An 83,852-nucleotide genomic window follows, 5' to 3' on the forward strand; every position below is an offset into this window, starting at 1 on the left:
TCTCGCTGGCTGCGGCATCGCCGGGCACGATGGGGTGCCTGCCCGACTTGGCCGGAGCGAGGGCTTCATGCGGGAAGAGCAAACTGAAGTTAGAGGCTTTCTTGACGCCCCCGTGGCAGGCGATGCAGTGCTTGTTCAGAAGGGGTTTGACCTGCGTATTGAAGTCCACCCGGTCTTCGCGGAAGCCCAGCCAGAAGATGGACGACAGGATCGTCAGCCCCAATGCTACCCATAAGAACCGATTGCCCGGCATCATGTTCGGTAAAAGCGTCTGTTTTTCAACTACAAAGTCGAAACCGCAGCGTTCCTAACCGTCCGGCGGTCACCCGGAGACCGCAACACCGGAACCGGACGATGGGCGGTTTCCGTCAGGGAGCCCTGACCCCTTTGAATTCATAGAAGCCCGCATCCGGGCCGCTGGTCATCAGGAACTGCTTCTCCTCGAATCGGATGACGGTCGCCAGTCCGTAGTAGGCGTTGGTTCCCAGAAACTTCAATTCGTGCAGCCGCACCTTACGCACCTCCCGAAAAGCCAGGCCGTCCGCTCCGGTTCCCTTCACCACCTCGATGGTGTCGATGTAGAACGCCAGCACTTGCTTCGTGTTGAAGTTTTCCTTCGTTACCTCACAGATATACTTTCCCACCAGGGCATCGCGGGGGTCGGGGACGGGTTCAGTCGTCGCATTCTTCCTGCAGCCTTAGAACAGGAAGGCGACCGCCAGAAGCAGCGATCCGGAGGCTAACGGTTTCATCACGGATTCCGGTTAAATTCTTACGTATGAAATATACTACATAAACTGATCGATCCGGTGGCCGTAGGAAATTTTCCGTAAACTCTCCGGGGCGGCCTTACCGCACCAGAAAATCGGCCCGGTCCGAAATACCGGCGGCTTCCTCACTCAGCAGGTCGCCCGGCCAGGCTTCGATCGGCGTATAACTGCTAACGTGGACGTCCTTATACGGTTTGTTGGCCACCAGATTATAGGCCGTAATAATCGACCAGCGCGGGTATTCGGAGTGGTTGGCGTCGGAGCGGTGCAGGGTGTTGCAGTGAAAAAAAGCCGTGTCGCCGGGTTCCATCTCCAGATAATCGAGCGGCATGATCTTCAGGGCCTCCTCCACCTTTTCCGGGTCAGCCCCGATTTGTTCTCCCGAAAAGCCGTGTTCGACGCGGCCCATGCGGTGCGACCCCCGGATCATCTGGAGGCAGCCGTTTTCGCGGGTGGCCGGAGACAGGGCGGTCAGCACGCTGAGCATATCCGGAAACAGAAAACCGTTGTTTTTGTACCAGTAGCCGTAATCCTGGTGCCACTCCCAGGCCCCGCCTTTCCGGGGTTCCTTCTGCATGAGTTTGGAATGGTAATGGGCCGCCGGCCCGCCCAGAATTTGCTCCACGGCTTCGACGATGCGCGCCGAGCGGGCAAACTTGCCGTACAGACTGTCGTCGAGCGTATACCAGAGCGTGAGCCGGGTTTTCAGCCCGCCGGCATCGACCCGGTCGAGGGCGTTCTTCCGGAGCTTCTCGTCCTCCAGCGCCAGCCCGTACAGCCGGTCGATCTCGGGTCGGGAAAACAGATTGCGGACCACGACGTATCCGTCGCGCTCGTAAGTTTTCAGGTGTTCGTTCGTAAAGGCCATGGATTTAGTCGGTTTGATCGAGTTTTTGCCGGTATTGCCGCCAGACGGCAATGGTATTTCGGAGGAGTTCGGGCTTGTCGCCCCTGATGTTGTAGCACTGTACGCCGATGGCCCCTTTATAACCCAGGTCGCGGGTCAGGAACCGCAGCAGCCCAAAGGTGTCGAAGGTGCCCCGGCCCAGCGGCTGGATGTACACGTCCCACATGGCGGCCGTCGAAGGTGCGTCTTCGTCGGAGGCCCCGCAGACCGTGACCAGTTTCAGGTAGGGTTTCATCGTTCTCAGGTGGTCGAACAGACCCGCCCGGGCGGCTTTCGGCGTCGTCGCCAGCCAGTGGGGCAGGTTGAACGACACCCCGACGTTCGGGCGGGCGGCCTTCCGAACCAGTTCCAGGGCGTGGTCGGTCCGTTCGACGTAAAAAAAGATATGTGGATAGAGGGCAATGGACAGGCCCGCGGGCCGGGCCAGATCGGAAAGCTCCCGTAGCAGCCGGACCACCATCGTGTCGGCATCGTGGGTGGACGGAGCAAATTTTTTGGTGTCACTGACGACGTAGGGCGCCAGCACCGTACCGGACCCTTTCAACGCTTGGATGGCGCCCGGAAGCCGGGGATCGAGGTGTGGTTCTTCCAGCCGGATCTTAAAATAAAAGTAGGAACCCCTGAACCGGTATTTGTCCAGAGCCGCCTTCATTCCCTCGAATGAATCGATCTGATTAATCTCGACGCCGTCGAAGCCCAGCGACTGAATCAGTTTTACCTGCTGGTCGAAAGTGCGGTAGGTAGAGTCGCCCCGGATGGCGTTATGGAGGACGAAAAACTCGTTTTTCACCCGCTGTCCCCGGACGGTCGTCGCAGAAAAGGCAGTCCAGAGCAGGATCGGTAACAGAATACGGTACGACATGGGTTTGCGGGTTGAATAGCCGGTTTCGGTCAGATGGCCCAGGGGTTTCGGGCGGCCGGTGCGGCCAGCAGGGCGTTGGCCCGGTCGGCCCCTTCAAATTCTTCGCGGGCCGGGTTCCAGCGGAGCTTCTCCCCTACCTGACACGCAATCAGGCCGATCTGGGAAATCGAGATCGTCCGGTGCCCCACTTCGACAGGTTCAAGGCTCGGTTTTCCGGATTTGACGGCCGCAATGAAATCACCCTTGTCGGTCAGGGTGCCGGAGAGGTCCAGCTCCCCTTTTTCGGGCTTCCACTGAAGCAGCTTCGGGTCGCCGGCAGTTATGGTGCCTGGGTATCCGTCGATCTGAACCCAGCCGGTGCTGCCCGTGAACCGGATGGAAGGCTTGCTGTCGGGGGTTTGCCGGGCCGTCATTTCCACCCCGTTGGCGTAACGGTAGCGGACCTCGAAGTTGATCATGCTGTTCCAGAGGCTTTTCGGAAACTCGCCCCGGCCCTCCACCTCCACCGGCCCGCTGTTTTCGGTATTGTTGGCCCACTGGGCGATGTCGAAATAATGGGCGCCCCAGTTGGAGATCATTCCCTGGGCGTAGGTGTCGATCCGCATCCAGTTGGGGCGAATTTTCAGGTCGAAGGGCGTATGCACCCGCTTCTCCGTGTAGGGAACCACCGGGGCCGGTCCCAGCCAGAGGTCGTAGTTCAGCTCTTTAGGAACCGGCATGTCGGGCTGCGGGGCCACGGGGGCGGGGTCGGACGGAAACGTGATCTCCACCCGCTCCAGCCGGCCGAGCCGGCCGTTTCGGACCAGTTCGACGGCCTGATTGAAGTTCCGGAGCGACCGGAACTCGCTGTCCGTCCGGGTGACGACGCCGGATTTCTTCACCGCTTCGCACAGTCTCCTTCCCTGTTTTACGCTCAGACTCAACGGTTTCTCGATACTGAAGGGTTTGCGCGCCTGGGCGGCCATGATTCCCATCGCCACGTGCCAGTGGTCCGGGGAGGAGATCATCAGGGCATCGATGTCCCGGCGGGCGATGACCTCCCGGAAGTCGTCGTAGGTCCGGCAGGATTTGTAGCTGCCCGAGGGCGCGGTTTTTCCGTATTGCTGATCGACCACCTGCCGGGCCTGCTCCATGCGCCAGCGGTCCACGTCACAGACCGCCACGATCTGCACATCGGGCAGGGAAAAAAATCCGGGCATATTGGCGCCTACCGCCTGACGGCCGGTTCCGATGAATCCGACGGTGATTCGATTGGACGGGGCATGGGGGCCGAAGACGGAAGCCGGCACGAGGGTGGGCAGGGCCAGTCCGGCCGACAGGGCGGTACCGGTTTTGAGAAAGTCTCTCCGTTTCATGGTCAGGAATCGGGCTTAGCGATAAACCAAAGGTAGACGATACCCGGGTTTCGATGTTTGATGGAAATTTGCCGATCCTTCCGGTATTTTTGCTTAACTTTTCTCCATCAGGCAAATAAGTCCGGATTCATCCTTACAAAGTTTCTGACCTTTCCGCCATGAACAGCGCCCTCCCACTCCTGCTGCGCGTGCAGGAAAGCCCATCATCCTCCTTTCACATCCGCCGGGAACAGGTCCCCTATTTTGACAACCCCTGGCATTACCATCCCGAACTGGAACTGACCCTGATCACCGAAAGCACGGGCATCCGGTTTGTCGGGGACAGCATCGAGCCGTTCGGGCCGGGCGATCTGGTGCTGCTGGGACCGAACCTGCCCCATTTCTGGCGGAACGATGATGCCTACTACCACCCGGAGTCGGAACGACGGGCGGAGGCTCTCATTCTCCGGTTCCGGATGACGGTCTGGGGAAGCGGCTTTCTGGACAATCCGGAGATGCAGCCCCTCCGGCAGTTGTTTCAGGCCGCCGACCACGGGCTGCATTTCCCGAAAGAAGTGGCCGACCGCATCCGGCCCCGGATGGAGGACCTGCCGGCGGAATCCGGCATCGGGCGGGCGGTGGCCTGGCTACGGCTTTTTCAGGCTCTGATCGAAACAGGGAGTTACCGGACGCTTTCCCGGCGGACGTTTTTCGGGCAGCAGCCGGCCCGCGATTCGGACCGGATGAACCGCATTCTGGCTTATATCCATAAGCACCTGACCGACCCTATTTCGCTGGATGCCGTGGCGGCCGAAGCGAGCATGAATCCGGCCGCCTTCTGCCGGTATTTTCGCCGGCAGACCAACAAAACCTTCGTGGACGTCCTCTCCGAACTGCGCATCAATTTCGCCTGCCGGTTGCTGACCGACACGCAAAAAGACGTCGGACAGGTCTGCTTCGAGAGCGGATTCCGGAACATTTCCCACTTCAATCAGGTCTTCCGGACCTGCATGGGCCTGACCCCCACCGAATTCCGCCGACGCCGGACGGCTTCCGACTGAAAGCCCGATCGCTCATTGAAACCCGTTGAACTTCTCCACCGAAAAGAAGGAGTCTGGCTCCGGCGTCACCGGCTTTCCCCGCAGGAAATCCAGAACCATCCGGTGAACGGACCGGAAAGCCGTTTCCAGGCGGCCCGTTCGGTCCTGCCGGAGGGTTAATTTCAGGGCCATCCGGCCCAGGGCGGTCGGGTCGTGGTGCCGGACCTCATCCGGCCGGATCGTCACTTTCAGGATCGGGTTGGAAAGCGTTCGAAACTGCGCGGGATCCTCTTCCCGGGCCTGCGCCGACGTGACCACATGCAGGAGCGGAACGCTCAGTTTTTCAGGATGATAGTCCTCGGATAGGGTCGTATGGGACCGGGGTCCGAAAAAACCGCCGTCCAGATTGACCACCTTCCGGATCAGGGGCGTCCGCATGGCGAGATAGAGGGCCGCCTGAATTCCTCCGCCATGTCCGAAGGCATAGACCGAATCTTTCTGAACAAACGGCTGGGTTACCATGAAATGAAGCAGGGATTCGAGCGCGTCGGTGAAACGCGAATAGTGCTTCCCGGTTTCGGGGCCGGGCGGCTGATCGGAAAACCGACCGCGAACGGCCGCCACCACAAACCCGTGGGCGGCCAGGAACCGGAACGTCTCCTGATAGGAGATCGGATCGGATTGCGCAATCACCAGCGGATAGGCTCCGGGAAGCAGGGCGGCTTCCGCGAACAGGCCGGCGGATTCGGCCAATACCGCCTGAAAGCCGGGCAGGGTATCCCGACCGTAGATCCGTTTCAGGAGATCCCGAAAGGAGACCACCGGCAGTGAATCGGGTTCACCCGGGCCGGCCCCGGCGCGAATCAGGTCCCCGACCGACAGGGAACGACCGTTGGGCCGGGCCGGATACCAGAGACTGATCAGCAGTGGGGTTCCGTCCCGACCGGTCTGCCGTAAGGTCCGGAAACCCACCGGATAGGGTTCAGCAGCCGGCGGTGTCTGGTTCAGCTCTTTTGTAAGCCGGTCGATCCGGGCCCGGGAATACCGGCCGATGCGCTCGTTATAAGCCGTTTCCGGTCCCCGGTAGGCTTCGGCCACCCGCACGGCGGTCTGCGAAACCCGGAGCGCTTCCGGGCGGTTGCCGAGACTCTCGTACAGAGCAGCCAGGTTGTTCCAGAGCCACGCTTCCCCCGGATGGGATTCCGTAGCGAAAAGCATCAGGGCGAGGGCCTCCCGGGGTTTGCCCTCCTCCCCCAGCTGCTGGGACAACCGGTTCAGCGCATTCTGATGCAGAAAGGCCGCCGTCGAATCCAGACGGCGGAACCGGCGGGCCAGCGACAACGCACTATCGGGACCCGCCCTCTGCATCAACGCTTTGAACTCCTGCACGGTGGGGGGCGCCTGAATCGCCGGATAATACCGGAGCGAATACAGCGAATCGGGATAGCGGCCCAGCCCGGCACCGGTCCTTAAAACCGCCTGCGCGTTCCGATCCTGCCGGAGCGTCGCATCGAAAAAATGGAGCAGATACCGGTTCGCCAGCTCGAAGCTGGCCCGAACCGCCGGTTCCCTCTCCCCCCGAACCTTCAGAACCGTGGTCGAAAGCCGGCCCTCCGTCGCCACATCCCAGTGATGCAGACCGCCGTAATTCAGCAGCAGGTGATAGCGTTCCGAATATTTCTTGCGGTGAAACTCCTCGAAATGACCGTCGGAGGCTGCGAGCTTTTTCCCGTAAATGTGCAGAAAAGGCACTTTCAGGCTTTTCGGATCGTAGAAATCGGACCGGGACAGATAGTCCCAGACGCCGGCTCCGTAGAGGGCGCTTTCCAGATCGGCGAGGGCGCGGATGCGGGAATCATGCATCGCCAGCAGGACCTGCGACAGCCCGGAGCCGCTGAAGCCGAAGGCGCCGATCCGTTCCTCGTCCGCCAGCCCCCCGTTCCGGAAGTGGCTCATTGCCAGCTGCATGTCCCGGACGTCCTGAAGATAGGCTACCTGCGGGTTGGTGCCGTCCTGGCCGGCGCTGTACACCATGGCCACCAGGTAACCGTGTGAAGCCAGCAGTTCGTTGGTGACGGCGGTAGAAAGGGGTCTCAGGCACCCGACCAGCAGCGGCCACGGCCCTCCGGCCGGAACGGCCTCCTTTCGGGCCAGGAAACCGGCATCCATCAGCCGTTGGTAATCCGCGTCTGATATCTTCCCGAAAAAATTCTGAAATCCGTTCCTCAGCAGCTCCCGGGTCCGGGCCTTTTCCTCAGCCTCGACGGCCGTACCGATGCGGGACACGCCATCGGTACGGCCGTATTCCCAATACGTCATCGGTCCGGTGCCGGTATTGGGCCGCGCCGGATACCAGAGATGGATCCGGATGGTCCGGTAACGGTTACCGGTTTCTTTTCGGCCCTGAAAATCGTACAGGGCTCTGGTTACCCGGGTCGAATCCGTTAGCGACAAAATCCGGAAGCCGACCGGATGCGGACCCACCGGCAAATTGGAGAAAACCGGATTCCAGAGCGACCAGGCCCCGTTGCGCCATTCCCAGAGGTCGGCCGAGAGGGTCAGTTTGTCCGGCTCCTCCGGCCTTGGGACCGACCCACCGAACAGCAGAAGCCGGTCACCGGCAGCGGCAAAATGGGCGGAATTTCGGGGGCCGGGACCGGTTTCGGCGGCCACGGCCCGCCAGCGGTCTCCGTCCCACGTCCAGAAATCGCCCACCTGGCGCCGGGCGGTGTTCAGCCCGCCATAGAGATAGGTCACGCGGTCGGCGGGCGACCAGATCAGGGCATACCGGGTGCGGGATGTCGGCCCGTCCGTCGGGCTGCGCTTCTGGACCCAGCGCCCGGCCTTCCACTCCCACACCACCGGCGTGTCTCCTTCCCAGTCTACCATCACCAGCGTCCGGCGGGCGCGGTCGAAGGTCATCTGGTAAGGGCCGTCGGGATGGGGGCCGCCGTCGGAAAGCTTTCTCCAGCGGCTCCGGCTGTATTCCCACAATTCGAAACGCTGGTCAGGTCCGTAGGTCAGCCGGTTCTTATCGCTACCGTCTCCATAGACGAGCAACCGCCGGCGGTCCGGGTCGTACACGGCCTGCGGCTCCTTCACCGGTACAAGCGTATCCATGCGTCGCCACGACTGCCCGTTCCAGCCCCAGAGATCATACCATATCCGGTAAGGTTTCGTCTTCTCCGTCACTCCACCGATCAGCAGCGAAAGCTGCCGGGCTTCGTCATACACCAGGGCCGCCCCATTGCGGCCTCCCGGACCCGGCGCATCAAAGGCCCGCCAGCCCTCCGGGCTCCATTCATACAGAGTGGTATATTCGGTCAGCCGGCCCTGTTCGACCATCCCACCGCCGTACAGGACCAGGCGGTTTCGGCGGGAGTCGAAGGCGACGTTTTCCAGGTGTCGGGCCGGAGGCTGGGGGGAGGGCATCGACCGGCAGTCGAGGGCGAGCAGCAGCAGAAACAGGAGTCGCATCGGCAGGGGGTTTGTTCCCCGGCGATTTAGGCCCGAAAAACGCCCGATGCTTCCATTCCGGTCGGACCGGAAATCTATCCGGTCCTCCGGGAGTCTTCCGGCCGGGCCTGTTTCAGGGAAGATTTTCGAAACAGGGATGGCGTGGTGCCGTACCGTTTGCGGAAGGCCTCGTTGAAGGTGGCAATGGAGTTGAAGCCCGAGTCGAAGGCGATGGCCATAATGGTGAACCGGTAGTCGGCCGGGTCGCTCAGCCGCCGGAGAGCCTCCTCCAGGCGCAGGCCGTTCATATAGTCGGCGTAGGTCTTCTGAAGCCGTTCGTTCAATACCTGAGACAGGTGATGCCGGGTGGTGCCGAGTTTTGCGGCCAGCAAATCGTTGGTCAGTTCAGGGTCGAGGTAGATTTTTTCCTGGGCCATCAGCCGCAGCAATTCCCGTTCGATCCGGTCGGCTTCTTCGCTTTTGAGGCTTGAATGGGCGTATTTGGGAACCCGGTACCCTTTCGAATTCCCGGAAGCCGGTTCGGGCCGGGCAAACGGCCCGGTCTCCGAAATGACTTGATAACTCACCCAATAAATCAGCAGGGTGAGGGCCACGAAAAGCAGCCGGACATCCGGAAACCGCCCGTTATAGAGAACCATCAGCGCCAGCGTCACGATAATGACCGCTTCGGCCGCGGCCGCCACACTCACAAAGCGCTTTACCGGCCGGTCGGCCCGGCGCCGGGCCAGAACCGCATACACCCCCAGAAAAACCAGTTGAACGGCGGCCCTCAGCCACGGGTGAGCCTCTCTCCAGGCCCCGTCCGTCAGCAGGGTCAGCCCGACCCCGGCAACCGACAGCCCAAACGGCACGAAATGCAGAGCGTCGGCCCGTTTGAAACGCCGGTTCTGCCCGGCTCTCGCGTAGAGGAACAGCAAAGGCCCGACCAGCAGCGGCATCTGGTACGATAGGAGGTAGAGAAATGGGACGGTATGAAACATCCAGACCTTGGCGATGCTTTTCAGCGTCAGCTGAATTCCGACGACCATCAGAAACAGCGCCATGTACAGGTGGGCCGGCTCCCGGCGCCGGTTCTTCAGAAACCAGAGGCTCAGCAGTCCGCCCTGTAACGCGCCGAAAAGAAGAATAAACAGATTGATCTGGGATGCCATCTTCAAACGGTTTTAGGCTGTCGGTTTCGGGAAAGGACAACGGGCCGGTAAATCTACCATTCCGGAGGGCCGGCGGATTCCCTCGTTCCGGGGGATGCCGGCCGCTTATCACAATCCCTCGGACTGCGTGATGACATCCGGCCACCGAACCTCCTATTTTGCCATGCACAATATGAATCAACGCAATGAAAATCAGAACCACAGCCGCCGGATTTTTTTTACTCCTGGCCCCCGCGACCTCCGTCCTTTCCCAATGTACGGTCACCAAAGACGACCGGGGCCGGGTAGTTACCATCTGCCGGAACCGGACGGAACCGGACGGCCTGCTGCTGAACCGGGTCGACCGGAATACCGGCATCGGCAGACCGGTGGTCTATCTCGGCAGCGAATACCTGACCTATCCGGTCTGGCAGGAAGGTACGCTGGAGTTAGGGCCGACCGGTCGGACGCTTTCGTGCCGGATGGCCTTCAACGTCGTTACCAACCAATTATCGTGCCTTTTCCCCGACAGCCCGCAGCAACAGACTGCGTTTCCCGAAACCTTCTCTCTCGGCGGAGCCCGTTTCATCCGGGCCGGTGCCGGTTCGGGAAAACGAGGGAAGGGGGTGTATTACCACCTTCTATACGACGGCCCCACCCGCCTGCTCAAGTACATCCGGTGTTCCCTGAGAGTCGGACGGACTGCCGGTTTTTCGGAGCAGGACGCGTTTGACGGGTTTTTCGAGCGGCAGAACGTCTATTTCGTCGGGTCCGAAAACCGGAGGCTGCGGCCGGTGCGGCTTTCCCGAAAATCGGTCCTCAGGGCGCTCGAAGAGCCGGCCGGCCGGCTGGCCTCCTATCTCAAAAAAGAAAAACTGAATGAGGACGAATTGATCGACGCCCTCCGCTTTCACGACACCCCGACCCGGCCGCCGGAAAAACCCGACCCGTCCCGGACCACCACCTCCGAAGAAATTATCTGACCGGACCGGCTTCCAGAGTACGACACCCGGAGTGCGACACCCGGAGTGCGACTCCCGGAATGGGACTTCCGTTTATCCCGGGATGACACCGCCTGTCAAATAGCATTGCATAATCAGGTACTATGTTTTGCATAGTATCCACCCGGCTTTTACCTTGTCCTCAGTTTTACCCTTACCAACAGATACTTATGAAAAAACTGCTGTGTACTGCCCTGCTCCTGGCCTCCTGCCTCACCGTTTCCTTTGGTCAATGCGACAAGGAACTGAAGCTTTCCACCTCGAAGACCGAATATCTGGATGGTTCGGGAACGGTAACAAAGACGGTCGAAGAAAACAGTATCATCGAGATCGGCAAATCGGAGATCGTGATTCGTCCCGGCAATGCCGACCATAAGATGAACGGCCGGATCCAGTCGGCCACCTGCACCTGGAATACTCCATATAAGGAAGGAAAATCGGTGATCAAGGCGCTTTTTACCGACCCCTCGGGAGACCAGAAAAACGCTACGATGACCATCGAAGGCAAGGAAGGCAAGGTTACCTTCCTGATGGAAATCGCCGAACTGCCCGAGCGGAAGATCCGGGTCAGCGTCGATTCGTTCGAAGAAAAGAAAATATAAGCTCCGCCGGCGGCATCTCCCGAAAGCGGCCGGCCGGATTTGAACCGACAGGTGGTCTCAGTGAGACCACCTGTCGGCATTTGAAAGCCTCTGTACGAAATCAGTAGTACGTTAAACCGGCGAGGATCAGAAGGCCCAGCATCCCCAACATCATCATGATCACTTTTTCCCAGAAATCCCTTCTTGCGCTCACCTTCATGCCCCTGCAGATCCTTTGTTAAACCGAATTCCAAAAGAAGGAAATTTTCCGGCGGGAAGGAAGTAGAAAGATCATACGGGAAGATGACAAAAGTCAGTTTCCGGTTACTTTTGCCAAACCGGAACAGATTGGCATATCTTTTGGGGGCTATCCCGTATCGTTCAGGCCCATACCGACACGGCCGATTCAGCTGATTCCGTACCGAACACCGAAATTTTCTTCAGATTTGGAACACCTTTCGTTTCCCGGTTTTTCTCCTGAAACAGAAGCCGGTCACCGGCCCGCGCCGTCCGCGTGCCCCGGCGGTCCGGTTCCTTCCGACGCTGCAGGAAGCCAATTTTCAATATTTCAACAGCCCGTTCTCATTCGATGGCATGGAAACCCAGATCTTACTGATTGAAGATGAAATGCAGATCCGGGAAAACATTTCGGAACTGCTGACCTTGAATGGATTTCGGGTGGAAACTGCAGCCAACGGCCGGGACGGCATCAGCCAGGCGATGCTTCACCCTCCCGACCTCATCCTGTGCGACATCATGATGCCGGAAGTGGACGGCTACCAGGTTCTGGACGTCATTCGCGGCAACCGTTCGCTGGCCAATGTCCCTTTTATTTTCCTGACGGCCAAAACCGACGCCGTGAACCTGCGTCGGGGCATGGTGCTGGGGGCCGACGACTACCTCACCAAACCGTTTACCTTCCAGGCCCTGCTGAATACGATTGAAAGCCGGATGAAACGGGAGTCGCAGCGGAAAGCCGACCTGCAGGCCCGGCTCGCCGAACAGCGCGGCACCATCGCGTCCATGGCGGCCCATGAATACAACACCTGCCTCAACGGCATCCTCGGTTTCTCGTCGCTGCTGATCGACCAGTATCAGGCGTTCAACGAGGAGGAACTGCTGTCGATGGTCGAAATGATCCGGGTGAGCGGAACGCGGCTGAAACGGTCGCTGGACAACATCCGGCTCATGGACGATCTGCAGCACCTCAACCCGGAAAGCCCGGCCTACGACTATTATGTCGGGGGCAGCAGCCTCATTTCGGCGGAGCTTTTTCCCAGGCTGGTGTCCCGCGTGGAATACCGTCAGGGTCGGGAAATGTTGTACCGGTATGAGGTGGAAACCGCGCGGCTCCGGATTTCGGCCGACAACCTCGCCGTCTGTCTGGAAGAACTGGTGGACAATGCGGTGAAGTTTTCGGAACCGAACGGTCTGGTGCATCTGTCGGGGGTCGTGGAAGGGGAATGCTACCGCTTTACGGCCACCAATCAGGGACAGTCGTTTCAGACCGGCGACCTGGACCGGATCGCGCCCTACACCCAGTTCGACCGGAGCCGGTACGAGCAGCAGGGCTTCGGCCTGGGCCTCTCGATCCTGAAACAGATTCTGAAGCTGAACGGGGGTAGCCTGAAAATCGAAAGCCGGGGCGACCGGACCGAGGTCTCGATCCGGCTTCCCGTCGCAGCCTGAACCGTTTCGGGTCGCTCAGACCCGGGAGGCTGCCCCGCCGGCCAGCCACTGTTTGAACGGACTGTATCGCGCCCTCGGCAGAATAGCCTGTTCGCCCATCGCCAGGAACAGGCAATACTTCCCCTTTTCCCAATAGGCGTATTTCTGCACCATTTTCCGGTGCAGGATGACGTTCCGGTTGATTCTGAAAAACTGATTCGGATCGAGTACGGCCGTCAGCCGCTCCAGCGTGAGATCGACCTGAAACGTTCCCAGCGGGTGACGGGCGAAATAGGCCCGGTTCTCCACGAAAAAATAATAACAATCATCGGCATTCAGGAGCGTACTGCCCCGGGTATCGCGGCCCCGGATCGTCCGGAGGTATTCCCGCTCGCAGGGGCCGGAACCATTCTGCTGCCGCAGCCGCTTCAGCCGGCTTTCGACGGCCATCAGCAGGTCGACGATGTGAAACGGTTTGGTAAGGTAGTCGTCGGCCCCCAGCACCATGCCCCGGCGAAGGTCCCTCATGTCGGCTTTGGCCGTCAGGAAGATAAAGGGGACATGGGCCAGAGCGGGGTCGTTCCGGATGTTTTCCAGGACGCCGTACCCGTCCATTTCGGGCAACATGATGTCACAGAGAATCAGGTCCGGCGGATACCGGGATGCCAGGGCCACCCCGGCGGGGCCGTTCCCTGCCGTTTGTACTTCGTATCCATTCAGCTTCAGCAGTTCGGCAATATTCTCGCGGATTTGGTAAGAATCTTCAATCAATAAAATCCGGATCGGCATTTCTTTTCAGGTACAGGGTTTGGCTTACGGAGGGTATGTAAAGTGGGTGGAAATGCGGGCAAATTTACTTAAGTGAACAAATTTATTTTAATAAAATATGTAAATTTTTTCTGCGGTTCCGCGCCCCGGAGGCTAACCTTCCCCTCTAAACGTTCAGGGGGCATCGATCCTGCATTCCATCCGGTACAGGTCGAAGCCGGGCGCCCAGTAGTCCAGGACGACTTCCTTCAGTTCAAAGCCCTGTTTTTCGTAAAACCGCCACGCCATCTGGGACGTCCGGACCGAGACGGTCTTCACCGACGCATGTTCCTTCAGTTTTTCGATCCGGTACCGGGTGAGCCGGCTGCCGAGGCCCCGGCCCTGATGCTCCGGATGGAAAAAATCCCAGCTGATCTTCCCGACGGTTCCGTCGTCGGAAAGGTTGAAACCTCCGCAGCCCAGCATCCGGCCTTCTTCCTCCAGAACGAAGTAGTGCCCGGCGTGATTCTCTAGATAATAAATCAAATCCCCTTCTTCGGATTCGGCAAAGTACCGGGGTGTGTTCAGGCGCAGCAGCCCGATAACGGCTTCCCGGTCGGCCGGGGTGTAGGGACGGATGTTTATGGTCATTGCGGAAACGATGGTAGTATACGCACAAGTAATTCATTTTTAAAAAGTTAATTTTATTAAGAATTAATCTAAATAAATTTTGCGTTCAAACGCAGCCTGCTTATGTTTGTCGTCCTATTCAACCAATCTTCCTGAATTTTCAATGAACCGTACGTTGTACCGAATCGGAAACCCCCTCCGCTTTCTCTTAACGAGCCTCCTGCTGATGCTGTTCACGCCGGGATTTGCGCAGCAGCTCCGGGGCATTTTATCCGGCAAAGTGACCACCTCCGACGGCAGCCCGGCCGCTTATGTGTCGGTGTCGGTCGTGGGTAGCCGCGCTGGTGTGGCCACCGATGAGAACGGGGCTTTCCTGCTCACCAATCTTCCCGAAGGCGAGCAGACCCTGCGGATCAGCGGGGTAGGCTTCGATGCCGTCGAGCAGACCGTCCGGGTCGGCACCACCCCTGATCCCGCGCTGACGGTCGTGCTTCGGGCCTCGGCCCGGCAGCTGGGTGAAGTCGTCGTGACGGGCCAGAAACGCCGGACCTCCTCGGCCACCCGCACCAACCAGGAACTGATCGACATCCCGATGGCGATTCAGGTCGTCGGGCAGGAAGTCATCCGGAATCAGAACGCCTTCGACATGGCGACCATCGTCCGGAACGTAGCCGGCGTCAACCTGGGCGGGACCTACGGCGGCCAGAACACCTACCAGTATTTCAACGCCCGCGGCTTCAACCTTAACAACTGGCAGAACTACCGCCGGAACGGGTTCATGATCTGGAACATGGGCACCCATTTCAACGACAACATCGAAAGCGTCGAATTTCTGAAAGGGCCGACTGCCATCCTGTACGGCGACGTTGCCCCGGGGGGCGTCATGAACCTGGTCACCAAAAAGCCGCTGAACTACCATTACCGCCGGATCGAAACGAAGGTCGGGCAATATGGCCTATTCCGCCCGACGGTCGACGTATCGGGGCCGATCAACGCCCGCCGGACCCTGCTTTACCGACTGAACGCCACCTATGAGCAGTCGAACAGTTTCCGCGACTATGTGAAAAACAAGGCCGTCATGGTGGCCCCCTCGGTGCTTTGGAAAATTACGCCCGATCTGGAGTGGAACGTGGAATATACCTTTAAGAAAACGACGGCGTCGGACGACCCCGGGCTGGTTTCTCCCGACGGCACCTATGCCGGTCTTTCGAAAATTCCCTACAACCGCTACCTCAGCGAACCCGGTGTCCAGTACGGGTTCCACGACCACGGCGTTTACTCGACCCTGACCTACCAGATCAATTCCCGCTGGCGGGTCCGGAACCTGGCGGGTTACAGCTACACCTTCCGGAACCCGGCCAGCCTCAGCACCGGCAGCATCCCGGATCCCGACGGCCGGGTCGACCGGTATGAATACAACTACCGCCAGTGGTTCGACATCCGGACGGTTTCCCTCGAAATCCTGGGCGAAATCACTACCGGCCCCGTCAAACACCATCTGTTTGCCGGAGCCGAATACAACGACTCTTTTTCGCGGTATTCGACGGGGGCGGGCTACAACCGGGTCGACAGCACCTTCAATATCTACCGGCCCCAGTACGGGCGCATCCGGGTTGCCGACGACACCTCGCCGTACGAGAAATTCCGGTTCTATTACATTCGCCGGGGCCTTTACGTCCAGGATCAGATCAGCCTTCTGAACGACCGCCTGCAGTTCCTGCTGGGCGTCCGTTTCAACCGCACCGAGCAGGGCAACCGCTACGACAACGAGTCGGAACGGCCCGAAACCGACCAGCCGGCCGTGGCCGGCCCGGTGTCGCCCCGGTTCGGGCTCGTATACAAACCGCTGCCCTGGCTGTCGGCTTTTGCCTCATATAGCAAAAGCTATGAAGTCAATGCCCCGGACCCGGCCGCCGAAAATACGGCCCAGTTTTCGGCCCCCGCCCCAACCATCGGCGAACAGGTCGAAGCGGGTATGAAAGGCAATCTGCTGAAGGAACGGCTGGGCGTGACGCTGACCGCCTTCCAGATCGACAAGAAAGACGTTTTCGGCTATGTTTACCTCGACCCGATCAACCCGGGCAACGCGGATTTCAAATACAACCTCTACAGCGGAGGACACCACCGCAGCCGGGGCGTCGAGCTGGATGTGAACGGGAAGGTCAACTCCAACCTGAATCTGATCGCTTCGGCCTCCTACATTGAGGCCGAGGTAGTATCGGACCCGGCCTACCGCTCGGGCAACTGGCTGGGCGCCCAGCCCCGCAACAGCTACAGCCTCTGGGCCGATTACCGCTTCGACCGGCTGGTGAAGGGCCTGACCCTCGGCTACGGGGTGTTCCACCGCGGCCGGTTCTACGGAACCACCGAAAACATCACCCTGACCCGCAGTTACACGACCATGGACGCATCGGTCGGTTACCGTATCGGGGGCCTCAGCCTGCTCCTGACCGTCAGCAATCTGGCAAACCGCAAGTATTATCTGCAATCGTTCAGTCCGACCACCTGGGAGCCGCAATGGGTCCGGCGGGGGGTCCTGAGTGTTGCCTATCGCTTCTGAAACCATGAAAACCGGCCGGCAAATCTTTCTGCTGCATTCCTGGGCGGGCCTGATCGCCGGCGGGTTCATTCTGATCTTTTTCCTGACCGGAGCCGTCATCGTGTTCCGGGAGGAGCTGAACCTCCGGGAGCATCCGCACCTGCTCCGCGTAAAGCCGGCGGGTACCCCCCTGCCCTACCGAACGCTGTATGAGCGGGTGCGGAGCCAGGTGACCGACACCTGGCTGTATTCCTTCCGGACGCTGCCCCGCCGGCCGGAAGAAACCATCGAGATGCGCATCTACCAGCCCTCGACCCGCCGGTACGGGCTGCTGTACGTCAATCCGTATAACGGCCGGGTTCTGGGCCAGACCTTCGACAGCCTGTACGACCAGCTGCTGAGTCTGCACTATACGTTCTGGCTGGGAAAGGTCGGAGAGCTGCTGGCGGCCGTATTCGCCCTGGCGCTCCTGGCTTCGGTCGTCTCGGGGCTGTATGTATACCGGAAGTCGCTCCTGAAAGTCCTGCTGTTCCGGATCGGGGGCCGGTGGACTTCCTGGGCGGGCATCTCCTCCCGGCTGCACCGGATTCTGGGCGTCTGGGGGCTGTTTTTTTACCTGCTGCTTGCCCTGAGCGGGTTCTGGATGGTCAAACACGCGCTAAACCTGCCGTCACACTTCGGCAACGGCCTCTCCCCCGGGGAAGCCGCCCCTCCTCCGGCGATCCGGGTCGACCTGGACCGGCTAGTCCGTCAAACCCGCCAATGGTTCGGCGGGCGGATTCAAAACATCTCCTTTCCCCGCGAAAAAGACGGCACGATCCAGATTTATGCCACCGCCCACGGTCAGACCTGGCTGTACGGCGAATATGCCAGCTACGCCGAATTCGACGGAACGACGGGCGCCGTCCGGACCATTTTCCGGGAACAGGACCTGACCGCCTTCGAACGCTTTGAATATGCGCTGTATACCCTCCACTTCGGCCAGTACGGCGGGTGGCCGGTCAAGTTGCTCTACTGTATTTTCAGCCTGTCGGGGGCCGTCCTGACCCTCACCGGCTTTTTGCTCTGGTATCGCAGAACCCGGTATCCGCCCCGGCTGCGTCGGAAAAAACCCGACCGCCGGATGCCGGCCGGGTTCCGGGCCCGATCCGATTCCAAAACGGCTTAAACGGAAAAGGACCGCGGTCGGGGTCCTTTTCCGTTTTCCTGAACCGTCCGGATCAGTAGGGTTTGGCCGGATGCGACTGCTCCTGCGCCTGCCGAATGCCTTCCTCCGGGTTGGTGGACGCGATGGGGCCGCTTTCCGTTTTGGGGCTGTCGCCCTGCCGCAGCCCTTCGGCTACCCGCCGGCCGTAGTCTTCGTCACACTGCGTGAACAGTTCGATCATCTTGTCCTGAATCCGCTTGTCGGCCGGTTTCAGCGTATTGACCAGATTCAGGATCAGGTCGTCGCGCTCCCAGTCCTCAAACATCCGGTAGCGTTCGCCGGCCTGTTTGAAGTCGTTGGTCCGGTCGATTTTCTGCCGGACGAGGTTCCCTTCATGGCGGGGCGTGTGGTCCGGCCCGGTCCGGGGCGCTTCCTTCAGTCCGCCGAGGGTCGACGGCTCGTAGTTGACGTGCGGGTTATAACCGGCCGGCGTATCCACCCGGAAGGTCATCTGGCCGTCGCGCTGGTTGGTCGCCACGTGGGTTTTCGGGGCGTTGATCGGCAGTTGGAGATAGTTCGGCCCGACGCGGTACCGCTGGGTATCGGAATACGACAGCGTGCGGCCCTGGAGCATCTTGTCGTCGGAGAAGTCCAGCCCGTCCACCAGCACCCCGGTTCCGAAAGCGGCCTGTTCGACTTCGGCAAAATAGTTTTCCGGGTTGCGGTCCAGCACCATCCGCCCGACGGGCAACCAGGGGAACTGGTCGGTGGGCCAGAGCTTGGTGTCGTCCAGCGGATCGAAGTCCAGTTCGGGATGTTCGTCGTCGCTCATGATCTGCACCAGCAGTTCCCATTCCGGAAATTCACCCCGCTCGATGGCTTCGTACAGATCCTGCGTGGCATGGTTGAAGTTTTTGGCCTGAATCGCTTCGGCTTCGGCCTGCGTCAGGTTCCGGATGCCCTGTTTGGGTTCCCAGTGGTATTTGACCAGCACGGCCTGCCCCTCGGCGTTCACCCACTTGTAGGTGTTGACGCCCGACCCCTGCATCTGCCGGTAACTGGCCGGAATGCCATAGGGCGAAAACAGGAACGTAATCATGTGCATGGCCTCCGGCGTGTTGCTGATGAAGTCGAAGATCCGCTCGCCGTCCTGCCGGTTGGTGACGGGGTCGGGTTTGAAGGCGTGGACGAGGTCGGGAAACTTCATGGCGTCCCGGATAAAGAACACCTTCAGGTTATTGCCCACCAGGTCCCAGTTACCGTCTTCGGTATAGAACTTGACCGCAAAGCCGCGCGGATCGCGGAGGGTTTCGGGAGAGTGTCCCCCATGAATGACGGACGAGAAACGGACAAATACCGGGGTCCGTTTGCCTTTCTGCTGCAACAGTTTGGCGCGGGTATATCTGGAAACCGGCTCGTCACCGACCGTTCCGTAGGCTTCGAAATACCCGTGTGCCCCGGCGCCCCGGGCGTGAACGACCCGCTCCGGGATGCGCTCCCGATCGAAGTGCGTGATTTTTTCAAGGAAGTGGTAATTCTCCAGCGTAGCAGGCCCGCGGTTCCCGACCGTGCGAATGTTCTGGTTGTCATACACCGGATGGCCCTGGCGGGTAGTGATCGTGTGGTCGGCATCACCGGACGGGATGTTCCGGCCGGCATTCTGGTGGCCGTTCCGGTTGTCGTTGTCGTTTTCGTGCCCGCTGCCCGTCATTCCGTTTTTATTCTCCATGATACTTTTTGTTAAAAAATAGAAAAGTTGAGTTATCAGGGTGGAAACCTCCTTCAGACCTATGTAACCGGGGCCTTTCCCTATTGTTACGGAAAATTACCCTGAGTCGGGGCCGCCGTGGCTGCCCGCCGGACCGATAATACCGGACAGCCGGAAGCCGAAATGCGCTTATCTTGGGGAAAACCCCGAACCCGAGTCCGATGAAAAAGCCCGTCTCCTTTCCTCCTCACCGAACCGGCGCCTTGTTCTTCCGTCTGCTTTTTCTGCTCCTGGTCCTGAGGTCCCGGGCTGGGGGCCAGCCGTTTCCGGCGGTGGAACCCATTGACGTCCCTCCGGCTTTCGGCGAGGCTCTGGGACGGACGGCCGGGCTGCTGAACGCGCAGGAAACCGCCCCGTCGCCGGCCGTCCGGGTTCTCGTCTATGGGCAGTCGATCAGTATGCAGAACTGGTGGCTGGCGGTGAAGCGGTACCTTCAGGAGCGATACCCGCAAAAACGGATCATCATGGAAAACCGGGCCATCGGCGGTTTCAGCGCGGAGCGGCTCAGGCTGATGGTCGATAACGACGTGGTGCCGTTCTACCCCGACCTGATCCTGTTTCACGATTACGGTAACGAGCCGGACTACGAAGCCATCATCCGGACCCTCCGAAGCCGGACCACCGCCGACATCGCCATCCAGACCGACCACCTCGGCATCGGGCAGAACCAGGAGTGGCACGACCGCCATTGCTCCGTCTGGCTACCGGCCCTCTGCCGAACCTACGGCCTGGGCCTGCTCGACGTGCGCTCGGCCTGGAAAGCCTACCTTAACCGCCATCAGCTGGAAGCCAAAGCGCTGCTGTCGGACAACGTTCACCTCAACGAGCATGGGAACTTCGTCATGGCGGAGATCATCCGGCACTATCTCGAAAGCCTGAACGGCCGAACCCCGGCCCCCTCTCCGGCCGTCCGGACGCTGCTTCCCGGCCGGGAGGTGGCGGTTCGCAAAGACCGGGTTCAAATCTCGTTTACGGGAAACCGGATCGACCTGGAAATGAACCCGGCCGGACCGGCAACCATCACGGCCCGGCTCGACGGCGCCGACCTCACCGTCCACCCCGCCGGCTATTTCCACACCCGCCCGGCCCTCCGGCCCGACGGCTTTTTCCTGACCCACATCGGCCTGCCGCTGACCCTGCGGCTGGGCGGCCAGCCCCGCGAAGAAGACTGGACGATGACCATCACCTCCGTCGACTCGGTTCGTCAGCAACTCCGGTTCCGGGTCAGCGGATCGCTCACGGGCGAAGATGGAGAAGGCAGTAGCGAGGGGCGGTTCGTTTCCCGCTCCGGCCGGATCGGGCTGGATTCGGCGGGCTGGTTCCGGCGAAAAAATCCCGGCGACTTCCGGCAGTTCGCCTGGCTGAAACCGGGCGACCGGCTGCACTGGCGGGTCTTCCCGGCCTTTCAGACGCCGGGTTCCGCCCCCGCCGACGCGTCGGTCACGGTGGTTCTGGGCGTTGAAAACCGGGCACATCGCCTGGAGCTTCGCGGCCCGGGCGCCCGCCACATTCGGGCAATCCGGGTATTCCGGCCTCCGCTTCAACCCTGAAGTTTTTTGGATTAGGGCCTTGTCATCCGAAAGGACGGGCGGCTTTCACCCCCCGCCCCTTTAGAGGTTGTTTGGGGAAGCGTTCATCCTGAAGAACGAGAGACGCCGGACCACCCCCCAGCCCCCTCCTTAGCAAGGAGGGGGTGGCTCTGCAGGACTGAAAAGGGGCAGCGCACTCTCCCCCTCCTTAGCAAGGAGGGGGCCGGGGGGTGGTCAACAGGATGCCAAACCGCCCGGAAGGGCAAAAACGCTTCCCCAAACAGGTCCTGAAACCTCATTCTTTCCGAACAAAAAACGGTAGGTTGGCGGTCGCCCAGTGGCCCCGGCCGTCGTAGGCATACACAAAGAGCCGGTACGCGCCCTCCTCCCGGGGTGCCCGGAAGGAAGGCCGGGCGGTATCAGGCTGGTCGATCAGGCCGGGGATAGCAGGCGGTCGTTTCTCGCCGTTGCCGCCGTAGGGGAACGACGTGCCTTCCCGCAAAATTTCCCACCGATACCGGATGGGGTCGCCCTCGGGGTCGGTCACCCAGACCTGCGCCCGGTTCGGCTGCCCTGGCTTCAGGTAGATCCCCTCGAAGGCCGTCCGGCCGTTCAGTCGCACCGAATCCAGGCGGGGGGTGCGGTTGGCGGGCCAGCGACCGGTCCACTCGTAATGCATCACGTCGACGGCCTCGGTTTCCAGCCCTTCAGCATCGAACATCCCGAACCAGGTGTGGGTCCGCTCCTGGTGCTGCCGCCAGAGAAAAACGTAAGACCCGAGGCAGCGTTCCCGGTCGGCCCGGATGGCGGTTTCGTAGCGTTTCCGGTATTGATCGGCCTTCACGCTGCTGGTTTCCTCGACGGGCGCCTTCCAGGGGGTTTTCGGCACCTGCCAGAAACCGGTCGGCCCCCACTCCGTCACGGCGTAGGGCTTCTGCCAGCCGAACCGGCGCAGCCAGGAGGGAATCTTGTCCAGGTCCCCGTACTCATTGATTCCTAGGAGGTCGAGGTCCGGACATCGCCGGTTGAGATCCTGAATTTTTTCGGCGTTGATCGAACCGACCACCGTCATGACCGGGTGGTTCGGGTCCACGCGATGAATCTCCTTCGTCAGGGCGTTCACGGCGTCCCAGACCCTGAGGTTATAGTGATCCTTTTCATTGGCCTGAATGAAATCCAGCTCATTGCCCAGCGCCCACATCAATACCGCCGGGTGGTCTTTGGTTTTCCGGACGATGTCCATGACGCGTTCGTGCTGCTTCCGGACGGCCGCCGTGTCGTCGTAGTTCATGCCGTCGCGTTCGGCCCGGACCGGGAGGTTCACCAGCGCCGTCAGACCAAGGCTGTCGGCCCGGTTCAGGCCGGCGGGGTGGCTGCCGGTCCGGATGGAATTGCCGCCGTAGCGTTTCAGTTTTTCGAGATAGTCGCTGCCGACGGCCCCCTGGATGAAGTAGGGCTGGTCGTTGCGGAGAAGCCGATAAGCCTCCCCCGTCTTTTGAAGGACGACCCGGCTCGGCTGGGCAAGGGCCGCCGTAGTCAATGGAAGGACGAGCAGGATGGGAAGCCGGATTTTCATACAAGGGTCAGGAATTTCGGGTAATATTCGGAAAAACCGGCGGATCTCAAACCGTCCGGAAAAATTCCGGAACCAAACCGGGCCGGGCGTCGGTCCCCGGGGCAGCTTCGGTCCGTCGCCCCGAAACCACACCTCACCTCTGCGGCCACACGGCTTACGGAATAACAGGGGGTTCTTTCTTCCTTTCGGCGTAGTTTCGCCCTGAAATCTCAATCCCGGATGAAACGATATTTTCTGGCCGGCCTCCTTCTGCTGACCCTCCCCGCCCTGACCTCCGGACAGACCCTTGCCGGATTTACCCCCACCCCCGACACCCACTACTACGATTTCTGGGAGGGCGACTGGCAGAAGCTGGTCGATGAAAAACCGGACTCCCTTGCGGACCGTTTTCAGGTGCGCAGGGGTATCCACGAAGCCTCCTTTCAGGAGCAGTGGCTGATGGTTTTTCCGGAAAACCGGGTGGTGCGGGCGCAGGCCCTGCGCGCCTGGGACCAGACCACCGGCCGTTGGATGTATACCTGGATCAGCGACAACGGGCTGTATCAGGTCTGGGAGGGAAAAAAGGTCGGAAACGACTGGTACATCTACCGGCACTTCAACATCAACGGCGATCAATACCTGTCGCGGCAGGCCTGGCTGCCCGACGGACCCGACCGGCTCATCCGGATCAGTGAAAAATCCTACGACGAGGGAAAAACCTGGCAGCTTCGCTTCCGGGAGCAGTACCAGCGCATGAAACCGGCCGGGTCGGCTGGCGTGCGGAGCCGGTAGCCGGTGGTTCTCCCCGCTTTTGCGACCGGTTGACCAACGACACCGAGCGCTCTGCCCAATATCCCTCCCGCATCGGAAGATGGAATCCGACAGCTTTGAATGTACTCCTCAGTATGGTAGACTAAATGAATGAATTGGTTTCCGAAACAGGCATAGGGGGAAGTGGGTAGGCGCGTGTCATTACCCCAAACAGGACAACAATACCTTGCGAATGACACGCCACACCATTTCTTTTCATTTCAGATTCCTTATTAGTAGGTTGCCGGCGGACCGGCCATCGGTCCGCCATTCTCTATTACTCTTCCTGATCGCCTTCCTGCTGACGGCCGGACCGGCCGCCTTCGGGCAGACCCTGACCGGCCGGGTGACCGATGCCGCGACGGGCCAGGGCGTTCCGTTCGCTTCCATCGGCGTTCAGGGCCGACCGGCCGGGACGCAGGCCGACGAAAACGGTCACTATCGCCTGTCGATCAGCCGGCCGGCCGATACGCTGCTGGTGTCCGCCCTCGGCTACCGGTCCGCGCAGGTCGCCGTGACCGCCCCCATTCTGAATATTTCCCTGGCACCGACCCCTTCCGTTCTGGGGGAGGTGGTGGTTCGGGCGGGCGAGAACCCCGCTTTCCGCATCCTGCGGGCCGTTCACCAGCGTCGGAACACCAATGACTTCCAGCGGCTGAACGGCTATGAATACGAGTCGTATAACCAGCTTTCCATCCGGATGACGGACCTGGACGAGCGTTTCAGCCGGCGCCGGCCGGTTCGGACCCTGCTCGAATCGATCCGGGCCGAAAACGGGGGCCGCCTGCCCTCCGAACTGCCGGTATTTATTTCCGAAAGCGTCTCCCGGATTTATTCCCGCCGGAATCCCGCCCGCCGAAAAGAAGAAATCCTGAAAACCAACATCAACTCCATCGGCATTACCGACGACAGCTTCATTGCTCTCTTCACGGGGGCGGGTTTCAATACGCTCAATTTTTACGACAACAGCGTGGCGGTATTCCGGAAGGAGTTCATCTCCCCGCTGGCCGAAGGCGGACGCCTGGCCTACCGGTATTTCGTGGCCGATACCGTGCTTCAGGGGGACCATCCCTGCTACGAGATCGACTTCGACCCCATCAACGACCGCGACCTGGTGTTTCAGGGAAAAATGTGGATCGATACGGTGAGCTACGCCCTCGTGCAGATCGACGCCCGGATCGGGGCCTCCGCCAACATCAACTACATCGACCGGATCGACCTCTCGCAGACCTTCGGGCCGGTTTCCGGCCCCGGCCCGGCCTGGATTCCGCAGGAAACCCGCCTGACCATCGGAGTCGGGGAAGTGGTGCCGCACACGTTTCGGGCCACGGTGGATTTTACCGGTCTGACCCGCGAGCCGGTCGTCGGGCGGCCCCGGCCCGTCGGTTTTTTCGATCTGGAAGTGAACCTTGCCGATGACCGCAACGAGGTCCCGCCCGGTTACTGGAGTACGCTTCGGCAAGCAGCCCCGCAGTCGGCGGCCCTGGAGCAGACGCAACGGATGCTCGACACGCTCCGCCGTCTGCCGGCCGTCAAAACCTATACCCGGGCGGCTCAGTTCGTCATGAACGGCGGTTATCTGCCCCTCACCCGGGGCCTCGATGCCGGATCGGTCTTTTCGGCCTGGGCGTTCAACCCGGTCGAGGGGCACCGGTTTAGGATGGGCGTGCAGACCAATCCGCAGTTCAGCCGCCACTGGCAGCTGTCGGGGTATGCCGCCTACGGGACGAAGGATCATGTGTGGAAGAACGGCCTGGAGATCAGCTACATCCCCAAACAACGCCCCCTGACGCTGTTCACCTTTAAACACGGTTACGATCTGGAGCAGCTGGGGCTTCGGCAGGAAGACCTCGCCGGCAACCCGCTGCTGCGGCTGACGAGCCGGTTCGGGGCCTACCGACAGGGGTATTACCAGCGGGAAACCGCCTTTACCGCCCAGCGTGATCTGAATGCGGATGTTACCCAGAAGGCCGGGGTGCGGTTCCGTTCCATGAATTTCTTAGCCCCTTTCGGCGCTGCCTCCTCCCCACATCCGACCGCTGCCGGCATCAGTCTTCAGAATACCGAATATTTTCTGGAAACCCGCTATGCCCCCGGCCGCCTGCCCAACCGACGGGCGACGAGCCAGCGGGTCACCCGCCGGCCGACCGATACGGCCCCGGTGATCACCCTGCGCTACACCTACGGAACCGCAACCCAAAAAGGCGGTTCGGCCCTTCCCTATCATAAAATGCAGCTCCAGCTCGACCACGTTCTGCGCTGGGGGCTGATGGGCCGGACGCTGTATACCGTCCGGGCGGGGTATACGCCCTCCGTTCTGCCCTATCCCCTGCTGGAGATGCACCTCGGCAACCAGACGCCCGTCTACAACCGGAACGCCTACAACCTCATGAACTACGCCGAGTTTGTCAGCGACAGCTACGTTTCGCTGGCAGCGGAGCATAAGTTCGAAGGGCTGCTGACCAACCGCCTGCCGCTCATCCGGCGGTGGGGATGGCGGTCGTTCGTGACGGGCAATGTCCTGTTCGGCCATGTAAGCCCGCAAAACCGCAGGAACCTGACGGAGCAGGGCGTCACCGGCCCGGCCCGGATGTGGGGAAACCAGCTGTGGGAGAAACCGTACGCAGAGGTCGGTTACGGCTTCGAGAATGTGCTGAAAACCGTTCGCATTCAGGCTTTGCACCGACTGACCTACCGGGCCGGGCCGGGCGTGACGCCCTTTGCGGTCAAGGCGTGCTTCCAGCTGGGCCTGTAAAACCGCATGCATTATTTACTTGAGTAACTATCTGATAAACAACAAATACAATTTATGAACGACAAGCGTTATGCCCTGGTTACCGGGGCCAGCCAGGGTTTGGGGAAGGCATTTGCGGTAGAACTGGCCCGGAAAGGTATCGACCTGCTGCTGGTCAGCCTGCCGGAGCAGGGACTGGCCCGGGTGAGTCAGGACATCCGGGACACCTACAGAGTGGACGTCCGGTATTTCGAAACCGACCTGACGGAAATGGAAAACGTGCTTGGCCTCGCCCGCTGGGCCAATGACCATTTCAGAATCTACATCCTGATCAACAATGCCGGAACGGGCGGCACGCGAAAAATTACGGAGGCCGACGCCGACTACATCCGCCGGATAATTCAGCTCAACGTCCTGGCGACCTCGATGCTGACGCACCAGCTGCTGCCGAACCTGCTCCGGCAGCCGGAAGGGTACATCCTGAACGTTTCGAGTCTGGCGGCTTTCAGTCCCATCGGCTATAAAACCGTCTATCCGGCCTCGAAATCGTATATTCACTCCTTCTCCAGGGGGTTGTTTCAGGAGCTGAAAGGCACCAGCGTCTTTGTCAGCGTCGTGAACCCCGGTGCCATGAAAACCAATCCCGAAATCACCAGCCGGGTCGAGAAACAGGGGCTGTTCGGCCGGCTGACCCTGCTCGAACCCGAAAAGGTGGCCCGCATCTGCGTAAAAAAACTGTTCCGGAAAGACAGTGTGATCGTCGTGAACCCGATCAGCTGGTCGGTGCTGCACCTGCTGCCCATCTGGATCAAAATGCCTTTACTGACACGAACCATCAAACGGGAAATTGCCTGATGAGCCGGAAACACGTTTTTGTGACGGGTGCCGGCGGCCTGCTCGGTACCAACCTGGTGCTCGAACTGCTGCGGCAGGGGTATATGGTCAAAGCGCTCCTTCGAAATCCCGCCGGGTTTGCCGGCGGGTCGCATCCGAACCTCCGGCTGGTCCGGGGCAACCTGTTCGAGGATCTCCGCCCCCACCTGGCAGACTGCCGGTATGTGGTCCATGCAGCCGCCGAAACCGGCCAGAACGTCTTTGACTATGCCGGATACGACCGGACCAACGTGGCCGCCACGGTGCAGCTGCTGCGGGCGGCCCACGAAGCCGGGGTCGAGCGGTTCGTCTTCGTCAGTTCGGCCAACACCATCGGGTATTATTCCGACGGCATCGGAGGCACTGAACGCTACCCGATCAAACCGCCGTTCACCGAGTCGTTCTACGCCCTGAGCAAGTGGAATGCCGAGCAGGAGGTGCTGAAGTATGCCGACCGGATGACGGTCTCCATCGTCAATCCGACCTTCATGCTGGGGGCCTACGACACCAGGCCCAGCTCCGGGAAGATCATTCTGATGGGGCTGGACAAATGGGTGATCTTTTACCCGCCGGGGGGCAAGAATTTCGTCCACGTGCGCGATGCGGCCTCCGGCATCGTCCGCTGCCTGATCCACGGCATCAATAAGGAACGTTACCTGCTGGCGGGGGAAAACCTCACCTACCGGGACTTTTTCCGGAAACTGACCGCTCTGAGCGGGGGCCGCCGGCCGGTGCTGGTTCCCATTCCGGCGACGGCCCTCCGGCTGCTGGGCCTGCTGGGGGATGCGGCCCGGAAGCTGCGCATCCGCACCAGCCTCAGTTCCACGAACATGAAGATTCTGGCCGTCCGGAATTATTACGACAACCGCAAATCGGTCGAGACCCTGGGGCTGACCTACCAAAGTCTGGATAAGGCCATCGGGGAAGCCGTGTCCTGGTTCCGGTCGGACGGCCCGGTCCGCTGAACCGGGGCTTTCCGTTTAATAAATGAATCGGACGGTGAATCCGATAAATACCTATCTTCCACCACGTTCGCTTGGCTACCCTTCCTGTCATTTAACGGTATTTCACCCCTTTCCCTTCCCGCATTATCATGGGCAAGAACATCGTCATCTGCTGCGACGGAACGGCCAACGAATGGGCCTCTCCCGACAAGACCTCCAATATCGTCCAGCTCTTCTGCATGCTGCGGAAAGACCCGGCCAATCTCGAGCAGGTTACCTACTACGATCCCGGCGTCGGCACCCGGGGCTTTGCCCAGTGGATGGACTGGTGGGACCAGGCCACCGGCTGGAGCGTCGACGAGAACGTGAAGCAGGCGTATGAGTTTCTGATGAACTTCTACGAAGAGGGCGACCGCATCTATCTGTTCGGTTTCAGCCGGGGCGCCTTCACCGTGCGGGTGCTGTCGGGTCTGATCAGCAAAAGCGGGCTGCTCTTCAAACGGAACGAGAACCTGATCGAATACGCCTTTAAGATTTTCAAGACGTCCAACAACGACGAACAGGCCAGGGATTTTCGCAAAAACCTGTCGCGAGAAGTACCGATTACCTTCCTCGGTGTCTGGGATACGGTCAGCGCCATTCTCCACAAGGTAACGATCCGGAAGCTGCCCCGGTTTTTTGAGGATACCTGCCTCTCCGACCAGGTGAAATATGCCTGTCAGGCTCTGGCCATCGACGATTTCCGCCGGCCGGTCTTCAAACCCATCCTCTGGGGGCCGGTGGAAACTACCGACCGCATGGAGCAGGTCTGGTTCGCCGGAGCGCACTCCGACGTGGGCGGGGGTTATCCTGAAGATGCGCAGGGCCGGCGGCTGGCTCGCGTTCCGCTGCGGTGGATGCTCAAACGGGCGGTCTCCAAAGGGCTTCTGCTGGAGGGTACCGTCGATCTGGAGGGGACCGCCGAACCCCAGGATCACCTGGGCGACTGCAATCGGCCCGACAAGATCATGCCCTGGGCGCTGATGGCCCCCTGGAACGGCCCCCGGCCCATTCCCGACTCCCGGCTGAAAGAGAAAAACGGCCCGATCGTGCTGCCGAGAATTCACGTTTCGGTGGTAAAGCGGCTGAAAAACCGGCCCGACTACCGCCCGAAAAACTTTCCCTCCCGGTACCAGATCGTCGACGACGAAGGCCGGCTGCTCGACCCTGACACCCTCCTGCCGGTGCCCGAACCGCAGGCCATTCCCTTGCCGGTCTAAGCAACTCTCACGGGCAGGCATTCGATCCGTGCGGTGATTGAAAAGGCAAAACAGCTTTTTTGATTACTTTACGGATCAAATGGTAACGTTTGATCCATATCAATTCTCCCGGATGCGGAGGGGCGTCGTTTGTGTTTTGACCGGCGTCCTGCTGCCTTTCTTCGCTCCTGCTCAGGGCGTTGCCTCCGGAAAAGGGGTTTCCGAACCGGATACGGCCTTACGGTCGGTGGTCGAATATTTTCAAAAATACCGGCAGTATACCCGGAAACCGGACCCGTCGCCTGCGCTGCTGGTGACCAAAAACTTTACGGTTACGCTGGGAGATTCGGCCCTGCACCTAAGGAAGCGGACGCTGAATCTGATCAACCCGTTCGGGCCGGAGAAATACCCGCTTTCCTATTCGGTGCTGTATCGGAACCGGCTGGTCAGCCTGCTGGCGCCCGGTTCTTTCGCCTGTTTTCACCCCGAGACCGGGCAACGGGATACCGTCCTCGAAAACCGGCTGAACACCCGGCTTTTCAGCCGCCACTGGCTGCTCGACGGCCGCCTGGTCGGGCAGTCGGGGCGCAGAAACTTCCAGTTCGACCCGGAGCGGGGTTGGCGGAAATTTGCCGGGCAGGTGCCCCTCGGTGAGCGGAACAAACTTTTTGAAGACGATACCTATCTGGTCTATAACGACTGCCGGGGCGAGTTCGGCGGAGAGGTGTTTTTCTATCACAAGCGGACCCGCAAAACCCATGCGGCCACCTCCGTCTGCGCCGTCTGGGTACGTCGCGTATCGGAAGGCTATGAGGTTCTTTCCAACCTCGGGCATATGACAGGCCACGCCTATAAACAGCTCATTCCTAACCCGGAAGCCTTACCGGTATGGCGTCAGCCTTCGAAGCGCCGGACCGATCCCCGGGTCGATGCGGTTGGAGCAGTATGGCCCCGGTTTAACTTTTTAGGTTTACAGATTTTCGGTGGGATCGTATGGGGCAATAGGTCGATATACCTCCTGAACGTGGCCTCCCAGACGTTTCTCGCTACGCAGAATGATCAGACCTTCGCCATCGTCGATCCCTTTTTTACCAAAGATCTTTATGCACACGACCCGGTAACCACCCACTATCCCGGCATAACCCTGATCAACTTTGGCAGGTATGAACTCGGCGTTAACTACGAAAAAACCTGCTTCCTGTTCAGGGAGGGCGAAGTGACTCAGATTCTTTGGAAATGACGCCAGCTTGCCGGTGGGTCCCTCCTCTCCTAAGCCTTATTGGGTTTCAGCCGGTTGAGGGTAAAACAGACCAGATGGTTCGCCGGCGAATCGCAGGCCGGAGTTAGCCGTCATACCGGAACAGGGCTTCGTAATGATCGGAAGGGTTCAGAATGCCGCCACTGTGCCGGTAGAAGTCGTCGTCCAGTTCGAAGACGCCGTTCCTGACCTTCGTCCAGGAAGCTCCGGCGGCCGGGTGGTATTGCTGCATGGCCGACCAGTTCCGGTAGTTCATGTCGCCGTTGGTTTCCAGCAGGCCCATACCGAGGCCGGGGAAGGGAGCCAGCCGGGCGGCCAGATTTTTGTGCCAGTCGACCAGAATCGGATTGACCGTCAGGTCGGCGCAGAGGCAGGGCACCCCGCGTTCGTGGGCCAGTTTCGCCAGTTTCAGTGACAGGCTCAGCGTTTTGGCGACGCCTTTCAGCACCAGCGCCCGGTACCCCTGATCGAGTCGTCGCAGGGCGCCGGCTTCGTCGTGAACGCTCTCGTCGCCGGCCACCGGAATCCCGAGGTCGGAGACGTCTTCCTCGTTTTCCTCCCGGAGCGGTTCCTCGATCAGCACGATCCGGTCCAGCGCGCCGATGGCTTTGGCGTGGTCGAGGTAGCGCAGCAGCGTTTCCTTCCGCTCGTAACGGGCGTTGGCATCGAGCGTATACACCACCTTTCCCGTGGGGGTCCGGTCCGTTTCGGCCTGCCCGACGGCGCGGTGAATCTGGGTGAGCCGTTCCATATCCTTCCGGACCATCTCCTCCTGCGAACCGGGATAACCGGTCTTGATTTTCAGCACGAAATAGCCCTGCGCCACCGCCTGCCTCAGTTCCCCGACCGGCATCCCGTACGGAATCTGATACATAACGGCCACCTTGTCGCTGCGGTGGGAAAGGGCGGGCCGGTACGGTTCAGGGATCAGTTCGTCGAAGGTAGTGTACCCGTTCTCGGCAGCATACAGGCCCCAGGCGGCATTATCGACGCTGATGAGGGCGTTGTAGATGAAGGCCGGGTGCAGGTCGGCTTTTCCCGTCAGGCGGTGAGCTTCCACCATCACCTCGGGCAGAATCCGGTCCAGCAGGTCCATCGGGGTAAAAAACGGCGACTGTCTTACCCGCAGCAGCGTCCGTTCGACCAGCGCATACATCAGGGCGTTGCCGCCGGCTTCGGAGTAAGCCGCAAACAGGTCGGCATCACCGTACAGCACGCTCTGCGTCGCCAGGCCGACGGCGCTGCGGCCCGTGTCGGCCTCCAGCCGGGCGGCCACCTGCCAGAGTTCGGTCAGGTAGCCGCCCTTGAAGCCGAAGGACCGAATGAGGGGCTCGCGCTCGAAGTTGGAGTCGGTCCGGGCGACCCGGATGAGGTTCAGGCTGGACATGGCGGTTCGTCAGAGCAGGACGGTTTCCTGCGTCAGCCACTGCTTCACGAAGGCGTCGTCGTTCAGATGCGGATAGGCCGCATAGACCCGGTCGATCTCCTCCATCTGGCCGGGCGACAGGTCCTCGGCCGGATTCAGGCACCAGCGGCCCTCCAGCAGACCCTGACGGCGCAGCACCTCGTGCAGACCGGCGATGCAGCCGTGGAAGGCGTGGCCGGGGTCGAAAAAGGCCGCGTTGCTGTCGGTCACCTCGACGTTCCGGACCAGGAGTTCGGCCAGTCCGGTGTGGCCGCCGGCCCGGCAGGCTTTGATCTCCGCCAGCAGTTCGACGGCTTTTCTGGTCCAGACGGCCCAATGGCCCAGCAACCCGCCGACAAAGCTTTTTTCCACCGTCCGGCCGTCGACCGCAAACCGGTAGGTCGTCAGCAGGTCGGCCACGATGTTGTCGTCGTTGCCGGTATAGAGTGCGATCTCGTCCCGGCGGCTCGAATGGCAGACCGCCCGCACGACATCCAGCGTCTGGTAGCGATTAAAGCTGGCGACCTTGATGGCGTGAATGTTCGGAATGTCGGCGAACTCCTTCCAGAATTCGTAGCTGAAGATGCGCCCGCCTACCGAAGGCTGAAGGTAGAACCCGAATACCGGAATGACCCCGGCCACCGCCCGGACGCGATCCAGAATGGCGGCTTCGGTCCAACCCTGCAACCCGCCCATGCTCAGCAGGCCCAGGTTGTAGCCGTAGCGGAGCGCCAGCCGGGCTTCGTTCAGGGCCTGTTCGGTCGGGCCGACGAGGCCGGCCACCTTGATGAACGGCCGGTTCAGGGCGGCTTCCGCAATCTCGTCGGCGGCCGTTTTCAGGACGGTTTCGTACAGGTTGATCCTGGGATCGCGGATTTCGAACTGGGTGGTATGGACACCCACGGCCACTCCGCCCGCCCCGCCGGCGATGTAATAGCGGGTCAGCCCGCGCTGTCGTTTTTCGTCGAACCGGCGCGATGCGTTCAGGGCCAGCGGGTGGGCCGGAATGACGGTGCCCTCGTGGAGCAGGGCCTGGATGTCGGGACGTAGGGAAGTAGCGTTCATACCGGGTCAGAATTTACCGTTGCGTACCTGAAAATGAGTCGGTTTGTTGAGTTGACCGCCCCCACCCTGAAGCCAGGCGACGGTCATTTCCATCATCTGGCGGAGCGTTACGCGTGGATACCCGAACAGCCGGAAGGCTTCCGAGGCATTGCTCAGCAGCGCCGTCGTCTGGGCCTCACCGGTAAACCGGGGTTCTTTGCCCAGCATCTTCCCGTACTCCTGCGCCAGCCACTGAATCGAGACGGTTTCCGGGCCGGTGACATTCAGCACCCGGGCCGGAACGGAGCAGTGGCGGAGGGCGCGGAGGGCGATTTCGTTGGCGTCGCCCTGCCAGATGACGTTGGCGTTGCCCATCGTCAGGTCGATCGGCTTTTCGGCCAGGACCGATTTGGCGACTTCCAGCAGCACCCCGTAGCGGAGGTCGATGGCGTAGTTCAGGCGGTAGATCAGGGTCGGGGTATTGTTCTTTTCGGCGAAATACTGAAACACCCGCTCCCGGCCCAGACACGACTGGCCGTACTCCCCGACGGGTTCGGGCGGGGTCGCTTCCGTGGCTCCTCCGGAAGTGACCGGCGTAAACGGGTAGACGTTGCCCGTCGAGAAGGCCACGATGCGCGAGTTCCGGAATTTTTCGGCTACCCGGCCGGGCAGGTAGGCGTTCATCGCCCAGGTGAAGGCTTCCTTGCCGGTGGTACCGAATTTGGTCCCGGCCAGATACAGCACGTTGGCCACCTCGGGCAGGGCCGCCAGTTCGGACTCGTCGAGCAGGTCGGCGGAGAGGGTTTCGATGCCGTCGGCTTCAAGTGCACCCTGCACCGTTTTATCCGAAAACCGGGAAACGCCGATGACGCGTTTCTGCATCCCGGCCTGCCGGATGGCCTGCCGCGCCAGCCGGGCAAGACTCGGCCCCATCTTGCCCCCGATGCCGAGAATGAGGATGTCTCCGTCGAGTTCATACAGATCGGACACCAGGGCGGCCGAGGGTCGGGTCAGTTCCTGTTCCAGTGCCTGTAAATCATTCATATAGAAAACGAGAACAAACTACTTGAAAAACAATTGGTTGACATTACTCAGCGCCAGTCCGAAAATCACCAGCAGCCCTAGCCCGGCCGCTATTCGGGCGGCCGTCGAATTGACATACCGGCCCATGATCCGGGCGTCGTTGCCGATGGCGTACATGGCGACGCCGATAAACGGGACGACCAGAATCGTGACGCTCTGGGCAAAGATGATCAGTTGCAGCGGCAGCTTGCCGAAGATGATGGCGATGGACGCGCCGACCACCATCACCAGGGCGATCAGCAGTTTGACGACCTTCGAGCTTAACTGGCTGCCGTAGCCGAGGGCCTCGCCCAGGAGCGTCCCGCCCACGGAGGCATTGCCCACCAGTGAGGAGAAAGAGGCCCCGAACAGGCCGAGCAGGAACAGACCGGAGGCATACGACCCGAAAATGGGTTCCAGCGCCCGGCCCATGTCCGACGCGCTGGCGACTTTCAGGCCCTTCGGATGCAGGACGGCGGCCGCGCAGATCAGCACCGTGGCGCTCATGAAACCCATCAGGGCCATGCCCGTCACGGTATCCACCCGCTGCTCGCGGACCTTCGGGTTGACCCGCACCCGCTCCTGTACCAGATAGGCCTGATAAAAAGCGCCCACAATGGAAAAACAGGAGGCCGTAAAGGCGATCACCAGCCCCAGCGACCCCGTCGGGACCGAGGGGACGAAACCCGTCACCACGTCCGAATAATCGGGACCGGAGAGCGCCAGCGTCACCACGAACGCCACCACCATTACCCCGATCAGCAGGATCATCAGCTGTTCCAGTACCCTGTAGAAAGTGCGGAAGAACAGCAGCCCGATGCCGAGGGCCGTAAACAGCACAATCCAGACGTTGACCGGCGTGTGGGTGGCCTCGGCGATGGAGATGCCTACCCCGATGGAGTTGCCCGCCTGAAAGGAGGTCGCCACCAGGAAGACGCCCACGCCCACCGCTACGGCTGCCGGGTTGCCCCACTTCTCCCGGATGGTCGCCAGCAGGGACTGCCGGGTCGCCAGCCCGATGCGGGAGGCCATCGCCGTAAAGACGGTCATGAAAAAGATGGCCATGACGATGATCCAGAGCAGGGCATAGCCGTATTCGGCCCCCATCTTGGAGGTGATCGTCATTTTGCTCGGCCCGAACACCAGGGCGGCCGTGATCAGGCTGGGGCCTAAGGAAGACCACCAGCCCCGGAAGGACCGGGCGGGCGTCCGGGCGACGGACGGAGAGGGCGTTTCAGCCGGGGAATGCGGAGTTTTGGAAGGCATGACGGATTCGGTGTTTACTTCTTGCCGGATCGTCCCGACCGGGGACGAAACCGGGCTCGGCAGTTCGTCACAGAGAGTTCAGCAGGGCTTTGGCAGGCATCAGCTGTGCGGCCGCCGGGGTGCCGGAGAGCTTCTCCACCTCAAAGGCATTCAGGGCTTTATCCAGCTGCGCGGCCTTGTCGGCCTGGCCTTTCTTCCCGAACTCATCCCGGAGGATTCGGATTTTTTCGTAATCCTGAATGCCTTCGATGAGCCGCTCGAACCGGACGGAAGTGCGCGGCCCCGGATAGACGATGTAGGTGTCCCCGGCCGGCCAGGTCCGAAAGCGCGAATCGCGGAGGGGATCTTTCACCCAGCAGTTGTAGGCCCAGCGCAGGTAACCGTCGTAGCCTTTGTTGGCCGCAAACCAGCTGATCCAGGCGGCTTCGGCCGGGGGCGAAAAGGTGAAGGTGTTCGGATAGCGTTCGGAGCAGCAGGTGTAGTAGGTAGTATTGAACCCGGCCTGCCGCCGGCGCTGCATCGTGGGCGCATCGACCTCCTGGTTGGTGGCGACACAATAATCGATCAGATCGTTCTGTAATTCAGGGTGATACAGCCCCGCCAGCGACAGCTTGAAGTCCTTGTCCACACTTTTGATCAGCGACAGAGCCTGCTGCATGGCTTCCATCGGCCGCTCGTCCATGGCGATGGTGGTTTTTTCGAACCAGCCTTTCTCCTTCAGGTGCCGGGCAAAATCCGTCAGCATGGGCCGCCAGTGGGCCTCGTATTCGGGCGTGCCGGTTTTGGCGATGAGGAAGGTATCCTTCCGGGCGGCTTCGTCGTAGTAACTGAACTTCAGATTCCACGGAATCATGCTGTAACAGTTGATGAACCGGTCGATGCCGAGGTCCATCATGTAGGTCACCCAGCGGTCGAAAATCGTGTAGTCGAAGGCCCAGGTACCGTCCTTCTTTCGGGTCCACTGCACCATCGAGCCGTACACGTCTTCGGTCTGGCTCCGCCAGGGGTCGTTGATGATGGTGGCGGTAATCGACTTCTGCCCGGCGTCGGCCAGCATTTTCATATAAGGCCGCATCAGCTCCATGTGTTCCGGCGACCATACCTTCACGCCATGCACCCGGGCCACCGAGTACGGGTTCTGCCATAGGTCCAGGTGAAACTTCCAGTCTTTGGGCGCGGGCAGCGTCCGGTTCAGCACCTCGACGGTGTAGGTCAGCTGCGCCGGCCGGCCCGAGGTTCCGGCGACGGAGACCGTCCCGGTGTAGGTTCCGGCCGGCGTGGCCGGAGGCACCGAAACGCTCAGCCAGACCGGCTGGGTGGTACGTTGCGGAATGTCCAGCACGCTCGTGAGATCGATGGGGTCGGCCACCAGCGAGGAGTCGTATTTGCCGGGGGGGCGCTGGTCGCAGCCCCCGCCGGTAGGCGGCAGGCCGTCCGTCATGACATACCGGACAAACCGGGCGGAGATGCTCCCGGCCGGAATCGAATTGCCTTTGGCGTCTTTGGCGTCGGTCCAGCTCAGACGGGTTTGCGGCAGGGCCGACGCACTCCAGATCACCGCCTGGGTGTGGACCTTCTCCCCTTTCCAGGCTTTCGTCGTCCAGGTTTTCCTTAGGCTGGCCGAAACCGGGGCCGCGTGTTTCGCGTAGCGGACGTCGGCGGTGCCGAAACTGAGGTTCAGCCCCGGTTTCACCGATGCCCAGGCGGCCGCCGGAGCCGGTTTCGGGTCGGGCAGTTCCTGATACCGGGTCAGGTCCACCGGCTGGGCAAAGGCCCCGGCGGCAGACAGGCAAAGGGTAAGGGCAAGCCAGTACTTCCTCATCGAAGAAAAGATTAAAGGTCGGGTTGGGAATCGAATGATCATTTTCAATTTCAATATGGCCAAAATAATTGAACCAAAGACACCGCCCGGTCGGGAAAGTACCCGATGGGGGCAGCTGACTACCTCTCTCCCGGCGACACGCAGCCGTCGTCCAGGCGGCCGAAGCGCTCCGAAAAATGAATCTGCTCCTCCACGACCTTATCCTGACCGGGTTTTCAGATTATGCCATGCCCAATTTCCTCGGCCCGTTCGGGGGATTTGGTGATCCTAAAGAGGTAGTTTGGGGAAGCGTTCATCCTGAAGAAAGAGGGACTCCAGACCACCCCCCGGCCCCCTCCTTGCTAAGGAGGGGGAGAGCTCTGCCCGATTCAAACTCTGCGGAGCCACCCCCTCTTTACAAAGGAGGGGTCGGACCGGCGCTCCGGCAGGGGGGTGGTCAGCGGGAGGGCAAACCGGTCGGGAAAGCACCTTTTCCCTTCCCCAAACGACCTCTTTTTAGAGGTAAAGGCCCGGATGCCGGTGATGATGACTGAAACGGGCAGCCAACGCTTTCTCGTCCCGCAGCGAAACACACCGCAAAACGTCGTTTTCCTGAGGCAGGGCAGATGAATAAGACCTGATTCGTGAATAACTACCGGTGCCGCTTTCCGGTTAAAGATAAACCGGCCGCCGTGAGTTTAGAATTTTCGATTTATGCAGTCTGCGTTTATCCAAACGAATCACCTCCGTCTGCATGTCATGCAGGCCGGACCGCCCGACGGCCCCCTGGTGATTCTGCTGCACGGCTTTCCGGAGTTCTGGTATGGCTGGCGGCACCAGATCGAACCGCTGGCCGCGGCCGGATTTCGGGTCTGGGCGCCCGACCAGCGCGGCTACAACCTCAGTGACAAACCGCCGGGCGTTGAATCCTATACGCTCGACCGGCTGGGGGCCGACATTCTGGGCCTGATGGATGCCGCCGGGGTGCAGAAGGCGAGTGTCGTCGGGCACGACTGGGGCGGGGGCGTTGCCTGGTGGCTGGCCCTGAACCATCCCGAACGGCTTCACCGGGTTGCCATTCTGAATATGCCCCATTTCAGGGTGCTGTCCCATACGCTCCGGACCAGACCCCGCCAGATGCTCCGAAGCTGGTATGCGGCTTTCTTCCAGCTGCCCAACCTGCCCGAATGGCTCCTCCGGCGCGGCAACTGGTGGCCGGCCACCCGGATGCTCCGCCGAACCAGCAACCCCGGCACGTTTTCGGACGACGATCTGAACCAATACCGGCGTGCCTGGAGCCGGCCCGGCCCCACCGGCAGCCCGGCCCTGCGGACGATGATTCACTGGTACCGGGCTTTCGTACGGAAACACCCGTTCCGGCCCCGGAGCCCACGGGTCCGGGTGCCGCTGCTGCTGATCTGGGGCCGCCGGGATTCGGCGCTCATTCCGGAGATGGCCCGGCCCAGCATCGATCTCTGCGACGGTGGAAAACTGGTTTTCCTGGAAGAGGCCACCCACTGGGTTCAGCATGAAGCCGCCGACCGGGTCAACTCCCTCCTGATCGGGTGGATGCGCTGAGCGGCTGGTCCGCCGTCCGGTGAAAGTTTATGGGCCGCGAAGCATTAAAACCGGCGGGGTCTTTTCCTTTTCGGGAAGAAACCCTCCCGGCTCCCACGCCGGCCCGTTCCGAAACGCCCCGATGAAGCGACGCCTGATCCTGATTGCCCTTGTTTTTCTGTTCAATGCCTCTACCCGCCGGAACCTGAACTGGGTCGCCATCGGCGATTCGATCACCTACCTGAACGAGCACCTGAAAGAAACCGGCGACCGGGTGACCAGGGGGTACATGACCCGGGTAATCGAGAAGCTGCCCCACATCAACTACGTCAATCAGGGGCATAACGGCTGGACGGCCATCCGGATCGCCGAGCAGATCGACAAGCTGAATCTGACCAAAGCGGACGTGTACTCCATTTTTCTGGGAACGAACGACTGGTGGGGCAGCCGGCCGCTGGGCCGGCTGAAGGATTACCGGGACAATACCGGCAACGGCACGGTCAACGGAGCCTTCCGCACCATCGTCGACAAGCTGCGGAGCCTGAACCCCGACGCCCGGATCATCCTGATCACGCCCATGCAGCGGGTCGATTTCGTCTACCTGTTTAACTTCAAAAACAACGCCTACGGCTCCTATAAGCCTAAAAACGGACAGACGCTGGAAGCCTTCGCCCAGGCCGTGGACTCCATCGGCCGTCTGGAACGCCTGCCGGTGGTGGACCTCTATCACCTGAAGGGTCTGGGTATGAGGGAGCTGGTCCGGTTCAAACGGCTGAAGGACCCGCAGACAGGCGCCTACCGGAATTATTCCTACCCCGACTTCATCGACGTACCCTTCAACCCCGAAACCGACGAATACCCCTACCCCATCGAAGCCGTCGGCAAGACCTACGACGGCCTGCATCCTTCCGACGCCGGCTACCAGCTCATCAGCCGCCGACTGGTCCGGATCATGAAGAAATATTGATGTCCGGAAGCCTAACCGACTTCCCGGGCGGGTTGGCCCGGAGCCGCCTTTATTCGCTCTTCAGTACCTTCGCCGGATTGCTCCGGGCCGCTTTCACGGTCTGCGATCCGATCAGGATGAACGCGATCAGCAATACCGCCCCCAGGCCGATGAACAACTCGGCAACCTGCACGGGGGTGTGATACGGAAAGTGGGTAAGCACTACGTTTTCGAAGAAAAGGTACGTTACGGGCAGAGCGATCAGGGCCGATAATGACAACTGAACGAGAAAACCGCGGCTCAGTAAGAAGACAAGGCTGCCCGGTCCGGCGCCCATCACTTTGCGGATGCTGATCTCCTTCAGCCTGGTTTCGGTAGTGAACGCCACCATGCCGAACAATCCCATCGAAGCGATGGAAATGGCGAGGAAAGAGAGGAAGCCGATGATCTTGATCATGGCCGAAAATTCGCTGTAGGCCTCTTCGATGGCCTCGTCGTAGAACTGAGCCTCGAACGGATGAACCCGATCGATTTCCTTCCATGCCGACTCGATCCTGGCCAGGGTCGCCGGCATATCGGTACTGCGTATTTTGGCATTGATCGTGGCCCTGTTCTCCGGGGTCCAGGACAGGAAGGCTACCGGCCCGATGAGGTTGTCGACCTTGCCGTAATGAAAATCCCTGATGACGCCGACAATGGTCATCTTCCGCGGACTGATGTTGAAACTGCTGAAGGTGATCACCTCCCCGATGGCTTTTTCGGGATCGTTGCCCGCAATATTGAACCGTTTCAGGACCTGCTGGTTCACGATCACTTCCGTGGCCGCGTCGGCGGTGGTGGGTCGTGCCTTAAAATTTCCTCCGGCAATGAGCTTGTATTCATGTAACGGCAGATAGTTCTCGTCGACGTGGTTGGTCAGGACCAGCACCGAATCCCGCGAGTCCCGGTATTTCATGAAACCGCCCCAGGCGTTGCCGACGCTGGTGATGATGTGCGACCGGGACAGGGCGCTTACTTCCGGCATTTCGCTCAGTTTTTTGAGTAGCACATCGGGTTTATTCCCCTGCATATCGATGTTCAGGATGTTTTCCGTGTTGAATCCCAGATCGAAAGCCAGGATGTTCTTATACTGCACATAGCCGATGGCGGTGGTGGTGATGAAGATCAGGGTGAGCGTATACTGAACCACCACCAGGGCGCGCCGGAGGGTTACGTGTTTAAATACCTTCACCGTCGACACATTTTTGAGGGCATTGATCGCGCTGACTTTCGAAAAGAAGACGGCGGGCATGAAACCGGCCATCACCCCGACGGTGATCGAAAAGAGGATGAAGGCCGCGACCATGGCCGGAGTGAGTTCGAGCTTCACCGTGCGCTGCATCTCCGGAGCCAGGCTGATCAGCAGCGGCCGCAATCCGAGAAACAGGAAGTAGGACAGAAGCAGGGCCGCCAGGGAGATCATGATGGCCTCCGCCAGAAACTGCTGCCGGATCTGGCCCTTACCGGCGCCGATCGCTTTGCGAAGACCCACTTCCTTGAAACGGCGCATGGCCCGCGCAATCGACAGGTTGGTATAGTTGAAACACGCCGACAGGATCACGATGAGGGCAAGCCCGCCGAGGATCCAAAGCACCACCGGGGGCATGTGAGGGCCGATGGAGCCAGGCCCCCCCTCGGAGGCCCGCAGACTCTCCCCGACGACGATCTCGTATAAAGGAAGGAGTTCGAGCCGGATCCTGGTGGGTTCGCCGGCGAGATTTTCCTGCTTCGCGATGGCGTCGAGCTGCGACTGAATGGAGGCCCGATCGGCATTTTCCGGCAGCCGGACGTACACGAAGTTCGACGACATGTTTGTCCATTTCTCAAAGCTGCCGTCGTTTCGGTGGAGCTGACCGGCCGTCGACAGCGATACCAGCGCTTCGAAACTGAGGTGCGAAAAGAAGGGAACGTCCTTCATGACACCGGTCACCTGGTAGGGAAGTGAATTGAAATGGATGGCCTTCCCCAGCGCCGACCGGCCGCCGAACAGCTTTTTCGCGGCCGTCTCCGTCAGAACGACCGAATAAGGTTCTTTCAGGGCCGTTTCGGGATTACCCTCCAGCAAGGGAAACGTAAAGATCCGGAATAGCGACGGGTCCGCCCAGAAGCCCCTGATGGGCAGAACCTGGTCGCCCACCTTGGCGTCCTGCGAAAAATCGTTGCGCAGAATGGCCACTTCTTCGATGCCCGGTACTTTCTCCCGGATCAGCTTTCCGGCCTTGATGGAGGTGGTGGCATACTTGCCCCCGGATCGCGACCCGCCTTGCTCGCCTTCGGCAGTCACGACGCTGGTAATGCGATAAATTCTCTCCCCATCCTTATGAAACCGGTCGTACGAACGCAGGTCGAGGACGAACGCGATCAGAAGTAACCCGACGGACATACTGATGGCCAGGCCGACGATATTGATGAAGGAGAACAGCTTGTTGCGCATTAAGTTGCGTCTCGAAGTTTTGATGTAACTTCCGATCATGATCCGGTTTACAAAAAGGTTGTCAAATGCTGGACTTCGTACCGTTTCGCTTCCGATGACCCTGAAGGCACCGGCCCCGTCGATCCGCCCGGCGCGACGCGGTCTGATGGGGCATACCTTCCGCCCGATGCTGCGGAGAGCAAGGCCGGGGTTGTTCGTTGGCTGAAACGAATGAATCAAATCTGGTGCCAGCGGCAAAAACGGTCTTTCAGGGGCCCTGACCCATCATCTTCCGGGATACACTGTCCAGAAGCGGACAAGTCCCTGTCCACGATTGGACAGGGAAATGAGCGCCAATGGGTATCTCCAAATCCGATAAATACCCCAAAGGGATGGTTTTTACTCCGACCGCAGGCTATTCACCGGGTTGATGAGGGCGGCCCGGACGGCCTGAATGCTGACGGTCAGCAACGTAAGAAGCAGCGCACCGACCCCGGTTACGGCAAACACCCACCACGATAGATCGGTGCGGTATTCATACTGCCGGAGCCAGTTGCCGAGAAAATAATAGGCAATCGGGACGGCAAGGAAAAAAGCGATCAGCACCAGCACCACGAAGTCTTTCGATAACAGCCGCCATACGTTCAGAACCGACGCGCCGAAGACCTTGCGAATGCCGATCTCTCTGGTGCGCTGCTCGGCCACGAACGACGACAGCCCAAAAAGCCCTAAGCAGCTGATGAAAATAGCCAGCATCGCAAACCCCGAAGCGAGGGTGCCGATCCGTTCTTCTGCCGCAAACTTGAGGGCGTATTCCTGATCCGCAAACGTATATTCAAACGGCGAGGCCGGATTGCGTTTTTTAAAAATAGCTTCCAGGCTCCTGAGGGCGGTGTGGACGCCTGCTTTGGGATGGAGCCTGATATGAATGACGTTCAGACCGCGTTCCTTCGTGTTTATCATGAATACGGTCGGTACTACCGGCTCAAACGGTGATCTCATCACCATATCCTTCACGACCCCGATCAGTTTCCAGCTCTTATCATGCCACCGGATCGTTTCACCAACCGGCTTTTTCAGACCCGTCAGCTTTACGGCGGCTTCATTCAGCAGAAACGCCAGCGAGTCACCGGCATACTGCCTTGAAAAGTCACGGCCTTCCTTTATTTTCCAGCCAACCACCTTGCCAAAATCCGGGGTAACGGAGATGGTTCCGAACGAGGCCGGCCGGTTGGGGTCTTTCCCCCGCCACTCCAGATTATTGGCCGATGACCAGATGCTGGTGATCGGGCTGGAGGATTCAGCCATATCCGCGACGACTCCGCTGGCCAGTAGTTCCTGGCGGAGTTCCTCGTAGCGGCCCTGAATTTCGGGGGTATTCATCGTGATGTTGATCAGCCCGTCCCGGCTGTAGCCCACCGGGCGGTTACGGGCAAACTGAATCTGGCGGAACACGACGATCGTTCCGATAATGAGGGTAACCGATACACTGAACTGGACCACCACCAGAACCTTGCGGGGCACGGTGGCCAGACGACCCGACCTGAATGTTCCTTTCAATACCCGGATGGCCTGGAATGAGGAAAGATAGAAGGCCGGGTAACTACCGGCCACGAAGCCGGTAACGGCCATAAAACCGAGGCAGAGGAGCCAGAACACGGGATTCGACCACGGCATGACCAGCCGTTTGTCGGCGATTTCATTGAACAAGGGCAGCATCAGCCAGACCAGCCCTGTACAAAAACCGAAAGCGGCCGTCACGACCAGGAAGGATTCGCTCAGGAACTGGCCGGCGAGCTGGCTCCGGACCGAACCCAATGCCTTGCGAATCCCCACTTCCTTTGCCCGCTTTTCGGAGCGGGCCGTGCTCAGGTTCATGAAATTGATGCAGGCCAGCAACAAGACAAACGCGCCGATCATCCCGAAAAGCCAGACAAACTGGATGCGGCCCCCGGAATTGGTCCCATTCTTAAACTCGTTGTACAGATGCCATTCCGGCATTGGGTACAGAAAAAGCGACGACCGGGTCTTGTCCTGAATATGCTGATGGAGAACGTTCCTGATTTTGCGGGAAACGTCGGCGGCCTGGCTGCGCGGGCTGAGCAGCGTATAAATTTCAAAGGAACTGCTGCGCCAGTCATCCAGGCCCTGACCGGCCTCGAAAAGCAGCCCGATCGGCGCCAGGAAGGCCGCGTTTTTAAAGGTCGAATTGTGGGGCAAATCCCTGTAAACGCCCGCTACCTGCACCAGGTAGCGATTCCCGATTTTAAGGGCTTTATGCAGAGGATCGCCCGTGCCGAAGAGTGCCTTTGCGGTCGTTTCGGAAATCAGGACGGAAGTAGGGTCCTTTAACCCCAGACGGCTTCCCTGAATCATGTCAAACGTCATCATTTCCGGGAAGTCCGATTCCACGAAGCCGCCCGACCGGGTAAATTTCCGATCCTGAAAAGCAACGATCTGGTCCGTCCAGACGGCGGCAGCGACGGATTTGAAATCATCCGGATACCGGGTTCTCAGCTCCCGGCTCACGGGCATCGGCAAGGCGGCAAACGTCTGGACGCCCTGCTCCAGCGTTTGGTTTTCCATGACCTGAGCAATGCGGCCGGAATGCTGGTGAAAGCCGTTGAAGGACAGCTCGTCCCAGATCCACAGACCGATCAGCAGGGCCACTGCCATGCCGCTCGCCAGACCGGTGATATTGATGATGGAGTAGGTTTTCTGTCGGATCAGATTGCGCCAGGCGATCTTAACGTAGTTGCGAAGCATAGCCATATGGAAAGAAACGGGTTGAGGATCGTCATGAGTGGGTTTCGTTCGGGGTCGGCTAAAGGGGCGTATCAACCGCAGGACGGCCAGTGCATACCGCCGGCGGGCGGTCCGCACTCCGACGGTCTTCACCCAGTACGCGTACATTTCCAGCAGATCGCCCTGTAGTTCATCCTCCAGACCGGGCGGACTGAAGCGGTTCAGTAACCGATCGGCCCAGCGTGGCGGCTTCCGGGCCGACCTTCGGCGATCCGGCGGGTCTGTACGACGTTCATCGCTCATGCGTCCCATCGCTGTTTTACCCGGGTTGAAATCAGACGGAAAGCCTGGGGGGCAGCCCCCGTCGGCAGGGCGGCTTTTTCAATCTGGTCTAAAAACGTTTCTTTCATAGCCACATTCAGAACATCCGGACGAAAGTCAGGTGCGCCGGGTACCCGGCTCCTGATTAGTATAGGCTTTGTCGTACAAATAGCCGGCCAAACTTGTCAGCATAGGCAAGCCGGCGAAAATGGGGCTTTTTTTGAAATTGGCAGGTGGTAAGCTGTCCAAAAACGGACAGGCGGCTGTTCAGTAGTGGACAGGAAGGGAACGGGCCTTCGGCTACGCTCCGGAGGAAGTTGGGCCGATTAACCGCCGGAGCTTCCCAAACAACATCCGGCATTCGGGAAACCCGGGCGGTAAACGGCAGGGAACGCGGCCCGGTCAGATCTGCGAGAAGGCGGCCGGAACCAGGAACGTGCGATGAATATTGGAAAGAATGCGATCGTTGGCATATTCGGGCCGGGCGCTGACCTTCTTCCACTCGGGGTCACTGCCGAAAGCCTTCCAGTTCTGGTCGTGTTCTTCCATGTTGTCGAAGGTCAGCATATAGGTCAGGTTCGGGCGCAGGGGGCCGATCAGGGTTTCCCCGAAAAATACCGGCGTCAGCCCGACCCGTTTGAAGATGGCGATCTCCCCGGCTTCGTTGAACATCTCGATCTTCTTCTTGCCGGCGGCCTCGCTCGGGCTCTCATACCGGCGTAACTCGAAGATACGGGGCTTTTTCTCAGGGGCTTCCAGTTTGGGCATGCCGGAAAACGCCTTCAGCAGGGAGCTTTCGATGCGTTCGTAGGCCGGGGTGGCGGCCTCCGCATTCAGGTATTCCGAAGCCGCCTGCTGGTAGGCCGAATCTTTGGCGAGCTGGTCGGCCGACGCGAAATAACTTTCGAGCGACGGAAAGGGAATCAGCACCACCAGCTTGGTAAATCCTTCGGGAAGATAGTCGGAAAACACGCCGATGTTCCGGCTGCCCAGGCGGTTCAGGGCCGGGATGGCGGCCTGCTGCCAGTAGTTCTCGACGACTTTGCGCTGGCGGCCGTTCTTCAGGGTATACACCCGTAATTCGTAATAATCGGTATCGGCATTCGGTTGAGTTGAGGAGGGGGCGGAAGGCGATTGCAGCGGCTGGATCAAACCCGCTCCCGTGCCGGTCAGCAGGGAAGCCTTCACAAACGTACGTCTTTTCATATCAATGGCTCTGGGCGTTTGGCGACAAAGGAACGCGCTTTCCGAAAGCCGTCAAAGTGCCGGGCTGAAAATTCATTCTCCGGCCCGGAGAAACCACCCCCCGGCCGGAGCGCCGGGGGGTGGTAATACTCCGCGATTACTTCTTTCCGATCCGGTACAGGCGGCCCTGGTCGGTCACGGCATACAGGGCGCCGTCCGTCCCCTGGGTGATGTCGCGGAAACGCTGGTTCTCACCGGCCAGCAGCCGCTCTTCGCCCACGACCCGGTTGTTCTCGATCACCAGCCGGATCACGTGCATCCCGCTCAGGGCGCCGACGAACAGGTTGTTTTTCCATTCCGGAATCTGATTACCGGTATAAAACGTCATGCCGCTCGGCGAAATGGAGGGATCCCAGTAATATACCGGCTGCTCAAAGCCCTCCTTCTGCTGAATGCCCTCCCCGACTTTCGGGCCGGCATATTCGATCCCGTAGGTGATGGTCGGCCAGCCGTAGTTCTTCCCGGCTTCGATGCGGTTCAGTTCGTCGCCACCACGCGGTCCGAATTCGTTTTCCCAGAGGTCGCCGGTAACCGGGTGGATCGCCAGCCCCTGCACGTTCCGGTGGCCGTAGGAATACAGCTCCGGCCGGGCGCCGGATTTACCTTCAAACGGATTGCCGGCCACGGGTTTGCCGTCGGTCGTGATCCGGACCACCTTCCCGAGGGCGGCATTGAGGTCCTGGGCTTTCGGGCGGGTTACCAGATCGGAGCGCTCGCCGGTGCTGATGATCAGGTTGTTGTTGCGGTCGAACAGGATACGGCCGCCGTAATGCAGCGTTCCCTTATAGGCCGGGGCGGCCCGGTAGATGACGGTGGCTCCCTCGATCTTCTTTTCGTCGGCCGAAAGCTTCCCCTTCGCCACTGCCGTCAGGTTGCCTTCGGCCAGCGGCTCGGAGAATACCCAGTATACCATCCGGTTCTGGGCAAACGCCGGGTCGACCCGGACGCCGAGCAGACCGCCCTGCCCGTTGGCATTGACGGTCGGAAGGCCCGTGATGTTACCGCTGACCTTGCCGTCCGCCGACACGATCTTCAGGGTGCCTTCCTTCTGGGTAATCAGGAAGCGGCCGTCGGGCAGGGTGGTGATGCCCCAGGGGCTGTTCAGGTCGGAGGTCAGCACCTTGCCTTCGTAGGGCGTGGAGGATTTCACACTCCGGACGCGGGTCTGACCGGAAAAAGCCGGTTTATAGGCGGAATTGGCCGCCTTCGTCTCGACCGGCGCCCCCGTACTGTCGGCGGAAGTCACTTCGGTGTTGTCGTTGAATGTTTTGCCGCAGGAGGTCAGGCTGATCATGGTGCCTGACACAAGAATCAAAAGTTCTTTAGTCATACCAGGTAGAAGGATAAATAAGCACTGCATTGGTAACGACAAAGTACTGGAAAATCTGCGACAATTCGACCGGAAAAGCCGGGTTTATCGCGCCCGGTTCCGGCGGAAACCGTAGGCGACCCCCACCGTGAACGCGCCCCGGCCCCGGGCGAAAGTGGTGAAATAACCGGCGGTGAGGTCCAGAAAACCGCCCACCTTCAGCGGCAGCAGATAACCGGCTCCGGGTTCGATATGCGGGGCGGAGACGGCATGACGGTTCACGGCCAGGTCCACCCCGGCCATCAGGTCGGCATGCACCCGCTCGCTGACGTACCAGCGCGGCCCGACCTGAATCGGGATGCTGACGGCCGTCACCCGGTATTCGTACCCGTAGAAGTTGTAATACAGCGTATTGAACCCGAACCCGGAAATGGGATTGTACCCGTAGCCCAGGTAGGAGGTCGGGACCAGAAAGAAACTGTTGATCCGGTGCAGGTCGAGGCCGAGGCCGGCCGTTAACGCCCATTTTTCAGCAACCGGATGCTGGTATCGCCCCCGGATCCCACCCCCAAAGTCGATGGCGGAATACCGCGCCGAGCCCTTGACGGCCTGCAGGCCGGCGAAGATCAGCGGGTCAGGACGCTGCCCGGCCGACGGAGCGATTGGCAATACCGACAGAAACAATACGACCAGAATGGCTTTCATAACGATGATGCGGTCGGTTGGTCAGCGGGTGGCCGTAAAGGCGAGCCGGGCGTCGGTGGCCTTGACGTCGAAGCTCAGCTTATTGCCGTTCACGGTCGCGATCTGGGTGCCGTCCAGCGACAGGTTATACCGCGATCCGCTTTTCTTCACCTCCACGGCCTCGAAATCAAGCGACTCGGCCTGGCCGTCGAAATCCAGACTCAATACCATATTCACCTGATTCGGGTCGTCGGTTTCGGTCAGTTCCACCACCCCGGAGTAGGTCGTGCGGCCCTGCTGAACTACGGGCAGGGTCGGGATGACCAGTTCATCGTCTTTCGTCTGGTACCGGAATGAAGTAAGTTCGTAAGAACCGGCTACCTCGCCGGCGGGGCCTTTGGGCGCCACGGCGTCGGCGTCTTTTTTACAGGCGGAAAAGGAGGTCGAAATCAGCAGGATCAGAAGGAGCTTTTTCATGGCGTCGGAGATGTTTTGCGGGTGACCGGGGTTGGTCACCGGGACAAAACTACCGGCCCGGCCGGGGCGGCACAATACGCCAAATGCATGATTTTTACCGCCTTCCGAGGTACTTGTTCACGGCCTCCACGCGGGTGTGGACCTGCAATTTTTCGTAAATATTGAAGATGTGTTTCCGCACCGTGGTGGGACTGACGAACAGAGCTTCAGCCACCTCCCGGTGGCTGTGGCCTTTAGCCAGCCGGTCCAGGATTTCGCGCTCGCGGGGCGTCAGAGTATGCAGTTCATCCCGGGTCGAAGGCGTATCGTGAAACGAACTGGCGATCTTGCGGGCGATGCTGCTGCTCATGGGCGAGCCGCCCTCGTGGAGTTCCGTAATGGCTTCGAGGAGCTTGTGGGGCGGGCTTCTCTTGAGAATGTAGGCATTGGCCCCCGCCTTGAGCGATTCGAAAACGGCTTCGTCCTCGTCGTACATGGTGCACATCATGAACTGGGTGTTGGGGCAGCGGGATTTAAGCAGCCGAACGCATTCGATGCCGCTCATGCCGGGCAGGTCGATGTCCATCAGGACGACATCGACGCCCTCGAAAGGCAGGGCTTCCAGAGCCTCCTCGGCCGTTTCGAAGGCGGACCGGCACGAAAAGCCGTCGGCGCCGTCGATCAGGATCGCCAGCGACTGACGGATCGGCTCCTTGTCTTCCACAATGGCGACGGTAATGGGCGATTTCATCCGGCAATATTGCGTTTATTTCGGCAGGAACGCCATACTCCATTTGCATTATTTTCCGGTAACGGCCACGGCGAACGGATACAGAATTTTGACGCAGGTGCCGGCTTCCGAAGGGATGATTTCACAGCTCCCGCCCGACTCCGCCATCCGGTTTCGCATATTGCCGAGGCCGTTCCGCTGGCCGGGCTTCCCGCCGGACGCAAAACCCTGTCCGTTGTCGCACACCTCGATCCGGAGCCGGTCGGATTCCGGCTTCATGACCAGCCGCACCTCGGTGGCCCGGGCGTGCTTGACCACGTTGTTGAGCGCTTCCTTGACGGTCAGGAACACGTTCCGCCGGTCGACGCCCCGCATCCAGACCTCCTGCGCAGACTCTTCCACCTCCGTCCGCAGACGCAGGCCCGCATCTTCCATGAAGTCGCTGGCGTAGGCGCGGGTGTAGGCGATCAGGCCGTTGAGGCTGTCGTTTCCGGTGTTGAGCGACCAGATGATCTCGTTCATCGTCGTTACCATGTCCGACGAAATGGAAGAGATTTTTTCGATTTCAGGGGTGATGGCCGGTCCCATCCGGGATTTGACCACCTCGCTCAGAAGCCCGATGGCGGTCAGCGAGGCCCCCAGGTCGTCATGCATTTCCTTGGAGATCCGGAGCCGCTCCTTCTGCTGGCCCTGAAGCTCGGACTGCACCACGGCCAGTTCGCGTTCACGCTCGGCCGCCAGCAGGGCCTGGCCGGCCGCCCGCTGCCGCTGCCGGTAATAGAGATAGCCGAATGCCGCCATACCGGCAACGGCCGCCGTCAGGATGCCGGCCAGCCAGAGCCACTGCCGCTGCCGGTTGCGTTCGGTTTCCAGCCGGGCGATCTGCCGCTGCTTTTCGGCCAGATTCTGGCGGGCCTCGGCCTGCTTCAGCCGGACCCGGTAGCCTTCCAGCAGTTCCTTGGTTTCCTGATTGTTGATCGAGTCGTCGACGGCGATGTATTTGTCGAGCCAGCCCGCGGTGGCCCGGTAGTCGCGCAGGCCCTCCGTGGCCAGGGCGTATTCCCGGTAAATGTTGCGCAGTTCAGCCCGGCCGACATTGTTTTTGCGGGCAATGGCGTAGGACTGGTCGAGCAGAGACCGTGCCCGGCCGAACTCCTTCATGCGGTTATGGGTCTGGGCCATCGCCATCAGCAGGTGGAGTTCATGACGCGGGTTTTCGAGCCGGCGGCTGATGCGGAGGGCTTCCCGCTGGTAGTACAGCGCCGAGTCGTAGCGGGCTTCCTCGCTGTACTGGTAGGCTATGTTGTTGTAGAGGTTGACGGCAAAATCCAGGTCGTTCTGCGGGTCGATCCACTGTTTGGCCTTCAGATAGTATTGCTGCGACTCGCGGGACCGGTCCTGCTTGCTGAGGACGTTGGCGATGCTGAAGTAGTCGATGGCGACGGACCGCCGGTCGTTCGGGTCGGTCAGGTCGAAGGCGAGGGCTTTGCGGTAATGCGCCACGGCCTGTTCATACATTTCCTGCTGTTCGTAGATGTACCCCAGGTTCTGGTTGATGACGGCGACGTTTTTCAGTTTTCCGCTCAGCCGCATGAAGTGGGCGGCCTGCTGGTAATACGGCACGGCTTCGACCAGCCGTCCGGAATACAGGGCGGTGTTGGCAAGGGCGAAGTAACTCAGACCCAGGTGGCGTTTCGAGGTATCCTGTCGGGCCAGCGTCAGGGCTTCCCGGGCGATCTTTCCGGCTTCCGTGTGGCGGCCCATGTTGTTGAGCTGATACACCATCAGCCGGATGCTTTCAAAGTAGCCTTTGGTGAAGCCGGTCTGTTTCGAGCGTTCGTAGGCCCGGCGGTAATAATCGAGGGCGGTGCTCACCTGCCGGGTTTCTACGGCCTCACCCTTCCGCAGCAGTTCCATGACGAAGCTCGTATCACGGGGCGACGGACGGGATTCGGCCCGCGCCGGGCCGATCACCGTCAGTACCGGACCCAGCAGGGCAAAAAGACGGAATAGGGAAAAGACACGACGGAACATACCGGTTCAGCGTAGTTTGGACGAACATACGGCCAAACCGGCAAAATTGCACTACCCGGCACCTCACCGGCAGGGAATCAGGCCCCCTTACTCTTCATTCGATTGGGTCAGGGGGTGGCCGGGATGCGTCACGAACTGGTTCCAGTATATGCTGAATTGTTCGAACATCTGCACCATCCTGGAAATCTTGTGCGGTTTGACGAAATAGCTGGTGGCCCCCAGTTCGTAGGCCCGCTGAATGTCCGCGTCGTAGTTGGAAGAAGAAAAAACGAAAGTCGGTATGGCTGCGGTCCGGGGGTTGGCCCGAAGAATCTCCAGCGTTTCCAGACCGTTCAGACGGGGCATGTTGATGTCCAGAAAAATAAAGGTGGGCGGGACGGCCGCCGACTCCAGTGCCAGCAGTAAAGCCTCTCCATCATCGAACACCAGTACCTGGCCTTCGGGGTAAAACTGTTTTAAGGTCATCCGGAACAACAGTGCATCATCCTCATCGTCCTCGGCCAGGTAAATTTGTACAGGATTCACAAAATCAAGTTAGGCGGACTTACTTAATACGGGGTGCAAGTCTACAAAAATAAATGGATTAATTCGGGATAAAAAACAGGCTTCATTCATATGGAATACAAATGCCGGCCTGAAAAAAGGGCTGGCATTTATGGGATCCGGTTGCTGGTAAACGATCATTCCTCCGGGCGTTTCGGAGGGGGGACCGACAGGTTCCAGTACGCCTTGAAACTCTCGGCGAAACTGACCAGACCCGCAAACGTTTCGGGCTTCACGAAGTAGGAGCTGGCTCCCAGTTTATACGCTGTATTGATGGTTTTCTCATCCTCCGTCCCGGAAATCAGGAAGGTCGGCACGGTGGCGAGCCGGCGGGTTTCCTTCAGTTCGGACAGGGTATCGATTCCGTTCTTTATCGGCATATTGACGTCCAGAAAAATAAACGTGGGGAGCACTTCGCCTGAACGGATTTCCTTCAGCAGGTCACCCCCGTTTTCAAACACCCGTATCTCACAACCCGGAAAGCACATTTTAAAGGCGAGGGTAAAAAAACCGGCGTCGTCGCCATCGTCCTCGGCCAGATAGATTCTCTTTAAGGTGTCCATATCAGTATCGCTGCTGTGGTTTCTACTTAAAGATAACTGCTCAATCCGGCAAACCGGTATGATCTATTTTCATATTAAAAAGTTTTAATTTTTCCCCTTAATTTCCAGCCGGAGCCGGTCCCCTCCCCTGCCGCTTCCCTTCATTTTCAAGCGGGAAACCGGTAAGGACCGCCAGTCCCGGAATTAAAATGCCCGAACGAATTAACTCACTTTTAATCCACGGGAAAGGAGAAGGTGGCCGTTCCGGCATCATGTCAGCTCCCGTTTTGACATTCATGGGCCATCTTCATCGTTCGGCCCGGTCTCGCGGGTGCCTGAAACCGCTTTATTTTCAATTTTGAGCCCTGAACAACAAATCATCCCTTCATGAAACCTGTATCCTCCCAGTTGGTCGGCAGGGCCTGCTCTGCGCCCTGACCGGCTGGAAGCATACTGAAACGGCCGATGCGACGCAGAATTCCGGATCGAACTGAACCGGGAGACCGGCCGGTAATTTGCCGGCGGCCGTAGCAATCTTCCCGGCCGGTCCGTTAGTTTTGCGGTTCATCAACCGTCTGGACATACCCCATGAATTTTCGTCGGAATCAAAGCGGCCGGACCGGCGTCTGGCCGCTGGTAATCGTCAGTATTTTCCTGATCGGCAGCTCGCTGCGGGCACAGCCGCGCAAACCGGACGGTCCGCCCGCCAACGCCCTGTCGGCCATTTCGGAACAGGACATCAAACGGGACCTTTTTGCGCTGGCCGGCGACCACTTCCGGGGCCGGGAAGCCGGAACGCTCGATGAGCTGAAGGCGTCGGCCTGGATTGCCGAACAACTGCGGGCCATTGGCCTGCAACCGGCGGGCGACGACGGCACGTTTTTCCAGTTCTTTCATATTCAGCGCACCCGCATCACCGAAACCAGCCGGCTGAGCATCGGGGACCATCGGCTGACGCACGGGCAGGACGCCTTTCTGCTGGCACCGGCCATTGCGTCGGTCAATGCGCCCCTGGTGTTCGTCGGTAAGGGAACGCCCCAGGAGATGGCCGGGGTAGACCTGAAGGGCAGGGCGGTGGCGCTCGAATTTTCGGGAACCGCGCCGGCCGACATGAGTTACCGGCGTTTCCTGTTCGGCACGATGCAGCGCCGGGCTGCCGAGCTGGTGAAGGCCGGGGCGCTGGCGGTGGTCTGGGTGTCGGACGAACCGGCCCAGTATTATTTCGAACGCTGGACCACCGGCCTCGAAAGGGGTCGGTATGACCTGCCGGGCGGCCCCAACACCCGAATTTTCTCCCAGGCCCCGACCGTCTGGCTGCCCGCTTCGGCCCTGTCCTGGGTCAGACAGCCCGGTCAGCAGTTTACCAATGTGGTCAACGTGGAGAGCTTCAACTACCCGTCGGTGAACATCGTCGCCAAAGTGCCGGGCACCGACCCGGCTCTCCGGCAGGAACACGTGCTGTTCAGCACCCATCAGGATCACGACGGCGTTCGCCGGGCCGTAGCCGGTGACTCGATCTGGAACGGGGCCGACGACAACGCCAGCGGGTGCGTCGCCACGCTGGCCCTTGCGCGCGCCTTCGTGAAAAAGCCGGGCCGGCGGTCGGCACTCTTCATTTTCCACGGCGCCGAGGAGCGCGGCCTGCTCGGCTCCCGGTATTATGTGGCCACGCCCACCGTGCCGAAGGAGTCGATCGTGGCGGTTCTGAACGCCGAGATGCTGGGGCGCAATGCCGCCGACAGCGCCTGTATTCTGGGCCAGCAGCCGCCCCACCGCAACTCCGCCGAACTGGTCGATGCCGCCCTGAAGGCCAACCGCAGTACGGGGTTCAGACTGGATACGCTCTGGGACCGGCCGGACCACCCTGAAGGCTGGTATTTCCGCAGCGACCACCTGCCCTACGCCCGGGCGGGGATTCCGGCGATTGCCTTCACCTCCCTGCTCCATGCCGATTACCACACGCCGAAAGACGAACCGGACCGCATCGATACGGCCAAAGTGACGAACATCACCCGCTGGATGTACCTCACCGGCTGGGACATCGCCAACCGCCCGAAACGGCCTGCCGTGGATCGGAACTTCCAGCTGGAACGCTGACGGGCCTCTGCGGTTATTTCAGCCGATAGGATTCGACCGTCACCTTCAGGACGGGGCGGAAACCCGTCCGGCCGCGAACCCTTTCCTCAAAGGTGATGCCGGTCAGCGCCTTATTTTTCACCCGTCCGGTGGTGAGCAGTTGCCGGGCATCGGACAGATCGTCCACCCGGGCATTGATCAGCATTCCCTTGGCGAGCAGGGATGGAATCGCCCGGTACCGGACGGCGGTATGGTTTTCGGCCTGGAGGGTCATGAAGAGCTGCGGGGGCTGGAACAGAACATTCAGCAGTTGGCCGTACGGCGAATAGTCGGATCGGACGTAGGCCACGTGCAGCAGCGAGTCGGCTTTCGGAAGGACCAGCGTTTCACCCAGCCGGACCGGCACGGTTCGGCTGCGGACAAGTTCCAGCGGCCGTACCCGGTCCTTCTTTCGGAGGAACAGCGCACGCGGGCTGCGGTCGTCTACCTCATACCGCTGCAGCAGGGCCAGCAGGGTCTGGGTTTCGTCGGCCAGCGGGTATTTGCCGTCGATTCCCTCGTACCGGTAGATCACCCAGTCCGGCGCCGAAGCGGAAAGGTATTTTTGCTGGTTCCGCCGATCCAGGTAGGCATTGTAGGACTGATAGGACTGAAGCGTCGGGCGGGGATTATAATTCAGCCCGTTGAAATAGATTTCGGAAATATCGTTCGGAACGACGTCGGCGGACTGCCTGCCGATTTTCCGGCGGATGGATTCAGGCAGGGTAGGCTGAGGCACCGGGTAGATTTCCGAGCTTGCCCGCCGGAAATAAACCGACATGATGTTCAGCCGCTGCACGAATAAACTCCCGAAATTGGACGGTATTTTTCCGTAAACCGGCGCATAATAACTGATATAACACCAGCCATTAAAAAGCAGTAATAAAAAGTAGTGATTCCGTATCCAGGCCACTTTAACACAAGCAATTACCGCCAGAAAAAGAATGCTGGAATGCTTTACGAAAGAGGTGACATGGCCGTCGTCGGCCCGGGTGAAGGCGTACTTCAGGAGAATGAACGAAATGAACACAACCCATCCTACCGTAAACAGGGTATCCAGGTGCCTTCGCTTCGGTCGGCTTCCTGAAGATAAAACCCGGAACACATACCAGATAACCGCCAGAATCTGCAACAGAAAAGTGCCATAGGAAAGCAGGACGAGCCGGAGTTTATGGAGCGGATAAATAGCCTGGGATTCGTTATAACCGTCGATGATATAAAAGCTGGAAACCACATACCGGATCAGGTCGGTCCGGAGAAGATAGGCGCCCGTCAGCAGCAGGGCGATAAAAACGGATAGATTCAGGGCATACCGCCCGAGGCTCATCTGCCGGGTCAGCCGAAGATAGGTCAATACGGAAAGCATGAAGACCACGCCGATCAGGCCGTAATTCACCTTCATAAAGAGGTTGACCACACTCAGGACCAACAAATAATACAGGAACGGCGCCGGGGTGGCGGGCTGATAAAAAAACCGGATGCCGCCGTAGATGACGTAGAAAAACCAGACAAAATGCACCCACTCGCCCATCATGCCGTTCACGACGGCCCAGATTGAAAAGTAGACAGGCAAGTGCCAGACTCTGAGCGGCTTCGGCAGGAGGCTATACAGTAAAACGGCCAGATTGAGGGCAAAGAACGAATCGACCAGGAGCAGTTCGAGCGGGGAAGTGGTGATGATGTACCGCTGGAGCCATCGCCCCAGTGGGCCGTAGGTGAAAATGACATCCTGGCCCCAGACCACGGCTTTCCGGTGAATCAGCTCCAGCGCCATCCGCCAGGAATTGTCGAGGCCGGCCGTCGGGATATGGGCAAAGTCCAGATAGGGAAAGCTGATCACCATAATAAAGGCGATGAAGCTTAATTTTATGGCGGGATGTTCGATCCTGGTCTGAAGCAGCCTTCCGGAGGTGTTCCGGACCGGGTGTGGATAATGATCAACCGATACCATTTTTTAACAGGAAATGAGGTGAAAATTCCGATTCCTTTTGGTTAAAAGACATACCCTGCCCACCGCTTCCGACCGAGCCGAAAGGGAAAGGTAAAGAGCATGAAAGGTGCTTGTTAAAAATCTGGGCCTGCTGATTCCTTCACTAACTCATCAACGGGGCAACCCCAGAATCGGAATCCCCGACTCTGCCGGATTGCCGAACTATAAACCAAAGCGCGTGGAAAATAAAAAATCGGGGACGGTAGATTGTTATGTAATAATTCTCTGAATTAACGTATTTATAACAACTGATTTTTTCTAAATATTTAAAACGTATAGTTTCAATCTGATCTCGGTTTCCTCAAAAATATTTTCATAAAACAGGAACTGCAATTTAGGCTTCGGATCACATTCCGGCTATCGTCTTTGAGACAAAAGTTATCCTGTTTGGGACAGAATTTAATTCAGGGGTAATTTCTTTTCCGGGGAGAGGCAATCACTGCCGAATAAACGTCAGGTAATAAAAACCACCGACCGACGGGCCTGCCACAAAGGTGACATACGGGCGGTTCAGGAGGTTGGTGGCTCCCAGCTTCAGGTCGAGCCGTAGGCTGCGGAGCCGATAGCCGGCCTGGGCGTCTACCGTATGGACGGCCGGCACCCGACCGGTCGCCAGGGACGACTGCCACAGAAAAGCGCTCTGGTGTTTATAGGCCACCGAAACCCCCAGCCCCCGCCATAAGTTGCTGTTGCCGAAACTCAGATTCGTGATCCATCGGGGGGTGTTGAAGGCTTCTTCCAGCCCGTCGCCACTCTCCTTGCGGCTCAGACGGGCCAGGGTCGCGTTTCCGGAAACCATCCAGCTGCCCCGGAAGGAATACCGCAGGCCGAGACCCGCCCCGTAGTTGAAAACCGTGGTTCGAGAGTTGGTCCAGAGCCGATACCGGCTTTGGCGTGTCCGGTCGGCGAGGTAGTAGGCTACCGAATCGGGATCCGGGCCGTTCGGGATGTTGGCCTCCACCTGGGCCATGAAGTTTCGGTAGACGTTGTAATAGGCGTCGGCGTCGACAAACAGCTTATTCTTCAGCCAGTAGCCCTTGTAGCCGATTTCCGCGCTGTTGACCCGCTCCGGCTTGAGGTAGGTGTAGGTGTTCGGTTTCAGCAGCCCCCGGTTCTTTTCGATAGCCTGGGCGGTGGTCAGCCGGCCGGTATTGACGTCGGAGTTGATGGCCGCCTGAAAAGCGTCGATGGAGGTACGGAAATATGAGCGTTCGAAGATGCCCCGGGCCATCAGCGGCAGCCCGCCCACCCGCTTCACCCCGCCCGAATTCACGTTGGAAAAGGCTTCGAACAACGACGGAAACCGGTAGCCGTTCTGATACGACACCCGCACCGAATGGGTTTCGGAAGGCGAAAATACCGCCGAGAGCCGGCCGTTCGTCCGGGCGTTGAAATAAGAGTTCCCGTCCACCCGCAGGGAGCCCGTCAGCCGCAGCCGCTCGCCGAAGAACGACCGCGCTGCCTGAACGAAACCCCCGCCCTTCCGGTAAACCAGATTTTTTCCCGGCGACTCCGGATTGATGAAATAATTGCAGTCGGGATACACGACGTACTGCCGGAAATCGAATCCGGCCAGCAACTGAAGCCCCGTGCGGTCGGCGAAGGACTTCCAGAGGACCCGCGTCGGCTCGACCTGACCGTCCAGGTGGGCCATCCAGGTTCGTACCTGCAAAGCTGCCCCCCGGTCCCAGTTGTTGATCTGCCGCAGCGTTTCCACCTCCTGTTCGAAGGCCGCCGAATGGGGTTGCAGGCGGCCCTGATCGGCCCCGGCCCGGGCCAGTTGGAGGGCAGCCGGGACGGACTGGCCCGCAGCGGTGGCGGCATTGAACTGACGGCTGAAATCGGCAAACCACTGGTCGTCCGGTTTGAAGCCCCGGTCGATGTTCTCGGCCATGGAGCGGATGTTGTAGGAGCGTCCGGTATTTTCGCGGGTATGGTAGGCCCGGAACTGTACGGAGGGAGACAGGAGCGTCAGGGCGTGCTGATCGAGCCGGTAGTTCTCCAGCCGGAAGCGGTTCGTACGCTGGTAGACATTGTCGATGGTGGCGCCCTGGTAGGTATAGGCCAGCTCCAGCCCCGGCACGATGCGGTAATGCAGGGCCAGATCGCCCCGGAGGTTTCTCAGCCGGTAATCCGTCGTTTCCTCCTCCAGATACCCGGTCCGGGCCACCACATACCGTTTGCCGCCCAGCGTCAGCGTCCGGCGGTTGGCCGACTCGTCACCATAGGCGTTCACCCGGTCGCGGCCGGGGTTATCCCCCCCGAAAAGCCCCAGGGAAGCGTTGGCGCCGGGATTCAGGTCGGCGGTACTGCGGGCCAGCCAGTCGTAACCGGTCTGGTAAACCAGATTGATTTTAAAAGCCAGACGGGAACCCGGCGCCAAGGCATACCGAAGACTGGTCTCACTAAACAGTCGGGCCCCGGTTCCGGCTTCGCCCACGTGATTGACCCCGGTTTTCTGGCTGACGCTCAGCCCGGGCGAATCGAACGGATTTTTGGTGATCAGATTGACCAGACCGTTGAGCGCATTCATTCCGTAGAGCGCCGAGGCCGCCCCCGGCAGCACCTCCACCCTGCTGATGTCCAGGTCGGAAGGAGCCAGCGCCCCGGCGACGGGTGAGCCGATGTGCGGAGCCTGATTGTCCCGGCCGTCGACCATCTGAACGAACCGGACGTTGGTCGGGTTGGCAAAGCCGCGGGTGTTGTAGACCTTGAAGCCCAGGCTGGACGTCAGCAGCTGCACGCCCCTCAGATTTTCGATGGCGTCGAACCAGGAAGGCTGGGCCGACTGCCGGATCTGCCGGGCGTCGAGCCGCTCGATGGCGACCGGCGATTTCAGGATGGTTTCGGGAATCCGGGAAGCGGAAACGACGACCTCGCCGAGTTGAATCCGGCGCAGCGAATCCTGCGGGGAAACCACACTGTCGGACAGGGCCGGCGGGCCGGCCAGCATGAGCATCAGTAAAGGGAGCGGCATAGGCGTTATTTCCGATCAAATATAACGAGTGCACGCTTACGGAAGCCTATTCTTTGTGTTATTTCATATGGAGCCGGCCGATGCCCCGGCGGCTTCAGCGTTTGGCCGTTTCCGGTAATGCAGCAATTCCGAAACGGTGACGAACCGGTAGCCTCTCTTCTTCAGTCGGGTAATCAGGGCTTTGAGGGATTTCCTGGTCTCGCCGTCGCCGGGGTTCATGCCATGCAGCAGGATGATGGAGCCGGGGCGGGTGTGCGCGGCCGTGTAAGCCGCAATGCGGTCGGCGCTGCTCCGCACGTCGGCGAAACTTTCGGGTTCTACGTCCCAGGTGATGGTTTCCCGGCGGTGTTCATGAAGGTACCGGGGCAGTCCGATGAACTTCTTGCAGTAGGGCGGCCGGAACAGGATGTGGTTTTGCGGGGCGATCCGTCGGATCAGGCTATCGGTTTTTTCCACTTCCTGCCGGATAAAAGCTGCGTCTTTGAACACCATCCGGTGGTGGCTGTAGGTGTGGTTTCCGATCTCATGGCCGGCTGCGGCCAGGCGCCGTCCATATTCCGGATGCTGCCCGATCAGTCCTCCGATCAGAAAAAAGGTGGCCTTTACGCCTTCGCTCCGCAAGACTTCGATCAGTTCGTCCGTAAATTCCGTCGGCCCGTCATCGAACGTCAGCGCCACGACTTTCCGGCCGGTTTCCACCCGATGGACGATACCGCCATAAAACTGGAACGTCCGGGAATTGATCAGGAAGTAAAAGGCCGTCAGGGCCGACGCGGCCAGACAGAGCGGTAAGAGAAGGCGGGTGATGAGCCGAAAGAAATTCATCCTGACAAGATCGGGCGAAGGGCTGAATGAACCGAAAGTTCGCTCATTTCGCTCATTTTCCTGCCATTTTTATCGTGGTAAAAAGCAAGTGGCTCCCCGTTGCGGTTATCTGACCATTCAGGAACCTCTGCTCAATTTCAATTCAGGAATGGATCATCTTTTGTGGGAAGAAATTTCTTCGGGTTTACCCTCTACCCGGCAACTGGTTCAGGTGGTGATCCGGCTGCTGGCGGCTACCCTGCTCGGAGCCGCGATCGGGTTCGAACGAAAAAAGGCGCGGAAACCGGGCGGAGTGCGGACGCACGCCCTGGTCTGCTTAGGGACGACGGTTCTGGTGCTTTCCTGCTGGCAGGTGGGCATGGAACTGGAGGACATCTCCCGGGTTTTGCAGGGAATTATTACCGGCATCGGCTTTTTAGGTGGGGGAACGATCCTGAAGCTAAGTCAGGAGAAGGACATCCAGGGCCTGACCTCGGCGGCCAGCGTCTGGATGACGGCCGCCATCGGTCTGAGCGTAGGTCTGGGCGCCATCGGCATCGCGTTGCTGAGTACGGGCCTGGCCCTGCTGATCCTAACCCTCACCGGGCGTTTCGAAAATCGTTCTCCGGGCCACGGCGATAGGTAGGAGCGCCTGATTCCTCCGCTTCCTGCCTCCTGTTTACCTTCATAGCAACCGTTCCCGTCAGGGCGGCAATCTGCCAAATGGCTTTTCAGGATATAAAATCCGGGAACTTACCATCCGGTAAGAAAACGTATACTCTTGACATTGAACGCCCGGCGGCTAACTTTGTAACTGTTTTCCGCCTTTTGAGGCCACATAGTTTTCGCCTTACCTCCCGGGTTCCTGGCCGGCCCTCCTGCCGGCACGTTCACCGGCTCATCAACGCACGAAGGAATCATGAGACACAGCCTGTTTTTGATCGACCCGAAGGCCGATCGCCGACACCAGATTCAGGGTCTTCTGCTGCAACTTTTTCCAAAAGTCCATGTGGCAGGGTTTGAAGACCTGCTGGCCATGAAGAATCACGTAGCGATGACCGAGCAGTTTCCTTCCGTGCTGCTGGTGAACCTCGAACCGGATCAGGAGGCCATGATTGCCCGGGTAGCCCGGCTGAAACAGATGACCGACTGGCAGCTGGTGATGGTCATTGGCTGGGCCCACTCCCTCACCTATCCGCAGGTACGGTCTGCTTACCAGGCCGGTTTCAATTCAGCCCATAACCTTCCGACTCATCCCGGGGAGATGACCGCTGCCCTGAAGCTGATTGTGGATTACTGGCTGACGGTACCGGTATTGCCGGCCATCCGGAAAACGGAGCCGTGATGCAGGCCCCGGAAAGGCAAAATTCCATTCTTCGGAGCGTTTGGATCAAATATATTTTGGAACCTGCCGGCCGAATCCGGACAATTTAAGGTGATTTTAATCTGGCGAATTGATGTACCTACTTGTTTTGTTTCTGGTGTAAACGGCTTTGCAAGCTGAGAAACTGTACATTACAAGATAGATGTTTCCGACAGGCCCGGCTCCTTGCGCCGGGCTTTGTTTATGATCAGAGCGCACTGGCCCCGTTTTTCCGGTAATCTTCATGGCAAAGGCCTATGTGTATTAGTTCACCGGCTAATTCATGAACAGCGCTTCCCACCCTGCCCTGAATGCCTGCCCCCCTATTTTGTTACCTCTCACTGATCAACTGCCCCGATCCGGCAAGCCCGGCGGTCACCAACCTGCCTTTATACGCCCAGTTGTTTCAGGAATGCCTCCCGGTAGGTAGTGCCGATCGGAATTTCGTACGAACCTACAAACACGCGGTTGCCTTCGATATGGCTGATCCGGGTTCTGTTGACCACAAAAGATCGGTGAATCCGAAGGAACTGATCCGAAGGAAGCAGTTCGAGGAAGCCGGTGAAGGTCATGCCCGGCACCAGCATCCCGCTGCTGAGAATTATTTTGGTGTAGTTCCCACTCGCTTCGGCGAAAAGGATGCCGTCAAGATTGATTTTATAGATTTTACCATCCGTTTTCAGGAAGATGGTCTCCTCCTTTTTTGGTTCACCGACCGGGGAAACGACCGCTGGGGAAGGCTGTAACCGTTCGAGTGCCTTGTCGACGGCAACGATAAAACGCTCCAGCGAGAACGGTTTGAGTAGATAATCGCAGGCCGCCAGATCAAAGGCGTCGACCGCATACTCTTTATAAGCGGTAGTGAAAATGATCTGAGGCTGGTTTTTCAGGGTCTTCACAAAAGCCAGCCCGTTCAGAACCGGCATGTTGATGTCCAGGAACAGAATATCGATGGGCTGTTTCTGTAGTTCGGTTTTAGCATCCAGGGCATTGTCGCAGCAGGCCGCAACGGTTAGCTGCGGTAAATGCCGGCAGTAGGTTTCAATGATTGCCCGGGCAATCGGCTCATCGTCGACGATCAGACAGGCTGCTTTTTTCATGCCGTACGAAGCTGTAGTTGAACCCAATAAAAGCCGTCGGCATCTTCGATGGCTAAATCATGGGCGTTTGGATACAATAAGTTCAGCCGTTTCCGCACATTGGCCAGCCCTAACCCGCTATGGGGATTCAGGTGCCCGGCAGGCTCCCCGGTTTGAGAATAGGAATTTTTTACCGAAAACAGAATCGAATTGCCCCAGCGGGTCAGCTTGATATCGATGACAATCTTCTGTTCCATGGTGTTACGGGCATGTTTGAATGCATTTTCGACGAAAACGACCAGCAGCATGGGGGCAATCCGGACCGTAGGGTCGGTTACCTCTTCAAGGGCCGTCTTCAGCGAGAGTTTGCTGCCGATCCGCAGCGCTTCGAAATCGATGTAGTTACGGATGTAGGTCAGTTCGTCGCTCAGGGGCACATAAAGTTCCTTCGTGTCGTAAACCGAATATCGTAACAGTTCGGAGAGCTTCAGCAGCAGAGACGGGGTTTTATCCGGTTGCGAAATGGAAATGCCGTAGAGATTATTCAATGTATTGAACAGAAAGTGAGGACTTAGCTGGGATTGCAATAACTGCAACTCACTCCGGCTGTGCTCCGCCTGGGCTCTGGCGGCCTGCAACTGGCGCTGGACGCGGGTCCGGATCAGTTTGATAAATATACCCGACACAAGGCAGAAAAGAAACAGGGGCAGCCCCAGAAAAAGGGCATAAGTAAACTTGACATTGTGCTGCAAACTGGAAGCGAAGGTGGCGACCAGGAAGGCAAAACCAATCATCAGAAGGGGCAGCACTCCCAAAAGCCAGTCGGGAACCGGTTTGCCGGGCGGAGCCCAGATCTGGGCCAGATAACGACCACAGTACCCACCCGTCAGACAAAAAAGCGCAGCCGCCAGAGCCGCTTCCTCGTCGTACACCGTTGTGATGGTCTTCAGATAAAGCCGAAATACAAAATAAAGCGAAACCCCGGCCAGGGCTGCGATCAGCAGGTGCTCCCGGAACCGCAAATCGTCGGAAGGGCGTATCGTTGGGTCTTTTTTCACGTCGTGTTGAAAGTTGCGTACCGCAAAGCTGAGGGCGCCTGCCGACTTCCCTAAACATACCGGATGGATACCTGAAAACCACTGACGAACAGATCGTAATCCGGGTCGAACCGATTCGACCCCCGAAAGCCGCATTCCGTCAGGAAAGCCGCCCCGTCCGACCGAATTTCTTGAAGCCCCGGGCCGCCCCATCCACCTTTGCTCCGAAGATAAGCGATCGAACTCTTAAACAACCGACCATGCGCCCTGCCTTTGTATGTTTCCTGCTACTGATCTGTTCTTTTTCCGCCTTTGCGCAGCTTTCGTCCAACCGCCTGAATGGAATGGTCAGCGATGCGCTGAATGAACCGCTGCCGGGGGCTGCGGTACGGCTGCTTCGGGCGTCCGATTCGACCCTGGTGCGGGCGGTGCTGACCGGCGGCAACGGAAAATTCGGGTTTACCAACCTCCCGGCGGATGCGTACCGGGTGCAGGTCACGAGCGTAGGCAGCAACGAATATCGGAGCGGAACGATCCTGATCGACGGTCGGGCCAGGACCGTTACCCTGCCGGTATTTATCATGACGCCTTCGAAGACCCTGCTGAATGAGGTGAAAGTGGTGGCTAAAAAACCGCTGCTCGAACAGGAACTCGACCGGACGATCGTCAACGTCGAGGCCATGATCGGCAGTGCCGGCAGTAATACGCTGGAGGTGCTCGAAAGGACCCCGGGCGTCAGCGTCGACGGAAACGGCGACATTAGTTTGAACGGACAATCCGGTGTACTGGTGCTGATCGACGGGCGGCCAACGTATATGTCGGGTCCGGATCTGGCGGCTTACCTAAGATCGTTGCCGGGTGGGTCCATAGACAAAATCGAACTCATGACCAACCCGCCCGCCCGATACGACGCAGCCGGCACGTCGGTCATCAATATTCGACTGAAACGGGCCAGAACCCAGGGGTATACGGGGGATATCGCTTTCAGTTACAACCGGGGGGTTACCAGCCGCAGCAACGATGTGGTCAACCTGAATTACCATCACAAAAAGATCAACCTGTTCGGCAGTCTGGGTTACTCCAAAGACGGGAACTATGCCGAAGACAGGTATGAACGGAGGGTATATGACTCCACGGCGAACCTAACCTCCACGATAGGGCTCACGAACCGGTATAGGTCCGGCAGTCAGGGAGGCATGGCAAGGCTGGGGATGGATTATACCGTTTCCCCCGCCACCACCGTAGGGATGGTATTGCTGATTCAGCGCAGACCCCGATGGGAGCGGCTGGACTCCGATAGCCGGCGGTTCGACGGCCCCCTCGGACCGGATTCGGTCGGCAACGGCTCAACCGACGGCCGTTTTCGCTGGTCCTCGATCAGCGCGAACGGCAACCTGCAACACAAATTCGGGAAGACGGGCCGCGAAGTCAGCGCTGACCTGAATTTCGCCAAGTACACGACCCGGGGCGAGCAGCGGCTCCGGAACCAGATCGAAGGGCCGGACGGTACGTTGCCGGCCGTCGACCGGTTTTTGCATAAGCTGCCGTCGACAATCGCCATTTACTCGGCCAAAGTGGATTACATTCATCCGCTGGTCAACCTGGGAAAACTCGAAGCCGGTCTGAAATCGAGCCGGGTTTTGAATGCCAACAACGCGCAGTATTTCGACCTGGATGGTTCTCTCCTGCTTCCGGATTACGGAAAGTCGAATCATTTCCGGTACCTGGAAACGATACTTTCGGCTTACGCCAATGTTCGGAAAGATGGAAAACGGCTGGCCGCCCAGGGCGGTCTGCGTCTGGAAAGCACCCACCTGCACGGCCGGCAACTGGGCAACCCGGAGATCGCCGAAACCTCGTTCCGCCGAAGCTTCAGGAGTTTGTTTCCCTCGGTGTTTCTGGGCTATAAACTGGATGGCGCGGGAAGGAACACCCTGACCGCCGGCATTTCCCGAAGGATCAGCCGTCCAAATTATCAGTTACTCAATCCCTTTCTGGCGTTCCGCGATCCCTATTCGTTCACGACGGGCAACCCCTCCCTGAAACCCCAATATCGTTGGCAGTACGAATTGAAATATCAGCATAAACAGGTAATCGGGATCGCCCTGCAATACAACCGGTTCAGGGATATAATCTTCCAGTTGACCGAAGCAGTCGGCGACGTTTTTATACATCGGCCGGAAAACGTAGCGAAAGGCTATATTCTGGCTCTTAACACCAACGGCTCCGTAGCTCCGGCCAAATGGTGGAACGTCAATGCCACCGTCATGCTGGCCCGGATGGCCCTTCAGGGCACGGCCTTTTCTCAGCCTCTGAATCCGGGCCTTTTCCATGCCCGCATGAGCCTGCTCAACCAGTTCCGTTTCGGCAGCGGATGGAGCGGGGAGATGAGCGGCTATTTCAGTTCCCGGGATTTGGCGGGCCAGACGATAACCGAACCGCGCTACCGGGTGGCCGGCGCCCTGCAGAAAAAACTCTTCCACGAAAAAGGCAGCATCCGGTTGACGCTGGACGATCTGTTTCACTCCTGGAAAGCCTACGACCGGACCATCAGCCTGAAACGCACGGAAGCCGTTCACCGGAACGTATCGGACACCCGCCGGATTGGCCTGGCCTTTACCTACCGTTTTGGAAAAGAAACGTTTAAACGGAAACGGAATCACCCGGACAATGCCACGGATGAGGAGAAAGGCAGAGTCGATTAACCGCTGCCCCTTCAAACGACGGATGACCGGTTTCCGGATGGAAGCCGGCAGGATCGGAAGAGAAGGCGCAGGACCAGATCCGGGTCCATGGTCGCTGCTCCAATCCAACCGGTTTTCATTCCGGCTTTAGCCCGGCGTAAGGGAAGCTGGCGGTCCCGGTCAATGCCTCTATTGGCCGTTGCCTCACTATTTCATAAAAGTTTTAAAGGGCCTGCCCGCTAATCCATTATTTTTCAGCTAAAATTCGACTCAGGACGGACGTGCAACCCAGCGGGTTTGATAACTTCCTTTTTAAGCCGGCAAAACTTCGGACAGCCCCGTTTTTCATTGCTTTTCCCCTGAGCAGGATGACTCATTCGGTGAACAAGAATAACTCAGGCCAGGTCCTGGTGATCGAAGATAATCCGGATCATTGGGTAATGATGCAAAACGCTCTGGTCAGTCTGCTGCCCGGAGTGGAAACGATCCGGACCGTCAGTCACGAAACCACCGAAGCTTTTCTGAACGAGTGTATGGCCCAGGGACGCTACCCCCACCTGATTATTCTGGATCTGTATCTGCCGGACCGGGAGGTCGGCCTGAGTATCCTCCGGAAGATCCGGCAGCTGGCTTCTCCCGGCCGGAAAATCCCGATCCTGGTACTGAGTAATTCGAACCACCGCGAGGACATCCTCCAATCGTACGATCTGGGAGCCAACTCCTACATCATCAAGCCTTTGAACCTTCAGGAGTGGCTACCCTACTTTCAGGCCGTCACCGAATACTGGTGGCAATCGGTGACGCTGCCCCGGATTGACCCCTACTGAAAACCGGCTTCGGAAAGCCGGTCGGCCCGGCAATTGGGGTGAGGAATGCCGCAAGGGAAGAAGCAAAAAAGCCGGCAATCAACCGACTTCCGGCGCAGAAACCGGCCCAATGTCCGTAACCCATCCTTGTTTCTGTTTTAGTACCGGGAAATGGAAGCAAACCTAAACGTTTTTGTGATTCGCTTTGGCGATGGGCTTGTTATCGGATGTGAACGAAAGGACGGAACGGGCTAAAATGATATCTTTGTCCATAGGCCGTCCCGGCCTCCTCATTTCTTCCCGGACTGCCAAACGACATGAGCCTTTCTACCGAAAACCCCATCAACCGGCGCCGGTTTATCGGCGCTTCCGCCCTGGCGGCAGCCGCGGTCGGTACGTTACCGAAAGCCTTCGCCAAAGCAAACCCGCCCGCTAAATCCCGACGTGAGCTGGTCATGCAGGTGCTTGACCCATCCGGAAGGCCGAACTACGTACCGGCCGCCTTCTTCCTGCACTTCCCGCCCGAACAGCGAACCGGCGATGCCGCCATCCGGGCGCACCTCGACTATTTCCGGGCCACGGGCATGGACCTGATGAAGGTACAGTTTGAGCAGCGCTACCCCAAAGAAGTGGAGGTGAAAACGCCCGCCGACTGGGCCAGAATCCCCGTGCTGAAAGAAAACTGGTTCGAGCCGACGCTGTACGTGATCCGGGGACTCGTGAAGGCGGCCAAATCCGAAGCGCTGATCATTCCTACCATGTATTCGCACTATCAGATGGCCAATATGGTGGTACCTAAAGAAACCCTGCTCAGGCACGTGCAGGAAGACCCCGAAGCCGTCAGCCGGGGCATGGAAAACATCGCCCTGTCGATCATGAACTACGTCCGGGCCGCCACCCGGGCCGGCGTCGACGGGTTCTATACGTGTTCGCAGGGCGGAGAGGCCAATGCCGTCGCCGACCGGGCGTTGTTCCACCGGGTCATCAAGAGCTTCGATATGCTGGTACAGAAGGAAGTAGCCCAGCTAACCCCGGTCAATATCCTGCACGTGTGCGATTACGAAGGCGCTTACGGTGAGTTTGGGAGCCGGTTTCAGGATTACCCCGGGCAGATCGTCAGCGTACCCCTGGCGGCCGAGGGCAAGCCGCTGTCGCTGAGCCAGGCGGCCGGCCTGTTCAAACGGCCGGTGATGGGTGGCCTCGATCGGCACGGGGTGCTGTCGACGGGTACGCCGGCGGACGTAAAGAAAGCCGTCGAACAGGTGCTGACCGATGCCCCGGCTCACCTGATTCTGGGCGCCAACTGCACCGTTCGAACGGATATTCCGATCGAAAACCTCAAAACGGCGATTCAGACCGCTCACCGGTTCCGGGGGTGACTTTCCTCCTAAGCGGAAACTTCAATTTCTGTTGGGCAGCGGCAGACCCGAGGGAAGCTTCTGGGGAGTGGTGGTGGGTCCGGAGACGGTAATTTTCCCTGCTTTCACTTCCATGCGGTCGATGAAAACCACCCTTTCCTCACCGGTTTTGGTGGTTCTTCCGTGATAGACGCAAAACATCTCACGGCCGTCGGGCGAGTAGGTGATACTGTTGTGGCCCGTGCCCGTTACCGTGCCGCCCTTCGCCGTATTTTTTTGCAGCACCGGATTATCGGCAGACTTTTTAAACGGTCCTAAAGGAGAAGATGAAGTCGCATACCCGACGGCATAGTGCTGACCGCCAAAATAATTGGCCGAGTACATGATGTAATAGATACCCTCTTTTTTGAACGTCACGGATCCCTCCGTCCAGCGCCGGTTCACTTCGCGGGAGGTGACCGACCGGCTCTCCCACTCGGCCTGTTTATCGGTAAGCCGGACCGGCGGGCGCAGCAATAACACCGGCTCGCCGATGGCGCCGGAAAAATCAGGCCGGATCTCCACCCCGTATACCCAGCTTTCTTCCACTTCCTTAAACCACCCTTTCTTTTTGGCCCAATCGGCTATTTCGCTTTCCACCGGGTGTTTATAGGCCGCACGGGAGTAGTACAAATAGGTTCTGCCGTCGGTATCGAAAAACACGTTGGCATCGATGATGGGATAGCCCGGGTCAAAAATCGGCTTGTTGGTTAAATCGATGAACGGGCCGGTCGGCTTGTCCGCGACGGCCACGCCGATGCGAAAATTTTCAACCTCCCGGGTCGGGTTTACCTTCCATTGGGCGCTGTAAAACAGGTAAAACTTTCCCTTTACCTCATACACTTCGGGTGCCCAGTAGGCCCCGCCCCAACTGGCTTCCGGATCGCTCCAACCGTTTCTGTTGTCGTGAAAATAGACCTGCCCTTCAGGTTTCCAGTTCACCAGGTCTTTGGAGGAATAAGCGGCAAAGCCCTTATTCGCTCCGGCCCCCGTGCCGTACATGTAATACGTCCCGGCCGTATAGAGTACGAAAGGGTCACCAAATTGTACGTTTAAGGGGTTGGTATAAGTGGTTTTGGCCGTAGCAACTCGCTGGGTGGTTTGGGCCGGAAGCCGGTGAAGAGACAGTCCGGTGAAGCAGAATAGGAGCAGAATATATTTCATCATAACGAAAGAGTTTCCTGGAATCTAAAGTAAGCGAATTTTTCTTAGCAGCGTCCTGGAATTACCGATACAGTATGGACCCCGAGGAGTTCTTCGCCTGCTGTCTGCCCCTGACGCAGCGGGTTCAGCACATCCAGCCCACGCCCCGGCTCCAGAAGCGCGAAGGCCGTTTGGCAGACCGTTTGGAAGGAAACGGATTGCAAAGGGAAATGGTGATCAGGCGGGGTCAAAGACAATGAATACAATATAGCACTTACTTTAAACTGATTGCCGTTAACAACGTTCGGGAAACGGTCCAGGAGACGGATTTGATAAATGGAAAGGCGGCCTTCGAATAGGGATAAAATAAGTCCTTATGAAATGCCCGAATAAGGAGATGGCACACAAATGAACAATAAGCCATGTTGCATCTCATTACTCCCCTTCAGTAATGAGACGATGTGGAGCAGGCAGTTTTAGTAGGGTATGTCCAGGCCAGCGTCTGCAAATACCCTGAATCCCAGCTTTTTGATTGGCCGACCGATGCACCTTAATTAATCTGATGGCCGTTAGCGGGATGCTCCCGCACGGTTCTGCTTTCTGATCAGTTCAAAACTGCGGGTCAGTTCGACATCCCTCTTATCCAGGTGGTCCTTCAGCGTATAACGAACCGGGTAATCGGGCTGCACTCCCCGGCCAACCATGCCGGCTGGAACAACTGCTAAGTCATATCGCCCCAGGGGAAGGCTCAGTCGGAGCCGCGAATGAGGCAGCGTCAGTACCGGACTTGCCAGGCTGCTGTTCCCCATATACCCTCCGCCGGTTTCCTGACCAATAAACTGCCCCCGCTTTTGGCTTCGAACCAGTGCCGCGAACTCGGCCGCCGTCGAAAAGGTCCCGCCGTTAATGAGCACATAAACCGTTCCGGTGAATCCCGGCGTTCGAGGTGCCTGAAGACCCATATTGAGATGGTTGGTATACAGAAAGCCGCTATCGGTTTTTTGAATGCCTGATCGGTAGTCGGGCAGTACCTGTAACAGCGGCAGGTCACTGACGGATAAGCGGTTTAACCAGGTGCTGTCGGCCGTCGCAACCGAAATTCGACGGTAATAGTGGAACGGCTGATTCGCCAAGTAAGCGTACAGTAAGGCCCCATAGTCATCCCGCCCACCCTGGTTGTTTCGCAGATCGATTACCAGGCTCGAGAGCCGGCGCTGGTTCAGGGTGCGGAAGGTTTCCTGCAGGAAGGCCGGAAAGTCCTGCGTGGTGGCAAAGGAAGGGATTTTCAGCACCATCGTTTGCAGCGAATCATGCACCTGGGCAGTGGCGAATTCATCCGGCCGACTGGGGGCCGGGAAGCCGGCCCCGGCCAGTCGTACTGCCCGTAAGCTTCCGCTCGGTTCCCGGATCTGTACCTCGAAGGTATCCGCTGGTTGCACATACCGGGCAAACAGGGTCGAGAATTCGTTCTGAAGGCGAAACGATTTGTAGGTTTGGTTGTAGCCGTCCGACGGCAGTACCGACCGGAGCCTACGCAGGGTTTCCACCTGTTCATGGCCATTGACGGAGACGATGGCCGACCCTTGGGGAACGCCGGGGTAATCCTGAGTGACCAGGGTGCTATCCCCCGTGATCCACAAGTCGAGCGGCAACCGTTTCGCAACGAGCGACAAGTAGTCGTGCGTCGTGACCGAGGGCAACAGTTCGGTGTGACCACAATGAATTTGCTCGATCAGCGTACTTAGCCGGTAATACAGGTCGGATTCCCGGGTGGTCTTCGTCAGCGCGCTTTTTAGCTGGTCGAAGGCCCGATCCAGGCTCGGCTTGTCGGTATACCAGTAGAGTCCCGGATGCAGCTTTTCCAGGCTTTCCTGAAGGTAGATCAGGTCTTCGACGACCTGGGAGGCTGTGTACGTCCGGCGGGTCATCGCCTTTCGGGTCACCTCGATTCGCTTGTCGCGTTCCCACTGCTCATTCTTACGCCGGAGCCGGCGGGCCAGCTCCGTGAGGGTGGTATCGGCCCGCAGGTAGTTGACCTGTGACCAGTTGACCGGCTCTTTTTCAAATTCTTTTTTGATAAAGTTTTGCAGCGTAGGCAACCGACCCACGTCTTCCAGATTGGAAACGGCGCCGGTATTTCCTTCAAGAGTGTCAATTTGGGTCACGATGCGTTCAGAATGAAGCCGAAGCGAATCCTGACGGGCCTGTACCAACCCCATAAACACCAGAGCCGCCGAAAAGTCGGTTTCGATGACCTGACTATGGAGGTACCATTTTTGACCGAATTGCCGGTAGGTAGTCACCCAGCGGTCCTGGGAAACGGTCAGGCGCTTGGGAGCCTGACTGATGGCGACCCCACCCCAGTTCTGGTGAGTCTTTAGAAAGGGGAGACCGTACGGACTCAACTGGTGCTCGAGTTTGACAATGGCGGAGGATTCGGCATCAATATAAATGGTGCCTTTTAGGAGGGGTTTGCGGACGTTTTTCTTTTGGTCGAAGTCGATCAGGTAAACTTCTTTCCCATTCAGGTAGCTGGTAGTTCTCAAAACAAAGGTGTAATAGCGTGCCAGCGCGCTTTTCCGGCTTAACGCCACGCCTAAAAACGTCGGCTGAGCCGGCGATTGGATGCCGGAAACATCCGTCCAGCCAAAGGTGTAAAAGCCGCCCCGGGCCGGATTCCAGAGAGGTGCTTTGGCGGCCTTGTCCTCTACAAACCAGGCGTCGAGCACCGAAGAAACGTGCGATTGAGGGGTGCCGCTGGATCGAAAAGCCACTTCCAGTAACTGAATTACGGACCGACCGGCGGTGACATACTCCCGTTGAAAGCCTTCAGCCTGGTAGGGTTTAGTCGCGTAGTTATGACCTAATTTATCCAGGGCCCGAGTGACCAGCAGCAGCGGGTCAAGGGGTCGAACCACTACTTCGTTTAGCTGGACGGGGTTAGGCGCCAACGCAATCGTCAAATTGTTTTGATCCTTGGAAAAGCCGGTCAGCTGAACGGATTGATAACCCACATACGAAAAGATGACTACCGGATTTGCCGTCGTGCTTGGAAATCGAAAGACAAAATCGCCGGTCTGGTTCGTCGTGGTTCCTAAACTGGTACCGACTAATTGAATACTAGCGTAGGGAAGTGCTTCTCCCGTGATTTTGTCGGTTAATTTGCCGGTTAAGGAGCGTGGCTGGGCATCCGCCCAACGAAACGCCAGCAGCAGGAAGAAGAGCGGGAGTAGCTTCATAAAACGAGTTGATCCAGGGGCTGCGACCAGGGCGCTTGCAAAGATGAGGATTGTGTCCCTGAATCAGCCAGAGTCGCTTGTTAAAAAGAGTTAACGCTATCCTGAGGAACTCTTTTTACTCCTTTCTATTAGGTACAGACGAAAACCTCCGACGAACTATTCGTTTTTGTTCACGTTTTTAAACGCCCGTTTGGGGCTTGACGAATGGAGCGTATTGTGATCCTGTTTCAGCAGCTACTTAAAATTTTAGTAGATTGGCTGCCATAATTGCACTTATAGAATAAGAATGAAAAGCATTACCTTCCTTGCCATTGGGTTTCTTCTGCCGGTCCTACAAGCTTCGGTGGCAATAAGTCAAACAATTGCCAAGCCGGAAGAAAGAATAATCTGTGCTCAACTGGCCTACCTTAAGGAGGTTAAACAAAGAGTGGCTAAAAGTCACTGGCCTGATTTTGGGCGACAAGTATGGGAAGGAGAAATCAGGATAATGACGCCACAATCTATTTTTATAGTCAATCCTGAAAAGGCCAGTTTGGACGGGCAACCGTATGAGGAATGTGCTTGCCCGGTGGTGAAAGTGGTCCGTTTGAAAGACACCGTGAACACCGCCTTCGTGATGAATACGAACTTCTACGATGGTATAGCCGCTTGTAGTGACTGGTCGATCAGTCACAAAGTAATCCCTGGAATCGATGACACCGAATCGTGGATATTGATGGTGCTTCACGAAATGTTTCATCAGTTCCAGAGCCGCCAGCCTGCCTTCCGTGAACAGTTTATGGACATGTGGCATAAAAAGCAGTACATACCACAAGATAGTGTTGGGCGTCTGTATAAAAAGTACCCTGACTTTCAGGAACAGGTACAACAAGAGAACGACCTATTGTTGAGTTGCTTACAAACAGACCATTCCGTTCATATTGACTCCATGCTGCATGCCTTGTTACAAATTCGTCAAAATCGGCTGGCTACCTTCAGGAAAATAAGCGGTTTTGACATTGAGCCTGATGAGAATTTCGAACAGATTGCCGAAGCCGGTGCTCGTTACATTGAATACCATTTTGCAACCGGACTAGTCGATCAACCAGCAGACGAATCCTTAGCCGCTATCGACGCTAATTATCGTCGGCATGAGCTGTACAAATCCTATAGTTTACAAGATCAGGGACGGTACCTTTATATTCCAACTTCAAAATACTTTTATGCGTTAGGTTTCAATAGTATTCGACTATTAGAGAAGCTTGGTTTTCCTTTTAGAGAACGGTTATATTCGAGGAAAGGAGTTTCTTTTACGGCCTTGTTTAAGGAATATCTGGAAACTAAAAAGTAGCTACAGAGTATATATAAACTACCTCGTTCACTAATGACCGAAAATAGTCATTATTAGGTAAGTTGAATGACCTATCGGGCGACGATTTACCGCTGGCGGAAAGAGTATTCCCCTCAGGAAGAAACCAAACGCCGGTCTCTACGGGAAGAACTGTTGCGGACTGACCCGAATGGAGATTGGGTCATCAAAGAGTAGTGATGGGATAGCTCAGGTAGGTAAGCCTCCATACTTATTCCGATTATCTCACATCACGGGTATTTCAGGAAACATCTAACGTACGAATCGAACGCGATCGACTTTCGGTTACTAAATCCAGTTGCCTCTTAGGGGAAGTGGGCCGTACCGGCAGGGCATACCGTTAAAAAAAAGTATGACCTTTGGCTTGCCTACTGTATACCAGTCAGTTACCTTCCTTTCAATTTTCTGTACTTTCCAGAAACAAGGCCAAGATTTGCAAGGACTCCCTCCCAAACCGCCCTTTTTTGGGCCTCTGGCTTTTCCCGCGGCCGGGGGCAGAACAACCAGGGACCGTTCCTCTTCGAAAAACCTGTTTGATTCTTCTCCTGACCTTCATTCTGAACGCAACCTTTGCCCAGCGAGGCTTTAACTACTACCGGGATTCCAGCCGGGTCGGCTCTTCCAATCCCAAAGCCTTCACTTATTTCAAGAAAGCCTACTACGACCATATCTGGACCTGGAGCCGGGCCGGTGCCGACAGTGCCGAATATTACCTGAAGCTGGCGATCCGGGAAGATTCCTCTTACTCGGCGGCTTACGCCTTTCTGGGGCATGTCTATCAATTCAAAACCTACGACAACGTGGATTGGGACCACAAGCTGGCGATGCAAAAGCACTATGCCGAGAAGGCCCTGAGCTTCCACCCAAAAACCGGTGATGCCTACTCGCTGATGTCGGATGTGAAATGGCACGAAAAAGATACCCTCCAGGCGCTGAACTTACTGCGCCAGGCGATCGCCCAGGAACCGGATCACGTGGGTAATTATATTTTTCTGGCCATCCGCTTCACCCAGATGAGACAGGCTGCGGATAGTGCTATTTATTACCTGCACCGGCTCCTGACCTTGGATCCCCAGTATGGTCAGGCCTATATCAAACTGGCCAATGTATACCGCGATCTGAATCAGATAGATAGTGCTAAATATTACTACCAAAAAGCCATCACTCACTATCAGACCATTCAACCCAGAGACATCCGAATGCTGGGAGCCTATTACTGGTTGGGACAGGTACTGCTGAAGCAAAAGCAGTATGATTCAGCCAGGTACTATTATCAGGCGTTTCTAAAAGAAATGGAGCCGACGGATTACTACATGAAAGATCAGGCGCTAAGTTCGGCTCATAAAGACCTGTATGCCTGCCACCAGGCCCTGGCGGGCAGGCACCTGACCGACTTTGTCAGCCTGAACCTACGGCGGCTGAAAGAGCATCCGACGGACGGGCCGTTTCAACTGGGGATCCTGGATGATTTCATGGCGATCGAACAGGATTCGGTGGCGGAAAAATATGCCTTGCCCCTGGCCCGACGCTTAAAAGCTTCCCAATTGACCCGGCCGGACCTGCAACTTTTTGCCACGTTTTATGAATATGACCTGTTAAAAAGGTTAAAAAGACCAGGAGAAGCGATAGCCATTTTACAAGCCTACAACGCCAAAACGCCTGACGACCCGATGATTCTGTTTGAATTAGGCCGAATGAGTGTGTTGAGTGGCAAATCCCAGCAAGGTCTGATCTACCTGCAAAAAGCCAAACAACACCTGAACGGGATCGTAACGAAGGAAGGGTTCATAGCGGAGTTGCAGGGGCCTGATTTCGACAAGGTACGGGAAAGCCAGGCCTACAAAGCCCTGCTTCACTAAACCGGGAGCGGGACCACCGATTCATTCGCATCGGGTAAGCAGCAAGCCTTTCCTTAGCGTCATGCCTGTGCCGGAGAGGGCAACTTAAACGCTACAAATCGGCCGGTTGATTGACGCTCGGCGTGACCCGGTCCGGTTAGCCTGCTCGTCTGGGTAACTTAGCTATTCGTGTTGATAACTTCGTACCGGGCACGTACAAACATGAATATACCGTAGCAAAACAAGCCCAGCGCAACGGCCCCGAGCAGAATGGAGCCGTAACTGCCTTTCTCCAGAAAGGCAAAGGCACTGCTACTGCCTCCGGCCTGACTGGCATTAGCCTCCAGAGCCGCTTTAATAAATAAGTATCCGATCAGCCCCCAGACGATTCCCCGCGCGATGTAACCAATCTTCCCGGACCGGATGATCATCTCCTTGAGCTCCGTTCTGATGGAAGAAGTCTGGACATTTTTCAGGTATTCACCAGACAAAGCCCGGTAGATCTGATATAATCCGATGCCAATGATACACAAGCCAATCAGGCCGACGAGCCACTGGCCAAACGGTTTCTGCAGTATTTCCCAAACGAGGGTCTGCTGCGAACGATCCCCGCCCTGATTACCCTGGCGACCCAGTACCATCCGGAAAGAACCATAAGCCAGGAACCCATAGACCAGCCCACTGAAGGCATACCCCAACCGGCGACCAATGCCTTTGGCGTCGGTCCCTTTATGCTCGGTATCGAGAAAAGCCTGCGTTAGCCGCCAGAGGGTGTAGCAGACCAGACCTGCCGCCACCAGTGCCAGCAAAATCCTTCCAAACGGCTGATCCAGTATAAATCGAAAGATTCCCTGTTTGTTGAGATTACGTTCCGAACTGCCGCCGATTTCAAAAGCAGCCATGAACGCAAGGATACCAACCAGACAGTAAACAACTCCTTTGGCCGCCAGGCCAAACCTGGCAAAACGCTTCACCCATTGAGGCTGGGTCGAGGATATGCTGGATAAGTTCATCATCTGAATCGTTTTGTGAAAATTGCTTTCAACAGGATCGGTCTTCTGTAAATAACAGAAATGATTTAGGAGAATAAATGTTTTTGTTTCGATGCAGAAAATGCCGTTGACGGTAGAAGTACGGAGATGAAAGTCAGGAGTGGGCGGCTTGTTCCAGCCGGTTCTGGCCCTCACCGGCCACCCTCCCCGAATGCTGATCAATATGTGGGGTTCGTCTGGGCGGTGCTGGGCGATGCTATCTATACGTTTGCCGGATACCACCAAACCCGCAGAACATTCGATTTTCAAAATACCTCAGAGGAACGGATCCAAGTCCGACATAGACTGATTTTAGCCGCCGGCGATGTGGTTATTATCCAGGTATCCGGTCGTAATTCCGCTGGCTCCATGCTGGTTGTCGATGCGCGGGTGCCCGCCGGCGGGGGGCCTCCGGTTATCTACCGGAATTTGGCTTCCAATCTCCTGCCGAACGATTCAACCTATTCAATCCAAAAAGTATCGGGCTTACCGTAAAAAATTTGTCAAAATGCCGTTAGTATCTTTTTCGGTAAAAACGGTAAACCTCTTTTTATCGTAACGGCACAAACCCGAGTTCCTGGTACCCACCCACAGATGGCCCGCCCTATCTTCTAAAATGGACCAGACATCGTTGTTGACCAGGCCATCGCTGGTGGTCAGGCAAGTGAACGCTTTGCCATCATATCGGTAAAGTCCACGATGACCACCTCCACAGCAACAACCATCAACCACAAAACAGATAGGAGTGCGTGTTGCATTATGTTATCTTTTTCTCTACCAAAGGGTTTCAACAAACCTGCAAGACTTTTTTCTGAGAACGGTTTGAGAGCCTGTAAAAGAATGTTAATGAAACGTAAAAGCTGCATTTAATGACGGCCGGAGAAATTTGCCCTTAAGGAATCGGGAAACGTGATTACACTGAATACCGATTCATCCGGCTTTTAGCCAGCACCTGGCGCAATGGCGGACCTTCTACAATCGCTCCGGCGAACCGGTTCCATCGTCCCCACAGTTCATTAAAAGGAAAAACCGCAACGGCGGACGGTGCCGGCTGACTTTCCCTTTGCAGCTTAATAAAACGTGGAATTTTTGACGTTGGCAAAAAACCTAACATGAGAGAACTCTTAAATAATTTCCATGTACTTGCAAAGGCAATTGAGTGGGGGTTACGTATATTAAGCAACCTTTATAAGTAACCTTATTCTTGCCCTGACCCTTTAGTTGCCTGCTCATGAAGTTGCTGCCACTCCTCGCTCTGCTCTTCCTGACCGTGGGCAAGGTTTTAAGCCAGTCTCCCGTTCCTATTGATAGTTTACCTGTCCAGGGCATTCTCCTTCATCAAGGGTGGCGGTGGCATCCGGGCGATAACCCGAATTGGGCCAGTGTGAAGGTCGACGACAGGCAATGGCTTACCATTGATCCCAGCCGGAACATCACCGATCTGCCTCAAATCCAGCAAGTCCCCATCGGTTGGATGCGGATCCATCTTCAGATCGACTCAACGTTAACCAACCAGGTAATCAGTATGCTCGTTGACCAGCAGGTGGCTTCCCATATCTACCTGAACGGGCGGCTGATTGCCCGGTTTGGCCGGGTGAGCACAAACCCTGACCAGGTAGAAGCCTACAATCCATCCGGCGCAGACCAGGCCTTGTGGCAAGTCACCCACTTCCAGTTAGGGGCTCAGTCGCACCAGGTACTGGCCGTCCGTTTCGCCCGGCAACCGGCCATACCTTATTATAAATTTTGGGGCCAGCCCATTCCCTTTCTGCTCATCAAACTCCACCAGGCCGACCAACGCAATCAGCACCGGCTCGATAGCGTGGGTAACTTTGATGTCACATTTTTAGACTTCTTCAAAGCGGGATTATTTCTGATTTTAGCCCTGTTGCATCTATTGTTTTACAAATGGTATCCTGCTCAAAAAGTGAATGCCTGGTTTGGCCTCTACTGCCTGTTTGGGGCCTGGGCTTATCTAAACCAGCCGCTTATTTATCAATTCGTTCATTCGGTACCTCTGCGAATGCAAGCCGCCGTTGGGCAGTTGATCTTGTTCTTTTGCATTCATCTGGCCTTTCTGGGAGCTGTTTATACCATATTTGACAAGCGCATCGGCGTTCTGTTTTATACCGCGCTGGTGGTCTTTATCGGTTATGTTGTTTTATTCTCCCTACAGGTAAAAATGCCCGATGGGCTGAGTATTTATCTAGCCCTGTTGCTGACAGATGTTCAGTCCACCCGGTTGCTGTTACTGGCTTCGAGAAAACGGGGGAAAGAATACTGGATTCTGACCGCTGGGGCAATCGGCTTCATCGTCTTTTTGATCGCCTATCAGGCGGTCCCGTTCCTACCGATGAGTCCGTATACCCGGCATATTTTCCTTCATGTGTTTTATAACCTGAGTACGCTGAGTTCTCCGATTAGTGTGACCCTGTTTCTGGCCAGACGGTTTGCGCAAACCAACCACACCCTGGCGGAGAAGTTATTGCAGGTCGAAGAACTGTCGGCTCAGACACTAGCCCAGCAGCAGGAAAAGGAACACCTGTTAACGACCCAAAAGGAAACGCTTGAACAACAGGTTAGCAGCCGAACCGCGCAGCTTAGTCAATCCCTCAGCGAGTTGAAAGCCACGCAGGCTCAACTCATTCAAAAAGAAAAGTTAGCCAGTTTAGGTGAGCTAACGGCGGGTATTGCCCATGAGATTCAAAACCCACTGAACTTTGTCAATAACTTCTCGGAAGTCAGTGGAGAATTGGTGGAGGAGCTCCGGGAGGGGCCTTTTCGGCATCTGCCCGAACCCGAGCAGGCTTACGCGAACGAAATTCTGGGGGATTTGATCCAGAATCTGCAGAAGATTAACCACCATGGCAAACGGGCCGACAGCATCGTCAAAGGCATGCTGGAGCATTCCCGCAGCAGTACCGGGAAGAAGGAGCCTACCGATCTCAACGCCCTGGCCGATGAATACCTGAAACTGGCTTATCATGGACTTCGCGCCAAGAATAAAGATTTTAACGCCAAACTAGTGACCGAATTTGATCCCGATTTAGGAACGGTGGAGGTGGTGCCGCAGGACATTGGACGGGTGCTGTTGAACCTATACAATAACGCCTTCTACGCCGTGCTACAGAAGCACAAAGCAGCTCCTGAAAGCTACGAGCCCAGGGTAACCGTCAGCACACTTCGCCACAAAGGTCTGGTGGAAATCTGGGTGAAGGATAACGGCACAGGCATCCCCGAACCGGTGAAGCAAAAGATCTTTCAGCCTTTTTTCACCACGAAGCCCACGGGAGAGGGAACCGGTCTGGGTTTATCCCTCAGTTACGATATCATCACCCAGGGACATGGCGGAAGTTTAGAGCTAAAAACCCAGGAGGGGGAGGGAACTCAGGTGAGCATTCAATTACCCATCTAAGTGCATTGAACGAGAATTAGTGCCTTACCTGACGACCAAGAATTGGTACAGGGTTTCTACTCCATTTTTATTGATCATGCCTGGCGTCCACTTGGGCATCCGGCTACCGATTCGGCTAATCTCTTTTTTCAGGGCAGGGTCATGGTCATACGTTGGCTCTAAGGTGATGACTTTACCCTCACTATTGACCGTAGCGGTGAGCCACAGCTTCTTTTTGAACTTAACAGGGTGGTCGGAGTCCACTGCACTTTCCAAGACGAAATCAACCAATACCTTTTCCCCACCGGGAAAGGCAGGAGGAGACTGGGTCAGAATGGAAACGGGCCCGGAGGTATTATAGGTAATAATGGGCTTGCCACCATTTATTCCAGGCTGTGCTACAGAATCAATAAAAATGATAGTAGCCAGGCAAACGAGTGCCAAACGGAGGAGGGTTAATGCGGATAGGGTCATTTTATTGGCTTTTTTGGGAGATGCGGATCTTGATCAAATGGTTGCACTACCCTTCAAAACAAAAGAAATCTTTCTAACCAACTACCCTCCGTCTTAAAGAACTCGAAATGTTTCAATAAGTCATACCCTGCGGCAGGCTATCCATCTGCTTCGGCAGTCCGATCATGGCCGTGATGCCGCGTCGGCGACCGCCCGCGTCGGACCAATACCCTGACTGACCGGGGGTACTTTATGAGCCTGTGAAGTGGCGTCTCACAAAGAGAGGGATTGTTGGGACCTTGATATTTTTAAAATAGCCACTTGAAATTTTTGTATGTTGGCTATCATAAAAGGGATTAGAAAACAAAAGAAAGCTGCCTACCATATGAGTTTTTCAGTCTTTGCGCTGTTTTATGGTATCATTATATGGCTGGTTTTTGGTCAAAATGTATTCCTCAGGTATATAAGTGCCCAAAAAGACAAATGTCCTTTCTGGAAAAGACTCTACAACTATAGATACGCTCTATTGGCGGTTATAATTAATCTCGTTTTAGAATTGGCTTTTATCCTATACAAAGCAGTAAGCAGTTAGCCTAAAGCCACTTGTACTACTTCAAATAATTGATAATAGCGAGTGAAAATGGTCGGGCATCTACAATGCCATGCTGACCTATTCGACGATCGGGGAAACTTCTCAGGAACTGCACCTGGTGTACCGTATACTTTTGCCTGTTGGATGGCCAAAAAGGGGCATACCCGAGTCCAGCCCCCCATATCCTAAAATCTTACCTCCTGGCAACTCTAAAGCCGGCCGTGCGCTTTTCATTTGATCTATTGTAAACAAAGGATAAATAGTAAATCCCTTTGAATGTAGTCCTCCTACCTGATCGTCATTCCACCATCATTCCAATTGTCCTCCTCCCAGTAACGCACCATTTTGGAACGCGGCTCTCAGCGTGGCCGCTTTTGTCTTTTTAGTCGCTAATGCCCGCTACCCGCTGAAGGCTCAACCACTATTGGTAAGCTTACACACCCAAACCAGAAGTTACGAAGCCCATCCATAAAGATTTTCATGCGCTCTACGTTTTCTGGCTTGTGAACAACTGCATTGGCATAGGCCTGGTAGCAGTGTAAAATCTTTTGCTGATCATCCGAATCGCTATAAATTAATACGGGTATTGGCTGCCAGTACGAATCCTGATTCAGTTCCCACAGAAGTTCATACCCGCTCCGGTCGGGGATATTCAAATCCAACAGGATCAGGGTGGGTAATTGCGCCGTTTCCTTTCTATAGGCGTCGAAGGAGGACGCAGAGGAAAATGACAGCAGGTGACAGTCCTGACAGTACATGTCAACGATATACTGCATTAGAAATTGATCATCCTCGTCATCATCGACTAACACAATCACAAAGCGTTTTCCCTCCATACTAGCTGATTTGATTACAAATCTCTAAAGATATCAACTCCATGCAGACCAAGTAGTTTATCCACTAGTTCCTTTATTCACGGTTCGCCAGAGCGCCAGCCCGAAAATTTAGTAGAGAGACAACGACATGCCCGGAATCGACATCGTTAACAGGATGCAATTTTTGTCGACGTGAAAGCTGCCCAACGGGAAGTCCAATAGGGTAGCAAGCTGCTGAGCCTGTTCATTTTCTATCACTGGAAAAAATATTAGGATCAATATAGGGTGTCCACCAATCTGGACACCTTTTCCCAGTACCCGAATAGGAAGTTTTTTTACAAGTCGCCAGATAGTGTAAGGATTTGGCCCGAAATCTTTACAGATGGGAAGGTGTACCAATTCAATATAGGTTACTGCGAAGGGATAATGAGCTATATCACCCTTTCAGGAAGCCGGCTTAAGCCGCGGCTGATGAATCCTCGTTTCCTGAATTACCCTGATAAAGCTTAAATTTTTTCAGTCTTATTGTAGGCTGTATTGTTTCTAATAGAGAAAGGTTGTCCTATTTTAACTTTAGCCCTGTCGTTTCCGACTAACTTTGGCTTCCGCTGTGGCCGTCAGCGTAATGGTCAACCAGGTCATCAGATCCGCCTGCCGGGTCGTTCCATCCGAGTCAATCAATAACCAGCCTTTTAGGGCGCCCTTGCCTTTCATAGTGTAGGGGCGGGCACCGGGCCGATTCAAAATTCAAAAGCAGCGCTATTAATATGGAAGCAGAGCAATTGGCAAGGATACATAGTTTGAAAAGAGAGTGGCTTATTTTAAACCAAATAGGCAGAACCATCCATATAGATTTAGTATTTATCTTGGCAATTATAAAAATTCTAAGGTAATTGGCAGGTCACCCTCCCTTCAATCAAAAGCGATTCCCAGTTATGATGCTAAGCAATTTGCACGAGTCATCAAGGATGAGGTAGAAGCAGCATAGCCCGAAGTTAGGTTCATATTTTTACCTATACTGATTAGAACGTCTTGTAAGCTTCCCTAAAATGTGATCGGTTGG

At 57.7% G+C, this 83,852-nt stretch carries 63 protein-coding genes and 1 pseudogene; 24 read left to right on the top strand and 40 right to left on the bottom strand.

Features of this window, described 5'->3' with window-relative positions; genetic code table 11:
* From DX909_RS26305 to DX909_RS26325, 5 genes are all read right to left on the bottom strand, one after another.
* Positions 1-256, bottom strand: a 256-nt coding sequence (locus tag DX909_RS26305) for a c-type cytochrome domain-containing protein (RefSeq protein WP_229311205.1), incomplete at its 3' end; no start/stop codon positions are given.
* 112 nt (positions 257-368) lie between these two features.
* Positions 369-644, bottom strand: coding sequence for a hypothetical protein (locus DX909_RS26310; protein ID WP_128548235.1), 276 nt, complete (start codon positions 642-644; stop codon positions 369-371).
* Positions 645-849: 205 nt separating this feature from the next.
* A complete protein-coding gene (locus DX909_RS26315; protein ID WP_128548236.1) occupies positions 850-1,638 on the bottom strand; it encodes a phytanoyl-CoA dioxygenase family protein in 789 nt (262 codons plus the stop codon).
* Positions 1,639-1,642: 4 nt separating this feature from the next.
* Positions 1,643-2,539 carry a sugar phosphate isomerase/epimerase family protein gene (locus tag DX909_RS26320; RefSeq protein ID WP_128548237.1) on the bottom strand — a complete coding sequence of 299 codons (897 nt, stop codon included), beginning with the start codon at positions 2,537-2,539 and terminating at the stop codon, positions 1,643-1,645.
* A 29-nt stretch (positions 2,540-2,568) separates the two neighbouring features.
* Positions 2,569-3,894: a Gfo/Idh/MocA family protein gene (locus DX909_RS26325; protein WP_128548238.1), complete on the bottom strand. Its 1,326-nt coding sequence runs from the start codon at positions 3,892-3,894 to the stop codon at positions 2,569-2,571.
* A 158-nt stretch (positions 3,895-4,052) separates the two neighbouring features.
* Here DX909_RS26325 and DX909_RS26330 point away from each other — a divergent pair, with 158 nt between their 5' ends.
* On the top strand, positions 4,053-4,934 hold the full coding sequence (locus DX909_RS26330) for a helix-turn-helix domain-containing protein (RefSeq protein ID WP_128548239.1): 882 nt from the start codon (positions 4,053-4,055) through the stop codon (positions 4,932-4,934).
* A gap of 12 nt (positions 4,935-4,946) precedes the next feature.
* On the opposite strand, the gene DX909_RS26335 is transcribed toward DX909_RS26330, so the two are convergent.
* Positions 4,947-8,390, bottom strand: coding sequence for a hypothetical protein (locus tag DX909_RS26335; RefSeq protein ID WP_128548240.1), 3,444 nt, complete (start codon positions 8,388-8,390; stop codon positions 4,947-4,949).
* 74 nt (positions 8,391-8,464) lie between these two features.
* Complete coding sequence (locus DX909_RS26340) at positions 8,465-9,541, bottom strand: helix-turn-helix domain-containing protein (protein WP_128548241.1); 1,077 nt, start codon at positions 9,539-9,541, stop codon at positions 8,465-8,467.
* 185 nt (positions 9,542-9,726) lie between these two features.
* Between DX909_RS26340 and DX909_RS26345 the strand changes: the two genes are divergently transcribed.
* From DX909_RS26345 to DX909_RS26355, 3 genes are all read left to right on the top strand, one after another.
* Positions 9,727-10,503 carry a hypothetical protein gene (locus DX909_RS26345; protein WP_128548242.1) on the top strand — a complete coding sequence of 259 codons (777 nt, stop codon included), beginning with the start codon at positions 9,727-9,729 and terminating at the stop codon, positions 10,501-10,503.
* 188 nt (positions 10,504-10,691) lie between these two features.
* Entirely contained in the window at positions 10,692-11,123 is a 432-nt protein-coding gene (locus DX909_RS26350) for a hypothetical protein (RefSeq protein WP_128548243.1), read from the top strand.
* A gap of 573 nt (positions 11,124-11,696) precedes the next feature.
* A complete protein-coding gene (locus tag DX909_RS26355; protein ID WP_128548244.1) occupies positions 11,697-12,791 on the top strand; it encodes a hybrid sensor histidine kinase/response regulator in 1,095 nt (364 codons plus the stop codon).
* A gap of 15 nt (positions 12,792-12,806) precedes the next feature.
* Here the strand turns inward: DX909_RS26355 and DX909_RS26360 are convergent, their stop codons facing one another.
* Both DX909_RS26360 and DX909_RS26365 read right to left on the bottom strand, forming a co-directional pair.
* Complete coding sequence (locus DX909_RS26360; RefSeq protein ID WP_128548245.1) at positions 12,807-13,559, bottom strand: response regulator; 753 nt, start codon at positions 13,557-13,559, stop codon at positions 12,807-12,809.
* A gap of 153 nt (positions 13,560-13,712) precedes the next feature.
* Positions 13,713-14,168, bottom strand: coding sequence for a GNAT family N-acetyltransferase (locus DX909_RS26365; protein ID WP_128548246.1), 456 nt, complete (start codon positions 14,166-14,168; stop codon positions 13,713-13,715).
* Positions 14,169-14,310: 142 nt separating this feature from the next.
* Between DX909_RS26365 and DX909_RS26370 the strand changes: the two genes are divergently transcribed.
* Together DX909_RS26370 and DX909_RS26375 are read left to right on the top strand one after the other, a co-directional pair.
* Positions 14,311-16,707, top strand: a complete 2,397-nt coding sequence (locus DX909_RS26370; protein ID WP_128548247.1) for a TonB-dependent receptor — start codon at positions 14,311-14,313, stop codon at positions 16,705-16,707.
* Positions 16,708-16,711: 4 nt separating this feature from the next.
* Positions 16,712-17,854 carry a PepSY-associated TM helix domain-containing protein gene (locus DX909_RS26375; RefSeq protein ID WP_128548248.1) on the top strand — a complete coding sequence of 381 codons (1,143 nt, stop codon included), beginning with the start codon at positions 16,712-16,714 and terminating at the stop codon, positions 17,852-17,854.
* Positions 17,855-17,906: 52 nt separating this feature from the next.
* Here the strand turns inward: DX909_RS26375 and DX909_RS26380 are convergent, their stop codons facing one another.
* Positions 17,907-19,562: a catalase gene (locus DX909_RS26380; RefSeq protein WP_206513061.1), complete on the bottom strand. Its 1,656-nt coding sequence runs from the start codon at positions 19,560-19,562 to the stop codon at positions 17,907-17,909.
* Between the two features lie 200 nt (positions 19,563-19,762).
* Between DX909_RS26380 and DX909_RS26385 the strand changes: the two genes are divergently transcribed.
* Complete coding sequence (locus tag DX909_RS26385) at positions 19,763-21,151, top strand: SGNH/GDSL hydrolase family protein (RefSeq protein ID WP_128548249.1); 1,389 nt, start codon at positions 19,763-19,765, stop codon at positions 21,149-21,151.
* Positions 21,152-21,425: 274 nt separating this feature from the next.
* Here DX909_RS26385 and DX909_RS26390 read toward each other — a convergent pair whose 3' ends face one another.
* Positions 21,426-22,706 carry a glycoside hydrolase family 2 TIM barrel-domain containing protein gene (locus DX909_RS26390; protein ID WP_128548250.1) on the bottom strand — a complete coding sequence of 427 codons (1,281 nt, stop codon included), beginning with the start codon at positions 22,704-22,706 and terminating at the stop codon, positions 21,426-21,428.
* A gap of 219 nt (positions 22,707-22,925) precedes the next feature.
* Here DX909_RS26390 and DX909_RS26395 point away from each other — a divergent pair, with 219 nt between their 5' ends.
* The 6 genes from DX909_RS26395 (at position 22,926) to DX909_RS26420 (ending at position 30,524) form a co-directional block, all read left to right on the top strand.
* Positions 22,926-23,477: a hypothetical protein gene (locus tag DX909_RS26395; protein ID WP_128548251.1), complete on the top strand. Its 552-nt coding sequence runs from the start codon at positions 22,926-22,928 to the stop codon at positions 23,475-23,477.
* A gap of 211 nt (positions 23,478-23,688) precedes the next feature.
* Positions 23,689-26,250: a DUF5686 and carboxypeptidase-like regulatory domain-containing protein gene (locus tag DX909_RS26400; RefSeq protein WP_128548252.1), complete on the top strand. Its 2,562-nt coding sequence runs from the start codon at positions 23,689-23,691 to the stop codon at positions 26,248-26,250.
* A gap of 54 nt (positions 26,251-26,304) precedes the next feature.
* Positions 26,305-27,084 carry an SDR family NAD(P)-dependent oxidoreductase gene (locus DX909_RS26405; RefSeq protein WP_128548253.1) on the top strand — a complete coding sequence of 260 codons (780 nt, stop codon included), beginning with the start codon at positions 26,305-26,307 and terminating at the stop codon, positions 27,082-27,084.
* Positions 27,084-28,067 (top strand): NAD-dependent epimerase/dehydratase family protein, encoded by a 984-nt coding sequence (locus DX909_RS26410; protein WP_128548254.1) that lies wholly within the window; start codon positions 27,084-27,086, stop codon positions 28,065-28,067. The genes DX909_RS26405 and DX909_RS26410 overlap by 1 nt, the downstream gene beginning before the upstream one ends.
* Positions 28,068-28,195: 128 nt before the next feature.
* A complete protein-coding gene (locus DX909_RS26415; protein ID WP_128548255.1) occupies positions 28,196-29,305 on the top strand; it encodes a T6SS phospholipase effector Tle1-like catalytic domain-containing protein in 1,110 nt (369 codons plus the stop codon).
* 79 nt (positions 29,306-29,384) lie between these two features.
* Entirely contained in the window at positions 29,385-30,524 is a 1,140-nt protein-coding gene (locus DX909_RS26420; protein WP_128548256.1) for a hypothetical protein, read from the top strand.
* 103 nt (positions 30,525-30,627) lie between these two features.
* Here DX909_RS26420 and DX909_RS26425 read toward each other — a convergent pair whose 3' ends face one another.
* From DX909_RS26425 to DX909_RS26445, 5 genes are all read right to left on the bottom strand, one after another.
* On the bottom strand, positions 30,628-31,929 hold the full coding sequence (locus tag DX909_RS26425) for an enolase C-terminal domain-like protein (RefSeq protein WP_128548257.1): 1,302 nt from the start codon (positions 31,927-31,929) through the stop codon (positions 30,628-30,630).
* Between the two features lie 9 nt (positions 31,930-31,938).
* On the bottom strand, positions 31,939-33,012 hold the full coding sequence (locus tag DX909_RS26430; RefSeq protein ID WP_128548258.1) for a dihydrodipicolinate synthase family protein: 1,074 nt from the start codon (positions 33,010-33,012) through the stop codon (positions 31,939-31,941).
* A 6-nt stretch (positions 33,013-33,018) separates the two neighbouring features.
* Positions 33,019-34,035: an NAD-dependent epimerase/dehydratase family protein gene (locus DX909_RS26435; RefSeq protein WP_128548259.1), complete on the bottom strand. Its 1,017-nt coding sequence runs from the start codon at positions 34,033-34,035 to the stop codon at positions 33,019-33,021.
* A gap of 18 nt (positions 34,036-34,053) precedes the next feature.
* On the bottom strand, positions 34,054-35,319 hold the full coding sequence (locus DX909_RS26440; RefSeq protein ID WP_128548260.1) for an Nramp family divalent metal transporter: 1,266 nt from the start codon (positions 35,317-35,319) through the stop codon (positions 34,054-34,056).
* 67 nt (positions 35,320-35,386) lie between these two features.
* Positions 35,387-37,141: a DUF4091 domain-containing protein gene (locus DX909_RS26445; protein WP_128548261.1), complete on the bottom strand. Its 1,755-nt coding sequence runs from the start codon at positions 37,139-37,141 to the stop codon at positions 35,387-35,389.
* A gap of 693 nt (positions 37,142-37,834) precedes the next feature.
* On the opposite strand from DX909_RS26445, the gene DX909_RS26450 reads away from it, so the two are divergent.
* Positions 37,835-38,698 carry an alpha/beta fold hydrolase gene (locus DX909_RS26450; RefSeq protein WP_128548262.1) on the top strand — a complete coding sequence of 288 codons (864 nt, stop codon included), beginning with the start codon at positions 37,835-37,837 and terminating at the stop codon, positions 38,696-38,698.
* 121 nt (positions 38,699-38,819) lie between these two features.
* Entirely contained in the window at positions 38,820-39,644 is an 825-nt protein-coding gene (locus tag DX909_RS26455) for an SGNH/GDSL hydrolase family protein (protein ID WP_128548263.1), read from the top strand.
* Between the two features lie 49 nt (positions 39,645-39,693).
* Here the strand turns inward: DX909_RS26455 and DX909_RS26460 are convergent, their stop codons facing one another.
* The 10 genes from DX909_RS26460 to DX909_RS26505 all read right to left on the bottom strand — a co-directional run bounded on the left by DX909_RS26460 (position 39,694) and on the right by DX909_RS26505 (position 52,705).
* Positions 39,694-42,096, bottom strand: a complete 2,403-nt coding sequence (locus DX909_RS26460; RefSeq protein ID WP_310589886.1) for an ABC transporter permease — start codon at positions 42,094-42,096, stop codon at positions 39,694-39,696.
* Positions 42,097-42,474: 378 nt separating this feature from the next.
* Positions 42,475-45,123: an ABC transporter permease gene (locus tag DX909_RS26465; protein ID WP_128548265.1), complete on the bottom strand. Its 2,649-nt coding sequence runs from the start codon at positions 45,121-45,123 to the stop codon at positions 42,475-42,477.
* Between the two features lie 420 nt (positions 45,124-45,543).
* The gene (locus DX909_RS26470) at positions 45,544-46,347 is read right to left on the bottom strand and encodes an NIPSNAP family protein (RefSeq protein ID WP_128548266.1); all 804 of its coding nucleotides are present in this window, start codon (positions 46,345-46,347) and stop codon (positions 45,544-45,546) included.
* 136 nt (positions 46,348-46,483) lie between these two features.
* Complete coding sequence (locus DX909_RS26475) at positions 46,484-47,716, bottom strand: PQQ-dependent sugar dehydrogenase (protein WP_128548267.1); 1,233 nt, start codon at positions 47,714-47,716, stop codon at positions 46,484-46,486.
* A gap of 84 nt (positions 47,717-47,800) precedes the next feature.
* Entirely contained in the window at positions 47,801-48,400 is a 600-nt protein-coding gene (locus DX909_RS26480) for a hypothetical protein (protein ID WP_128548268.1), read from the bottom strand.
* 21 nt (positions 48,401-48,421) lie between these two features.
* Positions 48,422-48,856: a hypothetical protein gene (locus DX909_RS26485; protein WP_128548269.1), complete on the bottom strand. Its 435-nt coding sequence runs from the start codon at positions 48,854-48,856 to the stop codon at positions 48,422-48,424.
* Positions 48,857-48,950: 94 nt separating this feature from the next.
* The gene (locus DX909_RS26490; protein WP_128548270.1) at positions 48,951-49,586 is read right to left on the bottom strand and encodes a response regulator transcription factor; all 636 of its coding nucleotides are present in this window, start codon (positions 49,584-49,586) and stop codon (positions 48,951-48,953) included.
* 48 nt (positions 49,587-49,634) lie between these two features.
* Positions 49,635-51,599, bottom strand: a complete 1,965-nt coding sequence (locus DX909_RS26495) for a tetratricopeptide repeat-containing sensor histidine kinase (protein ID WP_128548271.1) — start codon at positions 51,597-51,599, stop codon at positions 49,635-49,637.
* Between the two features lie 87 nt (positions 51,600-51,686).
* Positions 51,687-52,124, bottom strand: coding sequence for a response regulator (locus DX909_RS26500; protein WP_128548272.1), 438 nt, complete (start codon positions 52,122-52,124; stop codon positions 51,687-51,689).
* A 155-nt stretch (positions 52,125-52,279) separates the two neighbouring features.
* Positions 52,280-52,705, bottom strand: coding sequence for a response regulator (locus DX909_RS26505; RefSeq protein ID WP_128548273.1), 426 nt, complete (start codon positions 52,703-52,705; stop codon positions 52,280-52,282).
* Positions 52,706-53,272: 567 nt separating this feature from the next.
* On the opposite strand from DX909_RS26505, the gene DX909_RS26510 reads away from it, so the two are divergent.
* A complete protein-coding gene (locus DX909_RS26510; protein ID WP_128548274.1) occupies positions 53,273-54,781 on the top strand; it encodes a M28 family peptidase in 1,509 nt (502 codons plus the stop codon).
* A 13-nt stretch (positions 54,782-54,794) separates the two neighbouring features.
* Here DX909_RS26510 and DX909_RS26515 read toward each other — a convergent pair whose 3' ends face one another.
* From DX909_RS26515 to DX909_RS26525, 3 genes are all read right to left on the bottom strand, one after another.
* Positions 54,795-56,750 carry a hypothetical protein gene (locus DX909_RS26515; RefSeq protein ID WP_128548275.1) on the bottom strand — a complete coding sequence of 652 codons (1,956 nt, stop codon included), beginning with the start codon at positions 56,748-56,750 and terminating at the stop codon, positions 54,795-54,797.
* A gap of 475 nt (positions 56,751-57,225) precedes the next feature.
* Entirely contained in the window at positions 57,226-59,766 is a 2,541-nt protein-coding gene (locus tag DX909_RS26520) for a TonB-dependent receptor plug domain-containing protein (RefSeq protein ID WP_229311206.1), read from the bottom strand.
* A gap of 63 nt (positions 59,767-59,829) precedes the next feature.
* Positions 59,830-60,591: a polysaccharide deacetylase family protein gene (locus tag DX909_RS26525; RefSeq protein WP_128548276.1), complete on the bottom strand. Its 762-nt coding sequence runs from the start codon at positions 60,589-60,591 to the stop codon at positions 59,830-59,832.
* Between the two features lie 148 nt (positions 60,592-60,739).
* Here DX909_RS26525 and DX909_RS26530 point away from each other — a divergent pair, with 148 nt between their 5' ends.
* Together DX909_RS26530 and DX909_RS26535 are read left to right on the top strand one after the other, a co-directional pair.
* Entirely contained in the window at positions 60,740-61,216 is a 477-nt protein-coding gene (locus DX909_RS26530; RefSeq protein WP_128548277.1) for an MgtC/SapB family protein, read from the top strand.
* A gap of 273 nt (positions 61,217-61,489) precedes the next feature.
* Positions 61,490-61,915, top strand: a complete 426-nt coding sequence (locus DX909_RS26535) for a hypothetical protein (RefSeq protein WP_128548278.1) — start codon at positions 61,490-61,492, stop codon at positions 61,913-61,915.
* A gap of 407 nt (positions 61,916-62,322) precedes the next feature.
* Here the strand turns inward: DX909_RS26535 and DX909_RS26540 are convergent, their stop codons facing one another.
* Complete coding sequence (locus DX909_RS26540; RefSeq protein ID WP_128548279.1) at positions 62,323-63,033, bottom strand: LytR/AlgR family response regulator transcription factor; 711 nt, start codon at positions 63,031-63,033, stop codon at positions 62,323-62,325.
* Positions 63,030-64,070 carry a sensor histidine kinase gene (locus DX909_RS26545; protein ID WP_164851415.1) on the bottom strand — a complete coding sequence of 347 codons (1,041 nt, stop codon included), beginning with the start codon at positions 64,068-64,070 and terminating at the stop codon, positions 63,030-63,032. The genes DX909_RS26540 and DX909_RS26545 overlap by 4 nt, the downstream gene beginning before the upstream one ends.
* Before the next feature lie 239 nt (positions 64,071-64,309).
* Between DX909_RS26545 and DX909_RS26550 the strand changes: the two genes are divergently transcribed.
* From DX909_RS26550 to DX909_RS26560, 3 genes are all read left to right on the top strand, one after another.
* Positions 64,310-66,754, top strand: coding sequence for a TonB-dependent receptor (locus DX909_RS26550; RefSeq protein WP_128548281.1), 2,445 nt, complete (start codon positions 64,310-64,312; stop codon positions 66,752-66,754).
* Positions 66,755-67,101: 347 nt separating this feature from the next.
* Positions 67,102-67,560 (top strand): response regulator, encoded by a 459-nt coding sequence (locus DX909_RS26555; protein ID WP_128548282.1) that lies wholly within the window; start codon positions 67,102-67,104, stop codon positions 67,558-67,560.
* A 296-nt stretch (positions 67,561-67,856) separates the two neighbouring features.
* Complete coding sequence (locus DX909_RS26560; protein WP_128548293.1) at positions 67,857-68,918, top strand: uroporphyrinogen decarboxylase family protein; 1,062 nt, start codon at positions 67,857-67,859, stop codon at positions 68,916-68,918.
* A 21-nt stretch (positions 68,919-68,939) separates the two neighbouring features.
* Here DX909_RS26560 and DX909_RS26565 read toward each other — a convergent pair whose 3' ends face one another.
* From DX909_RS26565 to DX909_RS30150, 3 genes and pseudogenes are all read right to left on the bottom strand, one after another.
* The gene (locus DX909_RS26565; RefSeq protein ID WP_128548283.1) at positions 68,940-70,103 is read right to left on the bottom strand and encodes a glycoside hydrolase family 43 protein; all 1,164 of its coding nucleotides are present in this window, start codon (positions 70,101-70,103) and stop codon (positions 68,940-68,942) included.
* Positions 70,104-70,648: 545 nt separating this feature from the next.
* Positions 70,649-72,997 (bottom strand): S41 family peptidase, encoded by a 2,349-nt coding sequence (locus DX909_RS26570; protein ID WP_229311207.1) that lies wholly within the window; start codon positions 72,995-72,997, stop codon positions 70,649-70,651.
* Positions 72,998-73,003: 6 nt separating this feature from the next.
* Positions 73,004-73,318, bottom strand: a pseudogene (locus DX909_RS30150) (carboxypeptidase-like regulatory domain-containing protein); the annotation flags it as partial.
* A gap of 286 nt (positions 73,319-73,604) precedes the next feature.
* Between DX909_RS30150 and DX909_RS26575 the strand changes: the two are divergent.
* Together DX909_RS26575 and DX909_RS26580 are read left to right on the top strand one after the other, a co-directional pair.
* Entirely contained in the window at positions 73,605-74,648 is a 1,044-nt protein-coding gene (locus DX909_RS26575; protein ID WP_128548285.1) for a hypothetical protein, read from the top strand.
* A gap of 551 nt (positions 74,649-75,199) precedes the next feature.
* Entirely contained in the window at positions 75,200-76,525 is a 1,326-nt protein-coding gene (locus DX909_RS26580) for a tetratricopeptide repeat protein (protein ID WP_128548286.1), read from the top strand.
* Positions 76,526-76,683: 158 nt separating this feature from the next.
* On the opposite strand, the gene DX909_RS26585 is transcribed toward DX909_RS26580, so the two are convergent.
* The 3 genes from DX909_RS26585 to DX909_RS26595 all read right to left on the bottom strand — a co-directional run bounded on the left by DX909_RS26585 (position 76,684) and on the right by DX909_RS26595 (position 78,401).
* Positions 76,684-77,805: a DUF1206 domain-containing protein gene (locus DX909_RS26585; protein WP_229311208.1), complete on the bottom strand. Its 1,122-nt coding sequence runs from the start codon at positions 77,803-77,805 to the stop codon at positions 76,684-76,686.
* Positions 77,806-78,021: 216 nt separating this feature from the next.
* The gene (locus tag DX909_RS26590) at positions 78,022-78,267 is read right to left on the bottom strand and encodes a two-component regulator propeller domain-containing protein (RefSeq protein WP_229311209.1); all 246 of its coding nucleotides are present in this window, start codon (positions 78,265-78,267) and stop codon (positions 78,022-78,024) included.
* Entirely contained in the window at positions 78,192-78,401 is a 210-nt protein-coding gene (locus DX909_RS26595) for a hypothetical protein (RefSeq protein WP_128548287.1), read from the bottom strand. The genes DX909_RS26590 and DX909_RS26595 overlap by 76 nt, the downstream gene beginning before the upstream one ends.
* A gap of 365 nt (positions 78,402-78,766) precedes the next feature.
* Here DX909_RS26595 and DX909_RS26600 point away from each other — a divergent pair, with 365 nt between their 5' ends.
* Positions 78,767-80,950 carry a sensor histidine kinase gene (locus DX909_RS26600; RefSeq protein WP_128548288.1) on the top strand — a complete coding sequence of 728 codons (2,184 nt, stop codon included), beginning with the start codon at positions 78,767-78,769 and terminating at the stop codon, positions 80,948-80,950.
* A gap of 24 nt (positions 80,951-80,974) precedes the next feature.
* Here DX909_RS26600 and DX909_RS26605 read toward each other — a convergent pair whose 3' ends face one another.
* The 3 genes from DX909_RS26605 to DX909_RS29660 form a co-directional block, all read right to left on the bottom strand.
* Positions 80,975-81,373, bottom strand: coding sequence for a hypothetical protein (locus tag DX909_RS26605; RefSeq protein ID WP_128548289.1), 399 nt, complete (start codon positions 81,371-81,373; stop codon positions 80,975-80,977).
* 990 nt (positions 81,374-82,363) lie between these two features.
* Positions 82,364-82,810 carry a response regulator gene (locus tag DX909_RS26610; RefSeq protein WP_128548290.1) on the bottom strand — a complete coding sequence of 149 codons (447 nt, stop codon included), beginning with the start codon at positions 82,808-82,810 and terminating at the stop codon, positions 82,364-82,366.
* A gap of 552 nt (positions 82,811-83,362) precedes the next feature.
* Positions 83,363-83,503 carry a hypothetical protein gene (locus DX909_RS29660; RefSeq protein ID WP_164851417.1) on the bottom strand — a complete coding sequence of 47 codons (141 nt, stop codon included), beginning with the start codon at positions 83,501-83,503 and terminating at the stop codon, positions 83,363-83,365.
* Positions 83,504-83,852: the final 349 nt, after the last annotated feature.

Source organism: Larkinella soli (genome assembly GCF_003703975.1).
In the GTDB taxonomy this organism is placed as follows: Bacteria; Bacteroidota; Bacteroidia; order Cytophagales; family Spirosomataceae; genus Larkinella; species Larkinella soli.

Coding starts and splice junctions, on each gene's coding strand:
- DX909_RS26420 (WP_128548256.1), top strand. CDS start 29,385: ATGGTAACGTTTGATCCATATCAATTCTCCCGGATGCGGAGGGGCGTC.
- DX909_RS26465 (WP_128548265.1), bottom strand. CDS start 45,123: ATGAGCGATGAACGTCGTACAGACCCGCCGGATCGCCGAAGGTCGGCC.
- DX909_RS26320 (WP_128548237.1), bottom strand. CDS start 2,539: ATGTCGTACCGTATTCTGTTACCGATCCTGCTCTGGACTGCCTTTTCT.
- DX909_RS26470 (WP_128548266.1), bottom strand. CDS start 46,347: ATGAAAAGACGTACGTTTGTGAAGGCTTCCCTGCTGACCGGCACGGGA.
- DX909_RS26595 (WP_128548287.1), bottom strand. CDS start 78,401: ATGCAGCTTTTACGTTTCATTAACATTCTTTTACAGGCTCTCAAACCG.
- DX909_RS29660 (WP_164851417.1), bottom strand. CDS start 83,503: ATGAAAGGCAAGGGCGCCCTAAAAGGCTGGTTATTGATTGACTCGGAT.
- DX909_RS26560 (WP_128548293.1), top strand. CDS start 67,857: ATGAGCCTTTCTACCGAAAACCCCATCAACCGGCGCCGGTTTATCGGC.
- DX909_RS26440 (WP_128548260.1), bottom strand. CDS start 35,319: ATGCCTTCCAAAACTCCGCATTCCCCGGCTGAAACGCCCTCTCCGTCC.
- DX909_RS26450 (WP_128548262.1), top strand. CDS start 37,835: ATGCAGTCTGCGTTTATCCAAACGAATCACCTCCGTCTGCATGTCATG.
- DX909_RS26385 (WP_128548249.1), top strand. CDS start 19,763: ATGAAAAAGCCCGTCTCCTTTCCTCCTCACCGAACCGGCGCCTTGTTC.
- DX909_RS26340 (WP_128548241.1), bottom strand. CDS start 9,541: ATGGCATCCCAGATCAATCTGTTTATTCTTCTTTTCGGCGCGTTACAG.
- DX909_RS26435 (WP_128548259.1), bottom strand. CDS start 34,035: ATGAATGATTTACAGGCACTGGAACAGGAACTGACCCGACCCTCGGCC.
- DX909_RS26330 (WP_128548239.1), top strand. CDS start 4,053: ATGAACAGCGCCCTCCCACTCCTGCTGCGCGTGCAGGAAAGCCCATCA.
- DX909_RS26495 (WP_128548271.1), bottom strand. CDS start 51,599: ATGTTCCGTCGTGTCTTTTCCCTATTCCGTCTTTTTGCCCTGCTGGGT.
- DX909_RS26455 (WP_128548263.1), top strand. CDS start 38,820: ATGAAGCGACGCCTGATCCTGATTGCCCTTGTTTTTCTGTTCAATGCC.
- DX909_RS26430 (WP_128548258.1), bottom strand. CDS start 33,012: ATGAACGCTACTTCCCTACGTCCCGACATCCAGGCCCTGCTCCACGAG.
- DX909_RS26540 (WP_128548279.1), bottom strand. CDS start 63,033: ATGAAAAAAGCAGCCTGTCTGATCGTCGACGATGAGCCGATTGCCCGG.
- DX909_RS26445 (WP_128548261.1), bottom strand. CDS start 37,141: ATGAGGAAGTACTGGCTTGCCCTTACCCTTTGCCTGTCTGCCGCCGGG.
- DX909_RS26480 (WP_128548268.1), bottom strand. CDS start 48,400: ATGAAAGCCATTCTGGTCGTATTGTTTCTGTCGGTATTGCCAATCGCT.
- DX909_RS26510 (WP_128548274.1), top strand. CDS start 53,273: ATGAATTTTCGTCGGAATCAAAGCGGCCGGACCGGCGTCTGGCCGCTG.
- DX909_RS26485 (WP_128548269.1), bottom strand. CDS start 48,856: ATGAAAAAGCTCCTTCTGATCCTGCTGATTTCGACCTCCTTTTCCGCC.
- DX909_RS26575 (WP_128548285.1), top strand. CDS start 73,605: ATGAAAAGCATTACCTTCCTTGCCATTGGGTTTCTTCTGCCGGTCCTA.
- DX909_RS26425 (WP_128548257.1), bottom strand. CDS start 31,929: ATGTCCAGCCTGAACCTCATCCGGGTCGCCCGGACCGACTCCAACTTC.
- DX909_RS26550 (WP_128548281.1), top strand. CDS start 64,310: ATGCGCCCTGCCTTTGTATGTTTCCTGCTACTGATCTGTTCTTTTTCC.
- DX909_RS26565 (WP_128548283.1), bottom strand. CDS start 70,103: ATGATGAAATATATTCTGCTCCTATTCTGCTTCACCGGACTGTCTCTT.
- DX909_RS26395 (WP_128548251.1), top strand. CDS start 22,926: ATGAAACGATATTTTCTGGCCGGCCTCCTTCTGCTGACCCTCCCCGCC.
- DX909_RS26315 (WP_128548236.1), bottom strand. CDS start 1,638: ATGGCCTTTACGAACGAACACCTGAAAACTTACGAGCGCGACGGATAC.
- DX909_RS26335 (WP_128548240.1), bottom strand. CDS start 8,390: ATGCGACTCCTGTTTCTGCTGCTGCTCGCCCTCGACTGCCGGTCGATG.
- DX909_RS26410 (WP_128548254.1), top strand. CDS start 27,084: ATGAGCCGGAAACACGTTTTTGTGACGGGTGCCGGCGGCCTGCTCGGT.
- DX909_RS26350 (WP_128548243.1), top strand. CDS start 10,692: ATGAAAAAACTGCTGTGTACTGCCCTGCTCCTGGCCTCCTGCCTCACC.
- DX909_RS26375 (WP_128548248.1), top strand. CDS start 16,712: ATGAAAACCGGCCGGCAAATCTTTCTGCTGCATTCCTGGGCGGGCCTG.
- DX909_RS26360 (WP_128548245.1), bottom strand. CDS start 13,559: ATGCCGATCCGGATTTTATTGATTGAAGATTCTTACCAAATCCGCGAG.
- DX909_RS26365 (WP_128548246.1), bottom strand. CDS start 14,168: ATGACCATAAACATCCGTCCCTACACCCCGGCCGACCGGGAAGCCGTT.
- DX909_RS26610 (WP_128548290.1), bottom strand. CDS start 82,810: ATGGAGGGAAAACGCTTTGTGATTGTGTTAGTCGATGATGACGAGGAT.
- DX909_RS26400 (WP_128548252.1), top strand. CDS start 23,689: ATGACACGCCACACCATTTCTTTTCATTTCAGATTCCTTATTAGTAGG.
- DX909_RS26460 (WP_310589886.1), bottom strand. CDS start 42,096: ATGCGCAACAAGCTGTTCTCCTTCATCAATATCGTCGGCCTGGCCATC.
- DX909_RS26415 (WP_128548255.1), top strand. CDS start 28,196: ATGGGCAAGAACATCGTCATCTGCTGCGACGGAACGGCCAACGAATGG.
- DX909_RS26475 (WP_128548267.1), bottom strand. CDS start 47,716: ATGACTAAAGAACTTTTGATTCTTGTGTCAGGCACCATGATCAGCCTG.
- DX909_RS26535 (WP_128548278.1), top strand. CDS start 61,490: ATGAGACACAGCCTGTTTTTGATCGACCCGAAGGCCGATCGCCGACAC.
- DX909_RS26380 (WP_206513061.1), bottom strand. CDS start 19,562: ATGGAGAATAAAAACGGAATGACGGGCAGCGGGCACGAAAACGACAAC.
- DX909_RS26390 (WP_128548250.1), bottom strand. CDS start 22,706: ATGAAAATCCGGCTTCCCATCCTGCTCGTCCTTCCATTGACTACGGCG.
- DX909_RS26520 (WP_229311206.1), bottom strand. CDS start 59,766: ATGCCGCTCCCTTTACTGATGCTCATGCTGGCCGGCCCGCCGGCCCTG.
- DX909_RS26530 (WP_128548277.1), top strand. CDS start 60,740: ATGGATCATCTTTTGTGGGAAGAAATTTCTTCGGGTTTACCCTCTACC.
- DX909_RS26345 (WP_128548242.1), top strand. CDS start 9,727: ATGAAAATCAGAACCACAGCCGCCGGATTTTTTTTACTCCTGGCCCCC.
- DX909_RS26490 (WP_128548270.1), bottom strand. CDS start 49,586: ATGAAATCGCCCATTACCGTCGCCATTGTGGAAGACAAGGAGCCGATC.
- DX909_RS26370 (WP_128548247.1), top strand. CDS start 14,311: ATGAACCGTACGTTGTACCGAATCGGAAACCCCCTCCGCTTTCTCTTA.
- DX909_RS26515 (WP_128548275.1), bottom strand. CDS start 56,750: ATGGTATCGGTTGATCATTATCCACACCCGGTCCGGAACACCTCCGGA.
- DX909_RS26325 (WP_128548238.1), bottom strand. CDS start 3,894: ATGAAACGGAGAGACTTTCTCAAAACCGGTACCGCCCTGTCGGCCGGA.
- DX909_RS26405 (WP_128548253.1), top strand. CDS start 26,305: ATGAACGACAAGCGTTATGCCCTGGTTACCGGGGCCAGCCAGGGTTTG.
- DX909_RS26555 (WP_128548282.1), top strand. CDS start 67,102: ATGACTCATTCGGTGAACAAGAATAACTCAGGCCAGGTCCTGGTGATC.
- DX909_RS26600 (WP_128548288.1), top strand. CDS start 78,767: ATGAAGTTGCTGCCACTCCTCGCTCTGCTCTTCCTGACCGTGGGCAAG.
- DX909_RS26525 (WP_128548276.1), bottom strand. CDS start 60,591: ATGAATTTCTTTCGGCTCATCACCCGCCTTCTCTTACCGCTCTGTCTG.
- DX909_RS26355 (WP_128548244.1), top strand. CDS start 11,697: ATGGAAACCCAGATCTTACTGATTGAAGATGAAATGCAGATCCGGGAA.
- DX909_RS26505 (WP_128548273.1), bottom strand. CDS start 52,705: ATGGACACCTTAAAGAGAATCTATCTGGCCGAGGACGATGGCGACGAC.